Source organism: Burkholderia plantarii, from assembly GCF_001411805.1.
Classification (GTDB): Bacteria; Pseudomonadota; Gammaproteobacteria; order Burkholderiales; family Burkholderiaceae; genus Burkholderia; species Burkholderia plantarii.
Window position 1 is genome coordinate 974820 of the sequence record NZ_CP007213.1, and the last position, 115343, is coordinate 1090162.

Here is a 115343-nt window from a genome sequence, read left to right on the forward strand (position 1 = left end):
GAACCACGGCTCCATGGTCTCGGCCGGGATCAGGCCGAGCGCGAGGCTGGTCAGCCTGGCGGCCTCGTCGGTGTCGCCGCGCAGCCAGTGGATGCGCGCGAGCCCCGAATAGGCGATGGCGCGCGGGTCCACGGCGAAGCGCCGGATCGATTCGACATCCTCGGGATGGGTTTCCATGTGGCGCAGCCCCTGCTCCAGCTTCTCGCGCGCGATCTCGTGGTCGCCGCGGCAATGTTCGGCCACCGCCGTCAGCTGGGTCGCGAGCACGTGCTGCGGCACGCAGCCGGTCTCGCGCGCGAAGCGCTCGAAGCGCCGCGAATAATGCAGCGCCTCGTGGACCTTGCCGGCCGACAGCATCACGTTCCATAGCCCCCAGAACGCGCGCGCGAGCAGCGCGTCGTTGCCGGTGCGCTCGGCGTGCGCGTGGACCTCGAACCATAGATCCTCGGCGCGCTGGATCGGGCCGGTCAGGTTCGGCAGCACCGCGGCGAGCGCGAGCTTGAGGCGCACCTCGTCGACCGGCGCGATCGATCCGGCCGGCAGCGCCTCGAGCGCGGCCACCGCCTGCGCGGCGCGCCGGCCGCATTCCTCGATCTGCGCGTTTTCCAGCAGCGAGACCACCAGCGTGGCGGACAGCTCGACGCCGAGCAGCGTGTCGCCGTCGGGCGAGAAGGCCCAGTCGACGGCGCCGCGCGCGTCGGCCAGCGCCTGCCGCATGTCGGGTTCGTCGTCCACGCCGGAGAAGCCGGACGCGGCGTCGTCGCCGCGAAACAGCGAGGCGAGGTAGCGCGCGTGGCGCGCGGCGAGCGCCTGCGCCTCGCCGGCCGCGCGCAACTGCTCCAGCGCATAGGCGCGCGTCGATTCGGACAGGCGGTAGCGCGCCACCGGGCCGTCGAATTCCACGCCGACGAGCGACTTCGCCACCAGTTCGCCGATGCCGTCCACCACGGCGCGCACCGTCAGTTCGCGATCGCAGGCCACGGCGCACATCGCCTCGAGCGAGAACGCGCCGCCGAACGGCGCGAGCCGCCGGAACAGCGCGCGGCTCTCGGCATCGAGCAGCGCGAAGCTCCAGTCGAACGCGGCGCGCAGCGTCTGGTGGCGCGGCAGCGCGGTGCGAAAGCCGCCCGACAGCAGCGAGAGCCGGTCGGACAGCCGCTGGTGGACGCCGTCGACGCCGAAACTGACGACGCGCGCGGCGGCCAGCTCGATCGCGAGCGGAATGCCGTCGAGGCGCCGGCAGATCTCGCCGATCAGCCGCAGTTCGGCCGCGCCGCCGCCGTGGCCGCCGCCGTGGCCGTGAAGGCCGCCGCGCATCGCCTGCACGCGGGCGAGGAACAACTGCACGGCGGAGCGCTGCAGGATGGCCGTGTCGTCGGCGTCGCGCTCCGGCACGTCGAGCGGCTCGACGGCGAACACCGCCTCGGCGGCGATCCGCAGCGGCTCGCGGCTCGTCACGAGGATGCACAGCGCCGGCACGGCGGCGAGCAGGCATTCGACCACCCGCGCCACCTCGACGACCAGGTGTTCGGCGTTGTCGAGCAGCAGCAGGCGCGGCGCGGTCGTTGTCGTTGGTGGTCCGCCCGCCGACGCGGGATGCGGCAGCCGCAGGCCGAGGCCGCCCTCGACGGCCGCGACGATCTCGGCCGCGCCGTGCATCGAGGCCAGCTCGACCAGATGCACGCTGCCGGGCGCCTCGGCCTCGATCGCGTTCGCCACGGTCACCGAGAGCGTGGTCTTGCCGATGCCGCCGGCGCCGGTCAGCGTGAGCACACGCGTCCGGGCGAGCGCCTCGCGCACGGCCGCGACGGCCTGCGCGCGGCCGATCACGTCCGGATGGCGCGGCAGGCGCGTGGCATGGCTGGCGCCGCCGGCCGGCGCGGCTCGATGGGCCGCGGCGCGCGGCGGCTCGGCGGCCGCGCGCCGGACCAGCCGGTAGCCGCGCCCGGGCACCGTCATGATGCAGTTGCGTTCCTCGCCGAGCGCGCGGCGCAGCGCCGACAGATGCACCTGCAGCGTGTTTTCCTCCACGAACGTGTCGGGCCAGATCGCGTCCAGCAGCGCGTCCTTCGTGACCAGCCGGCCGTCGGCCGCGACCAGCATTTCGAGGATGGCGAACGCGCGTGCCCCGAGACGCACCGAGGCGCCGTTCTCCAGCAGTTCGCGGCCCGCGAGATCGACCTCGAAGCGGCCCAGCGGAAAGGATGTCGGGGTGGCGTCCGGCGTTGACGTCATGCTCTGGATTCGGAAAGGCGGGGTGGCGGGGGCGCGGCGGGAGCGCCGCGCGGACGAACGGCGCGCGGATATTTTAGCCGTTGTCGTTTAGCGGTTGGGGTTTCGCCGTTTTAGTGGCGACGCCGTGGTTCGGCGCGTGGCTCCCGGCGGTATTGCGCCGCGAGGGAGCCACGAGGTGCGTGCGTTCCGGATTGGAATAGCGGGTGCGTGGATCGGTGCTCGTGAGCCGACGCTATGCCGAAGTGGTTTTCGCCGCGTCGACGCGCTTGCCGCGCCCCGGCGTTCCGAGCAGCGCGGCCGGCACCACCGGCAGCGGCTGCCAGAGCGCCACGCGCACGGGCGAATCGGTGGCCGTGTCCGAGGCACGGCACTGCAGCGTCACGGTCCAGCAGCCGGTGGCGGGCCAGTAGGTGGCGACGTCGACGAACGGTGGCTCGTCGCCGCCGAGCAGGCGTGGATCGTCGATCACGGCCAGCACCGCGACGCTGGCACGGCCGTTGGTCGCGGCGGGCGGCTCCTGCGGAGAGCGCCATGCCAAGGGGCGGCCCGCGATGCCGCGCGGCGAGCCTGGCAGCGAGGCCGGCGCCGTCATGATGCATGCCCCTCGGTGGCCGACGCGGCGGGTTGCTCCGTCTGCCGCCAGAATTGATGAGCGCGCGCGCGCACCGATTTCGCCTCGAGTATCAGCGTGCCGTCGATCCGGCGGCTCTCGACGTGGCCGTGGTCGGCCCAGTCGCACACCACGTCGACGGCGATCGCCGTCTCGAACGCGGCGCGCTCGGCCGTCATCCAGTCGCCGCTCAGGATCTCGTGCCGCACGGCCGTCGCGGCGACGGTGGCGCCGAGACCGCGTTCGAACTGCCTCGCGCGGCCGGCGCAGGCGGCTTCCTTCGGCGTGCCGGACAGTGCGGCCGGGCGGCTGTCGGCGCGCGCCGGCCGCCCCGCGTCGGGCAGCGGGCGGCACGGCGCCTCGGCGGCGTCGCGCGCGGGCGGACGCGCCTCGGCCGCCTGCCGGGCGCCTTGCGCGACCATGTGCAGGTCATGCAGGTCGTGCAGGTCGTGCAGGTCGTGGCGGGCCGTCGGGCCGGGCGGTTCGCCGGCCGGACGATGCCACGCGTAAGCGGTGTCGAGGTCGCGCAGGCACGCATGCGAAAACGCGATGTCGCGGCCGAAGCGCCGCGCCGCAGCCTGTTCGCGCTCGCGCAGTTGCGCCTCGACGGCGGCACAGGCCTGGATCCAGCCGTTCCAGGCCGCGCGCGCCTCCGGCTGCACGTAGCAGCCGGCGCCGTCACGCGCGAACGACAGCGCGGTGTCCTGCTCTCGCGCCCACCGTGTCATCGCGGCTTCGAACAGGCCACGCGACACATTTCCCAGCGCATCAGTCATCGGCATACCCTTGCTCGATTTGGCGACGAAGTCATGAGGCGGCGTTCTGCCTCGCAAGCCCGCCCGCCGCGCCACCGGTGCGCCGTTCGTGTCCGAACCGGCCGGTCGCGCGCGGGGGCGGCGAGATCCATCCCTAGCCGAATGATATCGATGCAACGCAGCAACCAGGTAGAGGCATTTTCTAATGCGTGAATCAGTTTTTCTTGTCCGGCGCGGGATGCACCGCAATGGCGCGCGATGAGACGGGTCGTGAGCGTGGCCCGCTTCGTGGCTGCAAGTTTTTCTAACACTGCGGCGGAATTTCGCGGTTGCGCGACGGCGCGCGATGGCCAATGATGGCGGCCGATCATGAGGCGCCACCCGGCCTGCCGGCGGCACGATGAAAGGCATCGCCGGCTCGGCTCGAACCGCCGCGTTTCGATCATTCCTTTTCCGCCATGCGCGTCGCGCTTTGGGGCGTGTCCGCGCGAGCCGGCAGGCGTGGCGCGGCGACGGCGGGCTGGCGAGGTCTGGCGTTTGTCGCACCTGCCGCGGAGCCGCCTGCATGAGCGCGCCGATACCGCCGTTCCCGGTGCCGGACCCGCGGCTCGGCGAGCCATAGGCTTCGCCGCGCGGCGCGCGCCACGCCGATCCGCCCCGCATGTTGCGCCGGGCGCAGCGCCGCGATGACAATGGCGGGAGGCGGGGGCGCGTCGCCCTCGCTTGCCTGCCTCACCGCCATGAACGATATCGACAAACTGACACTCGCCGCCTCGTGGCTGCGCTCGGCCGACGGCCTGCTCGTGACCGCCGGGGCCGGCATGGGCGTGGATTCCGGGCTGCCCGATTTCCGCGGCCCGGAAGGCTTCTGGCGCGCCTACCCGGCGCTGCGCGGCCACGGCCTGACCTTCGAGGACATGGCCAACCCGCGCGCGCTGGCCGATTCCCCGGCGCTCGGCTGGGGCTTCTACGGACACCGGCTGCAGCTGTACCGCCGCACCGTGCCGCATCGCGGCTTCCGCCTGCTGCTCGACTGGGCCGCCGCGATGCGCCACGGCGCGGCGGTGTTCACGAGCAACGTCGACGGCCAGTTCCAGAAGGCCGGCTTCGACGAGGCGCGCATCGCCGAATGCCACGGCTCGATCCATGTCATGCAGTGCTCGGTGCCGTGCTCGGACGCGACCTGGCCCGCGCACGCGTTCGAGCCCGTCGTCGACGAGGCGGCCTGCCGCCTCGTCGACGATCCGCCGGCCTGCCCGCACTGCGGCGCGCCGGCCCGGCCCAACATCCTGATGTTCGGCGATTTCGCCTGGGTCGCGCAGCGCACCGACGAGCAGGAAGCGCGGCTGGCCGGCTGGCTGGCCGGCGTCGAGCGGCCGGTGGTGATCGAGATCGGGGCCGGCAAGGCGATCCCCACGGTGCGCCGTTTCAGCGAGCGCGCCGGCGCCCGCGTGATCCGCATCAATCCGCGCGATGCCGACATCGAGGCTCGCCACGGCATCGGCTTCGCGACCCATGCGCTGGCCACGCTCGAGGCGCTGGACGGCGCGCTGAGGGCCGTCGAGGCATGACGCGCCGGTTTTGACGCGTCGCGGCCGCGCGGCCGGTGTTTCCCCAGCGAGCAACGCCGCCCGCGCGGATCGCGTCGAGCGCGCGCCGCGATCTCCGCGGTGGCGGCCAGCGTCCGCGCCGGAATCGCCTCGCGCGCCTGCACCGGCAGCCCCGCACCACGCTCGCCGCGTCGTGCGCCCAGGCGGCGCAGTCGGTGCCGGTGTACACCCGCCCGCTGTCGATGCCGCGCGCGAGCCGCTCGGCATCGACGAGCGGCCTTTGAAAGACCCGGCCAGCTTGCGGATATCGGCGGGCCGCCGTTGTTTCATGTCAACAGGAACTCATGGCCTGCCCGACGCCGTGAATCATCGGTTCATATTGAAATCGCGGAGATTGCCGATCCGGGTTTTTACCAACCCGATTTCGCCGCCGTGCCGCGCCAGCCGGCGTTTGCCACCGCCCGCGCCATGCATTTCATATTTTTATCGGCGTTTGTACCAAGACTGAATAAAGTCTGATTTTTTTCGGCCGTAATAAACATCGTGCGCCGGAACTTGGAGACGGCGAGCCGGATATCAAGACATATACGTCCAAATAATGAGAATCGTGCGGGACAGGCGCCTGGGTTTCGCTCGAACCATCGATCAAATCACATGTTAAAAAATCTTTCGATTCGTCATTGTGTGAACGCGATCATCGGCCTGTTCAGCGTCGCGCTGATCGCCGGTGCCCTGCTCGGCGTGCTGTCCCTGAACTCGGCGAACCACGATCTCAAGCAGATGTACACGGTCGACACGCCGGCCGTGGCGAATCTCGAAGGCAGCTCGGGCCAGCTGCTGCGCCTGCGCCTGTCGCTGGCCACCTACGATTCGCTGACGAACATCGGCGACACCGACGGCGCGCAGGCCGCGTTCAAGCGCGCCGACCAGTACATCAAGCTGTCGAACGAGCGCTTCTCGGCGTATCTCGCGCAGGTCGGCGACGATGCCGCCGCGCGCGACCTGATCGACGACATGCAGAAGAAGCGCGACGACTTCCTGCACCAGGGCATCGAGCCGGCGATGGCCGCGCTCAAGGCGGGCGACAAGGCCGCGTTCGGCGAACTGCAGGGGCACAAGCTCTCGCCGCTCTATTCGGCCTATGAAAAGGCGATGCTGGCGCTGGAGAACCATCAGGTGGGCGTCGGCGAGGCGCGCTACGAGGCGGCGCAGCACCAGTTCTCGATGGTGATCGTGGCGGTGGCGATCGGCCTCGTGCTGGCGCTGTCGCTGGCGCTGTTCGCGCGGATCTGGCTCGTCAACGCGATCGTGAAGCCGGTGGATGCCGCCGTCGACAGCTTCGGGCGCATCGCCAGCGGCGACCTCACGGGCAAGGTCGAGGTCACGAGCCGCAACGAGATGGGCAGGCTCAGCGAGGCGCTGCTGCGGATGCAGGAGTCGCTGATCTCGACGGTGGGCGTGGTGCGCACCAGCACCGAGTCGATCAACGTCGGGGTGGGCGAGATCGCCACCGGCAACACCAACCTGTCGCAACGCACGGAAGGGCAGGCCGCCTCGCTGGAGGAAACCGCGGCCAGCATCGAGCAGCTGACCTCCACGGTCAAGCAGACCGCCGACAACGTGCGCCAGGCCAGCACGCTCGCCAACGGCGCCTCGGACCTCGCGGACCAGGGCGGCCGGCTCGCGCGCGACGTGGGCGGCACCATGCAGGACATCGTCAACAACGCGCGCCGGATCGGCGACATCGTCGGCGTGATCGAGGGCATCGCGTTCCAGACCAACATCCTCGCGCTGAACGCGGCCGTGGAAGCGGCGCGCGCCGGCGAGCAGGGCCGCGGCTTCGCGGTGGTGGCCAGCGAGGTGCGTTCGCTCGCGCAGCGCAGCGCCACGGCGGCCAAGGAGATCAAGGGGGTGATCATGGAGTCGACGCAGCGCGTGGAGACGGGCGCCGAACTCGTCGAGCGCTCGGGCTCGACCATGAACGAGATCGTCACCGCGATCGGCCGCGTGAGCGGGATCATGAACGAGATCGCCGTGGCCTCGAACGAGCAGAGCAACGGCATCGACCAGATCAACATCGCGATCGCGCAGATGGACGAGGTCACGCAGCAGAACGCGGCGCTGGTCGAGCAAGCCGCTGCTGCGGCCGCCTCGCTGGTGGACCAGGCGCGGCGCCTCGGCGACGCGGTGGCGGTGTTCCGCATCGAGCAGCATGGCCGTGCGACGTTCGGCGGCCAGCCGGGCGGCGCGTCGGCGCCGGTCGCGCGGCTGGGCGCGCTGCAGCCGGCGTACTGAGCGCGCCGCCGGCGCGTTCCACATGTCGCCTCGGTGTGCGCCCGACATGGGCGCCGGGGCGGCGGCTTCATCGAGGAGCCCGGGCCGCGTGCCCGGGCTTTTGCGTTTGCGGGCCGCGCCGCCATGCGATTGATGTCGCGCCTGCGTGAAGCATCGATCAACCGCGAATGATTCGCGCGTGACGCCGACGTGACTCCTGCATGACCCGTGATGCCGAGTTCGTACCGCGATCTTCCGCATTTCATCCGCGCGGAAATGGCCGCGGCCGGCACGCCCCGAACCTCCTCATCCCGTCGTCGTTCCTCCCCGGTCACGCCATCGGCAACCGCGAGCCCCGCCACGCGGGCGACACACGCGAAACCCACACGCGAAACCTTTTCGGAGCCTCGAAAACGCGGCGTCAACGAAAAAATATGGTGTTCAAGCAGCAAGCCGGGACCGCCGACAACCGGCATGCCGAATCTCGGCATTTCATCAGGAAAACGATCTATGTCGATCCAGGCAGCCGGCGTGGTTCGCGACGCGACGGCCAACGTCACGCATTTCCTCCAGACGATTTCCCGCGCATGTCCTCATACGCTCCCGCAAACGTTTCAAACTCAGCGCCAAATTACAATGCCGGGATTTGCGTACGGGTTATGTAAGCCGTTGTTTTTGCGGTAGTAATTCATATGAGAACTATTCTCATTTCTATTGACGCAGCCATCCGCAATGCTTAGGATTCGCTTCGTCCGGACAAGAGGCGTCCACGAAACCGATCTATTTCGTCCGACCATATTTTTTAATTTGCATAACGAAACAAAGGATCGGAATGGAGCACGTCGCAAGACAATCCGGCTTCGTCTGCCGGAGCATGACGCCCCGGCGCGGCGTCGCCGCCGCGGCGCTCGTCGCGTTCGTGCTGTCGGCCGCCGACGAGGCACGGGCGGTGACCCCGGATGCGCTGCCGCAGGCACCGGAGGCCGACCTCGCGATCCAGGCGCAGCCGGCGAACTTCTTCACCGGCATCCGGACCCGGCAGAACCTGCTCGGCGACATGGGCGGCCTGCGCCCGTGGCTCGGCAAGTACGGCGTGAACCTGCAGGTGACCGAGGTCAGCGAATACCTCGACAACCTGCGCGGCGGCCTGCATCGCGGCGGCGAGTATGACGGCCTGACCACGGCCACGGTCACCGTCGACACATCGAAGGCGCTGGGCTGGCAGGGCGGCCTGTTCAACGTGAGCGGGCTGCAGATCCACGGCCGCAACCTCAGCGCCGACAATCTCGGCACGCTGAACACGGCGAGCGGAATCGAGGCGCAGGGCACCACGCGGCTCTGGGAGCTGTGGTACCAGCAGTCGTTCCTGAACAAGCGCCTCGACATCAAGGTCGGCCAGCAGAGCATCGACCAGGAGTTCATCACGAGCTCGTATGCGGCCACCTTCGTCAACACGATGTTCGGCTGGCCCGCGCTGCCGTCCTACGACATGCCCTCGGGCGGTCCGGCCTATCCGCTGTCCGCGCTCGGCGTGCGCGTGCGCGGCCAGATCACGCCCGCGCTGACCGCGCTGGCCGGCGTGTTCGACGGCGATCCGCTCGGCAACGACCCGACCAACCTGCACGGCACCAACTTCAATCTGCACAACGGCACGCTGTTCATCGGCGAACTGCAGTATTCGATCAACCAGCCGGCCGACGGCGAGATGGTGGGCCTCAACAGCAACGCGCTGCCGGGCACCTACAAGCTCGGCCTCTGGTACAACAACGGCCGCTTCAACGACCTGCGCCTCGACGACACCGGCATCTCGCTCGCCTCGTCGGCCTCGTCGGGCACGGCGGCCTCGCATCACGGCGACTACAGCGTCTACGCGGTGGCCGACCAGATGGTGTGGCGCCCCGATCCCGACGAACCGCGCAGCATCGGCGTGTTCGCGCGCGTGATGGGCGCGCCGGGCGACCGCAATCTCGTGAGCCTGTCGGCGAACCTCGGCGTCGTGATGAAGGCGCCGTTCAAGGGTCGTGACAACGACAGCGCCGGCCTCGCGCTCACCTACATCAAGATCGGCAGCCACGCGCACGACCTCGACCTCGACAACCTCGCGGCGGGCGGCCCCTACGGCGTGCGCACCAGCGAGACGGCGCTCGAGGCCACCTACCTCTACCAGGCCACGCCGTGGTGGCAGATCCAGGGCGACGCGCAATACACGTTCAACGCGGGCGCGGGCCAGAACCCGAACGACGCGACCCAGCCGCTGCGCAATACGTTCGTGCTCGGCGTGCGCACCACGATCACGTTCTGAGCATGGTGCCGACAGCTGGACGAACCCATTCTTCGATCATGCATGCCACATCTCCGCGGCGCGACGCCGTCCGCACTACCGAGGTTCACATGACTTCCTTCCCGCGCAGCCCGCGCGCCGTCCGGCGCGCGGCCATCGTGATCGCGGCGGGCGCGCTCGCCTTCGCCCCGGCGGCCCGCGCGGCCCCGCAAGGCTTTCTCGAGACGCTGCACCACAACACCACGCTGATCAACACGGTGCCCGACAACGGCGACCAGAACCCGTACGCGATCGTGGTCGCGCCGGTGTCGGCCGGCGCCATCAAGGCGGGCGACGTGCTGGTCGACAACTTCAACAACGCGGCCAACCTGCAGGGCACCGGCAGCACGATCGTCGACTACCACCCCGACACGAAGCAGATGACGCTGTTCGCGCAGATCCCGCGCGACCTGAAGGCATGCCCGGGTGGGGTGGGGCTGTCCACCGCGATGACGATGCTGAAGTCGGGCTGGGTCATCGTCGGCAGCACGCCGAGCAACGACGGCACCGCCACCACCAAGGGCGCGGGCTGTCTCGTCGTGCTCGACGCGAACGGCAAGGTCGCCGGCGCGATCTCCACGCCGAACATCAACGACCCGTGGGGCAACATGGCCGTGGTCGACGAAGGCACCAGCGCGACGCTGTTCGTCAGCAACGCCGGCTTCGGCGTCGGCCGCGCCGACGACACGAGCGGCGAGGGCGGCGACCCGCCGGTGTTCAAGCAGGCCACCGTGCTGCGGCTCGAACTCGCGATCCCGGCGGGCGGCGCGCCCGTGGTGAAGTCGGAGACGGTGGTCGGCAGCGGCTTCGGCGCGCGCGCGGATCGCGGCGTGTTCCTGATCGGGCCGACCGGGCTGGTGCTGTCGCCGGACCGCAAGACGCTCTATGTGTCGGACGCGATCGGCAACCGCGTGAACGTGATCGACGAGCCGATGACGCGCGACACGAGCGCGGGCGTGGGGCGTCAGCTCAGCGCCGACGGCCTGCTGCACCGCCCGCTCGCGATGGTGATGGCGCCCGACGGCCACCTGCTCGTGACCAACGCGCTGAACGGGCAGGTGGTCGAGATCATTCCGGACACCGGCAAGCAGCTCTACGCGCGCTGGATCGACACCGACCGCGCGCAGGTGCCGCCCGGCAACGGCGACCTGTTCGGGATCGCGATGACGCCCGAGGGCGACGGTTTCTACTACGTGCAGGACGACGTGAACACCCTGGTGCTCGCGAAGTAGCGCGAACGAGGCGGCAACATGACAGACCAATCCGGCAAGCCGCCGCGGCCCGAGCGCCGCGGCTTTCTGAAGGCGGGCGGCGCCGCCGTCGCGGCGGGCGTGGGGCTGGGCGGCCCCGGCGCGGCGCGCGCGGCGCTCACGCGCCATGCGGTGGTCGATCCGATGGCCGAGGTGGAGCCGTTCTACGGCGAACATCAGGCGGGCATCGTCACGACCCAGCAATCGCACACCTACGTGGCGGCGTTCGACATCACCATCGACAAGCGCGACGAACTGATCGCGCTGCTGCGCGACTGGACCGTGGCCGCCGAGCGCATGACGCGCGGCCAGCCCGCGGGCGCGCTCGAGGTACCCGACGGCCAGGCCGCCGGCGACTCGGGCGAGGTGATCGGCGTCGGCCCGGCCGCGCTGACCGTCACGTTCGGCTTCGGCCCGGGCCTCTTTACGACGGCCGACGGCCACGACCGCTTCGGGCTCGCGAGCCGGCGCCCGGCCGCGCTGGTCGACCTGCCGCGCTTCAACGGCGACCAGCTGGTGGCCGAGAAGACCGGCGGCGACCTGTTCGTGCAGGCCTGCGCGAACGACGCGCAGGTGGCATTCCATGCCGTGCGCCAGCTCGCGCGCCGCGCCTACGGCGCGCTGCGCATGCGCTGGGGGCAGGCCGGCTTCCTGACCGGCGCGCCGGGGCAGACGCCGCGCAACCTGATGGGCTTCAAGGACGGCACCAACAACCCGCCCACCGGCAGCCCGGCGGCGATGCAGCGCTTCGTCTGGGCCGGCGCCGCCGACGCGCCATGGATGGCGGGCGGCACCTACACGGTGGTGCGCCGGATCCGCATCACGCTGGAGCACTGGGATCGCACCGATCTCGCGTTCCAGGAGCAGGTGTTCGGGCGGCACAAGGTGTCGGGCGCGCCGCTCGGCGGCCGGCACGAGTTCGACGCGCTGGACCTGCAGGCCGCCGACCGGGACGGCAACGCGGTGATCCCCGACAACTCGCACATCCGCCTGTCGAACCGGGCGACCAACGACGGCGCGCAGATCCTGCGCCGCTCGTACTCGTACAACGACAGCACCAACTTCTACATCGAGCGCTGGCCGCCGTGGCGCCAGGAGGTGGAGTACGACGCGGGGCTGATCTTCATCGCGCACCAGTCGGACCCGCGCACCGGCTTCATCCCGATCAACCAGAAGCTGTCGAAGTTCGACCTGATGAACCAGTTCACCACCCACGTCGGCAGCGCGATCTTCGCAGTGCCGCCGGGCGCGCGCGAGGGCGCCTACATCGGCGCGCCGCTGTTCGAATCCTGAGCGCCGCGTGCGCCGGAACGGCAGCGACGATCACCCCGACGACAACAGAACCGGCCGCGCGGCGCGCGGCCACCACCGACTCATGGGACACCCGATGAACGCTTTACCCATTCGCGTGCTGCGCCACGCCGCGCGCCTCGTCTCGCTCGCGCTCGCGATCGCGGCCACGGCCGCGCATGCCGCGTCGATCACCGTCTACAACGCGCAGCACGAGCAGGTGATGAACCGCCTCGCCCGCGATTTCGAACAGCAGACCGGCATCGGCGTGAAGGTCCGCAACGGCGAGGGGCCGGCGCTGGCCGCGCAGATCGTCGCCGAGGGCGCGGCCTCGCCGGCCGACGTCTATTTCACCGAGAACTCGCCGGAGCTGATGCTGCTGGAGGAGAAGGGGCTGCTCGGCCCGGTCGACGCGAGCACGCTCGCGACGGTGCCGGCGCGCTACGATTCGCCGACCGGCCGCTGGGTCGGCGTGACCGCGCGCGAAAGCGTGCTGGCCTACAACACCACGCTGCTGCAGCCGTCACAGCTGCCGGCGTCGCTGTTCGATCTCGCGAAGCCGGAGTGGAAGGGCAAGGTCGGCATCGCGCCGAGCGACGCCGACTTCCTGCCGCTCGTCAGCGCCGTGATCGCGCTGAAGGGTCCGGCCGACGCGCTGCAATGGCTGAAGGGGCTGAAGGCGAACGCGCAGGTCTTCGACGACGACGAGGGCGTGGTGGCCGCCGTCAATCGCGGCGCAGTGGCCACCGGCCTCATCAACAATTACTACTGGGCGCGCCTGCACGCCGAACTCGGCGACAAGGCCACGCGCAGCGCGCTGCATCACTACACCGACGGCGACGCTGGCGGGCTCGTCAACGTGTCGGGCGCCGCGATCCTGAAGAGCGCGCGCAACGCCGCGGACGCGCAGCGCTTCCTCGCCTATCTGGTGAGCGAACGCGCGCAGACGCTGATGGCGCAGAGCCGCATCAGCTACGAATATCCGCTGCGCGCCGGGGTGGCGCCGGACCCGCTGCTCAAGCCGTTCGACCAGCTGCAGCCGCCGAAGCTGACGATCGAGCAACTCGGCGACGACAGCCAGGCCGGCAAGCTGCTGCGCCAGGCCGGGCTGCTGTGAGTCGCGCGCGGAGGCGGGCGTGAGCGAACCGGTTGCCGTCGTCTCGACGGCCGCGGCGGACGACGTTGCGCCGCCGCCGGCACGGGTGCGAGCGGGTTCGGGCCGCCGGGCATCGTGGTGGCTGCGCGCGGCCGCCAGCAGCGGCGCGCTGCTCGTGCTCGCGCCGCTGCTCTGCACGTTCTGGCGCGCGGCGGCGGTCGGCCGCGAGGACGCCGCCGACCTGCTGTTCCGCCCGCTGGTCGCGGAGCTGCTCGGCAACACGCTGCTGATCACGGTCGGCGCGACGCTCGCGGCGGCCGTGATCGGCACCGCCACCGCCTGGTTCGTCGAGCGCACGCAGCTGCCCGGGCGCCGGCTGTGGGCGGTGCTGACAGTGGCGCCGCTCGCGATGCCGGCGTTCATCTCGAGCTACGCGTGGGTCTCGCTGAGCCTCGACCTGCAGGACTTCGCCGGCGCGCTGCTGGTGATCACGTCGGCCTACTTTCCGCTCGTCCACCTGCCGGTTTCGGCCGCGCTGCGCCAGCTCGATCCGGCCCAGGAGGAGAGTGCGCGCGCGCTGGGCTGCGGACGCTTCGCGCTGTTCGTGCGGGTGGTGCTGCCGCAGCTGCGTCCGGCGCTGCTGGGCGGCATGCTGATGGTGGCGCTCGGCGTGCTGTCCGAGTTCGGCGCGTTCCAGCTGCTGCGCTTTCGCACCTTCACCACCGAGATCTACGCGGAATTCCGCACCGGCTTCGACACCAGCGGCGCGTCGCTGCTGGCCTGCGTGCTGATCGGGCTCTGTCTCGCCGGCATCGCGCTCGAGTTCCGCGTGCGCGGCCGGGCCTGCTACGAGCGCGTCGATCGCGGCGCGCATCGGGCCGCGCTGCGCTATGCGCTCGGCGCGTGGCGCTGGCCGGTGGCGGCCGGCTTCGCCGTGCTCGCGCTCGCCACGCTCGGCGTGCCGCTCGCGATGATCGGCTTCTGGCTGACGCAGGACGGCGCGGCGGCCGTGACGCCGGCCGAGGTATCGCCGGCACTGCTGGCCGGCGCGACGCTGAGCTCGGTCGGCTACGGGCTCGCGGCGGCGGCCGTGACCACCGCGCTCGCGCTGCCGCTCGCGTTCCTGCTGGTGCGTTTTCCGGGCCGCTTCGCGACGCTGCTGGAGCGCACCGTGTTCGTCGCGCAGGGCGTGCCGGGGCTGGTGGTCGCGCTCGCGATCGTCACGCTCGCCGTACATGCGCTGCCGATGCTGTACCAGAGCGCGACGCTGCTGGTGCTCGCCTACGCGATCCTGTTCCTGCCGCTCGCGCTGGTCAGCACGCGCGCGGCGCTGGCGCAGGCGCAGCCGCGGCTGGAGGATGCCGCGCGCTCGCTCGGCCTGACGCCGTGGCAGACCGCGCGGCGCGTGCTGCTGCCGCTCGCGGCGCCGGGGCTCGGCTCGGCCGCGGCGCTGGTATTCGTGTCGGTGGCGACCGAGCTGAACGCGACGCTGCTGCTGTCGCCGCTCGACACGCAGACGCTCGCCACGCAGGTGTGGGCCGATACCTCGACGCTTGCGTTCGCGGCCGCCGCGCCCTACGCGGCGCTGCTCACGGCGCTGTCGCTGGCGGCCACCGGGCTGCTGTTCTCGCTGCTGGGCCGCTCCGCGCTGCTCGGGCGCGGCGGTTGACGGCGACCGAGGTGGTTGCACGTACCCATGTTTCGTTGTCCTGTTTCCCGATGACCCGTAGATGAGCGAAATCCGCATCCGGCAACTGCGCAAGACCTTCGGCGCCCAGTGCGTGCTGCACGATGTCGACCTGACCATCGAGGCCGGCTCGCTGGTCGCCCTGCTGGGGCCATCCGGCAGCGGCAAGACCACGCTGCTGCGGCTGCTGTGCGGCTTCGAGCGCGCCGACGCCGGCACCATCGAGATCGGCGGTGCGCGGGTGGCCGGCGCCGGCCTGCATCTGCCCGCCGAGCGGCGCCGGATCGGCTACGTGCCGCAGGAGGGCGGCCTGTTTCCGCATCTGTCGGTGGCCGACAACATCGTGTTCGGCCTGCCGCGCGCGCAGCGGCGCACGCATCATCGCGTGGCCGAGCTGCTGGCGATGGTCGGGCTGCCGGCCGGCTACGCGGCGCGCGCGCCCCAGCAGCTGTCGGGCGGCCAGCAGCAGCGCGTCGCGCTGGCCCGCGCGCTCGCGCCGGCGCCGTCGGTGGTGCTGCTCGACGAGCCGTTCTCGTCGCTCGACGCGGCCTTGCGCGCGGAAACGCGCGATGCGGTGCGGCAGGCGCTGGCGGCGGCCGGCGCCACCGCGATGCTGGTCACGCACGACCAGGCCGAGGCGCTCTCGCTCGGCGATCGCGTGGCCGTGCTCTGGCAGGGGCGGATGGTGCAGGTGGCGGCACCGCGCGAGCTGTATCGCCGGCCGGCCACGCGCGAGCTGGCGGCGTTCGTCGGCGACGCGGTGCTGCTGCCGGCCAGCGTGGTGGACGGCCTCGCGCACTGCGCGCTCGGCGCCTTGCCGGTACTCGGGCCGGCCGCGAGCGGCGCGGCCCGCGCGATGCTGCGCCCCGAGCAGCTGCGGCTTCTCGACGGCGACGATCACGGCGCCGGCTTCGAGGCCGTCGTGACCGGCGTGAGCTTCAACGGACGCGACGCGGCCGTGAGGCTGCTCACGCGCACGGCCGAGCCGCTCGCGCTGGCCGCGAGCGTGCCGGGGCATCGCTCGCCCGAGTTGGGCAGCACGGTGCGGGCACGGGTGGATGGTGCGGTGGTGGTGTATCCGCTCGATTGAGCGAGGGCGCTGACTGGTGCGGAGCCGCGCGGATGGCGGCGCGCCCGCAGCGGCGGGGAGCGGCGGCGTACCCCCGCGCGGGCTGACACTGCTGCGGGTACGACAGGGGGCAGGGCGGTCGCCGCCGTGCCCCCCTCGTGCCCGCCGCCTCAGGTCTGCAGATACACGACCTGCGTGTGGGTGTATTCGTACACGCCGTGCTTGCCGTCCGCGCCGCCGATGCCGCTCTTGCGCACGCCGGCGTGGAAGCCCTGCATCGCCTCGAAGTTCTCGCGATTGACGTAGGTCTCGCCGAACGACAGCCCGCGGATCGCCGCCATCGCGCTGTTCAGGCTCTTCGTGTAGACCGACGAGGTGAGCCCGTATTCGCAGTCGTTGGCGAGCGCGATCGCGTGGTCGAGATCGTCGACGATCTGGATCGGCAGCACCGGCCCGAAGATCTCCTCGCGCATGATCGCCATGTCCTCGCGGCAGTCGGCGATCACCGTCGGCTCGTAGTGGAAGCCGCGGCCGAGGTCGGCCAGCTTGCCGCCCGTCACCACCGTGCCGCCCTGCTCGACGGCCGTCTTCACCTTCGCGGCCACCTTGTCGAGGCCGAGCTGGTTGATGAGCGGGCCCATCTCGACGTTCGCGTCGGCCACCGGGTCGCCGTAGCGCGTGGCGCGCATCGCCGCGCTGATCCTCTCGATGAACGCCTCGGCGATCGGCCGCTCCACGTAGACGCGCTCGGCGCAGTTGCAGACCTGCCCCGTGTTGATCACGCGCGAGTTGCGGATCGCGGTGACGGCGAGGTCGAGATCGGCGTCGGCCAGCACGATCGCGGGTGCCTTGCCGCCCAGTTCGAGGTTGAGCTTGGTGAGGTTCGGCGCGGCGGCGGCCATGATGCGCTGGCCGGTGGCCACGCTGCCGGTGAAGCTGATCATGTCCACCCCGGCGTGCGCGCTGAGCTTCGCGCCCACGTCGCCGCGCCCGGCCACCACGTTGAACACGCCGCGCGGCAGCGCCGTCTTCGCGACGATCTTCGCGAACTCGAAGCAGTTGTTCGGCGTTTCCTCGCTCGGCTTGATCACGATGGTGTTGCCGGTCACGAGCGCGGGCGCCATCTTGCGCGCGATCAGGAAGAACGGGAAGTTCCACGGCAGGATGCCGGCCACCACGCCCATCGGCTTGCGGAACAGCAGCATGGTTTCGTTGGCGCGGTCGCTCGGGATGATCTCGCCCTCGATGCGGCGCGCCCACTCGGCCATGTAGTCGAGATAGTCGGCGGTGAAGTTGACCTCGACCTCGGCCAGGCCGCGGATCTTGCCGCCCTCGTTGACGATCACGTCGGCGAGCCGCGCCACGTCGGCGCGCAGCGCGTCGGCGATCTGGTGCAGGAACCTCGCGCGCTCCACCGGCGTGGTGCGCGCCCAGCCGGCCTGCGCGCGGCGCGCGGCGTCGATCGCGTGGGCCAGGTCGGCGTCGCCGGCCACCGGCGCGTGCGAGAGCAGCGCGCCGGTGGCCGGGTTGCGGACTTCGAAGTGCTCGGACGAGCTGGTGAATTCACCGTCGATGTAGTGCTGGTATTGCGTCGGAGTGCTGGACATGGTCGTCTCCTTGGCCGGGTTCGGCGAGAGGGGCTGCGAATCAGTGGCGTTGAAGCATGGCGAGAGTACGGCGAACGGTGGCGCGGGCGCGGGCCGGCGCGGCTCAGTAGCCGGGCGACGAGGCGGGCGGTGCCTCGTCCGGGCCGGCCGGCGAGGGGGCGCGAAAGCGCGCGAGCGCGCCGTCGAGCGCGTCGCGCAGCAGCACGATGTCGATCGCCACGGCCACGAAGCTCGCGCCCCATTCGAGGTAGCGGCGCGCCGCGTCCTCGGCCGGTGCGAGGATGCCGGCGGCCTTGCCGGCCGCGCGCGAGACCTCGATGATGTGGCGGATCGCCTGCTGCACGGTGGGGTGGCCGGCGTTGTCGGGATGGCCGAGCGCGATCGACAGGTCGGCCGGCCCGATGAAGAGGCCGTGGACGCCCTCGGTCGCGGCGATCGCCTCGACGTTCTCGAGCCCGGCGCGCGATTCGATCTGCACGGTCAGGCACAGCGCCTCGTCGGCGCGCGCCAGGTAGTCGCCCACCCGGCCCCAGCGCGTGGCGCGCGTGAGCGCGCCGCCGATGCCGCGAATCCCGTGCGGCGGGTAGCGCATCGCGCGCACCAGCGCGGCGGCCTGCTCGGCCGTCTCCACCATCGGCACCATCAGCGTGGTGGCGCCCACGTCGAGCAGCTGCTTGATCAGCGCCGGATCGTGGTTGACGGTGCGCACCACGGCGCGCGTGCGGTACGGCGCGACCGCCTGCAACTGCTGCAGCACGGTGGCCACCGAATTCGGCGCGTGTTCGCCGTCGATCAGCATCCAGTCGTAGCCGGTCTGCGCGATGATCTCGGTCGCGTAGCTGCTCGCGAAGCTGTTCCAGGTGCCGAGCTGCGGCGTGTGCCCGGCGAGCGCGTGTTTGAACGGGTTGTCCAGCGGGTTCATCGATTCGTCTCCGAAGAAGGCAGGGCGCCACGCGGCGGGCCGTGGCTCGATGCCGGGCGCGCGTGGCTCGGTGCGCGAGGCTCAGTGCGTGTACGGCCGTTCGAGCTGGCAGTCCGGGTTGAGCCGCACCCCGAAGCCGGGCTTGTCGAGCGCCGACGCGCGCATCCGCCCGCGCTCCGGCACCGGCTCGTCGAGCAGCTGCGGATGGAACATCGGCACGACCTGGTCGGCCTGCGGCGCCATCATCAGGAACTCGGCGAACGGGCTATTGTGGCGCGTGATCACGAAGTGGTAACTGTAGACCGACGAGCCGTGCGGCACCACCAGCGCGCCGTGCGCGTCGGCCAGCGCCGAGATCTTCTGCAGTTCGGTCACGCCGCCGCACCAGCCCACGTCCGGCTGCAGCACGTCGCAGCAGCCCATCTCGAGCAGCAGGCGAAAGCCCCAGCGCGTGGCCTCGTGCTCGCCGGTGTTGACCAGCATGCCGGGCGGCACGGCCTGGCGCAGCGCGGCATAGCCCCAGTAGTCGTCGGGCGGCAGCGCTTCCTCGATCCACTTGAGGCCGTATTCCCTCGCGGCATGCGCGAGCCGCGTGGCGTAGTTGAGGTCGAGGCTCATCCAGCAGTCCCACATCAGCCAGAAGTCGGGGCCGACGCGCTCGCGCATCGCCGCGAGTTCCTCGAGGTTCTTGCGAAAGCCCTCGTCGCCCTCGGCCGGGCCGTGGTGCAACGGCATCTTGCCGCCGACGAAGCCCATCTCCTTCGCCAGGTCGGGCCGCGCGCCGGTGGCGTAGAACCGCAGCTCGTCGCGCACGGCGCCGCCGAGCAACTGATGCACGGGCTCGTCGCGGACCTTGCCGAGCAGGTCCCACAGCGCCAGGTCGACGCCCGAGATCGCGTTGATCACGAGCCCCTTGCGGCCGTAGTAGAGCGTGCCGAAATACATCTGGTCCCAGATCTTCTCGAGATCGGTGACCTTCGCGCCCTCCACGAAGCGCGCCAGATGCTTCTCGACGATGAACGCGGCGGGCTCGCCGCCGGTGGTCACCGCGAAGCCGACGCTGCCGTCGCTGGCCTCCACCTCCACCACCAGCGTGCCGAGCACGTTGATGCCGAAGCTGCGGCGGCTCGCGCGGTACTCGGGGTAGCGCGCCATCGGCGTGGCGATGTGGTCGTCGATCCAGTGGCCGTCGCCCTGGTCGTGGTAATCCGCGCCGCCGCCGCGAAGCGTGTAGGCACGGATCTGCTTGATGATGGGCACCGACATGATGGCGTTCTCCATGAAGGGGGAAACGAAACGAACGGGTTGAACGAAGCGCGGCGCTCACGAGTAGCGCGGCTGCGCGCGGCGGCCGCCGCGCGGCTCGCGCCGGCCGCGCGCGATCAGCAGCGCGGCCACGAGGGTCGTGCCCGCGAGCGTGTAGAGCCCGGCCGACGGGGAATGGAACGCGGCCTCGGCCGCGTGCTTCAGGTTCGGCGCGACGAAGCCGCCGAGCGCGCCGAACGAGTTGATCAGGCCGAAGCCGGCCGCCGCCGCGCTGCCGCGCAGCGTCGCGGCGGGCAGCACCCAGAACACCGGCTGCACGGCGATGAAGCCGGCCGCCGCGAAGCAGAGCGCGACGAGCGAGAGCGCCGGATGGGCGCTCGCCACCGAGGCGGCGATGCCGGCCGCGCTCACGACCAGCGTGACGGCCGCGATCGCGCGATGGCGGCCGTGGCGGTCGGCCCAGGCCGGCACCAGCCACGCGGCGACGATCGCGGCGAGCCACGGCAGCGCGGCCACCAGCCCCACCGTGAAGCCGATCTGCCGGCCCATCAGCTGCGCGACCTGCGAGGGCAGGTAGAACACCACGCCGTACACGCTCATCTGGATCAGCAGGTACACGGCGCTCAGGTACCACACCTGGCGGTCGGCCAGCGCGCCGCGAATCGAGGCGGGGCCGTGGGCCGCGCGCGCCTGGTCCTCGGCGGCCAGCGCGGCGGCGAGCGCCTCGCGCTGCGCGGGGGCGAGCCAGCGCGCGTCGCGCGGCCGGTCGTCGAGCACGAACCAGGCGGCCACGCCCACCGCGCTCGCCAGCCCGCCCTCGACGAGGAACAGCCATTGCCAGCCGCGCAGGCCGCCCAGCCCGTGCAGGTCGAGCAGCAGCCCCGACAGCGGCGAGCCCACCACGAACGCGATCGGCGCGCCGAAGTAGAACAGGCCGAGCGCCTTGCCGCGCGCGCGCCGCGGAAACCAGTAGGTGAGGTAAAGGATCACGCCGGGGAAGAAGCCCGCCTCGGCGATGCCGAGCAGCAGGCGCAGCAGGTAGAACGAGGTCTCGCCGTGGACCAGCGCGGTGCCGGCCGAGACGAGGCCCCAGCTCACCATGATCCGGCACATCCAGCGCCGCGCGCCCACGCGTTCGAGCATCAGGTTGCTCGGCACTTCCAGCAGCGCATAGCCGACGAAGAAGATCCCCGCGCCGAACGCGTAGGCCGCGTCGGACAGGCCCGTGTCGAGCTGGAACTGCGTCTTCGCGAAGCCGACGTTGGCGCGATCGAGGAACGCCATCACGTACATCAGCAGCAGGAACGGCAGCAGGCGGCGCGTCACGCGCGCCATCGCCTCGCCGAGCGGGGTTGCCGGGTCGTCCATCCATCGTCTCCATCGTCGTGTGCGCGGCGGCGTGGTGCGAGGCAGGCGAGCGCCACGCCGCGAACGGCTAGCAGCACTGTAATCACCGCGGCGATGCGTGACCAATACCAAAATCGATGCGTGCGATACGTTTTCCGGATCGAAGCGCGGGCGATCCGGAATGCAGATCGCGCCATGTCGTTTCCGGATTGTTCGCGCGCGCACGCCGCGCCTATATTGGGCGCGGATGCCGGCGGCCCGCGCCGCGGGGCGCGCCGGCGTATGGTCGGCGCATGACAGGAACCAGGAGGCTCAGGTGCTGCTAGAGGACAAGGTGGTGATCGTCACGGGCGGCTCGCGCGGCATCGGCCGCGCGATCGCCGTGGCCAGCGCGCTCGAGGGCGCCCACGTCGTGATCAACTACTGGGGCGACAACGATGCGTCGTACGGCCGGGGCTCGGCCGTCGACGAAGTGATCGCCCAGATCGAGCGCGCCGGGCGGCGCGCGATCGCGGTGGAGGGCAACGTGGCGCAGCCGGGCACCGGCGCCGAGCTGGTGCGGCGCGCGGTGGGCGCGTTCGGCCGCGTGGACGTGCTGGCCAGCAACGCCGGCATCTGCCCGTTCCATGCGTTTCTCGACATGCCGCCGGCGGTGCTGGAGCGCACCGTCGGCGTGAACCTGAACGGCGCGTTCTACGTCACGCAGGCGGTGGCGCGGCAGATGCGCGAGCAGGGCACGGGCGGCGCGATCGTGGCGACCAGTTCGATCAGCGCGCTGGTGGGCGGCGGCATGCAGACCCACTACACACCGACCAAGGCCGGCGTGCATTCGCTGATGCAGTCGTGCGCGATCGCGCTCGGCCCTTACGGCATCCGCTGCAATTCGGTGATGCCGGGCACCATCGCCACCGACCTGAACGCCGACGATCTGGCCGACCCCGACAAGCGCGCCCGCATGGAAAAGCGGATTCCGCTCGGCCGGCTCGGCGCGCCCGACGAGGTGGCCGACTGCGTGGTGTTCCTCGCTTCGGACCGCGCGCGCTACGTGACGGGCGCGGCGCTGCTGGTGGACGGCGGCCTGTTCGTCAACCTGCAATGAGCGTGGCGGCGGGGTCGGGGCCGGCGGGACCATCGAATGCGGCGTCCACGGCCGGATCGGAGAAGCGCCGCAGCAAGCCGATGAAATATTCGGCGGCCTCCGAGAGCGGCTCGTCGCGGCGCGTGAGGATGCCGTAGCCGGGCAGCCGCTTGCCGATCTCGATCGGCAGCGCCACCAGCAGCTTCGCCTTCACGTGATCGCGCACCACCGATTCGGGCAGCATCGCGATCGCGTCGAAGGTCTCGACCAGCTGCAGCGTGGCGAAGATCGAGCCGCATTCGGTCAGGTTGGCCGGCGTGGCGAGCCGCGCGCGCGCGAATTCGCTCTCCAGCAGCACGCGCGCCGGGCTCGACACCGGCTGCGCGACCCACGGCCATGGCGCGAGCTCGTCGAGCGTGACGCGCTCGCGCGCGGCCAGCGGATGCTGCGCGCGCGCCACCAGCACGAGCGTTTCGGCCGCGATCGGCTCGAAGCTGAAATCGTTGTGCTGCAGGGCGTTGGTGAGGCGCCCGAGCGCGAGATCGACCTCGCGGCGGTACAGCAATTGCACGATCTGGTCGCTGGTCTCGCCGAGGATGCGCACCGACAGCAGCGGGCGCACCGTCTTCAGCGAGGCCACCGCCAGCGCCAGCACGTCGGGCGCGGCGCCCATGATCGCGCCGACCGTCAGGTGCCCGTGGCCGCCGCGCCGCTTCACGTCGAGATCCTCGGCGAAGCGCGTGAGGTCGGACAGCGCGCGCCGTGCGTAGGCGAGCACCGACTGGCCGAGCGCGGTGGGCGCCATACCCTTCGCATTCCTTTCGAACAGGCGGAAGCCGAACGCATCCTCGATGTCGCCAAGCATGCGGCTCGCGCTCGGCTGCGCGACGTTGATCTCGCTCGCGGCCTGATGCACGTTGCGGCAGTCGTCGAGCGCGACGAGCAGCGCGAGGTGCTTGAGTTTCAACCGGTTGACGAGCGACGACGCCGTGGTGGGCAGGGTCATGGGCGGGTGATTCGTTTTCTGGATCGCCCAATGATGATAACGGATTGGTTGGCTATCGGGAGCCGTTTATAGTCGCTGCATCTCGTGGTGCGCAGCCGCGACGACATTCATACCGAGAACGACGGAGACACGATGACGGAGACGATCGCTTTCCGGATGCGGCTCAATCCGGGCCGGCGCGACGACTACGAGCGCCGCCATCGCGAGATCTGGCCGGAGCTCGTCGCGACGCTGCGCGCGGCCGGCATCCGCGATTACCGGATCTTCCTCGACGAGGCCACCCATCATCTGTTCGCGGTGCTCGAGCGCGAGCCGGACCACCGCATGGCGCAGCTCGCCAGCGACGCGGTGATGCGCAAATGGTGGGATCACATGGCGGACCTGATGCCGACCGGCGCCGACGGCGCGCCCGAGCAGGTGCCGCTCGCGCCGATGTTCCACCTGCCCTGAGCCGAGGCCGACGATGCGAGTGGTCGATCCGCACATCCATTTCTGGCGCCCCGGCACCGGTGATTACCCGTGGCTCGCGAAGCCCGGCACCTCGTTCGTCGGCGACGCGCGCGAGCTCGCGCACGATTACCTGCCGGCCGACCTGCGGCGCGACGCCGGCGACATCGAGATCGCGAAGGTGGTCCACGTCGAGGCCAATTTCGATCCGGCGCGGCCGGTGGACGAGACGCGCTGGCTGCAGTCGCTGGCGCAGTCGGCGCCGGGCTGGCCGCATGCGATCGTCGCGGCGGCCGACCTGTCGGCGCCCGACGTGGAGGCGACGCTCGCCGTGCATGCCGGCTTCGCGAACGTGCGCGGCATCCGCCAGATCCTCAACGTCCACGCCGATCCGCTTTACGACTACGTGGGCCGCCACTATCTGCGCGATCCCGCCTGGCTGCGGCAGTTCCCGCTGCTCGCGCGCTACGGGCTGTCGTTCGACCTGCAGCTGTATCCGTCGCAGATGCCCGAGGCGGCGCGGCTCGCGCGCGCGCATCCCGAGGTCGCGATCGTGCTGAACCATGCCGGCATGTTCGTCGACCGCGACGCGCCGGCCGGCTACCGCGCCTGGCGCGAGGGCCTGCGCGAGCTGGCCGCGTGCCCGAACGTGGCCGTCAAGATCAGCGGCCTCGCGATGTTCGACCATGCGTGGACCGTCGAGAGCCTGCGGCCCTACGTACTCGAGACGATCGACGCGTTCGGCGTGGCGCGCTCGATGTTCGCGTCGAACTTCCCGGTGGACCGGCTGTTCGGCGGCTACGGCGAACTGTGGCGCGCCTATGCGCGCATCGTCGGCGGCGCGAGCGAGGACGAGCGCCGGCAGCTGTTCGCCGGCAACGCGGAACGGTTCTACCGGATCTAGCGGCGCCCGGCACGATCGGGCGATGGCGATGGCGCGGCCCCGACAACTGGAAGGAGACGATCTTGGCGATACCTGAACAGGCGGCTGCGGAGGCGGCCGCGCCGCGCCTCGAACTGCGCGGCGCGAGCAAGTCGTTCGGCGCGGTGCGCGCGCTGGTCGGCGGCGAACTCGTGCTGCGCGCGGGCGAGGTCCACGCGCTGCTCGGCGAGAACGGCGCCGGCAAGTCGACGCTCGTGAAGATCCTGGCCGGCGTCCACGCGCCCGATACCGGCGTGCTGCGCGTGGACGGCCGCGAGCGCCGCTTCGCCACGCCGTCCGACGCGCGCGCGGCCGGCATCGCGGTGATCTACCAGGAGCCGACGCTGTTCTTCGACCTGTCGATCGCCGAGAACATCTACATGGGCCGCCAGCCGCTCGACCGGCTCGGCCGCATCGACTACGACGCGATGTTCGCGAGCGTCGCCGCGCTGCTCGGCTCGCTCGGCGTGAAGCTGAACCCGCGCCGGCCGGTACGCGGGCTCTCGATCGCCGACCAGCAGGTGATCGAGATCGCCAAGGCGCTGTCGCTGGAGGCCAACGTGCTGGTCATGGACGAGCCCACCGCCGCGCTGTCGCGGCCCGAGGTGGAGCGGCTGTTCGCGATCGTGCGCACGCTGGCCGGACGCGGCGCGGCGGTGCTGTTCATCACGCACCGGCTCGAGGAAGTGTTCGCGCTGACGCGCCACGTCACGATCATGCGCGACGGCGCGAAGGTGTTCGACGCGCCCACCGCCACGCTCGACACCGCCGCGATCGTCGCCACCATGGTGGGCCGCGATCTCGAGACGTTCTACCCGAAGGCCGAGGTCGAGCGCGGCGCGGTGCGGCTCGCGGTGCGCGGCCTCTCGCGCACCGGCGTGTTCAAGGACGTCGGCTTCGAGGTCCACGCGGGCGAGATCGTCGCGCTGGCCGGGCTGGTGGGCGCCGGGCGCAGCGAGGTGGCGCGCGCGATCTTCGGCATCGATCCGCTCGACGCGGGCGAGATCGTGGTGTCGGGCAGGCGGCTCGCGCCGGGCCGCCCGGGCGACGCGGTGCGCGCCGGGCTCGCGATGGTGCCCGAGGACCGCCGCGAGCAGGGCCTCGCGCTCGAACTGAGCATCGCGCGCAACGCCTCGATGACGGTGCTGGGGCGCCTGGCGCGCTTCGGGCTCGTGTCGGCCGCGCGCGAGCTGGCGCTGGCCGGCGAATGGGGCGCGCGGCTGCGGCTCAAGGCGGGCGACCTGCGCGCGCCGGCGGGCACGCTGTCGGGCGGCAACCAGCAGAAGGTGGTGCTCGGCAAGTGGCTCGCCACCGGCCCCGACGTGCTGATCATCGACGAGCCCACGCGCGGCATCGACGTGGGCGCCAAGGCCGAGGTGTACGGCGTGCTCGCCGACCTCGTCGGGCAGGGCATGGCGGTGCTGATGATCTCGAGCGAGCTGCCCGAGGTGCTCGGCATGGCCGATCGCGTGCTGGTGATGCACGAAGGGCGGATCCGCGCCGACATCGCGCGCGCCGAGGCCACCGAGGAACGCATCATGCACGCCGCGCTCGGCGGCCACGACGTCTCGATGGAGCGTGCCGCATGACCACCGGAACCCCCGTGATGAATCCTGCCGACGACACCCGCAAGCCGCGCGCGGGCGCGGCCGCGCTCGCCGTGATCGCGAAGAGCCGCGAGACGACGCTCGCCGTGGTGCTGCTGCTGCTGATCGGCGGCACCGCGCTCGCGCGCCCGCAGTTCCTGAACCTGCAGAACCTGCGCGACGTGCTGCTGAACGTGTCGATCGTGAGCCTGCTCACGGCCGGCATGACGATCGTGATGCTGATGCGCCACATCGACCTGTCGATCGGCTCGGTGGTGGGGCTCGGCGCCTACGGCGTGGGCAGCCTCTACGTGGCGTTCCCGCAGCTGCCGGTGCCGCTCGCGCTGGCCGCCGGGCTCGCGATCGGGCTCGGCGCCGGCTGCGTGAACGGGCTGCTGGTGGCCTGGGGGCGCGTGCCCTCGCTGGTCGCCACGCTGGCGATGCTCTACATCCTGCGCGGCGCCGACTACGCCTGGGTCCACGGCGGCCAGATCACCGCCTCCAGCCTGCCCGACGCCTATTCGCGGCTCGCCACCGGCTCGCTGGCCGGCGTGCCGGTGCTGGTGCTGATCACGGCGCTGCTGCTGGCCGGCCTGTCGGTCTACCTGAGGCGCTACCGGGCCGGCCGCGAGCACTACGCGATCGGCTCGAACCCGGAGGCCGCGCGGCTCGCCGGGATTCGCGTCGACCGCCGCGTGCTGGCCGGCTTCCTGATCTCCGGCGCGCTCGCGGGGCTGGCCGGCGCGCTGTGGCTGGCGCGCTTCGGCACCGCCGACGCGAGCACCGGCAAGGGCATCGAGCTGCAGGTGGTGGCCGCGGCCGTGGTGGGCAGCGTCGCCATCAACGGCGGCGTGGGCACCATCCTCGGCGCCACGCTCGGCGCGCTGGTGCTCGGCGTGATCAGCATCGCGCTGGCGGTGCTGCACGTCTCGCCGTTCTGGGAACAGGCGATCCAGGGCGCGCTGATCGTCGCCGCGGTGGCGGCCGACACGCTGCTGGCCCGCTCGATCGCCAAACGCATGATGAGGAAACGCGACCATGGCTGACGCGAAATCGACCCCGGCGCGGCGCGCCTTCGCCCCGGGCTGGGAAGGGCTGCTGGTGCTGATCCTGATCGCCTCGCTCGCGCTCGGGCGGCTGCTCTCGCCGGTGTTCCTCGACGCGGCGAATCTCGCCAACCTGCTGCTCGACATCGGCGAGATCTCGCTGATGGCGCTGACCATGACGCTGATCATCGTGACGGGCGAGATCGACCTGTCGGTGGCGTCGATCCTCGGCGCGTCGAGCGCGCTGATGGGCGTGCTCTGGCACCTCGGCCTGCCGATGCCGCTCGTGATCGCGCTGGTGCTGGCGGCCGGCACGCTCGCGGGGCTGTTCAACGGCTGGGTGATCGTGCGGCTGCAGCTGCCGTCGCTGGCCGTGACGATCGGCACGCTCGCGCTGTTTCGCGGCCTCGCCTACGTGCTGCTCGGCGACCAGGCGATCGCCGATTTCCCGCCCGGCTACACGGCGTTCGGGATGGACACCGTGGCGGGCAGCTTCCTGCCGCAGCCGTTCGTGATCGTGATCGTGGCGGCCGTGCTCTGCACCGTGCTGCTGCAGGCCAGCGCGTTCGGCCGCGCGCTCTACGCGATCGGCTCGAACCCGGCCGCCGCCACGTTCTCGGGCATCGCCGTGGCGCGCATCAAGCTGCGCCTGTTCGTGATGTCGGGCTTCATGAGCGCGCTGGCCGGGGTGGTCTACACGCTGCGCTTCACCAGCGCGCGCGGCGACAACGGCGAGGGCTTCGAGCTGGCCGTGATCGCGGCCGTGCTGTTCGGCGGCGTGAGTATCTTCGGCGGGCGCGGCTCGCTGTACGGCGTGCTGCTGTCGCTCTTGATCGTCGGCGTGCTGAAGAACGCGCTGACGCTGGTGGACGTGTCGAGCGAGGCGCTCACGATCGTCACGGGCGTGCTGCTGCTGTCGTCGGTGCTGATCCCGAACCTCGCCTCGCGGTGGCACGCGCGCCGGCTGCGGCACCGCGCGATGGCACGCTGAACGTGGCGCCCGCGCGCATCGCGAATCGCGACGCCTCGGCCGCATCCATGCATTCACGCATATCAACACGGCCGGGCCCACGCCCCGGCCCGTAACCTGGAGACGCAGCATGCATCGATCCTTACGCAGGACCGCGACGGCGGCGGTGTTCGTCACGCTGGCCGGGCTCGCCTCGTCGTTCGCCGTGGTCGGCACGGCGGACGCGGCCGGCCTCGAGCCCGATCTCAAGATCGCGTTCGTACCCAAGCAGATCAACAACCCCTACGAGGTGATCGCCGACGAGGGCGGGATGGCCGCGATCAAGGAGCTGAAGGGGCAGGGCAAGGTGGTCGGCCCGTCCGACGCGGGCGCGTCCTCGCAGGTGCAGTACGTGAACACGCTCACCACCCAGCGGCAGAACGCGATCGTGATCGCCGCCAACGATCCCAACGCGCTGGTGCCGTACCTGAAGCGCGCGATGGCGCAGGGCGTGAAGGTCGTCACGTTCGATTCGGACACGGCGCCGGAGGGCCGCCAGATCTTCGTCAACCAGGCCAACGCCGAGAGCATCGGGCGCGGCCAGATCCAGCTGCTCGCGAAGCTGACGGGCGGCGAGGGCGAGTTCGCGATCCTCTCGGCCACGCCGAACGCGACCAACCAGAACACCTGGATCCGCTGGATGCAGGAGGAACTGAAGAAGCCCGAGTACGCGAAGCTCAAGCTCGTGAAGATCGCCTACGGCAACGACGACGACCAGAAATCGTTCGTCGAGACGCAGGGCCTGCTGCAGGCGTATCCGGACCTGAAGGCGATCGTCGCGCCGACCTCGGTGGGGATCGTGGCCGCCGCGCGCTACATCTCGACCTCGTCGAGCAAGGGCAAGGTGGCGGTGACCGGGCTCGGCACGCCGAACCAGATGCGCGCGTTCGTGAAGAACGGCACCGTCAAGGCGTTCCAGCTGTGGGATCCGGGCCAGCTCGGCTACCTGGCCGCCTATGCCGCCGCCAACCTGGCCTCGGGCACCATCACCGGCAAGGAAGGCGAATCGTTCGAGGCCGGCAAGCTCGGCCGCCGCACCGTCGGCAAGCGCGGCGAGGTGATCCTCGGGCCGCCCGCCACGTTCGATGCGTCGAACATCGACCAGTTCAACTTCTGAACCGGGTCCGCGCCCGGCGCGCAGGCGACGCGTCGGGCCCAAGGCGCGGGACATGAGGTATCGACCGTCAGGCCTCGGGGCGGCTCAGGAAGCCTTCGACCGCGGCCGCGAACGCCGCGGGCGCCTCGAGCATCATCAGGTGCCCGCAGCCCGCGAGCGCCTCGCGGCCCGCGCACAGCTCGACGGCCCAGCCCGGGAGATGCCAGCTGTCGTGCGAACGCTCGCCCGACAGCAGGTACACCGGGTGGCGCTGGAACACCTGCCGGAGCTTGCGCGCGTAGCCGGCGTTGCCGGTCACCGCGATCACCGACTGCCCCATCGCGCGCAGCGTCGAGGCCGGCTGATGGTCGAGCCAGCGCGCGGCGGTGTCGACCATCGCCGGCGTCGCGTCGCGGATCACGCCGCGCAGCCAGCCGGCCGGATCGGCGCGCAGCGACGCGAGCCGCGCGTCCGCCTCGTCCGGCGTCATGTGCGCCACCGGCGCGGACCAGAACGCGTCGTCGAGCGTGAAGTTGCCTTCCACGTTGACGATCCGGCGCACGCGGTCGGGATAGGCATGCGCGAACAGCATCGCGATCGCGCCGCCGGTCGAGTGGCCGACCAGGTCGACGGTGGGCGCGTCGGTGCGCGCGGCGATGAACGCGCGGATGTGCTCGACCTGCTCGGGCAGCGAGATGGCCTCGAACGGCACGTGCCGGTAGGCGCCGTAGCCGAGCAGGTCCGGCGCGGCATGGCGCCGGTCGGGGGTGTCGAAGGCGATCGCATCGAAGCTGCCGATGAAGCCCTGGACGAGGATGACGGGGGGCCGGTGGCTCATGCGGATCGTCTCGCGGGTGAATGAGGGTGAAGGGACGCGGCGTGCTCGGCGCCGAGTGCGTCGCGCAGTTCGTCGAGTTCGAGGCAATGCGTGCGGTCGTGGTCGAGCAGCTCGCGCACGAGTTCCTCCAGGCTGACGCGCCGGATCCCGTCGTGCAGCCCGCAGCGTTCGAGCTGCGCGGCGCCGAGCCGCCGCAGCACCAGGCACAGGCGCCGCCGCGCCTGACGGAACGCCTCGCAGGCCTCGCCCGGGCTCTGGTCGGGATAGCGGCGCGCCTGCGCGATGGCGAGCCCGTCGACCGCGGCGATCACGGGCAGCCGCTCGCGCCGGATCGCCTCGATCCGCCGCGCGGACACCGCATCGAAATCGCGCAGATGGCAGACGTGCTCGACGAACGAGAAGCCGGTGCCATCGGGGCGGCGCGTCCACTGCGCGCGCGGAATGCGCGCCGCGTGTTCGGCGAGCCGGCCCGGCATCGCGGCCAGTTCCTCGATCACGCGCGGGAACGGCGGCACCACCGGACGCGCGCTGAACACGGCGCCATAGCTGAACAGCCGGCCGCCGACGCGTCCGCGCGCCCGCACGAGTTCGTGACCGTGGCGGCGCATCACGTCGGCCACCATCGCGCCGCAGAACTGCCGGGCGGTCGTATCGGTTTCGATCTCGGGATATTTCCCGGCGATTTCGTCGGCCACCGCCGCGATCGCGGCCATGCCGACGCGCGACAGCGCCGCGTATTCCGGGTAGCGCCCGGGAAGGTCGATCAGGGCTTCGAGTTGCGTTCCGATCGGCGTGGCGCGGAAGCGGTCAAAGCGGGAGTGCATGGATCGGGACGCATTGCCTTAACGTCGCACGACGATACGTTAGCGCGGCGCGGGCGGTCAAGGCATCGGGTGCCTTGCGGTTTTTTGTTATGAAATTAACGATCCGGCATGCGCGGGAATGGCGATAATCGCGCGCCGGCGTCGTGATTCCACGCTGTTTCGCGAATCAATGCGCGCGGCGGCGGCGCGCGGGCCGGGGCGCTCGCGCGCCGCCGGGTGGACAGCGCCGCCGGCGCGGCGGTATGCTCGGCGGCACCGCGCCGGGCGTCGCGCGCGGTCTTCGTCGCGGCGCGTGCGTTCGCGATGCCGCCGTCCACGTCGATCGCGTTCGCAGGTATGCCGCTATGATCGTCACCGATCTGGTCTGTCAGGAAATCCGGGAGCACATCGCCTCCCATCGGCCCGAGCGCGGCGGCGCCCTCTACGGGCCGCGCCACTACCCGATGGTCACCCATTTCGAATACGACTTCGACGCGCGGACCAGCGCCGTCAGCTACGTGCCGTCGGACCGGCTGATCGCCAACGTGGCGGTGGTCGAGCGCGAGGCCGGGCTGCAGTTCAAGGGCATCGTCCATTCCCACCCGCGTGGCCTCGTGCGGCCCTCGGCCGGCGACGAGCGGACCGTGCTGAGCTTCTTCGCCAAGAACCCGCATGTCGCGGCGATGGCGCTGCCGATCGTCCAGTCGCTGCCGCGCTCGCGGGCACCGGAACCGGCGCCGGATCCGGAACCGGGCGCGGCGCCGTCGTTTCTCCATTGGTATCGCGCCGAACGCGGCAGCGCCGCGGCGCGTCCCGGCGACGTCCGGCGCGACGCCGTGACGATCGTCGAGGAGCCGCTGCACGTGCTGCCGATCCTCGCGCACGTCGAGCGGCTGCTCGCCGGCCTCGCGCGCGGCGGCCTCGCGCTGGCCTGCAACCGCAAGCTGCAGCATCTGGAGATCGCCGGCTCGCAGCTGGTCGGGCTCGTCTGCAGCGGGCCGGCGCAGCGCGAGTTCATGTATTTCGTCGGGCTCGGCTATCCGGTCGTCGCGCCGCTCGTGCTTTACCAGCACGAGGGCGCCACCCGCAGTCTCGCGATCGAATGGGACGGCATGGCCGATGCCGATGCGTCCGTTGAACGAACGGCGGCGCTCCTGTACGCTGCGATGGGTGGTCGGGACGCCAGCGGCCCGGCGCCACGCTCCGAGCCGCCGCGCGCCGCGCCGGCACGGCCGTCACACGCCACCTGAGGGAGTTCGAAATGGGAACCGATCTGAACGCACTGCGCGCCACCGTGCTCGCGAATCAGACCCGCGCCGAATCGCTGCCGATCAATCCCGCCGCCCAGGTGGTGGTGGATCGCGACGGCAAGGTCATCATGCCGGTCGATGCGCGCAGCGCCGAGCGCACCACCATCGTGCCGTCGGAAGTGTTCGCCTGAGGGCGGCGCCCGGAGCCAGCCCATGTCGACACGCTACGAACAGGACCGCGCGGACGTCGCCCGGTTTCTTCCGACCAATACCGTCTACCACCGGATCGGCGACCAGGACGTCTGGACCTTCACGAAGGATACCGAGCTGCAGGTGGTGTTCACGATCTCGCTGTATTTCTGCGCGGACGAGGACATTCCCGGCTATTGCGCGCAGCTCGTCTCGCCGACCATCGAGAAGGCGTGGCAGAACATCCACGTCGGCCATATCTTTCCGGACGGCGTGATCTGCCTGGGCGGCGCCTCCATGCGCACGCGCCGCACGCTGCGCGAAGCGTTCGCGAAGAGCTGCCTGTGGGCCGAGGGCATGGCCGTGATGATCCGCTCGCGCGAGGTCGGCCAGCCGTCGGAATTCCCGTTCTCCGCGAACAACGAGGAAGGCGAGGCCTATGCCGGCGACGCGGTGCTGAAGCCGACCGGCGGCCGGCGTGGCTGAACCGCCGCCGCCGCCGCGCGATCCGAGCTGGTTCGACCGCCTGGCCGGCGTGGTGCCCGACGGCATCGCCGGCAAGCGCGTGGCGATCGTCGGCTGCGGCTCGGTGGGCTCGTTCGTGGCCGACGAGCTGGCGCGCGCCGGTGTCGGCCATTTCCTGCTGATCGATCCCGACCACGTCGAGTGGCGCAACCTCACGCGCACCGTGTACGGCCACGCCGACGTCGGCGCGCCGAAGGTCGAGGCGCTGGCCCGGCATCTGCGCGGGATCTTCCCCGACATCGCCGTGCAGGGCTGCGCGAGCGAGGTGCAAACGCTGCGCCCGCGCTTGCGCGAGTTGCTCGGCGGCGTCGACCTGGTGGTCTCGGCGCTCGACGATCCGACCGCGACCGGCATCGTCGATCGCTACTGCTACGCGCTGCCGAAGCCCGTCGTGTTCGTCGGCCTCTACCGCGGCGCGGGCGGCGGCGAGGTGATCGCCGTGGACCCGGCGCATACGCCCTGCATGGGCTGCGCCACCGGCGGCGTGCGCGAGACGCTCGGCGACGTGGTGACGGGCGCGCCGGTGCAGCGCGAGCGCGACTACGGCACCAACAAGCTGAAGCCGCAGGTCGCGCTCGGCTCCGACATCCACTTCGTCTGCAACGCCGCCGTGAAGATCGCGCTGTCGATGCTGTGCGGCGCGGACGGGGCGGATGGCGGCGAAGGCGGCGGCATCGCACGCTTCATGCGCGGCAAGCTGCGCGAAGGCGTGCATTACCTGATGCTGGCCATGGAGCCCGATTACTACCTGTTTCCGCACACGCACGCCGACGCCATCGGCCAGTACGCGTTCCAGTCGCTCTGGCTGCAGACCACGCGGCGCGCCGACTGCCCCCGCTGCGGCGAGCCCGGGTTTCGCCAGCCGCCGTTCTGAACGCGGCACGGTTCCGATCCGGCGACACTGAATGGCGATCGACCTCGAAACGCTCCGGAAAACCGTCGGCGACGACGCGTCCGCGCGTGCCGAGGATGCCGAGCGCGCCGGCGCGCGATGGTTCGCGGCGCTGCTGAACGGCCGGACCTGGCGCGCGCTGCTGACGACCTTGCTGGTGCTGGCCGCGTTGATGCTGGCCGGGGCCGCGGCGTGGTTCCTCGCGCATCGGCCGCTGCATTCGCCGTCGTTCGGCGGCGCCGAGATCCGGCGGTTCGTGGCGACGCTGCGGCCGGCGCCCCGGCAGGCAGCCAATCCGGCTTCGGTCGCGCCGGCGCCTCGGGCCCGGCCGGATCATGCAGGCGCCGCCGCCCGGCCGCCCTTGTCGATCGAGGCGGTGGCGCGCGACGCGGACCCCGACATCGCCCGCGTGCTCGCGCTGGCCCGCACCGGCGATCAGGCCGCGATCGCCGAGGCGGCGCGGCAGGCGGGGCGCTCGATCGATTTCTCGCGCTATCGCTGGCAGCGTGACCGCAAGGCGGCACGCGCGCTGAACCAGGACGCGATCGCCGCGTTCAACGGGCGCGGCGATGCGCAGGCCGCCTACGAGATCCAGCGCAAGGCGCTGGAAGCCGATCCGCTGGACGGCGAGGTGGCCGGCAACCTCGCGCTCTACGCCTACCGGACCGGACGCGTCGGCGAGGCGCGCCTCTACGCGCTATACGCGCTGGCCGTGCCGCGCGCCGACGGCAAGAGCGGGCGGACGGCCGACTGGACCACGCTGGCCGCGATCGAGGCGGCGAACGGCGACGCGGCCGGCGCGCGCGGCGCCATGTACGTGACGCTGGCGCTGGCTTCGGACGTGCGGCTGCGCTGCGTGTCGGCCGTGCAGGCGACCGCGAGGACCTACGGCAGCCGCCTGCGCGACGCGACCGAGGCGATGCTCGCGCGCGTGCGCGAACGCTCGCTGTCGGACGCGCCGGAGTGCGGATTGCCGGTGCGGTGGTAGCGGGGGCGGACTCGTACCGATATCGTCGCCTGCGTGCGGCGTCGTTCCGCGAACGCGCATCGGCATGGTGAAAGCGTGCATTGATTTCGCGGAAGGATTCGCCTTTCATGGAAGCCGCATCGACGGCAAACCGATGCCGACGCGCGGCGTCGAGCCCGCGACCGGATCCGACCCGCGACCCGACGGACGGCCCGACCCGCCCTCTCGCCCCGGAGCACGACCATGACCAGCAAGACCACGATCTGCCTCTGGTACGACGGCACCGCGCTCGAGGCCGCCGCGTTCTACGCCGCGACGTTCCCCGACAGCGCCGTGGGCGCCGTGCATCGCGCCCCCGGTGATTACCCCGCCGGCCGGCAGGGCGACGTACTGACGGTCGAGTTCACGGTGACGGGCATCGCCTGCCTGGGCTTGAACGGCGGCCCGGCGATCCGGCACAACCAGGCGTTCTCGTTTCAGGTGGCGACCGACGATCAGGCTGAAACCGATCGTCTGTGGGACGCGATCGTCGGCAATGGCGGCGAGGCCGGCGTGTGCGGCTGGTGCCGGGACAAGTGGGGCGTGTCGTGGCAGATCACGCCGCGCGTGCTGACGGCCGCGGTCGCCGATCCCGATCGCGCCGTGGCCAAACGCGCTTTCGAGGCCATGATGACGATGGGCAGGATCGACATCGCCGCGATCGAAGCCGCGCGGCGCGGATGACGCCGCGCGAGGGGCGCCGCCCGCACGTCATTTCGCCTGGCCGCCCGCCGCCTGCCACACCACCGCGTTGTCCACCGCGTAGAGCTTGAACGTCACGCCGGCCTTCCGGCATTCGTCCTGAAACCTCGAGAATTCCGCCGAACTCGAGAACGTGCCGAATTTGCCGTCGCTGGTGAACACGAACGCGCGCGGCGCGGCCAGCAGCAGGAACTGCCTGTAGGCCAGCGCGACCGGTGCCTTTTGCGCGGCCGGCACCGGCAGCGCGTTGGCGTCGGCGAGCGCGGCGAAGCCGCTGCCCACCACGCTGCCGTCGCCGGAGAAGCGCACGCCCGCCGCCTCCATCCCGTTTTGCCAGGCGGCGATCTCGCGCGCGTAGCGCTCGGGCAGCTGGGCGACCCATTCGGCCGGATAGGAAAACGCGAAATTCTCGGTGGCCGTCGCCACCGAGCGCACCACGCCCACCAGCCGGCCCTGTTCGTCGAACAGGCCGCCGCCGCTGGAGCCGCCGGTGACGGGCGTGGACGACTGGATGATCGGCACCTGGCTCTCGGGCTCCTGCCGCAGCGACGAGATCAGCCCGTCGGTCAGCGACAGTTCGAGCCCGCGCGGGCTCGAGATCACGTACACGCGCTGGCCCACCTTCAGCGTGCTGATCGGCGCGACCTGCACCGGCGCCGTGTCGAAGCGGCCGGCCACGCGCAGCAGGCACATGTCGCGGCGGTTGTCGGGGTCGCGCAGCACCTCGTCCACCTTCAGCGTGGCGTTGCCGTTGGTCAGCGCGACGTCGACCGACTTCTCGACCACGTGGCAGGCGGTGATGAAGCGGCCCGGCGCGATCAGCACCGCGCTGCCGATCATGAACTGGTTGCCCTGCGGCTGCGCGGCCCTGACCGTCCAGACCTTCGGCGAAACGGCCGCGAACACCCGCTCGGCCGGATTCCCGCCGCCCTGCGCGAACGCGTTCGCGCCGATCCCGAGCAGCAGCCATAGTGCGGGGCGCAGCCGCGAGGCGCGGCGTTTCCGGTCGATTTTCAATGGACTCTCCCTGCGTTCGGATCGTTGAGCGGCACGGATGACGGCGCGCGAAGGCAGGCGCCGATCCAGATTATAGGGATGCGGGCGCGGGCCCGACATGAACGCGGCCGGATGCCGAAGCCGGCATCCGGCCGCCACGCCGAGGAACCTGGGGGGATCGGCGAGCGCGCCGCGTCAGCGCCAGTCCAGCGCGCCGCCCGATTGATAGTCGGTCACGCGCGTTTCGAAGAAGTTCTTCTCCTTGCGCAGGTTGGCCTGCTCGTCGAGCCAGGGCAGCGCGTTGGTCGCGCCGGGGAACGGCGCCGGCATCGACAGCTGGGTGGCGCGGCGATTGGCGATGAAGCGGAACTGCTCGCAGTGCAGGTCCGCCGAATAGCCGAGGATCGGATCGCGCAGGATGTATTGCGCGTAGGCGCGCTCGGCGGCCTCGGCTTCCTCCCAGATTTCCTGCACGGCGCGCGGGTCGAGGCTCAGGTTTTCTTCCTCGAGCAGCTGCCGGATCACGCGGATGCCGAAGCCGCAGTGCAGCACCTCGTCGCGCATGATGTACTGGAACTGCTGCGCGGTGGCCTTCATCAGGCCGCGGCGCTGCAGCGCGAACACGGGCGAGAAGCCGTTGTAGAACCAGGTGCCCTCGAACACGGCCGCGAAGAACAGGTAGGCGAGCGCGAACTCGTGCAGCGTATCGCGGTTGTGCAGGTCCAGGCCCGGCTCCAGCATCCGGTTCAGGCGCCGGTTCGACAGCGCGATCTTCGCGTGGATCTGCGGCACGACGCGGTAGCGGTTGTAGATCTCCTGCTGGTCGAGGCCGAGGACTTCGATGCAGTGCTGGTAGGTCCAGGTGTGCAGCGCTTCCTCGTAGACCTGCCGGGCCTGGTAGATCTGCAGCTCGGGCGCCGTCATCTTCTCCATCACGGCCAGCCCGATGTTGCGCATGGCGAGGATGTCGGAGGTGGTCAGGTAGGCGAGCACGTTCTCGAACACGTGTTTTTCCGCCGGGCTCAGGCGATGGTGGAAGTCGTGGACGTCGTCGCTCATCGAGATCTCGAGCGGCGTCCAGTGGTTCTTGTTGGCCGAGAGGAAGCACTCCCATGCCCAGCCGTAGCGGAACGGCGCGAGCTGGTTGATGTCGGCGGAGCCGTTGACGACGCGCTTGTCTTCCGCGCGGACAGGTTTTTGTGATGTCATTGATTCGCATGCCAAAATGAATGCGGCTCCGCGCTCCGGCGCATCGATCGATTGCGCCGCGCGGCCGCCGCCGGCCGCTTCGCGGCGGGCCGGGGATTTCAGGGAAATTTTCACTATTAGACAGGCGTCGCGCCACCATCAATCGTAATAGTTCGAGTTGTATGACGGGAGTCAAAGCCGCCGGGGAATAGCGCAGCACCAGGCGCGATTGCCGCGTCGGCACGGGCCGCGCCGTCATGCCGGAGGTGCCGCGGGGGCCGTGACGCGGCGCTGATGGCGGAAGAAATTCCACATCATGCGGCTCGCGTCGGGGCCGCGGTCGGCGTGGAACGGCTCGCGCGGATCACCGCCGCTCCAGGCGTGGCCGAGGCCGCGCACGATGCCTACCCGCACCACCAGCCGGCCTGCCTTCAGGTAGTCGAGGTAGTCGACGTCGTCGCGCCGGTAGGCGCGTTGCTCGCCGGCGCGCACCGCGCCTTGCGCATCGAGCAGGCGGTTGAGCCGCGCGAATTCGGTGCCGAGCTGCGTGGCGTTGCGGCTGGCGACCACCGCGTCGAGTTCGCCGTGAACCACCAGCGCCGGCATGCCGGGGTGGCCGGCCACGTCGACGGCCGTCTCGATCAGGCGCAGCGGATCCTCGCGGCTGCCGTCGCGCATCACGCGCATGGCGCTCATCGCCGATTGCGCGGCCCCGAACACCGGGCCGGAGTGCAGGCCCACCGCGGCGAACAGCGCCGGATGATGGACCGCGAGCACCGCCGCGAGGCCGGCGCCCGCCGACATGCCGGCCAGGTGGACGCGTTCACGGTCGAAGCCGTGTTCGCGGACCATCGCGGCGACCAGCGACGCGATGGCGGGCGCCTCGGAGTGTGCGGCCGGCTGGTGCCAGTGCCAGCAGCGATGGGCCTGCGCCGTCTTCGCCTGCTCGGGCAGCAGCACCGCGAAGCCGGCGCGATCGGCGAGCCGGCAGATGCGCGTGCCGGCCGCGAACGATTCCGCGCTCTGCCGGCAGCCGTGCAGCATCACGACGAGCGGCAGGCCCGCCGGCGTCGGCGCCGAGGCCGGCAGATACAGCGCGTAGGCGAGATGGTTGACGAGCTGGCCTGCCAGCGGCGGCGCGGAGTGAAACGAGCGGGTCCAGCGTCCCGTTGCGCGCGCCGGCTGCGCGTGGCGCGGGCCGGGCGGGGTGGTGCGGGGCGCGCGGGACTTCGAGGCGGGCTTGGCGGGCTTGGGCGTGAGCGTCGGCCTCGGCTTGCGCGCGGCGCGCGGCGGCTTTGGCCGGACTTTCGCGAGCCTGGCGAGCAGATCGAGACCGCTGAGCCAGACGCTGGCTTTTTTCCTGGACATGGGTAGGCGGGGCGAAGGAGGGGCGGTTGCCGGCATCGCGCGGCCGCGAGGCGGCGGCCAGGCGCGGCCCGGCGTGGTGCCGGATCGACAGTCTTTCCCATGCTAACGCCGAAGCGGATCGCGGGCCGGGCGCGGGAACGTGGCGGTTGGTGTCATGAGGCGGGTTGGCGGCGTCTTCCGGTTCTCGCCCGTTCGCGCGGCCGCGGTGGCGCGTGGGAGCGGCAAGGCGGTGGGCGGCGCGATGAGGGCGCGATGCCGGCTCGCGCGGCCGCGGTGGCGCGTGGGGGCGGCAAGGCCGCAGACGCGGCAATGACATCCGATGTCATTGCCGCGCGCCGCGCTGGGCTCCATACTGCGAACCGCTTGCCGCTTGCCGCTTGCCGCTTGCCGCTTGCCGCTTGCCGCTTGCCGCTTGCCGCTTGCCGGTGGCGTCTGCGTTGGCCGGTCCGGCGAGGGAGATCGGCATCCGGCGGGTAACGCGCCTTGCCGGTGCGCCGGACGGCATCGGATGGCGTTCGCGCGGCGGGTTCGTAACGGCGCGAGACGGCCGTGGCGCGGCCGCTTCAGCCGGATCTTCGCAGGTCCGCTCCGTTTCCAGCCAGACATCGCCGCCGCCGGATCGCACCGTCACCACTTGGAAAACCGATGAACGCCACGAGTTCCAGCCGGAAGGCGCCGCCGAGCGACCTCGGCGATCTGCTGCGCTACTGGCGCGATCTGCGCGGCGTGAGCCAGCTCGACCTGTCGTTCGAGGCCGGCATCTCGCAGCGCCAGATCAGCTTCATCGAAAGCGGGCGCAGCGTGCCGGGCCGCGACACGCTGCTGACGCTCGCGCAGACGCTCGACGTGCCGCTGCGCGAGCGCAACGCGCTGCTGCTCGCGGCCGGCTACGCGCCCGTGTATTCGGACGCGCCATGGAACGCGGCCGAGATGGACGGCGTGACGCGCGCGCTCGAACGCGTCGTGCGCCAGCACGAGCCGTTCCCGGCGATCGTGATGGACCGCCACTGGAACGTGCTGATGACGAACCCGGCGGCCCCGCGTTTCTTCAACTGCTTCATCGACATGGCAGCCCGTACCGGGCCGCGCAACATGCTGCACCTGATGTTCGATCCGGACGGCATGCGGCCGTTTCTCGCCGATTGGGAGAGCGTGGCGAGCAGCCTGCTGCAGCGCGTGTATCGCGAATCGGTGGGGCACATGATCGACACGGGGACGCGGCGGCTGCTCGACGAACTGCTCGCCTATCCCGACGTGCCGGCCGGCTGGAAGACGCATCACGAACGCGCGCCGGCCGAGGCGCTGCCGATGGTGCCGCTCGGGTTCATTCGCGACGGCATGGTGCTGCGTTATTTCTCGATGGTGACGACGGTCGGCGCGCCGCGTAACGTGGCGGCGCAGGAGCTGCGGCTCGAATGCCTGTTTCCGGTGGACGACGAAACCGAGGCGCGGCATCGGGCGTTGCTGGCCGGGGCGGCGCGGCAGGTGCAGGCCGTCAAGCCGTGAGGCCGGCCGGCATGACGCGGCGAGGCAGGGCCGCTACGTCGGCGTGCGCTGCACCGCCTGCTGCTCGCGCGCATACTGCGTGGGCGGCCGCCCCACATGCCGCGCGAACGCCACGCTGAAGGTACTCGCCGAGCTATATCCCACCTTTCGCGCGATTTCCGCGATCCGCCCGTCGTTGCGCCGCAGCAGGTCCTTCGCGAGCGCCATGCGCCAAGCCAGCAGGTATTCCATCGGCGCCACGCCCACCGCGCGATTGAAGCGCTCGAAGAAGGTCGAGCGCGACAGCGCCGCCTCGCGGGCCAGCTCGGCCACGGTCCAGCCGTGCGTCGGCCGCTCGTGCATGCCGCGGATCGCGGCGGCGAGCCGGCCGTCGGCCAGGCCGCGCACCAGCCCCGGCGAGGCCTCGGTGCCCGCCGTCGAGCGCAGCGCCTCGATCAGCAGCACCTCCATCAGCCGCGACAGCACCACCTCGCGCGCCGGCCGCTGCTCGAGCGATTCCTCGCGCACGAACTGCACGAGCGTGGCCAGGCGCTGCTCGCCGCGCACATGGACGATCTGCGGCAGCAGCGAGACGAGCAGCGCCGCGTCGGGCGAGCCGAAGCTGCAATGGCCCACCATCAGGCGCGCGTCGATCGGCCGGTCCGCCGGGCCGAGCCGGAATTCGCCGCCGCCGAGCGGCGTCGGCGCGCGCGTGTCGGCGCCCGGCGGCGGCGCGTCGAGGCTCGACATCGCCACGCCGTAGGCAGCCGGGATCAGCACGAAATCGCCCGAGTGCAGCTCCATCGGCGAATGCGCGTCGATCGTGAGCCGGCAGCCGCCTTCCAGGATCACGCAATAGAACGGCTGGCCCGCGTCCGAGCGGCTGACGCGCCACGGGCTCGCGCCATGAACCAGCTTGGAGTACCGGGCACCCGGCTGCAGCAGCGTGACGACTTCCGCCAAGGGATCGATCATTGCCGGACTCTTGCAAATGAAATTCGGATTGTTGATTGTAGCGAGTACGACTGCGGCGATCTATCGTAGTGATACCCCATCACCGCCACAGGAGTTCTCATGCAAACCGTGCTGATTACCGGTTGTTCGTCCGGCTTCGGCCTCGAGATCGCGCGCCATTTCCTCGCGCGCGACTGGCGCGTGGTCGCCACCATGCGCACGCCGCAGTCCGGCCTGCTGCCGGCGTCGGAACGGCTGCGGGTGCTGCCGCTCGACGTCACCGATCCGCACGGCATCGAGCAGGCCGTCGCCGCGGCCGGCCCGATCGACGTGCTGGTCAACAACGCCGGCTTCGGCGCGGCCGCGCCGGCCGAACTGGTGCCGCTCGCCACGGCGCGCGCGCTGTTCGAGACCAACACGCTCGGCACGCTCGCGGTCACGCAGGCCGTGCTGCCGCAGTTCCGCCGGCGTCGGGCCGGCGTGATCGTTAACGTCACGTCGAGCGTCACGCTGAAGGCCTTGCCGCTGATCGGCGCCTATCGCGCCAGCAAGGCGGCCGTCAACGCGCTGACCGAATCGATGGCGCTCGAACTCGAGCCGTTCGGCGTGCGGGTGCGGCTGGTGCTGCCGGGCCGGGCCCCCGACACGCGCTTCGGCGACAACGCGCGTGCCCACATGCACGGCTTCGACCACGAAGCCTATGCCGATCTCGTGAAGGCCGTGTTCGCGCGGCTGACGGACGCCTCCGCGCCGATCACGCACGCGAGCGACGTGGCCGACGCGGTGTGGCGCGCGGCGACCGATCCCGATACGCCGCTGCGGATCCCGGCCGGCGCCGACGCCGAGGCGTGGGCGGCCGAGGCGCGCTGACCGGCCCGAGCGGTGCGTGGCGGGCGCGTCGGGCCGCTTCCGGGCACTTGCAGCCCGCATCGATCCGATCCGATCCGATCGATGCGCGGCGGCCTTCCGTCATCCGTTGCCGTCAATTGCCATCGACGGCGGCCGACCGCGATCCGTCGCGATTCCCGCTCACCCGCTCACCCGCTCACCCGCTTCAATCCGCTTCAATCCGCTCCACGCCGCGCGACGGCGTGTGCCGCCCCGTGCGGGGGCGCTGTTCGCCGTCGCGCCACACGACAAGGAAACCACCATGCAGGATCAATCCATCGCCCTCGTCACCGGTGCCAATCAGGGCATCGGCCTCCAGATCGCCAAGGATCTCGTCGCGCACGGCTACACGGTGCTGGTCGCCTCGCGCAACGCCGGGCGCGGCGAGGCCGCGGCCCGCGAGGTCGGGCCGAACGCGCGTGCGCTGCAGCTCGACGTGACCGATGCGGCCTCGATCGCCGCCGCCGCCGAGCGCGTGCGCGACGAATTCGGCCGCCTCGACCTGCTCATCAACAACGCCGCGATTTCGCACGCCGGCCGGCTGCCCGGCCAGGGCATCGAGGAACACGCGCGCAAGACGCGCCCGAGCAACGTCCCGCTCGACGAAATGCGCGCGGTGTGGGACACCAACGTGTTCGGCGTGCTGGCCGTCTATCAGGCGATGCTGCCGCTGCTGCGGCGCTCGCCCGTCTCGCGCATCGTCAACGTGTCGAGCGGCGTCGGCTCGCTCTCCACCAACCTCGATCCGGCTTTCCCGTATCGCGGCATCTTCGGCCCGGTCTACCCGGCCTCGAAGACGGCGCTCAACGCGCTGACGGTGGCGATGGCGATCGAACTGGAGCCGGAGGGCATTCCCGTCAATGCCGTCTCGCCCGGCTTCACGAAGACCAACCTCAATGGCTATGCCGGCGTCGATACCGTCGAGCAGGGCGCGCGCGAGGCGGTGCGCGTCGCGCTGCTGGGCCGGGACGGCCCGACCGGTAAATTCACGCGCTGGGAGAACGAGACGATTCCCTGGTGAGCGCGGTGCATGACGAGGCATGATGCAGCGCGGCGGCTGTCATCGCGGAGCGGGGGCTTGCCGTTATGCAGGGGCGTGGCGCGCGTGGCCGCTCCGGCATGCCGCGGCGCCACGAGGCCGATCCACAACCTGAAGGAGCTCCGCCTTGCCTGGTCTGTCTCGCTGGTTATCGCTTGCCTGCGCGCCATTCGCGCTGCCGGTCATCACGCTGGCGGCCGTCGCGGCACGGCCCGACCCGGCCGCCGTGCCGGCGGCTCCCCCCTCCGCCGTGGCGTCCGCGCCGCCGGCGCCGGTTGCGAGCCGCGAACGCGACCTCGTCGCGACGCCGGTGCCGACGGTCCAGCCCGGCCGGCTGACGATCGCATCCCGGGCCGGCCCGTTCGTGCTGCCGATCGCCGTGTCGCGGGACTGGACGCGCCGCCAGGCAGGCGTGACGCGCGCGGTGGTGGTGATTCCCGGCTGGCCGCGCCGCGATCTGCGCTCGGGCGAGCACGCCGCGATGCTGGCGGGCACCGCGGCGCGCGGCACGCTGCTCGTCACGCCGCAGTTCCTGACCGGGACCGACGTGGCCGCGCACCATCTGTCCGCCAATACGCTGCGCTGGAGCGCCAACGGCTGGCCGCGCGGCGAGCCGTCGCTCGACGCGGCGGGCCTCGGTTCGTTCGAGGTGGTCGACCAGATCTTCCGGCGCCTCGCGGATCGCACGGTGTTTCCGAACCTGCGCACCATCGTGCTGGCCGGCCATTCGGCGGGCGGCCAGCTGGTGCAGCGCTACGTGGCGATCGGCCAGGGCGAGGCGGTGCTCGGCGGCGCGCCGATCCACGTTCGCTATGTGGTCGCGAACCCGGCCAGCTATCTCTACCTGAGCGACGAGCGTCCCGATGCCGAGGGCAGCTTCCGGCCGTTCGACGCGGCCTCGTGCCCCGACTTCGACGACTGGACCTACGGGCTGCGAACCGGGATGCCGTCCTATCCGGCGCGGCTCGCCACACCGGAGGCGATCCGTGCGCGCTACCTGCAACGCGACGTGACCTACCTGCTGGGCACGGACGACAACGATCCGCACGCGGACGGGCAGGATCTCTCGTGCGCGGCCGAAGCGCAGGGGGCGACGCGCCATGCGCGCGGCAAGGCGTTTTACGCCTACCTCCATCTGCTCGACCCGCACACGGCGCAGCGCCTGATCGAAGTGCCCGGCGTCGGGCATTCGAGCTACCGCATCTACGCCGCGCCGTGCGGAATGAGCGCGCTGTTCGACCGGCCCGGCTGCGGGGCCGGCGGCTGAGCGGCACGAAACGCCGACCGCTTCGGCGCCGGGCGCGGCGGGTGGCCTGGCACGCTACGCGGATTTTTCGCCCTGGAGCAAGCGGAGCCGGCCCGGCCGCCGTCGCCGGGCACGCGCGTTCCCGGCGGCTTTCATCTCCCCGGCGCCGCGCCCTCCGTGTCACCCGTCCCGGATTTTTGTTTGCCATCGATGCTTGACTTCCTTTTAGAGGGTGACTAACATCCAAATTAGATTGTAGTCACCCTCTAAATATCGTCACGGAGCGAACCATGAGGAAGTCGAAGGCGGAAGCCGCCGAAACGCGGCGCCGGATCGTCGAGGTCGCGGCGCGCGAATTCCGGCTCAACGGCATTCAGGCCACCGGGCTCAACGACGTGATGTCGAGCGCCGGCCTCACGCAGGGCGGTTTCTACCGTCACTTCGAATCCAAGGATCAACTGGTCGCGGAGGCCTGCTCGGCCGCGATGGCGGAGGTCGTCGAAGGGCTCGAGGCCGTTGCCGCTTCCGGTGTCGCCGGCGCCGATCGCAAGGATGCGTTCACGGCGATGGTCGACGCCTACGTATCGGTCGCGCACCGCGACACGCCCACCGGCGGCTGCCCGCTCGCCGCGATGGGCAGCGAACTGGCCCACGCGGGCGGCCAGACGCGCGCGGCCGCGGCGCGCGGCTTCGACGAACTGGTCGGCGCGCTGGCCGCGCGTCTCGCGCAGCGCCCGGACGGCGCGCCGCCGCCCGCCGACGCGCGCGCCGCCGCCCGGTTCGCGCTGGCCGCCATGATCGGCGCCGTCACGATGTCACGAATCCTCGGCGATGCCGACGCCTCGGCAACGCTGTTGGACGATGTCAAACACCACCTCGGCGCCATCTAGCCGATTTCCTTCGAATGGAGTTCACCATGCAAGCACGTAAATACCTGATTACCGGCGCCACCGGCAAGACCGGCGTTCATACGGTTCAACACCTGCTCGACGGCGGCCATGCGGTCCGCGCGTTCGTGCATCGCGAGGACGCGCGCAGCGAGGCGCTCGGCGAGGCCGGCGCCGAAATCTTTGTCGGCGACCTGCTCGAACACGACGACGTGATTCGCGCGATGCAGGGCATGACGGGTGCCTATCTGTGCTACCCGGTGCTGCCCGGCTACATCCAGGCAAGTGCCTACTTCGCCGATGCGGCGCGCCGTGCCGGCGTGGAGGTGGTGGTGGAGATGTCGCAAATCTCCGCGCGCGAGGATTCTCGGAGCCATGCCGCGCGCGACCACTGGGTTGCCGAGCGCGTGTTCGACTGGTCGGGCATCCCCGTCGTCCATATTCGCCCGACGTTCTTCTCGGAGTGGATGGTGTTCCCGTGGGTGCGCGATACGATCGTGAAGGATGGCGAGATCACGCTGCCCTATGGCGACGGGCGTCACGCGCCGATCGCGGCCGAGGACCAGGCGCGGATGATCGCCGCCTTGCTGACGCAGCCGGCCGGTCACATTGGCAAGACCTACACGCTGTGCGGGCCGGTCGAACTGAGCCAGGCGCAGATCGCCGCCGAGATCGGCGAGGTGCTGGGCCGCGAGATCCGCTATCGTCCGTCCACGATCGAGCAGTATCGCGCGCACCTGGCGTCCTACGGGTTGCCCGAGTTCCTGATCCAGCATTTCCTGGCGATCGCGATCGACTATCGCAACGGCGTTTTCTCCGGCGCGGATACCGTCATCGCCGGGATCACCGGGCAGGCACCGCAGACCGTCGGCGATTTCATCAAGGCCAATCGCGAAGCGTTCACGGCTTGATTTTCAGCTGGACGTTCAGGAATGCGAAGCATGAAGCGGGCAAGACGGCATGCTCCGTCTTGCCCGCGCGCGTGCGGACCGGGCCGCGCGCCGCTTGCCGCGTGGTTTCGGCGCGCGCCTATGCCTCGTACTTCGCCTGTTCCAGATCCGAGATCAGCGTCGGGCCGCTCGGCCGCCAGCCGAGCCGTGCCTGCGTCAACGCGCTGGAGGCGGGCATGTCGAGACCGACGAACATCGCCATCCAGCCGAAATGCGCGGCGGCTTCGGCCGGCGGGATCGAGACGGCCGGCAGGTTCAGGCCGCGCCCGAGCGTCTCGGCGATGTCGCGGCTGCTCACGCCTTCCTCGCCCACCGCGTGATAGCGCGCGCCGCGCTCGGCGGCCTCCAGCGCGAGCCGGTAGAGCCGCACCGTATCCGACAGATGGCCGGCCGGCCAGCGGTTGCGGCCCTCGCCGACGTAGGCCACCCTGCCTTTCTCGCGCGCGATGCTGACGAGCGGCGTGATGAGGCCCTGCCGCCGCGGATCGTGGACCTGCGGCAGCCGCACCACCGACAGGTTGATGCCGGCCTCGAGCAGCGCGTGGCCAGCCTGCTCGGACGCGATGCGCGGGTTCGGATGCGAGTCGTTGAACACGTCCTCGCTGGCCAGCGTGCCGGGCGCGCCGCTGCCCATGCCGGTGCCCGAAGTAATCACCAGCGGCCGGTCGGAGCCGGCCAGCGCCGCGCCGAGCGCCGCGATCGCGCGCTTGTCCTTCTCGCAGTTCTCGGCGAAGCGCGAGAAATCGTGATCGAAGGCCGTGTGGATCACGCCGTCGGCCTGCTCGGCGCCGCGCCGCAGGCTCTCCGGATCCTCCAGGGTGCCGCGATACACCTCGGCGCCCGCCTCGGCGAGGGCCTGGGCGCCCGCGTCCGAGCGCGTCATGCCAAGTACCTGATGGCCGGCCGCGATCAGTTCGGGAACGAGGGCCGAGCCGATGAAACCGGTCGCGCCCGTCAGAAAAATACGCATGTGAAGTCTCTCCTGGGTCGTCACGTGCTCACTATCCGACGATTCGTTATCCCGTTAAAGTAGTGAATTCATCATGGTAAAGCGACTAACAGGATTCCCATGTCGACCCATCCCGCGACCTCGCTCGGCGAGTTCCTGAAGAGCCGCCGCACCCGGCTCGACCCGGCCAGTTTCGGTTTCAGCGGCCGCCGGCGCACGCCGGGGCTGCGTCGCGAGGAGGTCGCGCAACGCGCGAACATCAGTCCCACCTGGTACACCTGGCTCGAGCAGGGGCGCGGCGGCGCGCCGTCGGCCGAGGTGCTGGAGCGAATCTGCGGCGCGCTGCTGCTGACCGACGCCGAGCGCGAGCACCTGTTCATGCTCGGGCTCGGGCGGCCGCCCGAGGTGCGCTACAAGTTGGTGGACGGCGTCAGCCCGCGGCTGCAGCGCCTGCTCGATTCGCTGGTCGCGAGCCCCGCGATCGTCAAGACGCCGACCTGGGACGTGGTGGCCTGGAACCGCGCCGCGGCCGTCGTGCTGACCGATTACGGCACGCTGCCGCCCGGCCAGCGCAACATCCTGCGCTTCCTGTTCCGCCATCCTGCCGTGCGTGCCAAGCAGCACGACTGGAATGCCGTGGCGCGCTTCGTGGTGGGAGCGTTTCGCGCCGACGTGGCGCGCGCGGGGCTCGCCTCCGAGGCGGCCGCGCTGGTGGACGAGCTGTGCGGCGCGAGCGCGGAGTTCGCCGCGCTGTGGCGCGACAACGACGTGCTGAACCATGGCGAAGGCGATGGCGTGAAACGCCTGGAGCATCCGAAGCTTGGTTCGATCGAGCTTGAATATTCGGCGTTTTCCGTCGATGGCCGGCCCGATCTCGGCATGATCGTCTATACGCCGATTGACGAGGAGACGGCCGGGAGGATTCGGGCGCTGGCTGTGCAGGAGTGAGGGCGGGGAGCGCGGCGACAGGATGCGGATGACGGACTTCGGGGATGAGAGGTGTGTTCGCGCGTTCGCGTGAATCGATTATCTTGGAAGCGTGTCTGGAATGACAGGCTTTAATTTCGGGTAAAGATAGACGATGCGATTCTGGTTGTGCCAAATCGCATGGTGTTGCCATTGCCAATATATCTGGACGGCGGTTGATCGATTGACCTGATCGTCACGTGTCGGTGCCGTTTTTATCGCTTCCGTCGGCACATTCTGGGCGGCATGGCGAGGGCGCGAGCCGTCGAATTCGAGCGAGTCCACCAAGGCAAGGTCGAAGAATTCAAATAGCCAAATATTCGAAAATCGCTATCGAATATATTCGATATCAATTCGATTTTGATTTAAGCCAAGATTCTTTCGTTTTTGTTAATCTCTAAAATAAACATCTTTAAGATCCGTTCACGGTGATTGCCGACATCGATGCGATTTGAGCAGTGTTTCGCATTGGTTGAGCATCGGCGTCGCCTGTCAGCCTGTCCTGTCGCACGAACTCATTCCCGGGCCACTGCGCATTTGCACGGCAATCCGGTTTCAGTTCTCCGTTTCGACGAGACGGGACATCGAACCATTTACGAGAGAAGGCGAAATCATGCAGCGCAAAAGAGAGGGTCGGGTTTGGCGGGCCGGGGCGGTGGCCGCGATGACTGCATTCGTGGCACTTGGGCTGGCCGCCTGCGGCGGCGGTGACGATGACACGCCGGCGCCGGCGCCGGCCGCTGGCGGCGGTGGGACGACTCCGGCTGGCACGGGCGTCACGGTGGACGGTACGTCGAAAACGGTGGATGCCGACAATAAGGGCAATGTTTTCGTGATGGCGCCGCCGATGCCCAACAATAAATACGGGGAAATCTCCGAAACCGGACTCTCGATGGCAACGCTGGCTGCTTCGGCCTTGACCGAAGCGGCGCCGGGTGCCTATACCGGCTTCAAAGCGGATCAGGGCTTCAAGTTGACGAAGGGGATGGTGACCGATCTGGCCGGCAACGGCCAATACGCGATTGGCCGCTGGACTGACGGCACCGATTCGTCGGGGGCGACCTACACCAAGAACCAGGGGCGGATGTGGGCAGTCGGAACACCGCTGCATGTAACGCTGACTCCCGATACGCCCCTCGACTGCCGGCTGGAAGCCGCGACTCGCCCCGTCGATATCAACGGCAACACGGCCCCCGGCAAGCTCGATACGGCAACGGTCAAGGCTCGCGTCACCGAAGCGACACCGGGGAATCCGAAACTTGCTCTCGATATCGATCTCGGCTATTCGATCGGTCAGGACACCAAGCAGTCGTTCAAGATCCATGCGGACAAATTGAACGGGGTGGGTTATATGACGAGCCGCGCCGATGGCTACACGGTAGTGACGCGCCTGGTCGGCAGGGACGAGAAAGCGCCCTACTGGCTGCTGTCGTACACCTTCAATGCGCCAACCACCGGTGCAATCAGTGGCGTGGCCGCGCTGGCTTGCACGATGCCGGCGGTGCAAACGCCTGACAAGAGCGACACGGCCGATAAGTCCGACACGGCCGATAAGTCCGACACGGCCGATAAGTCCGACACGGCCGATAAGTCCGACGCGGCCGATCAGTCCAATAAAGCGGACACCGCCGATGCGTCCGCATCGGCGTGACGCATGAACCGGATCGACCGCCGCGCCGGGTGTAGCGCCAGCGCGTGACGCCCGGCCGCCCTCCGGGGCCATGCCTCGGAGGGCGGAGACTTCCGTTACCGTTGCTGATTCCCCCAAGGGGGTGCATGCGTGGGGCCACTCGCAGCAATCTGCCGGCCCCACGAAGGACGACGAAGGAAACCATTCGAGGAAACGATTCTCAGCGCCGTTCGCCCCCCGATCACGGCAACAACACCGCCCGCCCGCGAATCCTGCCTTCCCGCAAGCGCTGATAGACCTCGGCCGCCTGCTCTAGCGGGAATGTCTCCACGTCTGCGCGAATCCTCCCCGACGCCGCCAGCGCGATCACCTCGATCAACTCCGTGCGCGTGCCCCAGTATGGAATGCTGACCTCGCAGCCATAGGGCGGACGGTTGGCGCGATAGTGCAGCGTCCCGCCGCCCAGGCCCACGATCTCGATCCGGCTCGCGCGGCCCACGACGTCGGCGCACAGATCGACGGTCGCCTGTATGCCGACGAAGTCGAACGCGACCGCGGCGCCGCGCGCGCCCACCAACTCGCGAATCTCCTGCGCCGCGCGCGTGCTGTCGCGTGTATTGACCGTATGCGCGATGCCCAGGCCTCGCGCGTGTTCGAGTCGCAAATCATCGATGTCGCAGCCGATGATCGTGGCGGACGTCAGCGCGCGCAGGATCTGCACGGCCATGTGCCCGAGCCCGCCGATGCCGACCACCACCGCGCAGGCATCGGGCGTCAGCAGCGGCAGCGCCTTCCGGATCGCGTGATACGGCGTGAGCGCGGCGTCGCTGAGCGGCGCGGCCTGCACCGGATCGAGCTTGCCGAGCGGCACGAGCAGGCGCGCGGACGGCACGATCATGTATTCGGCCATGCCGCCATCCGAGCCGAGCCCGCCGCCGAAGGTCGGAATCTCGGCATGATGTTCGCAATAGTTCTCGGCGGAGGTCTGGCAGGTGCGGCAGCGCCCGCAGCCCCACGGCCCGTAGACCGCCACCGCGTCACCTTCCTTCCAGCCGGTCACGCCCGCGCCCAGCGACGCGATCCATCCCGCGTTCTCGTGTCCGAGCGTGAACTGGCCCGGGCCGATCGCGCCGAGCATGCCGATACCGTGATCGAGCACGTGCAGATCGGAGTGGCATACGCCCGCGCCCGCGATTTTCACCAGCACCTGGCCGGGGCCGGGCGTGGGCGTGGGAACCTCGATGATCTCGGGCGCCTGGCCCGCCGCGATATACCTGACTGCCTTCATCTCGACCTCCTGTCGGAAGAGGGACAACCGTCGTGGAAGCGGCACGCGAATCGAGCCCGTGTCAGGCCGACGGCGGAATCAAGTGCGATTGGCGTCCGATATCGATCAGTACGACGATGTGTCCAGATGCGGATCGATACGGATTCGAACCCGTGCCGCGCGGCGTGCCGTTGTCGTGTTGCGCCCGGCTGGCCGGCCGTCGCCGGACGCGAAGGATCTGGCCTGCCTGGCCGGCCCGGTTCGAATCTAGGCGAATTCACGGCGACGAAATTTGATGTGAAGTCATCCCGGCGCGAATAAACGCTTGCGCACCGGTATTGCCGCACAGGCAAATCGGCGCAGGCGGGCGGACAACCGGCCGGCATCGTCATCGCGCCGCAAGCGCGTGACCGTCGTATCCCTCGATCGGACGGGAGCAGGCCGCGCAGGGTCTCGCGCGATGCGGCGGGGCGGCCATGAACGCGTTCATGACGATCTCCCGCGCCGGCGGCGGCACCGGTTGGTACGGTCACAAATGCCATCTTCAGGGTCATTTACGCCATGCGCATCGCCGTACTCGCACTCGACGGACTGTTCGACACGGGGCTCACCGTCATGCCCGACGCCCTGGGCGCCGCCAACAAGCTCGCGGTTCGCGCGATGGGCCGCGCGCCCGATTTCGAGGTGTCGATCGTCGGCATGCGCAAGCGCGTGCAGTCCTCGCACGGGCTGCTGATTCCGGTGCAGCCGGTGGCCGCTACGCCGCGGCCGGACTGGGTGATCGTGCCGGCGCTGAACACGACCTCGCCGGACGAACTGCTGGCCTCGCTCGAACGCGCCGACCTGCGCGAGGCCAAGGCGAAGCTGATCCGCTGGCACGAGGCGGGCGCGAAGATCGGCGCCTCGTGCATCGGCACGTTCCTGCTCGCGGAAACGGGCCTGCCCGACGGGCGTCAGGTCACCACCAACTGGCCGCTCGCGCCGCTGTTCCGGCAGCGCTATCCGGACATCCGGCTCGACGAGTCGCGCATGCCGATTCCGTCCGACATCGGCGTGACGGCCGGCTCGGCGATGGGGCATCTCGATCTCGCGCCGTGGCTGATCCGCACGATGAGCCCGGAGCTGTCGTCGCTGGTCTCGCGCGACCTGCGCGCCGAATTGCGTTGAGCGGCGGGCGGGTCGGCAGGAGGGAGGAAAGCGCTGCCGTTACCGTGTTGGACGCGATAAAGGCGGGGAACGGCGCGTTGCCGCGAAGCGGACCGCGTTCCAGGACAGGGGCAAGGGCAAGGCCGGCGGCGCCACTCGATCCGATCCGGCTGGCGAAACCACCGCGATCGAGCAAAGCTTGCCGTGCGCCGCTCCCTGAAACACGCGGTGAAGCGCGCCAGCGCGTTCCGCCATCAGCCAGCCCTCTCCCAAACCGTGACGCCCACCGGATCGATCGCGATCCGGCAAGTCACGGGCGCGTCCGGCAGCGTCGCATCGAGCGCGACATCGAAAGCCTGTCCGCCGAGTTCGATGCGCGCGCAATGTTCGCCGTCGCGCAGGTCGACCGATTCGATCCGTGCCTCGAATGGCCCGTCGGCATCGAGCCGGATCGCGCGCGGCGCGACGCGCCACATCACGGCGCGCCCCGCGTCGGGCAAGCCGACCGAGGCGGCCGCGTCGAGCGCGATCCGGCCGCCGATCTCGACGCTCGCACCATCCTTCATCACGCCTTCGCCCACGTTGCGCAGCCCGAGCAGCTCCGCCACGCGCCGGCTCGCCGGCCGCGCGAACACCTCGGCGACGGGGCCGGCCTGCAGCGTTTCGCCCTGGTCGATCACGAGCACGTCGTCGGCGAGCTGCGCGGCCTCGTCGGGATCGTGCGTGACGATCACGGTCACGGCGCCGATCTCGCGCTGCAGCGCGCGCAGCGAGCGCCGCAACTGCCGCCGGCGCGGCGTGTCGAGCGCCGAGAACGGCTCGTCGAACAGCAGCAGATGGCTATGCCGCGTCAGCGCGCGCGCGAGCGCAACGCGCTGGCGCTGGCCGAGCGACAGCTGGCGCGGCAGCCGCTGCGTCAGTGCGCCGAGCCCCAGATGTTCGATCCAGTAGCGCGCGGCGGCCGGATCGGCGTCGACCGGAAACGCGAGCTGCGCGGCCACCGTCATATGCGGGAACAGGCCGTAGTCCTGCGGCATGTAGCCGATCTGGCGTCGCTCGGGCGGCAGCGCGCCGAGAGCGGTGTCGCCGAGCTTGACCGCGTTGCCGTCGTCGCCCGGTTCGAGTCCGGCGATCAATCGCAGCGCGAGCGACTTGCCGGAGCCCGACGGCCCGACGATCGCGAGCCGGCGCGAGGCCGGCGCCCAGTCCACGGCGAGCCGGAACGCGCCGAGCTGCCGGCGCAGCCGGATCGCGAGGCGCGACTCGGGCGCGAGCGTGTCGGGCGCCGCGCCGGCGGGTGCGAGCGGCGGCTCGTCGCCGCCGGCGGCGGGCGTCGGCTCGGCGTCGTCGCGCGCGCCGAGCCGCACGATCGACAGCGCCGCGCAGGCCACCGCGATCGCGAGCGTCGGCAGCAGCAGCGGCATCATCGCCGGCAGCCCCTGGCCGCCGAACACGACGTAGGTATAGACGGGCAGGGAATAGGGGTGATACGCGACCATCACGGTCGCACCGAATTCACCGAACGCGCGCAGCCAGGCCAGCGCGAGCCCGGCGCGGATCGAGGGCCACGCGGCCGGCAGCGCGACGCGGAAGAAGCGGCTGCCGGCGCGGTGGCCGAGCGTGGCGGCGACGTCCTCGAACACCGGATCGATCGCCGCGAACGCGGAGCGCGCGGCGATGATCAGGAACGGCGCGGCCACGAAGGTTTCGGCCAGCACGATGCCGGCGAACGAATCGGTCAGCGCGCCGCCGGTGAGCCGGCCGATCGGGCTATAGGGGCCGAGCAGGAACAGCAGCAGCACGCCGCTGGTGAGCGGCGGCAGCGCGAGCGGCAGCTGCACGATGAAGCCGAGCGGCGCGGCAAGGCGCGAGCCCGAACGCGCCAGCCAGTAGCCGAGCGGCACGCCGCCCAGCAGCGTGACGAGCGCGGCCAGCGTCGCGCTGCCGGCCGAGATGCCGACCGCCGACCAGGTCTGCGCCCAGTCGACGTTGGCCCAGTCGGCCTGGCCGATCTGCGGCAGGCTCGCGATGAACGGCGCGCACAGGTAGGCGGCCAGCAGCAGCGCGAGCAGCCGCAGCGGCCCGGCGAGGCGTCGCGCCATTACTGCGCGGCGTCGATGACGGCTTGCAGCGACGGCGGCAGCGCCTGCGCGTTGCCGGAGACCTTCGGCGTGACCACGTCCACGCCGTGTTCCTTCAGCAGCTCACGCCCCTTCGCGCTGAGCAGGAAGTTCGCGAAGCGCGCCGCGCCGTCCTGGTTCGGCGCGTCGGACAGGATCGCCAGCGTGTAGCTCGCCTTGGCCTGCAGCTCGGGCGCGGGCGCCACGGCCGGGATCTTCAGGTCCGAGGTCTCGGTCGAGTAGAAGAAGCCGGCGTCGAGCTGGCCCGACTGCAGGCGGCCCACCAGCGTTTCCTCCGGCAGCACCTGCTCCGGATTCTCCGGCGTGCCGAGCGTCTTCTGCACCAGATCGGGCTGGTGATAGGCGCTCGCGGCCTTGGTCATCATCTCCACCGTGAACGCGCCCTTCGGGTCGAGCTTCGGATCGGTGCGGCCGATCCGGATGCCCGGCTCCTGCAGCACCTGGTCCCAGCGCTTCGTCTTGAACGCCTGCGCGAAGCGGCTCTTCGGGTTGTAGCCGATCATCAGCGGCGATTCGGCGAAGTTGACGTACCACGTCACGAAGTTGCCGTTCGCCTCGCCCATCAGGCTGGCGTTGACCTTCGGGCTGGCGCTGACGAACACGTCGCCGCGCCGCAGCTTGCCCTTGATCTCGTTGGCGATCTTGTTCGAACCCGCGGCGTAGCCGCGGAAGCGCAGGCCGGTCTCCTTCTCGAACGCCGGGCCGACGCTGCGCTCCATCAGGTTGACGAGCGAGCCGGCGTACAGCACGTTCACGGTGTCGTTGCCGGCGGCCTGCGCGGTGGCGCCGAAAGCGCTCGCGACGACCGCGGCGGTGACCAGCAGCTTGCGAAACATGGTGTTCTCCGTACCGTTGTGAAGGTCGGTATATTACGGTGGTCCGGCGCGATTCGGGAGATTGCATGCGGTCGCGCGGGCCATCCGTTGCGTTTACACTGGCGCCGTAGCTGCGCCGGCCGCGTCGGTCGGCGGCGACCGGACAGGAGACTGAGCATGCGCACGAGTGCCCGTAATCATTTCGTCGGACGGATCGCCCACGTCAAGCCCGGCGCGGTCAACGACGAGGTGACGCTGCGCGCGGCGGACGGCCTCGAGATCGTGGCGATCGTCACGCACGGCAGCGCCGAGGCGCTCGGGCTCGCGTCCGGCGTCGAGGCGTTCGCGCTCGTCAAGGCCTCGTCGGTGCTGGTGATGGTGGACGTCGACGCGAGCCGCGTATCGGCGCGCAACTGCGTGGCCGGCACGGTGTCGGCGCTGACCAGGGGGGCCGTCAATGCCGAGGTCGCGATCATGGCGGCGGGCGGCGCGCAGGTGGTGGCGATCGTCACCAACGACAGCGCCGACCGGCTCGGGCTCGCCGTCGGCCAGCCGGCCACGGCGATCTTCAAGGCCTCGAGCGTGATCGTCGGCGTCGACGGCTGAGGCGCGCGATGACCACGCCCGACCTCGCCGCCCCGGCGGCTCACCCTCTCGCGGCGCCCGCCGCCGGCGTGGTCCACGTGGCCGGCGACGTGCTGCGCCCGGCCTCGCTCTCGCTCGCGCAGTTGGCCGAGTTGCCCTCGGTGGTGTGCGAGCCGTTCGCGCTGCGCTGCTTCACGAGCGGGCGCTACCTCCGCGACGTCGAGCGCTACCGCGGCGTGCGGCTGACCGAGCTGTTCACGCGCGCCGGGCTGCACGATCCGGCCAGCGGCGATTTCAAGCGCACCATCTTCCTCGCGATCGGCCACGACGGTTATGCCGTCACGTTCTCGTGGCACGAGCTGTTCAACACCGCGATCGGCGAGCAGGCGATCGTCGCCTTCGAATGCGGCGGCCAGCCGCTGACGGCCGAGGGCGGCGGCCCCTTGCTGTTCTCGGGCGCGGACCTCTCGCCGGCGCCGCGCCACGTCAAGCGGCTCGCCTCGCTGGTGGCGCGCGTGATCGTCCCCTGACGGCGCGCGTGGACACACCGCCATGGCGGATTTCGACGATGCCGCGCTTTCTCGGTGCCGATCGACCGCGCGCGTCGCGCGGCGCGGTGAGCTGGCCTGCTACGGCTGTCGCGCGAGGCGCTTGGCGGTTGGCTGGCACGGCATCGGCTTGGTGCCTCCGGTGACGTGGCGCGAGCGGTGGATTTTCCCGATGGGTTCGACGGCTTCAACGAGGCTTCGGCGCTGCCCGCCGCCGCGCCGGCGCTGCCGGCCGCGCGCGCGGCGTTCGTCGTCGCGCCGCGCGAGCGGCTGACGGGCGGCGCGAATCCCGCCGTCGACGCCGACGACATGCGCCGTCCCGCCACGACCGTCGCGCCTGCCTGCCTGCGTCCCGATCACCTGTGGCGCGATCTCGGGCTGTCGGGGCGCGACGTCGTGCCGGCGATGTTGACGCGGTATTTCCCCGCGCTCGTCGCGCGCAATACCGCCAACCTGCGCTGGAGGAAGTTTCTCGCGCGCGTCCCCGCGCTGGCGCGCGGCGACGAGCCGGCGCCCGCGCCCGGCTGCCCCGGCTGCCCCGGCTGCGAGGATTGCCGGCAGTGTTTTCCGGGCGACGGCGGCCGGCCGGCGTGAGCCGTGCGGCACGATAGCCCGGCGCGCCAGCGCCTGTCTGGCCGCCAGGGGGTTCGTGTATGCTTGCGCGCATGACCAAGCCCGCCGCCTCTTCGTCCGACACCGCGTCGCCGCCCGCGCCCGTCGGCACGCCCCAAGTCCACTTCCGCATGCGCATCCGCCGCGGCGACACCGTCGCGCTCGGCCCCGGCAAGGTCACGCTGCTCGAAGCCGTGCATGAGCATGGCTCGATCTCGGCGGCCGCGCGCCATCTCGGCATGTCGTACCGGCGCGCCTGGCTGCTGATCGACGAACTGAACCGCTCGCTGCGCTCGCCGGCCACGCATTCGGAGCAGGGCGGCGCGAGCGGCGGCGGCTGCACGCTGACGCCTGTCGGCGAATCGATCGTCGCGCTCTATCGCGAGATCGAGGATGAGGCGCAACGCCATTGCGCGAAGCAGATCGCCGCGCTTACGGAGATGATGCAGCCCTGAGTCGGGTTGGCTGTTGCGGTGCCTGCGGTGTTTCGCACGAAGATTGCCCAGGTTCATCCGTGGCCGGGTTCAAGCGGCTGCATTCCCATATCGCACCATGAAGCATCGATGAGCGCGGTTGCCGAAGGCGCCGTGCCTGTTCTCCTGCGCCGTTGGTGACGACCCGACGCCTTCGCGACTTCGCGCCCCCGCTTCAAGTCATTCGGTAATCGCCTGATTCATGCGAATTGAATCAATCGCTTCGGCATTTACCCCGCTTGCTATCGAGACGGCAGGGAATCCAGTGCCGATTGCGAGTGACCGGGGCGCAGGGCGCCCGAGCCTCACCCCAGCCTGATCCCCGACGCGCGCCGCGCCGCGTTCGCCTCGGCGGCGATCGCGTCGACCACGCCGGCCGCGCTCGCGGCCTTGAGCCGCCGCAGCGGCACCGATCGCGCCTCGCATGCCGCCGCAAGCTTCGCGGCTGCCTCGCGATCGACGCGGTCGGCGGCGAACACCACGAGATCCGCGCCGGCCACGAGCCGCTCCCAGCACTCGTCGCCCATGTCCGCGCCGTCGTGCAGCGCGACCGACCCACCCGCCGAGCCGACCAGCCGTTCGAGCGCCGCGTTCGATCCCGGCCGGCCGCCGACATACACGATCCGCCTGCCGCGCATCGCGCGCAGCGACGGCCGCGCGAAGTCGAGCCCGCCCGGCGTGGCCGCGAACGCCTGTTCGAGCACCGCCGCCTCGCGCCTGGCCGCGTTCAGCGCATGCAGCGCGTCGTCGAGCTGCTCGCGCAGCATCCGCACGCGGGCCTGCTCCGCGTCGAGCCGTTCCTCGGCGGCGGCTGCGCGGCCGGCCAGCAGCACCGCGGCGGCGTCGCGCTCGGCCAGCGCGTGCCGCAGCCGGGCCGGTTCGTCGGAGGGCGGAAGGGCAGCGGCGGGCATCATGGCGGGCTCAGAGCAGCGATCCGGCGATGACGGAAGTCCCGAGGTCGGGATCGAGGTCCGCGGCGCGGGCCGGGCCGCGGCGGGCGGCCCGGCGGTGCGGTTCGGTGCGGGGTCCATCGTCGGCCTCCTTCGGTGGGCGGGCGGCGGCCGGCGCGTCGAGCGTGTCGAGCGCGCGGCTTTCCAGCACGTGCTCGACGCAGATCCCGATCAGCTCGGCGTCGAGCCGCTCCAGCGACAGCGCCGCCTCGCGCAGCGCGGCCGGGCCGGCCACCGGGGGCGGCGCGAAGATCACGTCGCGAAACGTCTCCGCGCGCGCGACGCGGTCGATCAGCCGGCGCAGATCCGGCAGGCGGCGAAAGCGCGCGCGCTCGGCGCCGGCCGCCAGTGCGGCGAGCAGCATGTCGAAGCGCCGCGTGTCGATCGAACCGGGCGACACGGGCACGGCGGCGTTGCCGGTGGCCGCGCCGTCCGCGAACAGCGCGACGAAGCGCGCGAGGCTGCCGCGCAGCCGCGCGAACGCGTCCACCACGTCGACGATCAGCGTCGCCCGCTCGGTGTCCTCGCGGCGCCGCACCGGCACGATGCGCGCCGACAGCTCGCCGTGCCGGACCGCGTCGTCCGTCCATGGGGTTGACTTGCTCATACGCCTGTTGGTCCGCCGGCGCGATGGCCCCGGGGCCGCCGCGTCGGCATCGCCATCCTGTGAGTCGGGTTGCCGGACAAGTGTCGTAATATACCGTAGAACATAACGAGGCGGAAATGTCCCGGGCGTAAAATTCCGGCACACGGCCGACAACAGCGAGTGGATCGATGGAAGATCGTAGAGAAGCGGTGGGCGAGCATTTTTCGATGGACGCCATGCGCCATGCGCGCGAGATGACGTGGCGCGCGGTGGAGGCGATGCGCGGCGAGGTCCGGGCGGGCATGCGCGAATCGGAGGCGAACGCGCGCTGCAAGGCGCTGCTGGGCGAAATGGGCATGGACCGGCTCTGGCACCCGGTGCTGATCCGCTTCGGCGAGAACACGCTGAAGACCTTCGCCGAACGCGCGGAAACCGATCCCGTGCTGGCCGGCGACGACATCTTCTTCGTCGATCTCGGCGTGGTCTGGGGGCGGCATGAAGGCGACGCGGGCGCGACCTTCGTGGTTGGCGACGACGCGGCGATGCGGGCCTGCGCGCAGGCCGCGAAACTCATCCACGACGAGGTGGCCGACCACTGGCGCACCACCGGCTGCGGCGGCATCGCGCTCTATCGCTACGCGGCCGGGCGCGCCGAGGCGCATGGCTGGCGGCTCAACGTCGAGATGAAGGGCCACCGCGTCAGCGATTTCCCGCACGCGATCTACAAGGCCGGCAAGCTCGCCGATTTCGACGGCGTGCCGGCCGGCGGCCTGTGGGTGCTGGAGATCCAGATCGCGCATCCGACGCGGCCGTTCGGCGCGTTCTACGAGGATCTGCTGATCTGAACGCCGGCCGGGGCGTCGCGGCTCGGCATGCATCGTCGGCGGCAGGGCGCGCAGGCCGCAGCGGCGTCCGGGCACGATGCGGGCGGAGCGCGGCGGCTCCCGCGCCGCCAGCTTCCCGCCAGCCGCGCGTCAGCTTCGCTTGCTAGACTCGGTTGCTTCGTCAGCGCTTTTCCTCGCCGCGATGAAACCGACCCTGCTGGTGCTGATCCCGTTGCATGACGATGCGCGCGAGACACTCGCCGCGCACTTCGAACTCGTCTACGCTCCCGACGCGCCGGCGCGGACACGGGCCATCGACATGCATGGCGCGAGCGTGCGCGCCGTGCTGACCAACGGCACGACCGGGCTTTCCGATGCCGAACTGGCGATCCTGCCGCGCGTGGAATTCATCCATGCGCTCGGCGCGGGCTACGAGAACCTGCCGCTCGCCGCCGCGCGCGCACGCGGCATCGCGCTCGCGCACGGCGTCGGCGCGAACGACGATTGCGTCGCCGATCATGCGTTCGCACTGCTGCTCGCGACGGTGCGCGGCGTGGTCCGGCTCGATGCCGCGTGCCGCGCCGGCGTCTGGCGCGACGCGCTGCCGATGCCGCCGAACTTCTCGGGCAAGCGGCTCGGCATCGTCGGGCTCGGCCGGATCGGCGCGAAGATCGCGCGCCGCGCGGCCGGCTTCGACCTCGAAATCGGCTATCACGGCCGCCATCCGCGCGACGGCGCGACGTTGCGCTATTTCGGCGCGCTGATCGACCTCGCGCGCTGGGCCGACTATCTCGTGGTCGCGACACCGGGCGGGGCCGGCACGCATCACCTGATCGACGCCGCGGTGCTCGACGCGCTCGGCGCCGCCGGGTTCGTCGTCAACGTCTCGCGCGGCAGCGTCGTCGATACGGCGGCGCTCGCGGCCGCGCTGCGCGACGGGCGCATCGCCGGCGCCGGCCTCGACGTCTACGAGGGCGAGCCGGCCCCGCCCGCCGAGTTGATCGGGCTCGAACAGGTCGTGCTGACGCCGCATCTGGCCGGCACCTCGCCGCAGGCGCGCGACCGCACCGTCACGTTGTTCATCGAGAACGCCACGCGGCACTTTGCTGGCGAGCCGCTGGTTACGCCGCTCGATGCTTGAGCGGGCGGCGATTCGGTTTGGGCGTGGACCGCGCGCGTCGTTCGCGGTGGCGTTCCTCGCCTGAAGCGTGCGATCGCATCGCCATGCGGTGCGTCGAGAGCCCCACGCGGCACGTTGCCGATCGGTCGCCCGTCACGCTGCTTGACGTCTGATTGGCCGGTGGCACGGAGGCGGCGATCGGCTTCGGCGCGAACCCTCGGCCTTGTCCGCGGCGATGCGGAGGCGGCACGCTGCGGCGGCGCTTCCCGCATGTAGCATGGCGCGATCGCGCTCGTCATCCCGTTCCCGGCCTCCCGCTTCCGGCTTTCCCGCTCGATCGTCCCGCCTCAGCGTTCCCGCGCCGCCGCGCGAAGCACCGTCACGGCGAGCGAAGCGTCCGCACCCGCACTCACGGCCGGCCGCCGCCGCCCACCCGTTTGGTGAAAGTCCCGATTGATCCGGCGCCCCCTGCATCGACGTCGCGATCCAGCCGCCAACCCACGCCGGCGGGCCCCGCCCACGCGTCGCGATGCAATTTCGCAACTACCCTGCATCGTGCTTACGATTTGCTTGGGAACGGCGCGGCCGCGCAGTAAACTTGCGCCCCGGTACACCCGGCGGAACGCCGTCCGAAGCCGCCGAGGCGCGATCCGCGCCCGGAAGGTCGGCCGGCTCCCGTGCAACACCCGCGTTCCTTCCAATCGATAACACTCACCCCGCACATCGCGCGGCCCTGTCGTGCCCGCCGGCACGTTGGCAGGCCACCGCCCGCAGGAGACGACCTTGCTCAAGAAAATCACCGCCGTCGCAGCCCTGGCTGCCTTCGGCCCCGTCGCGCATGCCCAGGGCAGCGTGACGCTCTACGGCCTGATCGACACCGGCCTCAGCTACGTCAACCACGCCGCCGCCGGCACCGGCTCGGCCAAGCGCTTCAAGTACGACGACGGCGTCGCGCAGGGCACGCGCTGGGGCCTGCGCGGCTCGGAGGACCTGGGCGCCGGCCTGAAGGCGATCTTCGTGCTCGAGAACGGCTTCAACACCGGCACCGGCGCGTTCAACCAGGGCGGCGCGATGTTCGGCCGCCAGGCGTTCGTGGGCTTGACGCAGAACGGCGTCGGCTCGCTGACGTTCGGCCGCCAGTACACGTTCTCGACCGACGTGCTCGGCAACCAGTACTCGGCCGGCACCAACACGCTGGCCGGCAACTACGCGTATCACATCAACGATTTCGACCAGCTCGTGAACAGCCGCATCAACAACGCGGTGAAGTTCTCGTCGGCGAACTTCTCGGGCCTGACGTTCGGCGCGTTGTACGGCTTCTCGAACCAGGCCGGCGCGTTCGCCGGCTCGGCGCCGGTGACGGGCACGCCGGGCCAGCCCGGCTCGTCGCGCGCCTACAGCTTCGGCCTGAACTACGCGCTCGGCGCGTTCTCGATCGGCGCGGCCTATACCGACATCACCTATCCGGCCGCCGAAGTGCCGGCGTTCCCGACCTCGCTCGCCAACGTGCCGGCGGGCGGCACCAACGGCGGCAAGGACCTGCGCACGTTCGGCATCGGCACGCGCTACCAGCTCGCGAACGCCGCGCTGTTCGCGCTCTACACCAACACGCGCATCGAGGCGCTGAACGGCGCGACCACGGCGCTCGACGCGGTGGACGTGGGCGGCCGCTACAACTTCACGCCGGCGCTGGCGGGCGGCCTCGCCTACACCTACACGCGCATGCACGACGCGTTCGCGGGCCACTGGAACCAGCTCGACGCGAGCCTCGACTACGCGCTTTCCAAGCGCACCGACGTCTACCTGCTGGCGATCTACCAGAAGGCATCGGGCCGCAATGGCACGCAGGACGTGCAGGCGCAGATCGGTTCGAGCACGGCGTTCTTCGGCCCGTCGGGCACCGGCGCGACGAATCAGGTGGCCGCGCGCGTGGGCATCCGCCACAAGTTCTGATCGACCGGGGGCGGTCTCGCTCCGTCGGAGCCCGTCGTTCGCGGCCGGCTTCGCCAACGGCGCATCGGTTTCCCGCAAGGAAGCCGATGCGCCGTTTTTCATCAAGGGGCGCACGTCGTCATCTTGTTTTTGGATGAAATGTATTTAATTGGAAAAAATGTACAATCGTGGCCAGCCTCGCATGCCGGCCGGATCGCGCCGCCGTGACGGGGTTCCGAAACCGCTTCACGACAACGGAACGACGATGAGAAACGATGCCGAACTGGTGCTGCTCGACAAGAACGTGGTGGAAGCGCTGCTGAGTCCGGACGACGTGCTGGCCGCCGTGGCCGCGGCGTTCGACCTGCACCGGCGCGGCGAGGGCCGCGTGTTTCCGGTGATCCGCGAGCCGCTGGCCACGGGCGGCGTGTTCGGCATCAAGGCCGGCGACGTGCAGAACGAGGCGCTGCTCGGCTTCAAGGCGGCCGGCTTCTGGCCCGCGAATCGCGGCCTCGGCGGCGAGCCGCATCAGGCCACCGTGATGCTGGTCGATCCGGCCACCGGGCGCCCGCGCTGCGTGATCGACGGCAACGCGATCACCACCATGCGCACCGGCGCCGCCGGCGGCCTCGGCCTGCGCGCGCTGGCGCGGCCGGACAGCCGGCGCGTCGCGCTGTTCGGCAGCGGCGTGCAGGCGGGCGTGCAGCTGGACTTCGCGCTGCGCATGCTGCCCTCGCTCGACACGGTGCAGTATCTGACGGCCGGCGGCGCGGCCGATCCGGCCTTCGAGGCGCGTTTCCGCGAACGCTGCGCGATCTCGCACGCGCGCGACGCCGACGCGGCGGTGGCCGACAGCGACGTCGTGATCACGGCGACGCCGGGCGGCGGGGCGCTGTTCGAGGCCGGCGCGGTGCGGCCGGGCACGCATGTCAACGCGGTCGGCGCCGACACGAAGGGCAAGCGCGAACTGCCGGCGGGGCTGCTCGAACGCGCGCGGCTGGTGGTCGACGATCGCGCGCAGGCACGCCAGATCGGCGAGGCGCAGTGGTCGCCGCGGCACGACTGCGTCGAACTCGGCGAACTGCTGGCCGCGCCCGAGCGCATCGCGCGCGGGCGCGACGAGATCACGGTGTTCGACATGACGGGCCTCGCGCTGCAGGACCTGACGGTGGCGCGCATGCTGTTCGAGCGCGCCGAGGCGGCGCGGCTCGGCACGCGCGTGGCGTGGCCCTGGTGAGCCGGACGCGTCGATGGCGAGGCGCCCGGATCGGCATGGCCGCTGGTGCCGAAGCGGCGGGGCAGCGGATGGCCCGGGCCGCGCGGTGGCGGTGCCGCCAGGGCGACGCGATGCACGCAATGCGCCACGGCGCGATGCCGGCACGATCGGGCAGCGGCGCCACGATGGCCGCACCGCCCGACCAGGCGGGCCGCCGAACCAGCCGGCAGCATGCGCATCCGCAGCCGCGAGGCGTGCTCACCAACCGTAGAACCGCGGCCAGGTCTCGACCCCGCCATCCGCCGCGACGGCCTGATACTCGGGGTGCTGCGCGCCCGTCGCGCAGGCATGGTTCGGCAGGATGCGCAGCCGCGTGCCGATCGGGAAGCGCGCGGCGATCGCGCGATCGGGTTCGCCGCGGCGCTGCACGATGCCGTGTTCCTGGTTCGCGCCGCCGAGCAGATAGTCGCCGAGTACCGTGCCGTCCTCGGCGCACACGAGCCCGTAGCCGAAGTCGTGCGGCTGCCGCTGCGTGCCGCGGTCGCGGCTCATCGCCATCCAGCCGGCGTCCACGATCGCCCAGCCCTTTTCCTCCTGATGGCCGATCACGGTGGTCAGCACGCTGAGCGCGATCTCGTCGGTCGTGCAGACGCCGACGTTGTGCATCACCAGATCGAACAGCACGTACACGCCGGCGCGCACCTCGGTCACGCCGTCGAGCCGTTCGGCGGCGAGCGCGGTCGGCGTCGAGCCGATGCTGACCACCGGACACGGCAGCCCCGCCGCGCGCAGCCGCTCGGCCGCCCGCACGGCGCCCGCGCGCTCCTGCTCGGCGATCCGCACCAGCTCGTCGTGACGGTGATGGTCGTAGCTCGATCCCGCGTGCGCGAGCACGCCGCCGAGCGTCATGCCGCCCTCGGCCAGCGCGCGGCCGATCGTGACGAGCCGCGCGTCCTCGGGCGCGACGCCCGAGCGGTGGCCGTCGACGTCGATCTCGATCCACACCTCGAAGTTCATGCCGTGTTCACGGCCATACGCCGCGATCGCCTCGGCCGCGACGAGGCTGTCGGCCGTGAGCTTCAGGTTGCAGCCGCGCTGCCGCAGCGCGAGCGCCTGCGGCAGCTTGCCGGCCACCATGCCGACCGCGTAGACGATGTCGTCAATCCCGCGCGCGAAGAACTGCTCGGCCTCCTTCAGCGTCGAGACGGTGATGCCGCGCGCGCCGGCCGCGAGCTGCGCGCGCACCACGGGTTCGCACTTGGTGGTCTTCACGTGCGGGCGGAATGCCACGCCGAGCGCATCGAGCCGCCGCTGCATGCGCTCGATGTTGCGCATCATGCGCGGCACGTCGATCAGGGCCGACGGGGTGGGCAGGGTGTCGAGCGGCATGGTGGCGGTGTCCTTCGGGAAAATGAGCGGCGCCGGGCGGGCACCGGAGGCGACCGCGCGCCGGCCGCGAAAATCGCGCGTCCGGCATGCCCGGGTTTGTCGCCCGGGTGTGCCGTCCGGTTGATTTGACAAATTGTATCGCTCTGGACACAATGTCTCAATCCCGGTCCGGCGACCGGCTTGCCGGCCCCAGCCGCCAGGCCCCCGAGTTCCCGAATCCCGCGCGCCGCGCGCCGCGCCGCCCCGTCCAACCGATCCGTCCCAGTGAGCCCACGATGAGCCAGCCGAATCCTCCGACCTACGACGACGTCGCCGCCGCCGCCGAGCGCCTCGCCGGCCACGCCCACCGCACGCCCGTGCTGACTTCGCGCACGGTCGACGAGGCGCTGGGCGCGCGGGTGTTCTTCAAGTGCGAGAACTTCCAGCGCATGGGCGCGTTCAAGTTCCGCGGCGCGTTCAACGCGCTCTCGCAGTTCAGCGCGGCGCAGCGCAAGGCCGGGGTGGTGGCATTCTCGTCGGGCAACCACGCGCAGGCGATCGCGCTGTCGGCGAAGCTGCTCGGCATGCCGGCCACGATCGTGATGCCGCACGACGCGCCGGCCGCGAAGGTCGCGGCCACGCGCGGCTACGGCGGCCAGGTGGTGATCTACGATCGCTACACCGAGGATCGCGAGCAGATCGGCCGCGAGCTTGCCGACAAGCAGGGCCTCACGCTGATCCCGCCTTATGACCACCCACACGTGATCGCGGGGCAGGGCACCGCGGCAGCCGAACTGTTCAACGAGGTCGGCCCGCTCGACGTGATGTTCGCGCCGCTCGGCGGCGGCGGGCTGCTGTCGGGCACCGCGCTCGCCACGCGCGCGCTGTCGCCGGCCGCCGAACTCTACGGCGTCGAGCCCGAGGCCGGCAACGACGGCCAGCAGTCGTTCGCGTCGGGTTCGATCGTCCACATCGAGACGCCGAAGACGATCGCCGACGGCGCGCAGACGCAGCATCTGGGCCAACTGACGTTCCCGATCATCCGCCGCGACGTCAACGCGATCCTGACCGCCAGCGACGCCGAACTGGTCGACTGCATGCGCTTCCTCGCCTCGCGCATGAAGATGCTGGTGGAGCCCACCGGCTGCCTCGCGTTCGCGGCGGCGCGCCAGATGAAGGCACGGCTGAAGGGGCGCCGCGTCGGCGTGCTGGTGAGCGGCGGCAACATCGATCTCGAGAAGTTCTGCGAGCTGGTGTCGGCCGCCGGCTGAGCGATCGTCGAAGGCCCGGGGTTGGAGAAACGCGCGCCGCGTCATGTGGTGCGCGTTTTTTCATGGTTGCGTGCGCATCGATCACCGGAATGAAAGACGGCACGACGCTCCTCACGGCGTCCAGTGATAGACGACGATGCTCGAGCCGTTGTAGTTGTCCCTGGTCACCACGTACTCGCCGTTCGAGCGCAGGTACGCGCGCAGGCCGAACATCGAATCGACGTCGTTGCCCACGTCCACCGTGCCCGGATTGCTGTTGATCAGCGTCGTCACGAGGCCGCCGGTGGAGAGGTCGTAGACGTCGATGTTCGGCACCGTATGGACGTAGCCGACGAACAGATAGCGGCCCGCCACCGCGATCGATTTCGGGTTCGCGCCCGGCAGGTCGATGACCGGGCCCGGCGTGCGGTTGCCGGCCTGCCAGCCGTGATAGATCTCGAGGTGGCCGTTCATCGCCGTCCAGTCCCAGTAGCCGGCGATGCCCTGCGCCAGCACCATGGTGTCGGTCGAGGCCTGGTACACCACGCGCGCGCGCGGCTGCACCGAGGCCGGCACCGGCATCGCCGTGCCGCTGCCCCACGACGGCTTGCCGGTCGCGTCGAAGCCCGCGAACGGCCAGTGCGTGACCTGGCTGGAGCCGTCGAGCCCGGCCCACACGTCGCCGTTCTCGTCGAGGCAGAAGCCGCCCGTGACGATCGCCGAGGTGCCGAACAGCTTGCCCGGCAGCGAGCCGTCGGGGATCGCGATGTAGCCGCTCGCGGCCGGGTCGAAGTGATAGAAGTTGTAGATGTCGGGGTTCTGGCCGGTGGCCACCAGGATCCGGTTGCCGCCGACGCCGGTCAACTGGCCGAAGTGCTGGCCGCGCTGGTAGTCGGTCATCGACAGGCGCGGGTCGTCCGGATAGGTGAACGGATCGACCGTGTTGGCCACGAAGGTGCCGCCCGCGCTGCCCGAGTAGATGTTCATGCCGCTGTAGTAGAGCGCGGCGTCGGTGACCGGGTCGGGCGCGGCCACCGCCTCGAAGTTCAGCGCCTGCAGCTTCCAGACCAGGTTGCCGTTGCCGTCGTAGGCCTGCAGGTCGGTCGCGCCGTTGCGGCCGAGATCCCAGCCGCCGCCCCACGGATTGTTCAGCACGTAGAGCAGGCCCGCCGTGTCGCGGCCGATGCCGACCACGCGCGTGAAGCGCTTGTCGCCCACCTGCCCCCTGGTGCCGGTGGTGGTGTCGAGGTAGCCGCCCTGCACGCCGAAGGTGCCGGCCAGCGTGGGCGTGCCGTTCAGCGCGTAGCGCTTGATGTTCATGTCCGGGCCTTCGTCGCCCACCATCAACTGGCCGGTCGGCGCGTCGAAGTACAGCGCCGACGGATGCGCGCCGCTGGCCATCCGGATCGTGTTCAGCAGCGCGCCGGCCGCGCTGTATTCGAGGATCGTGCCGGCGGCCTGCTGCGCGACCCACAGGTTGCCGGACGCGTCGAGCGCGAGCGCGCCGGGGCCGGCCACCGTGATGTCGCGCTGCCAGACGCCGTCGGTGGTGAACACGCGCACGCGGTTGCTGAAGAAGTCGCTCGCGTAGAGCAGCGTGCCGGCGGTGGCGAGGCCGGTGATCACGTCGGCGCGGCTGATGTTGTTCCAGACGCTGACGTTGATCGACAGGTCGCGCAGCCCGGTCGTGCGGTTGTAGCGGCCCACCGTGCCGCTCAGGTTCTTGCCCTGCAGCGGCGTGAAGATCGAGGTGGCGTTGCCGGTGATCGCGCCGCCCTGGAATTCCGCGTGCGTGCCGATCGAGCCGAGCGTCCGGCCGTTCTGGTAGACGCCCACGGCGCCGGCGTTCTCGTCCCAGAACGACGCCGTGTAGATCACCCCTTCCGGCGCCACCCACATCGAGCGCGCGCCGTTGCCGACGTGCGAGGCGATCGTGCCGTAGGTGTTCGCGATCCAGTCGGTCGTGTATTGCGCGTGGCCGGCCGGCGCGAGGGCGGCGAGGCACGCGGCGGCGAGGGCGGCGCGCAGGCGTTGCTGGAACATGGCGATGATCTCCGGACGAGAGGACGGGAAAACCTCGAGCGCCGCATCGAGTGCCCGGGCCGGGGCCAGATGCGCCGCGTTACGTCAGACAGATATCACAGAGAAATCGGAAAAAAATTCCGCGACGCCTGCCTTGCGGCGCCCGGCGCGGGATTGGCGTCGGCGCACGGGCGGCGTCGTCGGATCGGCCCGCGAATGTCACGCGGGCGTGACGGATTTGTCACCGCGTTGTCGCGAACGGCGGCGGGACCGGGACGGGGATTTTGCGGAAAAAGAGACCGATGTGGCGCGCCGGGCGGTGCGCGAGCGGTGAGTGTGATGCGTGCGGCCGGAGGCCGGTGGGAGGCCGGCTGGTATCGGCGTGCCGGCGGCGCGCGTCGCTGGCTTCGTTCGTCGGGCTTTCCCGGCCGGCGAACGACGCTCGGTTCGCGATGCGCGATGCGGCCGGCGGCGCGTGTCGTCGGCGTTGGCCCCGCTATATCAAGCGGCGTCGAGCGGCAGGATTTCTATCCAGTTCGAGCCGTTGCCGCCCGCCACGCGCGCCACCGGTGTCAGCGCGCCGGTGCCCGCATCGACGCGGTACAGCGAGATGAACGGCGAAAGCTCGCCGCTCGCGGCCAGCAGCGTGCCGTCGGGCGAGAGGCGGATGCCGCGCGGCTGCTTTTCGGTTTCGATGCAGCTCGCGTAGTGCAGCGCGCGGTTCTCGCCGACGCGGAACGTGATGATGCGGCTCGCGGTGCGCTCGGTCGCGTGGACGAAGCGGCCGTCCGGCGACACCTGCAGGTCGGCGGCCCAGACGCTGGGCGCGGTCGGCGCGGGCGGTCGCGGCGCGCCGTGCGGCAGGTGCGCGATGCTCGGCGCGAGATCGGACACGGTCGCCTCGCCGAGTTCGCCCGTCACCGGATCGCGCGCGATCGCCAGCACCGTGCCGTGGAATTCGCCGATCGCGTAGAGCGTCGCGCCGTCCGGCGCGAGACGCAGATGGCGCGGCCCGAAGCCGGCCGGCGTCGCGAGTTCGCCGCGCGCGATCAGCGCCGCCTCGTCGCCGGCGCGCGCGATGCCGTAGAAGAAGATCCGGTCGAGGCCGAGCGAGGCCGCGTAGGCGTAGCGGTCGTCGTCGGAGACGATGATCGAATGCGCGTTCTGGATCCGGTCGATGAACTGCAGCGGGGTGCCGTCGCCGTTCTCGAGCCGGCTCGCGTCGAACACGAACAGGCGGTTGCCGCCGTAGGACGCGCCGAACAGCAGGCGCGCGGCGTGATCGACCGACAGGTAGGCGAGGCTCGCGTCGATCGGCGTCGAGAAGCGTTGCGTCAGCGCGCCTTGCGCGCCGATGTCGTAGCCCACGATGGTCGGCTGCGTGCCGCGCGTGGCCACGTAGAGGCGCTTGCCGTCGTAGGTGGGCGCCTGCGGCATCACCACGCTGCCGGCCGGCGTGCGGGCGAACGGCTCGAGCCGGCCCTGCGCCGCGTCGAGATGGTAGACGGAAAGATCGCCGTCCTCGGAGTTCGAGACGTAGACGACGTGGGAGGTGGACAGCGGAGTGGTCATCGGATCGCGGATCGGTTCGTGAGGCGGGGGCGTGCCGTCTGCCGAAGTGCCGCGGCGTCGCCGGAACGGGCACCGGGCGCGGCGGATGGCGGCGCGGGGCCGGTTAGGTGTTACGTCATCATATAACTTCGAGAAAGCCGGGCGCAATCGCAAAGGGACGGAAGTCGGTGTAAACGCGGAGCGTTGTCGCTCGATCTGGCGGGCGCGGGAAGGCGGGCAGGCGGGAAGTACGACAACTTCGCGGGGCGGCCTCCGGCGGCGGAGCCCGATGAGTCGAGCGGCTGCGCAGGACGCCGGGACGGCGCGCGGCGGCCAAGCCGGTGTGCCGATGCACGCCGCGAGCGATGCGATTGCCGATCGGGCGCCGGCCGCGGCACCGACCGCTTCGCGTCACCCATCATCGCGAACCGCGCCGCCGGCGAACGCGGTTCTCGCGGAACTCAGTCGGCCGCCCCCGTCGCGAAGCGTCGCCCGGCCGCCTCGCCCTCGTCGCCCGTCAACTCCTCCAGCGCGCGCCCCTTGGTCTCGATCCCGAGCCAGGCCACCGCCAGCGCCGCGACCACGAACGACAGCGCGCCGAGCGTGAATACGCCGCCCTGCCCGAACCGCGGCAGCACCAGGCCCACCGCGTAGGGGCCGATCAGCGAGCCGACCCGGCCGATCGCCGAGGCGAACCCGGAGCCGGTCGCGCGCGCGCCGGTGCCGTACAACTCGGGCGTATAGGTATAGAGCGCGGCCCACATGCCGAACAGGAAGAACTGCATCGCGAGCCCGGTGCCGATCAGGAGCGCCACGCTCTGGCCGTGCAGCGCGGTCTGTCCGTAGACGTAGGCCATCGCGCCGCCGCCGACCAGCGAGGCGATGGTGGTGGGCTTGCGGCCCCGGCGCTCGATCAGCCAGGCCGCGCAGAGGAAGCCCGGCACGCCGCCCAGCGAGATCAGCACGGTATAGAGCACCGACTGCGTGACCGCGAAGCCGGCCTGCTGCAGCAGCGCGCCGAGCCACGAGGTGAGGCCGTAGAAGCCGAGCAGCGCGAAGAACCAGAGCAGCCAGACCATCGTCGTGCGGCGCCGGTACGGGCCGCTCCAGATCTCGCGGAACGCGCCGCGGCCGCGCGTGACGGCCGGCCCGGCGAGCCGCGACGGCGCCGGCAGCGAGGCGAGTCCGGCCGAGCGCATCACCCTGGCCTCGATCCGGTCGAGCACGCGCGCGGCCTCGTCGCGGCGGCCGCGGTGTTCGAGCCAGCGCGGCGACTCGGGCACGACGCGGCGCACCACCAGCACGAACACGGCCGGAATCGCCAGCAGCGCGAACACGGCGCGCCAGCCGAGCGGCGGCAGCACGAAGTACGACACCACGCCGGCGCAGATGAAGCCGAGCGGCCAGAAGCCGTCGATCAGCGCGATCAGCCGGCCGCGACTGGCGGCGGGCACGAATTCGGACAGCAGCGTCTGCGCGATCGGGAATTCCATGCCCATGCCGAGCCCGAGCAGCACGCGCCAGGCGATCAGCGCCTCGACGCTCTGCGCGGTCGAGCATAGATAGGACGCGGCGCCCCACAGCACCATGCTCCACTGGAACACCGGCCGGCGGCCGAAGCGGTCGGCCAGCAGCCCCGCCAGCGCCGCGCCCGCCACCATGCCGAAGAAGCTCGCGCTGGCGACGAGGCCCGCCATCGCCGTCGATAATCCGAACTCCTTACGGATCGAACCGAGCACGAAGGTCATCGTGCCGAGATCGACCGAATCGAAGAAGAACGCGATCGCGATGACCGCGCAGATCAGCGCGTGGTAGCGGGAAAACGGCAGGCGTTCGAGGCGCGCGGCGGCGCTCGCGGGTGCGGCGGAGGCGGAAGGGGCAGCGGCGGACACGGCGTTCTCTGGCAGGGCCGGCCTCGGAGTGAGGCGGTACCCGGTCAGTAGATGTGACCATTAATCGACACAATAGAACGAATTCGGCATCAGGCTGGAACAGTCGCGCCATCGGCGAGCCGGGGGGCGGTGCCGCGCCCGCCCCCCCGAGGTGGCGTTACGTCGTCACTTCTTGAGCCGGTAGCCGGTGCGGAAGATCCACGCCACCACGAACAGCAGCGCGATCAGGAACAGTGCCGTCATCGCGAGGCTGATGCCGATATGCACGTCGGCAAGCCCGAAGAACGCCCAGCGAAAGCCGCTCACCAGATAGACGATCGGATTGAACAGCGTGACCACGCGCCAGAACGGCGGCAGCATGTCGACCGAATAGAAGCTGCCGCCGAGGAACGTGAGCGGCGTGACGATCAGCAGCGGCACCAGCGAGAGTTTCTCGAAGCTGTCGGCCCAGATGCCGATCACGAAGCCGAACAGGCTGAAGGTGATCGCGGTGAGCAGCAGGAACAGCACCATCCAGACCGGGTGCAGGATGTGCATCGGCACGAACAGGCTGGCCGTGATCAGGATGATGAAGCCGAGCAGCACCGACTTGGTGGCCGCCGCGCCCACGTAGGCGAGCACGATCTCCCAGTACGACACCGGCGCCGCGAGGATCTCGTAGATGGTGCCGGTGAAGCGCGGGAAGTAGATGCCGAACGAGGCGTTCGAGATGCTTTGCGACAGCAGCGACAGCATCACCAGGCCCGGCACGATGAACGAGCCGTAGCTGATGCCGTTCACGGCGCTGATGCGCGAGCCGATCGCCGAGCCGAACACGACGAAGTAGAGCGAGGTGGAGATCACCGGCGCGATGATGCTCTGGGTCAGGGTGCGCCAGGTGCGGGCCATTTCCGCGCGGTAGATCGCGCGAACTGCGTGCAGGTTGAACATGCGGTGTCCTGTCTCGGGTCAGGCGGAAGCGGCGCTCGTCGAGGCGGAGCGGCCGCCGTCGATGAGGCTCACGAAGATTTCCTCGAGCGAGCTCTGCGAGGTCTGCAGGTCGCGGAAGCGGATGCCGGCCTCGGCCAGCGCGCCGAGCAGCGCGGCGATCGCCTGCTCGCGCTCGGCGTCGTAGGTGTAGACGAGCTCGGCGCCGTCCTTGGCCAGTTCGAGCCGGAACCCGGCCAGCGCGTCGGGGATCGCCGCGAGCGGCGTGTCGAGCTGCAGCGTGAGCTGCTTGCGCCCGAGCTTGCGCATCAGCTCGGTCTTCTCTTCCACCAGCACGATCCGGCCGCCGTTGATGATGCCGATCCGGTCGGCCATCTCCTCGGCTTCCTCGATGTAGTGCGTGGTCAGCACGATCGTCACGCCGCTCGCGCGCAACTGGTCGACGAGCTTCCACATGTCGCGGCGCAGTTCCACGTCCACGCCGGCGGTCGGCTCGTCGAGGAACAGGATGCGCGGCTCGTGCGAGAGCGCCTTGGCGATCAGCACGCGGCGCTTCATGCCGCCCGACAGCGTCATCAGCTTGTTGTCGCGCTTGTCCCAGAGCGAGAGGTCCTTCAGCACCTTCTCGATGTGGGCGGGATTCGGCGCCTTGCCGAACAGGCCGCGGCTGAACGAGACGGTGGCCCAGACCGATTCGAACGAATCGGTGGTCAGTTCCTGCGGGACCAGGCCGATCATCTGGCGCGCGGCGCGAAAGCCGCTGGCGATGTCGTGGCCGCCCACGGTCACGGTGCCCTCGGTGGGCGTGACGATGCCGCAGATGGTGCTGATCAGCGTGGTCTTGCCGGCGCCGTTCGGGCCGAGCAGCGCGAAGATCTCGCCGGAGCGGATCGACAGGTTCACGTCGTCGAGCGACTTGAAGCCCGACGCGTAGGTTTTCGACAGATGGGAGACGGTGAGTATCGGTTCTGGAGTCACGGGTCGGGTGGTCGGTGGCGGCGGCGCGGTGGCGGGAACACGGCGGGACGGCCCGCGAGGCACCCCGATGCCGGCCGGTTTCGGGAACGCTATGGTAGCAATCGCGCTATCGATATGCGTGAAACAGGATAACGATGCGGCCGGCGGCCGTCAGGGGCGCGGGACGCGGGCCCGCCTGAGCGCGCAAGGGTGGGCCGTCGGCGAACAATCCCGGCGAATTCTCATGATTTGTTCGCGATGCCGCGCGAATCGCCGCCGCCGGCCCCGGCACGGGAAGCTCAGGCCGCGCTGCCGCCAAAGAACGCCGGGAACAGCTGGCTCGGCAGTTGCAGCTTGCCGTTCACGCATTCCACCGCGGCCAGGAAGTTCGACAGCTTCAGCGGCTTGACGATGTACGCGTCGGCGCCGAGTTCGAAGCAGCGGTTCAGGTCGTGCTCGCTCGTCGATCCCGTCAGCATGATCACGGGCAGGCTGTCGAGCGCGGGCTCGGCGCGGATCGCCGCGAGCACCGCGAAGCCGTCCAGCTTCGGCAGGCCCTGGTCGAGCAGCACGAAGTCGGGGTTGCCCGGCGCGCGTTCGGACCACGCGCCGCGGCGCAGCAGGTAGTCGAGCGCGGCTTCGCCGTCGCCGACCGTGACGAGCGGGTTGTGCATGCCGATCGACCACAGCGCCGTCTCGGTCAGTTCGGCGTCCAGCGGTGAATCCTCGACCAGCAGGATGTTTCCAGCAGCTTTGTTCATTTCGACAATTCCGATCCAGGGCGATTGATCGCGGTGAAGCTTGATGACGCCCCGGTGGTTCGACTCGTGGCGTGACTGTTGGGTAAGGCCTGCCAAGCTGGCTTCTCCAAATTGTTGAGGCCGGTTGCCGGGCGGGTGCGCCGGTCCGGGTTCGACGCCATGGGTCCGGGGCGCGGCGGGGTGCGCCTCGCGCGCCGGGCCGAAGACGTCGGCGGCGTTGTAGTAAGCAGGCTTCGTGCCATGTGGGGTCGCATGCCGTGAGCGGCCGGCCGGCGGCTGGTGCGACGGGGTTCGCGGGCGCATGTGGCGCGGCGGGGGTGGCCGGCCGGCCCGTCCATTTTTGTAGATTTTTCAGGGCGGCCGGTGCCGGCCTGTAAAACCGGTTGACCGGGGGAGACAGACGCGACGTGCCGCGAGCCGGCGGCGCGAAACGGCATCGACGAGGCGATGCCGCCGTGGCCGTGAATCGGGAAAACGCGGTGACGCGGTGATGCAAATCCGGTTTCGGAAGCGCGGCGCGGCCTCGGGCGGCCCGCACCGCGGCACGCCGTCAGGCGGTCTGCGCCTGCCGCGCCGGTTTGCCCCCGCGCGCCGGCGCCCCGTTCGCGACGAAGTACGGCGCCGTCGATCGCGCGAGCGGCCGGCGCCCGCGAATCCGGTCGGCGATCTTCTCGGCGATCATGATGGTCGGCGCGTTGAGGTTGCCGGTCGTGATGATCGGCATGATCGACGCGTCCACCACGCGCAGGCCGTCCAGGCCGTGGACGCGCCCCTCGTTGTCGACCACCGCCATCGCGTCGTAGCCCATCTTGTTCGAGCACGACGGGTGGAACGCCGTCTCGGCGCGCTGGCGCACGAACGCGTCGAGCTGCGCGTCGGACTTCAGTTCGGTGCCGGGGTTCAGCTCCTGGCCGCGGAAGCGGTCGAGCGCGGGCTGGCGCATGATCTCGCGCGTGGCGCGGATCGCGTCGCGGAACTCGCGCCAGTCGAGCGGCTCGGCCATGTAGTTGAACAGGATGCTCGGATGCGCGCCCGGATCGCGCGAGGTCAGCTTCACGCGGCCTCGGCTCGGCGAGCGCATCGAGCCGACGTGGGCCTGGAAGCCGTGCATCTCGATCGCGTTCGAGCCGTTGTAGTTGATCGCCACCGGCAGGAAGTGATACTGGATGTTCGGCCAGAGATCCTCGTCGCGCGTGCGGATGAAGCCGCCCGCCTCGAAATGGTTGCTGGCGCCGAGCCCGGTGCCGTTCAGCATCCATTCGAGGCCGATCTTCGGCTGGTTCCACCACTTCAGCGCCGGATACAGCGACACGGGCTCCTTGCAGGCGTACTGGATGTACATCTCCAGATGGTCCTGCAGGTTCTGGCCCACGCCGGGCAGCTCGTGGACGACCGGGATGTCCAGCTCGCGCAGCCACTGGCCGGGGCCCACGCCCGAGCGCTGCAGCAGCTGCGGCGAGGCGATCGCGCCGCTGCACACCAGCACCTCGCGGCGCGCGTGCGCCGTCACGGGCTGGCCGCGGCGCAGGTAGGCCACGCCGGTGGCGCGCTTGCCCGAGAACAGCACGCGGTCGGCCACGGCATGCGTGACGATCTCGAGGTTCGCGCGTTCGCGCGCCTGGTCGAGGTAGCCGCGCGCGGTCGAGGCGCGCCGCCCGCGCGGCGTGACGGTGCGGTCCATCGGGCCGAAGCCTTCCTGCCGGTAGCCGTTCAGGTCGTCGGTGCGCGGGTAGCCGGCCTGCACGCCGGCTTCCACCATCGCCTCGAACAGCGGGTTGACGCCGGGCTTGCTGGTGGTGACCGACACCGGCCCGTCGCCGCCGTGGTAGTCGTTGGCGCCGACGTCGCGCGTCTCGGCACGGCGGAAGTAGGGCAGGCAGTCGAGGTAGGTCCAGTCCTCGAGCCCGGCGTGCGTCGCCCAGTTGTCGTAGTCGAGCGCGTTGCCGCGGATGTAGCACATGCCGTTGATCAGCGACGAGCCGCCGAGCCCCTTGCCGCGTCCGCATTCCATGCGGCGGTTGTCCATGTGCGGCTCGGGATCGGTCTCGTAGGCCCAGTTGTAGCGGCGCCCCTGCAGCGGGTAGGCGAGCGCGGCCGGCATCTGGGTGCGGAAGTCGAAGCGGTAGTCGGGGCCGCCCGCCTCGAGCAGCAGCACGGTCACGTCGGCGTCCTCGGTCAGCCGCGCGGCGAGCACGTTGCCGGCCGAGCCGGCGCCGCAGATGATGTAGTCGTATTCGTGCGTGGTCGTCATCGCCTTGCCTCCTGTCGTCGGAACTTCAGAACACCGGGTGGTAGCGGCCGAGCTCGACCTGCACCGACTTGATGCGCGTGTAGTGCTCGAGCGTGGTGATGCCGTTCTCGCGGCCGACGCCCGACTGCTTGTAGCCGCCCACCGGCATCTCGGCCGGCGACTCGCCCCAGGTGTTGATCCAACAGATGCCGGCCTCGAGCCGGTGGATCACGCGGTGCGCGCGCGAAAGATTCTCGGTGACCACGCCGGCCGCGAGCCCGAAGGCGGTGTCGTTGGCGCGCGCGATCACCTCGTCCTCGCCGGTGAAGTCGAGAATGCTCATCACCGGCCCGAAGATCTCCTCGCGCACGATGCGCATCTCGTCGCGGCAGTCGGCGAACACGGTCGGCGCCACGTACTGGCCTCGCGCGAAATGGCCGTCCACGAGCCGCGCGCCGCCGGCCAGCAGCTTCGCGCCCTCGGCCCGGCCGCTCTCGATGAAGCCGAGCACCTTGTCGAGCTGCGCGGCGCTCGCGAGCGGGCCGAAGTTGGTGGCCGGATCGGCCGGGTGCCCCACGCGGATCCGCGCCACGCGTTCGAGCACGCGCGCGACGAACGCGTCCTTCACGGCACGCTCCACGAACACGCGCGTGCCGTTGGTGCAGACCTGGCCCGAGCTGAAGAAGTTGGCGGTCACGGCGATGTCGGCGGCGCGGTCGAGATCGGCGTCGGCGAACACGATCAACGGCGACTTGCCGCCCAGCTCCATCGTCACCTCCTTCAGCGACGAGGCGCCTGCCAGCGACATCACCTTCTTGCCGGTCTCCACGCCGCCCGTGAACGACACCTTGGCGATGCCGGGATGGCCCGCCAGCAGCGCGCCCACCACGCCGTTGCCCTGCACCACGTTGAACACGCCGGCCGGCACGCCGGCCTCGGTGTAGATCTCGGCGAGCTTCAGCGCGGTGAGCGGCGTGACCTCGCTCGGCTTGAAGATCATCGCGTTGCCGGCCGCGAGCGCGGGCGCGCTCTTCCAGCAGGCGATCTGGACCGGGTAGTTCCAGGCGCCGATGCCGGCGCACACGCCGAGCGGCTCGCGCCGCGTGTAGACGAACGCGTCCTCGCGCAGCGGGATCTGCAGCCCCTCGATCGCGGTGGCGAGCCCCGCGTAGTACTCGATCACGTCGGCGCCGGTGACGATGTCCACCGCGCGCGTCTCGGCGATCGGCTTGCCGGTGTCGCGCGTCTCGAGCGCGGCGAGTTCGTCGTTGCGCTCGCGCAGCAGCTCGACCGCGCGGCGCAGGACGCGCGAGCGCTGCATCGCCGTCAGCGCGGCCCACTCGCGCTGGCCCTCGCGCGCCGACGCGACGGCGCGGTCGACGTCGGCCGCGGCGGCCTGCTGGATCACGGCGAGGTGCTCGCCGGTGGCGGGGTCGAGGCTGTCGAAGCTGGCGCCGCTCGTCGCGTCGACGTAGCCGCCGCCGATGTAAAGCCGTTGCAGACCGTAAACCGTCATGAAGTCCTCCTGATCAATCAATCGGTGATGCCGCCAGCCGCGCCGTGCGCGAGCTGCTGGTCGATGTATTCGTTGGCGAGCCGCTGCGCGGTGCGCGTGTCGATCGGCACGCCGGCCAGCGCGCCGCGCAGCCAGAGCCCGTCGATCAGCGCCGCGAGGCCGAGCGCCGCGTGCCGGGCGCGCTCGCGCGGCAGCGCACGCGCGAACTCGGCGCACAGGTTCGAATGCAGCCGCCGCGTGTTCACGCGCTGCAGCCGGCCGAGCGCCGGCGCATGCATGCTTTGCGACCAGAACGCCAGCCAGGTCTTCATGACGGGCGTGCTGACCTGCGTGTCGTCGAAGTTCGCGGCCACGATCGCGCGCAGCCGGGCGCGCGGCTCGTTTCGCGCGGCCACCCGGCGGCGCGTGGTGGCCGCCCGCAGGTCGCGCAGCACGTGGCGCATGGTGGCCTCGAGCAGGCCGTCCTTGTCGCCGAAGTAGTGGCTCACGATCCCGGTCGAGATGTTCGCGCGCTGCGCGACCGAGGCGAGCGTCGTGCCGGGCAGGCCGGTTTCGTCGATGGCGCGCAGCGTCGCGTCGATCAACTGCGCGCGACGCACTTCGCGCATTCCGAGTTTGGGCATGGCAGCGGGGCGGGGTCGGGAAAGCCGGCAGGTTAGCGGTTTTTTATTGAACGTTCAATCAATAAAAAACGACGGGATGGCCGGCGGCGTGATGAATCCGGACGGCGGCGGCAGCCGCGCGACACCGCCGGCGATCGGGCGCGGCGGACAGAGAAAGTTTTACCGGTCGGCCGGCGTGAAAACCGGTCGGCATTACCCGCGGTTGCTCGATCGATCAACAGTGACGAGGTTTGTAAAACAGTGAATTATGTTTAAGGTCTTTAAAGCCCCACATTTTTTCTATTTTGAATGCGCCATGAATGAAGCAGGCGCAACGCGCTGGTGCGGCGGCGCCCCGCGAGGGAACGCGACCGCGCCGGTGTCGAGCGTCGCGGCACCAACGTGGGGCATCGCGCTGCCGTCCTGCAACATGTGCCGAGATCGTTGATGGAAAAGGAATTTCGCTGATGAATCCAGGCAGTCATGCTGCGCCTGACAGAACTGACAGGGCGGCCGGCGTGGCGTAGCACGGAATGCATGGCGGCGGTGTGAAGCCGGCTTTTCAATCAGCATTTTTCGGACAATTTTTAAAGGTTCGTGAAAAGGCAAGCTGAATTTTTTCTGTTGAAATTAAATCGAATTGGTTGAGTTTCCGCGATGTCGCGTATTAGTATTGATACCCATGCGCAAGCGCGCCGCGATGTGTCAGGCAGTGCGGGTGCAAGGATGGAATCGGAAATAACGACAAGCGTCGGAAGTCATTCTTACGAGGCGCCGGGGGCCATGAGGTGGGTGTGCGGAGCGTGTTGCGTCCCGTGCCCATGGCGGCCGCATCCGTCGGCAGACGGGCGCGGGTTCCGGCACAGGGAATAGCCGCCACGGGGCGTCGGCTCGTTGGCCGGCTATGGGGAGCGCTTCGCGCGAGCGAGCGTGTATCGCATTGATTGCCGGGTTACCGCCGGAGTACGCCATGCCTATCGAGAAACAGGTCGTCCCGCTGCCGAATGGCTTGCAGGTCTACGTCGAACATCACGTCTACGATCCGTCGTTCGAGACGGTCATCCTGATCAACGGTGCGCTCGCGACCACCGCCTCGTTCGGCCAGACCGTGCGCTACCTCGGCGAGCGGCTCAATTCCCTCTGCTTCGACCTGCCCTACGCGGGCCAGTCGCGCCAGCACAACCCCGGCAAGTTCGTGCTGACCAAGGACGACGAAGTCGATATCCTGCTGCACCTGGCCGAGCGCTTCCGGCCCAGCTACCTGCTGTCGGTGTCGTGGGGCGGGGTGGCGTCGCTGTTCGCGCTCTCGCGCGGCTGCACGAGCATCCGCCGCGCGGTGGTGGCCTCGTTCTCGCCGTTCCTCAACGACGCGATGGTCGACTACGTCACGCGTGCCCGCGACCACATCGCGGCGGGCGAGAACCTGCATGCCGCGCAGCTGCTCAACGACACCGTGGGCCGCTATCTGCCGCGCATCATGAAGCTCTACAACTACCGCTACCTGACCAAGCTGCCGCGCGACGAGCAGGACCAGGTGGCCTTCCACGTGAACCAGATCCTCGAGATGAAGCCGGAGGCCTATCTCGACCAGTTCACGCAGATCCAGTGCGGCGTGAAGTTCATCAACGGCGAACTCGACGAATACACCACGCCGGCCGACGTGCGCCGGCTCGGCAGCTACGTGCGGCGCGCCGAGTTCGAGACGATCGGCAAGGCCGGCCACTTCCTCGACCTCGAAGGGCGCCAGCAGCAGGAGAACGTGCGCGCGGCGATCCTCGGCTACTTCTGCGACGAGGCGCGCAGCGCGTCCTCGCCGGACGGCTCGTTCGATTCGCTGTCGCCGATGCCGCTGCTGTCCTAGCCGCGCCGTCGTAGCCGCTCGCGCGGCGGCGCGCCGGGTCGCGGGCATGACGTGCGGCCCCGGCGGGCCATGCTGAATGACGAGGCGCGCGTCGCGCCCGCCGCGCGTGCCGAGTGCGTCGCGCGCGAGGCGCGGCGCCCATTCCTTTCGAGCCCATCAGAGGCGGTATCGATGTCGAAGATGATCATCACGGCGATCGGGTCGGCGGGCGACGTGTACCCGCTGCTCGGTGTCGGCCGCGCGCTCGCGGCCCGCGGGCACCAGGTGGTGTTCTGCACGCATCCGCAGTTCGAGGCGGGCGCGCTGCGCTGCGGCTTCGCGTTCGTGCCGATCGGCACGGCGCACGAGTACGCGCAGGCGATGGCGAACCCGGCGCTGTGGCATCCGCGCACCTCGTTCCGCACGCTCTGGGGCGTGATCGCACCGTCGCTGCGCCCGCATTTCGAGCGGCTCTCGGCGCTGGTGGACGATGACACGGTGCTGATCGGCACGCTCTGGGCGTTCTCCGCGCGCCTGTTGCAGGAGCGCCATGGCACGCCCTACGTGTCGGTGCAGGTGTCGCCCTCCACGCTGCTCTCGGCGCACGCGCCGCCCACCCACAAGCGCCTGACCGTGCCGCGCCGGCTGCCGCTCGCGCTGAAGGCGGGGCTCATCACGCTGATCGAGCGCGGCGTGCTCGACAAGGTCTGCGGGCCGGCGCTGAACGCGCTGCGCGCGGAACTGGGGCTCGCGCCGGCGCGCCGCATCCTCGGCCGCTGGCTGCATTCCACCGACGGCGTGCTGTGCCTGTTCCCCGACTGGTTCGCGGCGCCGCAGCCAGACTGGCCGGCCAATCATCGGCTGACCGGCTTTCCGCTCTTCAACGACGTCGACGATCCGGTGCCGGACCCGGGGCTCGAGGCGTTCCTCGCGGCGGGCGAGCCGCCGGTGGTGTTCACGGCCGGCTCGACGCGCGTGGACGGCGCCGGCTTCGCGCGCGCGACCGCCGAGGCGATGCGGGCGACCGGCACGCGCGGCATCCTGATCACGCCCGACGCCGCGCCGCCCGATGCCCACGAGCCGCCCGAGGCAAGCCATGCCCACGCGATGCCGCGGCTGCTGACGCGCCGCTACCTGCCGCTGCGCCGACTGTTGCCGCGCTGCCGCGCGCTGGTGCATCACGGCGGCATCGGCACGGCCTCGCTCGCCTACGAGGCCGGCATCGCGCAGGTGGTGATGCCGTCGGCGCACGACCAGTTCGACAATGCGCAGCGCGTGGCCGACAGCGGCTGCGGGGTGCGCCTGGATGCGCCGGTGGAGAGCGCCGCGCTGGCCGCGGCGCTCGGCTACGTGCTCGGCGACGAGGGCATCGCGGTGCGCTGCGCGCAGATCGCCGCCGCCGTGGCGGCCGCGCCCGACGGCTGCGTGGAGGCCGCGCGCTTCATCGAGCGCTTCATTCCCGCATCGGCCGCGCCGGCTGAACGGCCCGCGCCAGGCATCGACGGCGAGCCGGGGCCGCGTGGCCGCCGCGCCGCCGATGGCCCCGGTCTCGCGGCGCCGGAGGCCTCGGGCGCATGAGTGCTTCCCCATTGGCAGACGCGACGCTGCCCGATGCCAGCGGCGCCATTGGCGGCGTGAGCGCAGCCGTGCCGCCGCCCGATGCACCGCGCGAAGGCGAGCCCGCGCCGCCGCCTGCCGACGCCGCGCCGCCGATGCGCGGCGCGCGGCTCGCGCTGCTGACCTTCGCGCTGTCGCTCGCCACCTTCATCGAGGTGCTCGACTCGACCGTGACCAACGTCGCGGTACCGTCGATCTCGGGCAGCCTCGGGGTGTCGAACAGCCAGGGCACCTGGGTGATCAGCTCGTATTCGGTGGCCGCCGCGATCGCGGTGCCGCTCACCGGCTGGCTCGCGCGGCGCGTCGGCGAGCGGCGCCTGTTCGTCACCTCGATCGTGCTGTTCACGCTGACCTCGCTGCTGTGCGGGCTGGCCGGCGACCTGCGCGTGCTGGTGGCGTGCCGCGCGCTGCAGGGCCTGTTCTCGGGGCCGATGGTGCCGCTCTCGCAGACCATCCTGATGCGCGCGTTCCCGCCCGAGCGGCGCACGCTCGCGCTCGCGCTGTGGGCCATGACGGTGCTGCTCGCGCCGATCCTCGGGCCGGTGGCGGGCGGCTGGATCGTCGACAACTATTCGTGGCCGTGGATCTTCCTCGTCAACCTGCCGATCGGGCTGTTCTCGTTCACGGTCTGCGTGACGCTGCTGAAGCCGTCGCGCGAGGGCGGTCACGCGGGCCCGATCGACGTGGTCGGCATCGTGCTGCTGGTGATCGGCGTGGGCGCGCTGCAGGCCATGCTCGACCTCGGCCACGACCGCGGCTGGTTCGATTCCACGCTGATCCGCGCGCTGGCGATCACGGCCGGCCTCGCGATCGTCTCGCTGCTGATCTGGGAGCGTGGCGAGGCGCATCCGGTGGTGGACCTGAGCCTGTTCCGCGACCGCACGTTCTCGTTCTGCGTGCTGATCATCTCGCTCGGCATGATGGCGTTCTCGGTGGTGGGCGTGGTGTTCCCGCTCTGGCTGCAGACCGTGATGGGCTACAACGCGTTCCATTCCGGGCTCGCCGCCGCGCCGCTCGGCATCCTCGCGTTCGTGTTCTCGATCCTGGTGGGGCTCTATTCGAGCCGCTTCGACGCGCGCGTGCTGGCCACCTTCGGCTTCCTGGTGTTCGCCGGCGTGCAATGGAACAACGCCCACTTCACGCTGACCATGACGTTCACGCAGATCATCACGCCCGGGCTGATCCAGGGCATGGGGCTGCCGTGCTTCTTCATCCCGCTCACGGCGGCCACGCTGTCGCGGATTCCCGACGACAAGCTCGCCGCGGCCTCCAGCCTGTCGAACTTCCTGCGCACGCTGTCGGCCGCGTTCGGCACCGCCATGAGCGTGACGCTATGGCAGAACCGCGCCACCTATCACTACGACGTGGTCTCGCAGGCGGTGACCCGATCGGACGGCAACACTCGGCGCTACGTCGACGCGCTGCACGCGATGGGCATGACCGGCACGCGCGAGCTCGCCTCGCTGAGCAACGTGGTGCAGAAGCAGGCCTACATGATGGCCACCGGCGACATGTATTTCATGGCCAGCATGACCTGCCTGACGCTGGCCTGCCTGATGTGGCTGACGCGGCCGAGGCGCGGCGCGGCCATGACGATCGGACATTGAGACGGGAGGCCGCGACGTGATCCGCCGGACCTTTCCGACACGCCCGCCCGCCGCCGCGCGGGCCAACCCTGGTGGCACGGCATGCGGAGCAAGACGATGAGGCTCGGGGCACTGATCATCCTGTATCACGCGCGCGACGAGCAGCTCGCGCGGATCGACGACGTGGCGCGCGCCTGCGATGCGCTGGTGCTGGTCGACAACACGCCGGCCCCGGACCCGCGCGCGCGCGAGGCGGCGCGACGTGCCGGCGTCGAGCTGATCCATCACGGCAATCGCGGCGGCATCGCGGGCGCCTACAACGCGGGGCTGGCCGCGCTGTTCGCGCGCGGCGTCGACGCGGTCGCGCTGTTCGACCAGGACTCGACGGTGCCCGAGCCGTTCTTTCCGACCATGCGCGCGCTCTGCGGGCGCTTCGGCGCGCAGGCGTTCATGGCCGGCCCGCGCATCTTCGACGAGAACGAGCAGCGCTACCTGCCCGAGCTGGCGAGCAACGGCGTGACGGTGCGGCGGCTGTCGATCACGCCCGATGCGCCGGCGCTGCGCTGCGCGTTCCTGATCTCGTCGGGCAGCGTGATCTCGCGCGAGGCGTTCGCCTGTCTCGGCCGCTTCGACGAGACGCTCTTCATCGATCACGTTGATACCGAATACTGCTTCCGCGCGCTCGCGCGCGGCGTGCCCGTGTACGTGGTGCCGTCGCTGGTGCTGGCGCACCGGATCGGCGCGAAGCGGCGCCACCGGATCGGGCCGTTCGAGATCTCGGCGATGCACCACCCGTGGTACCGCCGCTACTACAGCGCGCGTAACGCCGCGCAGCTCGGCATGCAGTACGGCCTGCGCTTCCCGGTGGCGATCGTGCCGAACCTGCTCACGCTGTGGCAGATCGTGCAGATCGTGCTGTGCGAGGACGACAAGCGCGCCAAGCTCAAGGGCATCGCGTTCGGCGTGGTCGACGGCCTGTTGGGCCGCCTCGGCCCGCTCGACGAGGCGCGCCCGGGCTGGGCCGCGCGCGTACGCCCGAAGCGGGTGCGCCACGGATGAGCCGACCGATTCGATTCGCGCGGCCGGCGCGCGCGGCACTGGCGGCCGGCATCCTCGTGAGCGGCATGCTGTTAGGCGGCTGCGTGCCGTCCGGCTTCCACACCACGGTGGCGCCGCATGTGCCCGCCGCGGACGCGCTGGCGGGCGTGACCGGCCCGCGGGCCACGGACGGCGCCTGGCCCGCGCCCGACTGGGTGCGCCAGCTCGGCGACGCGCAGCTCGACGCGCTGGTGGCCGAGGCCTACGAGAACAACCCGACGCTGCAGGCGGCCAGGGCGCGCATCGCGATCGCGCAGGCGCAGCTGCAGCAGTACTCGGCGATGACGGGCCTGGTCGGCACGGCCGGCGCCTCGGTCACCAAGGCGCGCGTGCCACGCAGCGACGGCGTGGCCAACGTCAACGCCGGCGGCTTCAACGTGCCGGTCGATCTGTTCGGCGATCCGGGCATCTCGTCGTCGTCGCTGTACGCCGGGCTCAACTACCAGCTCGACCTGTGGGGTGCCAACGCCGCCGCCACGCGCGGCTTCCTGTCGAGCCGCGACGCCGCGCGCGTCGATGCCGAGCAGGCGCGCCTCACGCTGGCGGTCTCGCTCGTCACGCTCTACTGCGAACTCGACCAGGTCTACGCGCAGCGCGAGCTGCTGGAGCAGAAGCGCGCGGCCGGCGAACAGATCGACGCCGTGCTGCGCGAGCGCGCGGCGCGCGGCATCGACAACGCCTACGACGCCAGCGACGCCGCCATCAAGCGCAGCCGGCTGCTGGGCCAGATCGCCTCGGCCGGCGAGCAGATCCGGCTGATCGAGGTGCAGATCGGCGTGATGACGGGCAAGGGCCCCGAGCGCGGGCTCGCGCTCGCGCGTCCGCACCCGGGCGAACTGGTGGACGCGCCGCTGCCGGCGCAGCTGCCCGTCGAGCTGCTGGGCCGGCGCCCCGACATCGTCGCCGCGCGGCTGCGCGTGCAGGCCGCGTTCGCCTCGGTGGACGGCGCGCGCGCCGATTTCTATCCGAACCTGAACCTTTCCGCGATCGGCGGGCTGTTCGCGCTGACGCCGGCCGGGCTGCTGCGCGGCAAGTCGTTCGGCGGCTCGATCGGGCCGGCCGTGTCGCTGCCGATCTTCGAGCGCGGCCGGCTGAAGGCGAAGCTGGCCGGCGACGTGGCCAACGCCGACCTGACCATCGCGCTCTACAACCAGACCGTGGACGAGGCGCTCGGCCAGGTCGCGCGGCAGTTGACGCAGTTGCGCACCATGGATACCTTGCTTGCCGGGCAGCAGCAGGCGGTGGACGCGGCGCAGCGCATCGTCGACATCGCCGAGGAGCGCCACCGCCGCGGCTTCGGCATGGAGAAGGACGTCAACAACGCGCGCCTGACGCTGGCCGACGAGCGCACCCGCATGATCGACCTGCTCGCGCGACGCCGCGCGCTGCGCATCGGGCTGATCGACGCGCTTGGCGGCGGCTTCGACGCGAGCAGGCTGCCGGGGCCGGCCATCGCCGGTTCCGGACTCGTTTTTCCCGCCCACGACCGACTGACCGATTCGCACTTCGACTGAGCGCATGCACGACGACAACAACGAGGCGCCCCGCCACGGCGCGAGCGCCACGGCCGAGGCCGGCCGGCTTCAGGCGAAGCGCGCCGCGCGCCGCCGCCATTTCGCGCTGTTCTTCGGCGTGGTCGTGGTGGCCGCGATCGCGGCGGCCACCGACTGGTACCTGAGCGGGCGCTATCACGAGGAGACCGACGACGCCTACGTGGCCGGCAACATCGTGCAGGTGGCCGCGCAGGTGCCGGGCACCGTGATCGACGTGCTGGTCAGCGACACGCAGCGCGTGCGCGCGGGCCAGACGCTCGCGCGCCTCGACGACGCCGAGGCCTCGGTGGCGCTCGCGCAGGCCCGCGCCCAGCTCGCGCAGGCGGTGCGCCAGGCCGCCAACTCGCGCGTCTCGAACGCGATGTATGCGGATGCCGTCAGCGCGCGCGAGGCCGATCTCGAGGTCGCGCGGCGCGCCTACGAGGCGCGCGCCAACGCCAGCGTCGAGGTGGTCTCGCCAGAGGAACTGGCACGCGCGCGGGCCCAGATGATCGGCGCGCAGGCGCAACTGGCCGCCGCGCGCGCGCAGCTCGAATCGGCGCGCGTGCTCGGCAGCCGGCTCGCGGTGGAGGACAACCCCGCCGTGGTACAGGCCGCCGCGCAGTTCAAGCTCGCCTGGCGCAACCTGAAGCGCACCGCGATCGTCGCGCCGGTGGCGGGCACGGTGGCGCAGCGCTCGGTGCAGGTGGGCGCGCAGGTCGGCCCCGGCGTGCCGCTGCTGTCGCTGATCCAGCTGAACGCGCTGTGGATCGAGGCGAACTTCAAGGAAGGGCAGATCCGCAACATGCGCGCCGGCCAGCCGGTCAGCGTCGTGTCGGACATCTACGGCGCGAAGGTGGTCTATCACGGCCACGTCGAGGGCTTCTCGGCCGGCACCGGCAGCGCGTTCTCGATGCTGCCGTCGCAGAACGCGGCCGGCAACTGGATCAAGGTGGTGCAGCGCGTGCCGGTGGTGGTGTCGATCGACGCGGCCGATCTGGCCGCGCATCCGCTGCGCATCGGGCTGTCGATGCGCGTGGTGGTGGACACGCGCCAGCGCGGCGGCCGCCTGCTCGACAACGAGCAGCCGCTGCCGGGGCAGAGCACGCGCGTCCACGACGACGTGGTGGCCGAGGCCGACGCCGCCGCCGCCGCGGTGATCCGCGCGAACCAGTAGGCGCACGACGCGCGCGGCCGGCGGGATGCGCCGCCGGTGCCGGCGCGCCGCGCGAACGCGCCGGCATCTGCCTGCGTCCGGCCCGCCCGATGTTCCTCATTCCATTCGATTTTCGCTCGACCGCCGTCGCCGCGAGGCGCCCGCCATTGCGCAGCGCGGCAAAATCAAATCACGCGACGGCGTTGCATTTGATCATTCGTCGCGATTCGATATTTCGATTCGATAAACGCATTCTGGTGTAACTACATAAATCCGAATTAAATTCAAACGATTTTAAATTTATGGATTACCTATCAATATGGACAGGTGTATTTCCTGTCGAAAATACTATGCTTGCTTCCGGTATGTCGCGCCGTCGCCCGCGCCGCCCGTCGCACCCGGTTCGCCCCGCTTATTACAAATTCCTTGTGATTGAAGGGTGAATATCCGGTGCGCCGTGTTTAGCAGGATCGATTGAGATGTTTATGCGGTAAATCCGGCGATATCAAAATCGGAACGCCGCATCGCCTTGCGAAATTACCTGCAGTTCGGGAACTCGATTCGATAATCAAGGAAGAATTTCCCCTTAATCTCAGGAGCTCACTTTGAAAACCAAGATTATAAAAGGCCTGGCCGCCGCGCTTTCCGGTGCCGTCATGACGCTGTGCGCCGCCGGCCATGCGCTGGCCGCCGGCGCGGCCAGCCAGGAGGCGGTGCCCGCCGTCACGGCCGCCGCCGCGGCGCTGCCGTCCAACTTCGTGTTCAGCCCGTACAAGGACATCACGATCAGCCTGAACTGGAACACCAACGTCATCTCGACGGCCGTGACCGGTTCGCTGCAGCCGCTGCTGAACGTGCTGCCGGCCAAGGACAAGACGGTGACCTGGGCGTTCGCCACCGGCGAATGCGGCAGCGAGAGCTGGTCGGGCCTGACCGCCGCGCAGGTCGCGAGCGCGAACGTGCAGAACTGGGTGAACGCGGGCCGCAGCTACATCATCTCGACGGGCGGCGCGGCCGGCTCGTTTACCTGCGGCTCGGACGCGAACTTCACGAAGTTCATCAACACCTACAACTCGGCGAACCTGAAGGGCATCGATTTCGACATCGAGGCCGGCCAGAGCCAGACCGACATCAACAACCTGGTGCTGCGCGTGAAGGCGGCGCAGGCCAGCTTCCCGAACCTGCGCTTCAGCTTCACGATCGCGACGCTGGGCGGCAACGCGGCCCAGAGCCTCGGCTCGACGGGCGTGTCGGTGATGAACGCGATCCAGGCCGCCGGCCTCAAGAACTACATCATCAACCTGATGGTGATGGACTACGGCAGCGCGATCGCGAGCAACTGCACGGTGGTGAACGGCGCCTGCGAGATGGGCCAGTCCGCGGTGGCCGCGGCCAACAGCCTGCACAACTACTGGGGCGTGCCGTACAGCCAGATCGAGCTGACCCCGATGATCGGCGGCAACGACACGCAGGGCGAGACGTTCACGCTGGCCGACGTCAACATCGTCACCTCGTTCGCGCAGCAGAACGGGCTGGCCGGCGTGCATTTCTGGTCGTTCGATCGCGACAACGACTGCACGCAGAGCTATGCCTCGCCGACCTGCAACAGCTACGGCCAGGCCGGCACGCTCGGCTTCACGAACCGCTTCATCTCCGCGCTCGGCCTCTGAGCCGCGCGGCGGTCCGGGCGGCGGGGGCCGTCCGGACCGCGTGACGGACCGAAATGAAACGCGCCGCGCCACGTGCCGGGCGCGGCGCGTCTTTCATCGGGCTCGGGTAGTGGGTGTCGCCCGGCTCGGACGCCCGCTTGCGCGAGCCATGCCTCGAGCGCCGGATCCTCGCAATCGCGGATCGTCTCGTGCGCGCCGGCCACCCGTGCTCGCCGCTCCTGCCAGAGCCTGGCGGACGTGAAAGGTGGGGCGCCGACGTGTTTGGCAGGCACTCGGCCCGGATGGCGGAATCGCCTCGGACATGAAAATCCCGGGACGATTATTTATAAAAAACAAAGCGAAAGGCGTGACGTTCGATGGTCCGGAAATATCTATTTTGTTTTTTTATGGTTATCGACCGTTGTGTCACACTGCTCGAAACCAAACCGCGCTGTTCCGCGGCCCGACATTCGGTGTGCTCGATGGCATTTTTATACGCCGGTTCGGCAAGTCTTGCGTCATGCGGGAAAACAATCGGTAATGGCGTTTGTCGCTCCATCCAGATGTGAATATCAATCCCGATCGGCGTCGGGCTGATCCGGTTTCGTCGCGAAATGCCATTTCGCCGGCGTGATGATGTTATGGATCGATTAGTTTGACTTTCCGTCTTTTTTCCGGCCGGCGAGTGGAGTATTGCGTTCGGCATGAATGACGATGCGCGCAATACGCGCGTTCGAATCGTGGAGTTCAGGCTATGACCTTGCTTTCGAATCAGGCGCATCCCGATCGCGCCGTGACGCTGCTCGACTGCACCCTGCGGGATGGCGGCTACCTCAATGGCCATGATTTTTCCGCGCCGCAGATCGACGCGATCCTCACGCGGCTGCTCGCATCGGGCGTGGACGTGATCGAGGTCGGCTATTTCCGGCGGCGCAACGTCGAACAGCATCCGTCCACGGTTGTCGCGCGCTGCCCGCATGCGTTCCTCGCTTCGCTGGCGCGCACGGAAGCCGTCCGCTACGGGGTGATGGTGCCGCCCGGCGACGCCGAGCCGGCCGATCTCGACGAACTCGCGGATCTGCCCGTCCCGGTGGTCCGCTTCACCTGCACCGACCAGAACCTGCCGAAGGTGCTCGCGCTCGGCGAGCGCGCCGCGCGGCTCGGTCTCGTGGCCTGCGCCAACATCACGCGCGTGAGCGAGCGCTCGCTCACGCAGCTCGCCGCGATCACGCGCGCCCTGGCCGAGGCCGGCTTCGACACGCTCTACGCGGCCGATTCGAACGGCGCGCTCTATCCGGACGAGGTCGCCGCGATCATCGGCGAGATGCGCCGCCATTTCGCCGGCCAGATCGGCTTTCACGCGCACGACTCGCTGCATCTCGCGTTCGCGAACGCCCTGGCCGCGATGCGCGCGGGCGCGTCGTGGATCGACGGCACCATCGGCGGGGTCGGCAAGGGCGGCGGCAACGCGGCGATCGAGGTGCTGCTCTCGGAACTCGCGAAGGCCGACGCACGGCCGATCGACATCGCCGGCTTCTCGCAGATGCCGGCCAGCTTTCCGCACGACTTCTTTCCGGTGCGCTTCAAGGAGCGCCTCGACAACGTCTTTTACGGCCGCAACAACCTGAACATCGACAAGATCAAGTCCCTCGAGTCCCGACCCTCCCTCTGACAGGAACCGCATCATGAGCGAATTCGTTCAATCCCTGCGCGACAAGATCAACAGCCGCAAGAAGATGACCAGCCGGCTCTACCAGACGGTGCTGGCCGGCAAGGCGAGCAAGCGCCTGCTGCAGAACTTCGTGATCCACCGCTTCCCGATCAAGAACCACTGGACGCGCAACATCCTCGGCATCGCGTCGCGCATTCCCGATCACGCGTTGCGCGTCGAGCTCGTGGAGAACGTGTTCGAGGAGGAGACCGGCCATTTCAGCCACTCGAAGCGCCACCTCGAGACCTTCGTCGATTTCGGCAACGCACTCGGCGTGACGCAGCGCGACATCGACGCCGCGCCGCTGCTGCCGCAGACGCAGGCCGTGATCGACCACAACGTCGAGGCCTGCAACACCACGGTCCATTTCACGGCCGGGGTGGCCTCGGTGCTGCTGCTGATGGAAGGCCAGCCGCCCGTCGTGTCGACCGGCAACGAGTCGATGCTGTCGGTGATGCGCGACGTCTACCGGCTGCCGCCCGAGGGCTACGAGTTCTTCGTTCACCATGCGAGCGCGGTCGAGCGCGCGGGCGGCGACCACACGGCCGTCAGCGACCTCGAGGAGGATCACGCCGAGACGGCCGAGATCCTCCTCGATACGTACTGCACGACCGACGAGCTGCGCATCCAGGCGCATCGCTACCTCGATCGCGCGATCGACCGGCGCCACGCCCACTTCGACGCGATCTTCGAGCAGTTCCACGATCCGGCGGCCGAGCCGTTCCGCTACGCAGCCTGAGCCTCGACGAGGAGATTCGGTTTGGCAAAAATCATCTTCCATGCCGGCGATTACGTGGACGCATCGCAGGCGACGGTGCGCGTCTCGTCGCTGGCGATGCGTTACGGCCTGTCCGTGTTCGAGGGCGTGCGTGCCTACCTGTCGCGTGACGGCCGGTTGCGGCCGTTCAGGATGGCGGCGCACCTCGAGCGGCTCGCCAACTCGGCGCGCACGCTCGGATTGCCCGACCCCGGCATCGAGCGGATTCCGGAAATCGTCGAACACCTGATCGAAGCGAACGGTCTGCGCGAGGACTGCTACATCCGGCCGAGCATCCACGCCGTCAACGTCGGCGACATGGGCGCGAAGCTGGAGGCGGCGCTGACCGTGGACGTGAAGCCGATGGGCCGCAAGAAGTGGCTCGGCGAGGACCTGGCCGCGAAGGTCACGATCTCGAGCTGGCGCAAGGCGCGCCATGACGTGTTTCCGCCCGCGCTGAAGTGCATCTCGGCGTATTCGATCCCGTTCGTCGCCGACCACGCCGCGCGCGCGGCCGGCTTCGACTTCCCGGTATTCCTGAACGACGAGGGCTATCTCAGCGAAGCGCCGACGGCCGCGCTGTTCCTGGTGACGGGCCGGCGGCTGCGCACGCCGGCGCTCGACCAGGCGATCCTGCCCAGCATCACGCGCGAGGCGATCCTGCAAATCGGCGCGCGGGAAGGGCTGACCATTTCGGAGGAGCGGCTGATGCCGCACGAGCTGCATTCGGCCGACGAGGCGTTCCTGTGCGGCACCGGGCTGGAAATCGCGCCGATCGCGTCCGTCGATGCGTACATGCTGCGCAACCATGCGCAGCGACCCGTCACACGGCGGCTCGTCGACCGCTATCTCGATCTGGTCAGGGAGGACCACCATGAGTAACCGTCTGCTCGTCGTCGCGGCGCACCCGGGCGATTTCGTCTGGCGTGCCGCGGGCACCATGCTTCGCCATCGCGCCGAGGGGCACGACGTGAAGGTCGTCTGCCTGTCGTTCGGCGTGATGGGCGAGGCCGGCAAGCTCTGGAAGGAAGCGCACGCCACGCACGCCACGGTCAAGCGCGCGCGCGAAACCGAGGCGCGGCGGGCGGCCGAGCTGCTCGACGTCGAACTCGAATGCTTCGATCTCGACGACTATCCGCTCGAGATCACGCGTGAGAGCACGGTGCGGCTGAACCGGATCATCCGGCAATTCCGTCCCGATGCCATCGTCACGCATCCCCCGGTCGATCCCGGCAACGTCGATCACGCCAACAGCTGCGAGATGGTGCAGCAGGCTCGCGTGTTCGCGACCGCGCCGGGCCATGGCCCCGACATGGTGGCGCCGTCGAGCCTGTTCTACTTCGAGCCGCATCAGCCGGAGCTGTGCGACTTCCAGGCGAACCTGTTCGTCGACATCTCGAACCTCTGGGAGCGCAAGCGCCAGGTGTTTGAATGCATCGCGTCGCAGCAGGGCGTGTGGGCCTATTACGAGCGGGTCGCGCTGCAGCGCGGCGCGCAGGCGAGCCGTCGCGCAACGCAGGCGATCACGCATGCGGAAGCGTTTCAGCGCGCCTTCCCGGCGGTGTCGCCGCTGCTGGCCTGACGGCCCGCGGGCCAGGGAGGCGACGGCAGATGATCCGGCATGGCACGCCCGCTCGGGCATTCACGGTCGATGGCGAACACGGCAATGCCGCGTTCGTGTTCGCTACCGAGGCGGCGGCGCAGGTCGACCTCGATGCATGCGTGGCGCTGGCGCGGCGTCAGCAGGGCGAAGTCACCTGGCTGCGCCGCGGCGCCGGCGCGGCCGGACCCGGGCTGCGCTTCTTCACCCCGGGCGGCGAAATCGCGTTCTGCGGGCACGGCCTGCTGGCCGCCGCCGCATGGCTCGACGCGCATGACGGCCCGCGCGACAGCCAGGTGTTCGAGATCGGCGGCAAGCCGGTGTCGGTCGTCAGCGACGGTGCGCGCAGCTGGTCCTACTCGCAGGACGAAGGGGGCTCGGAACCCCTGGACGCGAGGCTGCTCGACGACGCGCTGCAAGCGCTCGGCATCGCGCGGGTCGACGCGCGGCGCGCGACGCTGGCGCGTTCGGTCGGCGCGCCGCGCGAGAAGCTGTTGCTCGAATTGCCCGATGCGTCGCTGCTCGCCGCGATCTCGATCGATCCGGCGCGACGCGACGCGCTCTGCGAGCGGCTCGGGGCCACCGGCATCTATGTCTTCGCCGTCCGCGACCGGGTTGCGCCGCGGCTGGCCGCGCGGCATTTCCCGCATCGCGTGGGCATGCAGGAAGACATGGCCACCGGCGGCATCGCGCCCACCGTGGCCCGTCACGCGCGCTTCGCCGATGCGGATGCCGCGGCCGGCGCCCACGTCGTGATCGACCAGGGCGGGCCCGATTGCGGCCTCGCGCGCCTCGTCGTGTCGGCATCGCCGTCCGGAGGCGCGTGGCGCGTGGCGGGCGAATGCGTGACCGGGCCCGCCGTGCCGCTGATCGGCGTGGTGCGCGAGGTTTGCTGACCGCGCGGCCCGAGACAGGGGATGCGCGATCCAGGTCCAGGTTCGTTTCGCGCGGGCAGTCGTCACAACAGGTTCGAACCGAGGCAATGACAATCATGGCATTTCTGGTCTTCAACCGTTCCACCAAGTTCGATTTCTACAACTGGCTCGCCGATGCGCGGCAGGACGTTTATGCGCTGACGAGCAAGCCGATGAACCGGCCCGGCAAGTACCGGATGATCCGCAAGTTCGACGACCTGGGCGTGCCGCTGGCCGACCAGCTCGCGCTGGAGCTGGGCCGGACCGCGCCGATCGGGTTCATCGCTTCGCAGTCCGAATACGACATGCTGCGCGTCGCGGCGCTGCGCGAGGCACTGGGGCTGCCGGGACAATCGGTGCAGAGCGCGCGCGCCTACCGCGACAAGGTGCTGATGAAGGATCACATGGCGGCCGCCGGCATTCCGACGGCGCGCTACCGGCGCATGACGCTGGCGCCCGATCTGCCCGGCTTCATCGAGGAGCACGGCTATCCGGTGGTGGTCAAGCCGGTGGACGCCGCCGGCTCGCGCGGCGTGCGCGTGCTGCGCGAGGCACGCGATCTGCATGATTTCCAGCGCGAGCAGACGGCGCGGCAATACATGGTCGAGACCTTCGTCGAAGGCACGATGTTCCATGTCAACGGGCTGTTGCGCGGCGGGCGCTATGAGTTCATCGTGCCCTACCGCTACGTGAATTCGTCGCTCGACTACCAGGCCGACGGCTGTTACGGCAGCCTGACGATGCGGCCCGACACCGAACTCGGCGAGCGGCTGGTGACGTTCTGCCAGCGCGTGATCGCGGCGCTGCCGGCCACCGATCCGCTCGCGTTCCACGCCGAAATCTTCTGCGCACCCGACGGCACGCTGCTGCTCAACGAAATCGCGAGCCGCACCGCCGGCTCGCTGATCATCGAGCTGATCGAGCAGGACTACGGCTTCAACCTGAGCCGCGCCTGGGTGCGCGCGCAATGCGGGCTCGACAGCGAAATCGGCGAGGTGCGACGGCCTTCGCGCTATTCGGCGTCGCTGATGTTCCCGACCCGCGAGGCGGTCCTGCGCTCGCTGCCGCTGACCCTGCCGTTCGAGTGGTGTACGAACGTCTACGTGAACGGGCGTCAGGGCGTCGTGAACGGCCGCGCGGCTTCCTATACCGACGACGTGCTGAGCGTGATCGTCAGCGGCGAGAGCGAGGCCGAGACGACCGACCGGGTCGCGCAGGCCAGCGCCTGGCTCGGCGAGCGCATCGAATGGCAGGCGTCGCATTGAGCGCCGCGTGCCGGTGAATCATGCCGCGCGCGAGCCGGCGGGGCTCGACGCCGCGTTTGCGAAGCCGCCGGCGGCGGCCGGGTCGCTGGTGGTCGCGCTCGTGCTCGGCTTCTTCCTGTATCTGGCGTTCGGCGTGAGCCGCGTCGGCGCGACGATCCTGATCGTGCGCGAAAACCGTTCATCGATCGAACTCGGCATCGTGATGGCGATGTACTCGCTCGCCCCGCTGCTGATCGCGGTGCATGCCGGCGCCGTCGCGACGCGCCTCGGCCCGCGTTCAATGCTGGCCGGCGGCGGGCTGGTGCTGCTGTGCGGTGCGCTGCTGCAGGCGGTGCCGGGGCCGGTCGTGCTGCTGTTTCCCGGTGCGTTGCTGTGCGGGATCGGCTTCACCTTGATGCAGATCGCGCTGCAACTGCACATCGGCGAATGCGGGGCGCCGGACGAACGGGTGCGCCGCTTCGGTTTCTTCTCGCTGACGCAGTCGGCCGCCACCTCGTTGGCCGCGCTGCTGGGCGGTTACCTGTCCGGGCAGTGGGGTGTCCACGCGCCGTTGCGGCTCGCGGCGCTGGTGGGTGCGGTGCTGCTCGCGCTGCTCGTCGCGCGGCGGCGAGTGTTCCGCTCGACCCGGCCGGCACCGCCCGCGGCCGAGGTTGCCGAGGCCGCCGGGCCGGCCGGCCAGCCGCGCGCGCGCGATCGCGCGACGCTGCGCCTGCTGCGCCAGCGCGACGTGCGCAAGGTGCTCGTGGCCGGCGCGCTGCTCGCGATGGCGTGGGACCTGCACACTTTCCTCGTGCCGTTCATCAGCCGCAGCGTCGGGCTGTCGCCGAAGCAGATCGGCATCGTGCTCGGGCTCTTTTCCGGCGCGACGTTCGTGATCCGGATCTGCCTGCCCGGGCTGGTCCGGCTCCTGTCGAGCGTCTGGATCATCCGTGGCGCGCTGATCGTGGTGGGTCTCGGCTTCGCGGCCTATCCGTGGCACACGAGCTACGAAACGATGTGCGTGCTGGCGATCTGCCTCGGCCTGGCGCTCGGCACCGCGCAGCCCAACCTGCTCGCGCTGGTCCACGACGTGGCTGCCGAGCGCGACGTCGGCCGCCTGATCGGCGTGCGCACGATCCTGCTCAACGTCGGCGCGTCGCTGTGGCCGCTCTGCTTCGGTGCCCTCGGCTTGCCGGTGGTGCGCTTCGTGCTGCCGGCCTCCGGGCTGGTGTTCGTGCTCGCGGGCCTGGGTTTCTCGCTGGGGCGGGGCGGGCAGCCGCGCGGTGCCGATTCGCCCGCACGATCGGACGCCGCCTGAGCGTGGCGGGGCTCCGGGGAGACCTGGCGCCCGTGCGTTGCGAACCGGCGGGGCTGCGCGTCCGCCGGTTCCCTTCTTCAGTTATCTTCGCCCGGCTGAAACGGCCTGCCGTGCGGCAGGCGTCGCCATGCGCGGTTCCGGCCTCGCGCGCGGCCGCAGCGCGAACGGCGGCGGCGCCGGTCCGTAACCACATGCCGGCGCGCTCGTGCCACCGCGTGTCGGCGACGGTCAACCGCGTGTCGGGTTTTGGACATCCGGCGCCCCGCCTCGCGGACTACCCTCTGAGGGCTCGCTGCCCGACCCGCGCGCGGCCGCGCCGGGCGACGCGCAGCACGAAGCCAGACAGACAGGAGACGAAGCGATGAGCAGCAATCGAGGAGTCGTATACCAGGGACCGGGCAAGGTCGAGGTGCAGAAGATCGATTATCCGCGGATGGTCGACCCGAGCGGGCGCAAGATCGGCCACGGCGTGATCCTGAAGGTGGTCAGCACCAACATCTGCGGCTCCGACCAGCACATGGTGCGCGGCCGGACCACGGCGCCGGTCGGCCTCGTGCTCGGCCACGAGATCACCGGCGAGGTGATCGAACTCGGCGGCGACGTCGAGACGCTGCAGATCGGCGACATCGTCACGGTGCCGTTCAACGTGGCCTGCGGGCGCTGCCCGATGTGCCGCGAGCAGAGCACCGGCGTGTGCCTGAACGTGAACCCGGCGCGCGCCGGCGGCGCCTACGGCTACGTGGACATGGGCGGCTGGATCGGCGGCCAGGCCGAATACGTGCTGGTGCCGTATGCCGATTTCAACCTGATCAAGTTCCCGGACCGCGACCAGGCGATGGCCAAAATCCGCGACCTGACCTGCCTGTCCGACATCCTGCCCACCGGCTATCACGGCGCCGTCACGGCCGGCGTGAAGCCGGGCTCGACCGTCTATATCGCGGGCGCCGGCCCGGTGGGGATGGCCGCGGCCGCCTCGGCGCGGCTGCTCGGCGCGGCGGTGACGATCGTCGGCGACATGAACGCGGAGCGCCTCGCGCACGCGCGCAAGGTCGGCTTCGAGACGGTGGACCTCTCGCAGGATACGCCGCTCGGCGAGCAGATCGCGCGCATCGTCGGGCGCCCCGAGATCGACTGCGCCGTCGATTGCGTCGGCTTCGAGGCGCACGGCCACGGCTCGTCGGGCCACGCCGAGGAGGCCCCCGCCACGGTGCTGAATTCGCTGATGGAAATCACGCGCCCGGCCGGCGCGATCGGCATCCCGGGCCTCTACGTGACCGACGATCCGGGCGCGAAGGACGCCGCCGCGCAGCACGGCAGCCTCAGCATCCGCTTCGGCCTCGGCTGGGCCAAGTCGCATACGTTCCATACCGGCCAGACGCCGGTGCTGAAGTACAACCGCAACCTGATGCAGGCGATCCTGTTCGACCGGCTGCCGATCGCCGAGATCGTCAACGTCACGGTGATCTCGCTCGACCAGGCGCCGGAGGGCTACCGCAAGTTCGATGGCGGCGCGCCGCGCAAGTTCGTGATCGATCCGCACGGGATGATCGCGGCTTGACGGCCGCGAGCATCACAGCATCTACGTCACCGTGTTTGGGGTCGGTAAGGCCCCTGCTGCTAGTGCGCTCCCGAGGCTCGATGTGGAGCTTCGGGGCGTTTCAAGATGAAGCGCGGCGAGCGGTTTCTACCTTGTCGTGTCCAGGCGTGTCTGTTGGGCGAGGCGAGTGACGGGTTGTTGTCTCGGCGTGGTGTACACGACAGAGGCCGCATCGTGAAGATCGCCCGGTCAGTCAATCTGCGGTGCCTTGGCAGGTCGAGCGTCTCAGCGTTCGTACGATGGCTGCACGCTCTCCAATTCGGCGCTCGCGGGTCCGTGAAACAGGTAGTTCGCCAGCAGGCCCGAGCAGCGGCTGCGCCGGGCCGCGTCGAACAGTGACATCGTTCCAATCACCAGAAAGCTGTCCTTCGCGCGCGACACCGCCACATTGAGCATGTTCGGCCCGTTGTCGAAGAACAGTCCACCGGTGTGCGATTCACCATAGGTCGGCGAAAAGATGACGATGGCACGTTCTGCGCCTTGCAGTGCATGTACCGTGCCGATCGTCAATTGGCTGCCCTTGCGCGTGAGATCAGGCATCTTGCTGCGCAGCACATGCGTTATCGTGGCCGCCTGACGAGCGAACGGTGTAACGATGCCAACCAGCTTCCAAATTGGCGTTGGCGCACCCTGGTCATCGCGATAATGCGCTTCGATGCGGGCACGGTTTGTCTTCAGCCAGTCGACGATGGCGGCGGCTTCATCCTTGTTCTGCCGGCTGCGTCCGAGTGATTGATCTCGCGTGCTCAGATTCAAATACCCGAACGCAGGCAGCAAGCGCCGCTTCGGCGGAATGGACGGCCGCATCGGCTCGAGCCGATTGGCATAGATGAGCTTGTTGCAGTAATCGATCAACTCGGGGACGCAGCGGCGGTGCTCCGTCAACATCAGGCCACGCATGTCGTCGAATTTTTGTATCCGGCAACTACGGTTGGCGATGCGCATCAGATTTCCGCTGGCCGGCGTATAGCCCGCGTTGGCCAGCATGTCATAGCGCCGGTCGTGTGGCTCGGACACCAGCTCGAATTTTGCGGCGTTGGCACGATCCGTGGTCTCTCCGTTGTTCCATACCGGTTCGATCTGGTATGTATCGCCCACCACGAGCGCTCGTTTGGCGAGAGCGAACATCGAGGCGCCGATGTCGGGCGAGACCTGCCCGGCTTCGTCCACGATCAGCAAGTCGATGGTGTTCCAGAACGGAATATCCTCGCCCTGCCAGGCGGTAAAGAACGATGGCGCCATGTGAAAGTTGGAGACGAGGCAGGGCGAGAGCTTGGCGAAGCGGCGATACTGAGCTTCGAGCCGTACCCTGCCTTTCGAATCTTTTTCGGCGACACGAAATCGCTCGCGCATTTCCAGAATCCACCGACCCGTCCAGTAGCGATCTGCCAACGGAAACATGGGAGCGCGCAACAGAGTGTCCAGACTGTCGTTGAGTGCGACCAGCGACACATCCAGCATGCTGTCGAATCCCCCGAGTAAGCTTTTCCGCCAGCGCTCGAACACGCTCATCAGGCGGGCGCGGGCCGTTTTCTCGGCGGCAAGCCGTGTATTCGCTGCGCTGTGCTGCTGCTTCAGCCCGGCACGTAGCTGATTCAATGCATTGAGGGCGACGGCATGCTTGTCCCCAGCTTCCTGCCTGAGTTGGGCGAAATGCGCATCGAGCCCGTCGTCTCGGTGTTTCCTGCTCGCGGTGAGCGGGTGGGCAATCAGAACGGAGCGATCGCGTGCGATCCGACGCCGTGCGATTGCCGGGATGAACGCGAGCAAGTCGAGCCATAGCGGTGAATGTGCCAGATAGTCAGTCCAGCGCTGCTCCGCGGCATCGATCGCGTTCAGCATGTCCGCTCGAGCTTGCTCGATCGCGACAGCATTCGAGTCGCATTCGGCCAGTTTCAGCTTGATATTTGCCAGCTCGGCCTGCAAGGTCGCGATGTGCGCATCGTGCTGCGCCAGCTCCCGTTGGCAGGACGTTGCCGCGCCCTCATCGAGATCCTGACCGGTTGCTTCGAACACGTCATAGCGGGCGGTCACGATCGCGCCGATCTTGTCGCGTCGGGCTTGCAGGTCGCGATGCAGGGCGTCGACGACCTCAGTGACCGAAACCTGCTCGGAGCCAAATGCCGCCGTCGCCTTTTCCAGGAACAGCTGCTCTACCGCGTCGACTGCCTCCGGCGTCTCGTATTCGGCGAACGGCTGGCTTCGGCTTGTGCAGGTGGGATGCTGGCTTTCACGTGATTCCGAAGCGAGGAACAAGCCGAAGCCCCGGCTATAAGGGTGCCAGCGCTCGTGACCGGTTTCCGCACTGATACGCGCGAAACAGTCGAGCACGTTTTCGACCGCCTTGACGTTGGTGGATGCCACGACGATCAGAGGACACTGCGTAGCGCGCAAGGCGGCATCGATCCATACCTGGGCGACGACACTCTGCAGCAGTGTGGTTTTGCCAGTGCCGGGAGGGCCGTTGACTGCGAGGATCTGACCGTCGCCGAGATGCGTGAATTCGACCATCGCTTCTCGCTGCGACGGCGACAGCGGATATCGCGCATTCATGTGGCCGACGATTTCGGCGTACGCGGGGGCCGCGTCCGGTATCGCTTGCGGCGGCCATGACGGGCGATCGTCGAGCGTGGCGAGATTGTCGAGTAGTGGGAGCGTCGGAGCGCCGGCGAGGATATTGTCGTAGAGCCTGATCAAATGCCGTGCAACGATGGGTGGCTCGTAGGGAATGCCATGCCATTCGCACACCAGTTCATATCCGTCGACCGAAAATTCCACCGGGTCGTCGCTCACCTCGGGAAGCGGTGGAAGATGAGTTTTCGTAACAAAATGAAAGAGTAGCGCGGCGTTCTGCAGCGTGTCGCCGAGCGTCTTCGGTTTATCCGGCAAGCGGCTGATGAATTCGTCGTAGCGGGCCAGCGCGCCGATGGACACGGGTTTGAGCGTGGGCTCGAGGAGGTCGCGAGGTATCCACGGATGACGGTCGGGGTCCGGCCAGAGGCCCCCCGATTTATCGAGCAGGCATGGCACGCACAGTACCGAGAGCCCTTTGTGAATGTCGCTAGCCTCACGTTTCACGCCATGACTAGCCGATTCCGAAAGGCGCGCGGCAACCAGTACGAAGGGGATGGTTCTGGCTGAACGCGCGTCCTTGTTCGATTTACTGGCGGCGAATTGTGCTGTTACCCACGCATCGACATTCGGTTCGGCGTGCGTGACCCGCCAGACGTCCTCGCTATGCGCAATTGTGATGGGTTGGCTTTGCGGGTCAACTTCCGGATGAAGCAAGCTGACTTCGGCCAATGCCGCCCGCCAATAAGGCAGCGGTACTTTTGCCGCTTTGCTGTCTGCATTCATGGATGCGTATCGTCCTTCTGGTCTCTCGTCTTCCCGGCCAAGGAAGCTGTCCGCTCGGGAGCATACCCGATCGTCACGGATCGGCGTGTCGAACGGTAAATTGAAATGTCGTGCTGCGATCGAGCATAGGACATGTCGATCTCGATCGTAACCGCGTCAAGATGATCCCGCCGCTGCCTATGCCAGCGGACAAGTGCCTCGATCATGGGTACGGCGCCGTATCCTTACGACGCAGGCCCGGTTTCCTGTCCCGCGAATTCGCCCGCCGCCAGCGCCGCCGCCGCGGCAGCCACCGGCGTGCGCCAGTCACCGAGCACCGGCTGGCGGAACAACCGCATGCACGGATACCAGGGCGTGAAATCGACGTGGTCGAGCCAGCGGCTGTCGCCCGCGTGCGAGAGCAGCAGCCAGACCGGCCGGCCCAGCGCCGCCGCCAGATGCGCGGCGCCGGTATCGATCGAGACCAGCAGGTCGAGCTGGCCGAGCACGGCGGCCGTGTCGGCGAAGCGGTGCAGCGCCGGCGCCAGATCGACGATGCCGTGCGCGGCGATCGCGGCGCGCTCGGCCTCGCGTCGCGCCTCGCCGGCGTCGCCCACCTGCAGCGAGTAGAAGCGGCAGCCCGGCTGCGCGAGGAGCGGCGCGAGCGTGTCCAGCGCGAGCGAACGGTACGGTTCGTGGCGCACGCCCGACTCGCTGCGCCAGACCAGCCCGATGCGCGTGAGCCCCGGCGCGTCGAGCGCGGCGCGCACGGCGTCGGGCAGCGCCGAGGGCGGCGGCGTGTCGAGGTAGGGGGTATCGAAGCGCGGCTGGTAGGGGCTCGTCTGGTAGCGCGCGAACAGGTTGAACAGCCAGGTCACGCAATCGCATTGATCGGCCAGCGCGCCCACCTGCGGGCCGCTCTCGCGCACGAAGCCGTCCTCGCGCAGCACGCCGCGCGCGAGTTCGCCGACCTGCACGTCCACCGAGGCCGCGCCTTCCTCGCGCAGGCAGGCGAAGTAGCGCGAATGCATGAACAGGTCGCCGGCGCCGCCTTCCATCATCACCAGCACGCGCTTGCCGGCCACCGGATCGTGATGGCCGAGGAACTTGCGCTCGGCCCAGTCGAAGCTGCCGCCGTGGCCGGGGTAGAGCGTCTCGACCACGCGCGCGCGATGCGGCGCGTCGCGCAGCTCGCGGAACAGCCGGTGCGCGTCGCGATAGCGGCCCTGGCCGTAGCGCGCGACGGTCTGCTCGAAGCGGATCACGTAGCGGTTCGGGTCGTCGGCGAGGCCGGCCTCGGCGCGCGCGAGCAGCGCCTCGGCCTCGGCGAAGCGGCCCAGATGATTCATCTCGATGCCGGCCAGCGCCAGCGCGAGCGGCGTGCTCGCGCTGGCGGCGCAGCGCGTGATCTGCGCGGACGCGGCGGCGGCATGGCCGGCCTCGCGCAGGCCGCGCGCGAGCGCCAAGCCCGTGTCGTCGTTCGGGGTGTTCAGGTAGGCGAGATAGGCGCTCGCCAGCGCGGCGTCGTCTGACACGTGCGGTCGTCCTTGGGCGCCGTGCCGTGCGCCCGCGTCCGGCCGCGGCGGAGCGTCAGGCGTGCAGCGCGAGCACCGGTTGCGATGCGCCGATCGGCAGCATCGGTTGCGCGAGCGGTGCGACCTGCTTGCGGCGTTCGCGGGTCGGCGCGGTGCCGAACGCGTCGCGGTAGCTCTTGCTGAAGTGGCAGGCCGACTGGAAACCGCATGCCATTGTAATGTGCATGATCGACATGTCGGTCTGCAGCAGCAGCTCGCGCGCGCGGCGCAGCCGCAGCGTCAGGTAGTAATGGGTGGGCGTCATGCCGAGGTGCTCGCGGAACAGCCGCTGCAGCTGGCGTTGCGACATGTTCGCGAGCCGCGCCAGTTCCTCGCGCGAGAGCGGCTCCTCGATGTTGTTCTCCATCAGCGCGATCACCTCGAACAGCGACTTGTTCGCGGAGCCGAGCCGTGCCACCAGCGGCATGCGCTGCTGGGCGCTGGTGTCGCGCACGTGTTCGACGATGAACTGCTCGGCGATCTGCGTGACGCGCGCCGTGCCGATGCGCGGCGCGATCAGGTTCAGCATCATGTCGAGCGGCGCGACGCCGCCGGTGCAGGTCACGCGATCGCGGTCGATCACGAACAGTTCCTTCAGGAAGCGCGTGTCGGGAAACTCCTCCTTCAGCGCCGACATGTTTTCCCAGTGGATCGCGCAGGCGTAGCCGGCCAGCAGGCCGGCCTTGGCGAGCGCGTAAGTGCCGGTGCAGAGGCTGCCGAGCGCGACGCCGGCGCGCGCGAAGCGGCGCAGCGTGGATAGATGATCGGCGGTGGTGGCGCGCTGCACGTCCACGCCGCCGCAGACGAACACCATGTCGGGCGCGCCGATGCTGTCGGCCGGTGCGGTGTCGACGCTCAGGCCGTTGCTCGCGGTCACCGGCCCGCCGCCCGGCGTGACGATCGACCAGCGATAGAGCGGCTGGCCGCTCAGGTAGTTGGCCATCCTCAGCACTTCGATCGCGTTCGTGAACGCGATCATCGTGAAATTGGGTAGAGGAACGAACGCGAAGTGGGACAACGACGCGGTACGGTCGGGTGACATGGGGATCGTTCCTTGAATCGGGACTCTGTGCGGCCGGGGAACACGGCGCAGCTATTGTGGGATCCCGCGCAACAAGCATGCCATACGGCTAAACCCTGATCGCACCGTGGCTCGGGGCTCGCGCGCCATGCCGCGGCGCACCGCGGCGGGGCCGGCCTGCACCGCCTCGCGCGCGGACGGCACCGCGCCGGTGCCGGTCGTGTTGCGTCGCGTGCCGGTCGCGCATCGGTTGCCTATCGATCGCGTGCCGGTTGTGTATCGGGCGGCTCGGCGGTGGCGCCGCGACGTGGCCAGGCGCGCATGCCGGTTGCACCGCTCGCGACGCGCGCGGCGGACTTGTACAAAACGGACGCGCATGTCGGAAAAGGCAAAGAAAGCGTCTGAATTCATCAATCGGCGAAAAATCCGAACGACAAGAATAGAGCCGTCGGCAAAGAGGCCGTGAAACCCGCCCCGAAGCCTTGCAGGGCGGGCGTCTCGCGGCCACGGCGCCTGCCGGTTCGAACCGGGTCGTCCCACCCCACGCGACATTCTGGAGAAACACATGAGTACGCTGCATCAGGACAGCATCATCATCGATGGCCTGAACATTTCGAAATTCGATCGGTCGGTCTTCGAGGACATGCACAAGGGTGGCGTGACGGCCGCGAACTGCACGGTGTCGGTGTGGGACAGCTTCATCAAGACGGTCGACAACATCGGCACGATGAAGCAGCAGATCCGCGAGAACAGCGAACTGCTCACGCTGGTGCGCACCACCGACGACATCGCCCGCGCCAAGCTCGAAGGCAAGACGGGTGTGATCCTCGGCTTCCAGAACGCGCATGCGTTCGAGGACAACCTGTCCTACATCGAGGCGTTCGCCGACATGGGCGTGCGCGTGGTGCAGCTCTGCTACAACACCCAGAACCTGGTCGGCACCGGCTGCTACGAGCGCGACGGCGGCCTGTCGGATTTCGGCCGCGAGGTGATCACCGAGATGAACCGCGTCGGCATCATGGTCGACCTCTCGCACGTGGGCGGCAACACCTCGTCCGAGGCGATCGCGTTCTCGAAGAAGCCGGTCACCTATTCGCACTGCCTGCCCTCGGGCCTCAAGGAGCACCCGCGCAACAAGAGCGACGCGCAGCTGCGCGAGATCGCGGACGCGGGCGGCTTCGTCGGCGTGACGATGTTCGCGCCGTTCCTCAAGCGCGGCATCGACGCGACCATCGACGACTACATCGAGGCGATCGACTACGTGGTGAACCTGATCGGCGAGGACACGGTGGGCATCGGCACCGACTTCACGCAGGGCTACAGCACCGAGTTCTTCGACATGCTCACGCACGACAAGGGCCGCTACCGCCGCCTGACCAACTTCGGCAAGGTGGTGAACCCCGAGGGCATCCGCACCATCGGCGAGTTCCCGAACCTGACGGCCGCGATGGAGCGCGCCGGCTGGAAGGAGTCGCGCATCCGCAAGATCATGGGCGAGAACTGGGTGCGCGTGTTCAAGGACGTCTGGGGCGCCTGAGCCGCCCGGCGCCCGCGGCCGCGCGCCGGCCCGCTCCCCTCATGTCATCCGGTCCGCGCCACGCGCCCCCGAACGGCGGCGCGCGGGCCGGGTCGCGCCCGGCAACCGGCGCAACCCGTCATTCCCTGGAGTCAACGATGCAACCGCAACTGCCGATCGACGTCGATCCGAACACCGGCGTCTGGACCACCGACGCGCTGCCGATGCTGTACGTGCCGCGCCACTTCTTCACCAACAACCACGTGGCCGTGGAGGAAGCGCTGGGCCAGCAAGCCTATGCGGAGATCCTCTACAAGGCCGGCTATAAATCCGCCTACCACTGGTGCGACAAGGAAGCGGCGCAGCACGGCATCGGCGGCATGGCGGTGTTCGAGCATTACCTGAACCGCCTCTCCCAGCGCGGCTGGGGCCTGTTCAGCCTCATCGAGGCCGATCCGAAGCGCGCCCATGCGCGCATCGAGCTGCGCCACTCGTCGTTCGTGCTGCAGCAGCCGGACAAGCTCGGCAAGCTCTGCTACATGTTCGCGGGCTGGTTCGCCGGCGCGATGGACTGGGTCAACGACACCACGCCGGAAGGCCAGGGCGCGCCGCGCGCGTTCTCCACCGAGGCGCAGTGCGCCGGCGAGCATCACGGCCACCATGGCCACTGCGTGTTCGAAGTGTCGCCGCTCGCGGCCTGATTCCCCGATACCCCACACGACAAGAACACGCCAGAGGTCGCCCGCGATGCGTTATCCGAACCTGTTCAAGCCCTTGACGCTCAACCAGCTCACGCTGCGCAACCGCATCGTCAGCACCGCGCACGCGGAGGTCTATGCGGAGCCGGGCGGCCTGCCGGGCGACCGGTACATCCGCTACTACGAAGAGAAAGCCAGGGGCGGCGTGGGCCTGGCCGTCTGCGGCGGTTCGAGCCCGGTGTCGATCGACAGCCCGCAGGGCTGGTGGAAGTCGGTGAACCTGTCGACCGACAGGATCGTCGATCCGCTCGCGCGGCTGGCCGAGGCGATGCACCGGCACGGCGCGAAGATCATGATCCAGGCCACCCACATGGGCCGCCGCTCGGCGTTCCACGGCGAGCACTGGCCGCACCTGATGACGCCCTCGGGCGTGCGCGAGCCGGTGCACCGCGGCAACGCGAAGATCATCGAGGTCGAGGAAATCCGCCGCATCATCGGCGATTTCGCGGCCGCCGCGAAGCGCGTCAAGGACGCCGGCATGGACGGCATCGAGATCTCGGCCGCGCACCAGCACCTGATCGACCAGTTCTGGAGCCCGCGCACCAACTTCCGCACCGACGAGTGGGGCGGCAGCCTGGAGAACCGCCTGCGCTTCGGCGTGGAAGTGCTCAAGGCGGTGCGCGAGGCGGTGGGCCCCGACTTCTGCGTCGGCCTGCGCATGTGCGGCGACGAATTCCACGAGGACGGCCTCGACCACGAGCAGCTGAAGGAGATCGCGCAGGCGATGTCCGAGTCGGGCCTGATCGATTACCTCGGCGTGATCGGCTCGGGCGCCGACACCCACAACACGCTCGCCAACTGCATGCCGCCGATGGCGCTGCCACCCGAGCCGTTCGTGCATCTCGCGGCCGGCATCAAGTCGGTGGTGAAGATCCCGGTGATGCACGCGCAGAGCATCCGCGACGCCGGCCAGGCCGAGCGGCTGCTGGCGAGCGGCATGGTGGACCTGGTCGGCATGACGCGCGCGCAGATCGCCGATCCGCACATGGTGATCAAGATCCGCGACGGCCGCGAGGACGAGATCAAGCAGTGCGTGGGCGCGAACTACTGCATCGACCGCCAGTACAACGGCCTCGACGTGCTCTGCGTGCAGAACGCGGCCACCTCGCGCGAGGCGACCATGCCGCACGTGATCGAGAAGTCGCGCGGGCCGAGGCGCAAGGTGGTGGTGGTGGGTGCCGGCCCGGCCGGGCTGGAAGCCGCGCGCGTGGCGAAGCTGCGCGGCCACGACGTGGTGCTGTTCGAGAAGCACACCGAAGTGGGCGGCCAGATCATGATCGCGGCCAAGGCGCCGCAACGCGAGCAGATGGCCGGCATCGTGCGCTGGTTCGACATGGAGACCAGGCGGCTCGGCGTGGACCGCCGGCTCGGCGTGGCCGCCGACGAGAAGCTGATCATGGCCGAGAAGCCGGACATCGTGGTGCTGGCCACCGGCGGCGCCAGCTTCACCGGCCAGGTGCCGGCGTGGGGCGTGGCCGAGGGCCTCGCGGTCAGTTCGTGGGACATCCTCACGGGCCGCGTCGAGCCGAAGCAGAACGTGCTGATCTACGACGGCGTGAGCACGCATGCCGGCGCGGGCGTGGCCGACTTCATCTCGAGCCGCGGCTCGCAGGTGGAGATCGTCACGCCCGACGTGAAGGTGGCCGACGACTGCGGCGGCACCACGTTCCCGATCTTCTATCGCCGGCTCTACGCGCAGGGCGTGATCCACACGCCGAACTACTGGCTCGATCGCGTCTATGAAGAGGACGGCAAGACCATCGCCGTGCTGCGCAACGAGTACACCGAGGAGCAGGAGGAGCGCGCGGTCGACCAGGTGGTGATCGAGAACGGCTCGACGCCGAACGACGAACTCTACTGGAAGCTCAAGCCCGAATCGGTCAACCGCGGGCAGGTGGACGTCCACAAGCTGTTCGCCGCCGAGCCGCAGCCGAGCCTGTCGGAAGCGCTCGGCAACGGCCGCTTCCTGCTGTTCCGCGTCGGCGACTGCATCTCGATGCACAACATCCACGGCGCGATCTACGACGCGCTGCGCCTCGTGAAGGATTTCTGACCATGAATCCGGCTTTCCTGATTACCGCGCTGCTGTGGCTGTCGGTGGCGGGGCTCGCGTTCGCGGTCGCGAAGCGCTCGGCCTACTGGCGCGGCGGGCGCGCCACGGCGCCGGGCGCGTTCGGCATCGGCCACCTGTTCACGATCCCGAAGCGCTATTTCGTCGACCTGCACCACGTGGTGGCGCGCGATCCGTACATCGCCAGGACCCACGTGGCCACCGCCGGCGGCGCGATCGCGGCGCTCGCGCTGGTGTTCGTCAACTACGGCCTCGCGATCTACTCGCCGTGGCTCGACCGGCTGATCTTCCTGGCCGCGCTGGCGATGCTGGTGGGCGCGGTGTTCGTCTGGCGCCGCCGCGCGGCGCGCGACGTGCCGGCACGCCTGTCGCGCGGGCCGTGGAATACGCTGCCCTGGCTGCTCGGCTCGTTCGCGCTCGGCCTCGTGCTGTTCGCGCTGGTGCCGGCCGGCGCGATGTCGGGCGCGTTCGCGGTGCTCTGCGCGCTGCTGATCGCCGTCGGCGCGTTCGCGATGACGTTCGGCGCCGCCCGGGGCGGCCCGATGAAGCACGCCATCGCCGGCCTGCTGCACCTGGCGTTCCATCCGCGCCAGGAGCGCTTCGCCGCGAGCCGGGAGAGCTACACCGGCAACGGCACGGCGGTGCCGCCCACCGCGCTGAAGCTGCCCGACATCGAGCAGCGCGAGTACGGCGCGGGCAAGCCGGTGGAGTTCCGCTGGAACCAGCTGCTGAGCTTCGACGCCTGCGTGCAGTGCGGCAAGTGCGAGGCGGCCTGCCCGGCGTTCGCCTCGGGCCAGCCGCTGAACCCGAAGAAGCTGATCCAGGATCTCGTGACCGGCATGGCGGGCGGCACCGACGCCGGCTACGCGGGCAGCCCGACGCCGGGCATCGCCGTGGGCCGCCATGGCGGCCAGCCGGACGGCCCGATCGTTTCGGGGCTGATCGAGGCCGACACGCTGTGGTCCTGCACCACCTGCCGCGCCTGCGTGCAGGAGTGCCCGATGCTGATCGAGCACGTGGACGCGATCGTCGACATGCGCCGCAACCAGACGCTGGTCCACGGCACGGTGCCGGGCAAGGGCGCGGAAGTGATCGCGAACCTGCGCGAGACCGGTACGATGGGCGGCTTCGACACCGCCGCGCGCTACGACTGGTCGGTCGACCTGGAGGCGCCGGTGGCGCAGCCGGGCCGCCCGGTGGACGTGCTGATCGTGGCCGGCGAGGGCGCCTTCGACATGCGCTACCAGCGCACGCTGCGCGCGTTCGTGAAGGTGCTGAACAAGGCCGGCGTGGACTACGCCGTGCTCGGCCGCGCCGAGACCGACACCGGCGACACCGCGCGCCGGCTCGGCGACGAGGCCACCTTCCAGCAGATGGCGAAACGCCTGATCGCCACGCTCGACGCGCTGTCGTTCAAGCAGATCGTGACGGCCGACCCGCACGTGATGCACAGCCTGCGCAACGAGTACCGCGCGCTCGGCGCGCGCTACACGGTCAAGCACCACACGGCGTTCGTCGCCGAGCTGGCCGAGGCCGGCCGGATCACGCCGAAGGCGGGCGAGACGCTGCGCGAGAAAAAGATCACCTACCACGATCCCTGCTATCTCGGCCGCTACAACGGCGAGACCGAGGCGCCGCGCAAGCTGCTGAAGACGATCGGCATCCAGGTGGTGGAGATGGAGCGCAACGGCATGCGCGCACGCTGCTGCGGCGGCGGGGGCGGCGCGCCGCTCACCGACATCCCCGGCAAGCAGCGGATTCCCGACATCCGCATCGCCGACGCGCGCGCGATCGGCGCCGAGATCGTCGCGGTGGGCTGCCCGAACTGCACCGCGATGCTCGAAGGCGTGGTGGGACCGCGCCCCGACGTGCTCGACGTCGCCGAACTCGTCGCCGCCTCGCTGGAGTGATTCGATGAACACGATCAAACGACTCGATCCGCGCCGGCCGTTCGTGGTCACGGCGGCCGGACTCAAGCGCATCACGCTCGGCGAGACGGCCGCGGCGGGCGCCAGCCTCGCGCTCTGGACCGGCCACGCCCACGGCAGGGAAGCGACGAAACCGCGCCGCACGCTCGACGCGGCCGGCCAGGTGCTGCTGGTGGTGGCGCATCCCGAACGCGGCGCGCTCGACGATCACGCGCGGCAGGCCGTGGCCGCCGCGGCGCTGATCGCCGACGCGCACACCGCCGTCGCGCTGCTGTCGTTCGGCGAACTGAAGGACGACCCGGCCGCGCTCGGCATCGACCGGCTCATCGAGCTGCCCGGCTTCGAGCGCCGCGCGTTCGCGCCCGACGACGAACTGCACGCGCTGCTCGGCTGCGCCGCCGCGCTCTCGCCGCGCCATGTGTTCGTGCCCGACAACGCCACCGGCGACGGCGACCTCGGCCGCCGCTATGCCGCCGCGCTCGGCGCGAGCGTGGCCGCCAACGTGGTCGAGATCGACGCGCAGCACGTCGGCGTCCACGCCGACGCGAAGCGCCGGTTCGCCACGCGCGCGCTGCCCGACGTGGTGCTGCTCGCGCCGAACGCGGTGGAGCCGAAGCTGCCGTTCGTCGGCGCCGGCGAGCGGCTCGATCCGTCGTTCGTGCCCGGCGGCGGCGCGCGCGCGGGCGCCGGCGGCGGCCTCTACCGCGATCTCGGCCTGGAGGAGATCAATGCGGCGCAGGTCGCGCTGGAGGAAGCCGATTTCATCGTCTCGGCCGGCAACGGCGTGACCGACATCGGCGCGTTCGAGCAACTGGCCGGCGTGTTCGGCGCGGCGATCGGCGCGAGCCGCGTGGCGGTGGACAACGGCCACTTCACGCGCGACAAGCAGGTGGGCGCCACCGGCAAGACCGTCGAGGCCAGCGTCTACATCGCGTTCGGCATCTCGGGCGCGGTCCAGCATCTGCAGGGCATCAAGGACTGCCGGCACGTGATCGCCGTGAACCTCGACGCGAGCGCGCCGATCGCCAGGCGCGCGAACCTGACCGTGGTGGGCGACGCGCAGGCGACCATCGCCGCGCTGATCGAACAAGTCAACGCCGCGCGCGCGGCCCGCGGCCGTGCCGACGAGCCCGGCGCGCGGCATCTGGAAGGAGTGGCCGCATGAACAGCTCCCGCAAGCCGTCGCGCATCGCCGTGCTGGTATCGGTCGGCCGGCATCCCGTGAGCGGCGCGCCGCGCTACAGCCGCAACGACGCGGCCGCGCTCGAGATCGGCCGCGCGCTGGCCGCCGAACACGGCGCGCGGCTGGAAGTGCTGCACGCGGGCGACCCCGCGAATCCGGCGCTCGCCGACTATCTCGCGCTCGGCGCGAGCCGGGTGGAGGTGCTCGAATGCCAGCCCGGCGACGAAGCGATCGGCCCGCTCGCCGAGCGGCTGGCCGGCTGCGATCTGGTGCTGACCGGCACGCGCGCCGAAGGCGCGTTCGACACCGGCATGCTGCCGTACCAGATCGCGGCGCGGCTCGATTTCGGGCTGGCGGGCACGGCCGTGGACGTCGCGCTGCGCGACGGTTGCGCCGAGATCCGGCAGTTCCTGCCCAAGGGCCTGCGCCGCAAGGTGGCCGTGAAGCTGCCGGCGGTGGTGGCCGTGCATCCGCTCGCTGGCGTCGAGCCGCGCTACGCCTACGCGCGGCTGCGCGAGGGCCGCATCGAAGCGCGCCCGGCGGCGGTCGCGCCGTCGGCCGAACTCGAGGCCTGGGCGAGCGCGCCCGCCGGGCGCAAGCCGGTCAGGCTGGCGGCCGCCGAGAAGCGCTCCGGGCACGCGCGGATGCTGTCCGCGACCACCACCGAGAGTCGCGGCGGCAACGTCGTAATTGAGGGGAGTTCGGTCGAAAAAGCACAAGTGATCCTGGCGTATTTGCGCGAGCATCAACTGATCGATTACTGATATCCGGCCCGTGCCGGTCGGCAGGAAACAAGGATAGAGTCCGGAGCAAACGATGAATCAAACGGCAGACATTCGTGCGCTGGTGGCGCGCCGCCAAGCGGGTTACAGCCTGGAAGCCCCGTTCTATCTGAGCGAGGAGATTTTCCAGCTCGACATGGACGCGATCTTCCGCCGGCACTGGATCCAGGTCGCGATCGAGCCCGACGTGCCGGAGCCGGGCGACTACGTGACGGTCGAGCTCGGCAGCGACTCGATCCTGATCGTGCGCGACGACGACATGGAGATCCGCGCGTTCCACAACGTGTGCCGCCACCGCGGCGCGCGCCTTTGCAACGAGGACAAGGGTTCGGTCGGCAACATCGTCTGCCCGTACCACAGCTGGACCTACAACCTGAGCGGCGCGCTGATGTTCGCCGAGCACATGGGCGAGAAGTTCGACCGCTGCAAGCACAGCCTGAAGCCGGTGCATCTGCAGAACCTGGGCGGCCTGCTGTTCATCTGCCTCGCCGACGAACCGCCCGCCGACTTCGCCACGCTACGCGCCGCGATGGAGCCGTACCTGCTGCCGCACGACCTGCCGAACACGAAGATCGCCGCGCAGATCGACATCATCGAGGAAGGCAACTGGAAGCTGACGATGGAGAACAACCGCGAGTGCTATCACTGCGTCGCGAACCATCCGGAGCTGACCATCTCGCTGTACGAATACGGCTTCGGCTACCAGCCGTCGCCGGCCACCGCCGAGGGCATGGCCGCGTTCGAGCGCACCTGCGTGGAGCGCGAGCAGCAATGGGGCGAGCTGGGGCTGCCGTCGGTGGAGGTCGAGCGGCTGCTCGACACCACCGGCTTTCGCACCCAGCGCCTGCCGCTCGACCGCAGCGGCGAATCGCAGACGCTCGACGCGAAGGTCGCCTCGAAGAAGCTGCTCGGCGAATTCGAGCGCGCCGACCTCGGCGGCCTGTCGTTCTGGACCCAGCCGAACTCGTGGCACCACTTCATGAGCGACCACATCGTGACGTTCTCGGTGATCCCGCTGTCGGCCGGCAAGACGCTGGTGCGCACCAAGTGGCTGGTCCACAGGGACGCGAAGGAAGGCATCGACTACGACGTGAAGAACCTGACGGCGGTCTGGAACGCCACCAACGACCAGGATCGCGCGCTGGTGGAGTTCTCGCAGCGCGGCGCGGCCAGCAGCGCCTACGAGCCGGGCCCGTATTCGCCGTACACGGAAGGGCTGGTCGAGAAGTTCTCGGCCTGGTACATCGGCCGCATGGCCGCCTATCTGGGCGCTTGACGCGACGCGGAGCGAGACATGATGCGAGATGCCGCCCATTTCGAACCGGTGGACAGCCGCGTGACGCAGCCCGACTTCTGGCGCGCGTTGCCGGAGCGCTGGACCAGCGACGTCGAGGAAACGCTGACCTGCTGCCATGTGCGGCAGGAGACGCACGACGTGAAGAGTTTCTTCTTCCGCTCGCCCGCCGGCCGCGCGTTCGCGTTCGAGCCGGGCCAGTTCGTCACGCTCGAACTCGAGATCGACGGCGAGACGATCAACCGCTGCTACACGATCTCGTCGTCGCCGGCGCGCCCGCACACGCTGTCGATCACGGTCAAGCGCGTGCCGGGCGGGCGCGTCTCGAACTGGCTGCACGACAACCTGCAGGCGGGCGCGGCGGTGCGCGTGCTCGGCCCGGCCGGCGACTTCACCTGCGCGCGCCATCCGGCCCGCAAGTACCTGTTCCTGTCGGCCGGCTCGGGTGTCACGCCGCTGATGTCGATGAGCCGCGCGCACCACGATCTCGCCGAGGATCGCGACATCGTGTTCGTCCACAGCGCGCGCACGCCCGACGACATCATCTTCGCGCGCGAGCTGGACCTGATCGCCGCGAACCAGGCCAACTTCCGCACCTCATTCGTCTGCGAGCGGATCGGCGCGCGCACCAACTGGCACGGCGTGACGGGCTACCTGTCGCTGCCGCTGCTGAAGCTGGTCGCGCCGGACTTCATGGAGCGCGAGGTGTTCACCTGCGGGCCGGCGCCGTACATGAAGGCGGTGCGCGAGC

General features: G+C 70.0%; 97 protein-coding genes (2 of these 97 cut by a window edge). 63 read left to right on the forward strand and 34 right to left on the reverse strand.

Features of this window, described 5'->3' with window-relative positions:
- The 3 genes from bpln_RS21595 to bpln_RS21605 form a co-directional block, all read right to left on the reverse strand.
- A protein-coding gene (locus bpln_RS21595; protein WP_055139952.1) for an ATP-binding protein crosses the window boundary here: on the reverse strand, positions 1–2235 show its 5' portion. The gene continues 675 nt to the left of window position 1, outside the view; 2235 of the gene's 2910 nt are visible here — the first part of the coding sequence; its start codon is at positions 2233–2235; the stop codon falls past the left edge of the window.
- A 232-nt stretch (positions 2236–2467) separates the two neighbouring features.
- A complete protein-coding gene (locus tag bpln_RS21600) occupies positions 2468–2827 on the reverse strand; it encodes a hypothetical protein (protein WP_055139953.1) in 360 nt (119 codons plus the stop codon).
- Positions 2824–3627 carry a hypothetical protein gene (locus tag bpln_RS21605; protein ID WP_055139954.1) on the reverse strand — a complete coding sequence of 268 codons (804 nt, stop codon included), beginning with the start codon at positions 3625–3627 and terminating at the stop codon, positions 2824–2826. Before bpln_RS21605 ends, bpln_RS21600 begins: the two co-directional genes overlap by 4 nt.
- Positions 3628–4340: 713 nt before the next feature.
- Here bpln_RS21605 and bpln_RS21610 point away from each other — a divergent pair.
- The 9 genes from bpln_RS21610 to bpln_RS21650 all read left to right on the forward strand — a co-directional run bounded on the left by bpln_RS21610 (position 4341) and on the right by bpln_RS21650 (position 16157).
- On the forward strand, positions 4341–5171 hold the full coding sequence (locus bpln_RS21610; protein ID WP_055139955.1) for an SIR2 family NAD-dependent protein deacylase: 831 nt from the start codon (positions 4341–4343) through the stop codon (positions 5169–5171).
- A 300-nt stretch (positions 5172–5471) separates the two neighbouring features.
- Positions 5472–5669: a hypothetical protein gene (locus tag bpln_RS35915; protein WP_123863701.1), complete on the forward strand. Its 198-nt coding sequence runs from the start codon at positions 5472–5474 to the stop codon at positions 5667–5669.
- Between the two features lie 135 nt (positions 5670–5804).
- Positions 5805–7445 (forward strand): methyl-accepting chemotaxis protein, encoded by a 1641-nt coding sequence (locus bpln_RS21620; protein WP_042627356.1) that lies wholly within the window; start codon positions 5805–5807, stop codon positions 7443–7445.
- A gap of 853 nt (positions 7446–8298) precedes the next feature.
- Positions 8299–9726, forward strand: a complete 1428-nt coding sequence (locus tag bpln_RS21625) for a carbohydrate porin (protein ID WP_244132020.1) — start codon at positions 8299–8301, stop codon at positions 9724–9726.
- Between the two features lie 89 nt (positions 9727–9815).
- Positions 9816–10976 carry an NHL repeat-containing protein gene (locus bpln_RS21630; protein WP_055139958.1) on the forward strand — a complete coding sequence of 387 codons (1161 nt, stop codon included), beginning with the start codon at positions 9816–9818 and terminating at the stop codon, positions 10974–10976.
- 18 nt (positions 10977–10994) lie between these two features.
- A complete protein-coding gene (gene efeB / locus bpln_RS21635; RefSeq protein ID WP_055139959.1) occupies positions 10995–12287 on the forward strand; it encodes an iron uptake transporter deferrochelatase/peroxidase subunit in 1293 nt (430 codons plus the stop codon).
- A gap of 94 nt (positions 12288–12381) precedes the next feature.
- Positions 12382–13401 carry an iron ABC transporter substrate-binding protein gene (locus tag bpln_RS21640; RefSeq protein ID WP_148654124.1) on the forward strand — a complete coding sequence of 340 codons (1020 nt, stop codon included), beginning with the start codon at positions 12382–12384 and terminating at the stop codon, positions 13399–13401.
- 19 nt (positions 13402–13420) lie between these two features.
- Positions 13421–15049, forward strand: a complete 1629-nt coding sequence (locus tag bpln_RS21645) for an ABC transporter permease (RefSeq protein ID WP_055139960.1) — start codon at positions 13421–13423, stop codon at positions 15047–15049.
- A 61-nt stretch (positions 15050–15110) separates the two neighbouring features.
- A complete protein-coding gene (locus bpln_RS21650) occupies positions 15111–16157 on the forward strand; it encodes an ABC transporter ATP-binding protein (RefSeq protein ID WP_055139961.1) in 1047 nt (348 codons plus the stop codon).
- 149 nt (positions 16158–16306) lie between these two features.
- On the opposite strand, the gene aldA is transcribed toward bpln_RS21650, so the two are convergent.
- The 4 genes from aldA to bpln_RS21670 form a co-directional block, all read right to left on the reverse strand.
- Positions 16307–17743, reverse strand: a complete 1437-nt coding sequence (gene aldA, locus bpln_RS21655) for an aldehyde dehydrogenase (RefSeq protein ID WP_042627357.1) — start codon at positions 17741–17743, stop codon at positions 16307–16309.
- 103 nt (positions 17744–17846) lie between these two features.
- The gene (locus tag bpln_RS21660; protein WP_055139962.1) at positions 17847–18665 is read right to left on the reverse strand and encodes an HpcH/HpaI aldolase family protein; all 819 of its coding nucleotides are present in this window, start codon (positions 18663–18665) and stop codon (positions 17847–17849) included.
- 81 nt (positions 18666–18746) lie between these two features.
- Entirely contained in the window at positions 18747–19931 is a 1185-nt protein-coding gene (gene rhmD, locus bpln_RS21665; RefSeq protein WP_042629302.1) for an L-rhamnonate dehydratase, read from the reverse strand.
- 57 nt (positions 19932–19988) lie between these two features.
- The gene (locus bpln_RS21670; RefSeq protein WP_055139963.1) at positions 19989–21299 is read right to left on the reverse strand and encodes an MFS transporter; all 1311 of its coding nucleotides are present in this window, start codon (positions 21297–21299) and stop codon (positions 19989–19991) included.
- A gap of 295 nt (positions 21300–21594) precedes the next feature.
- Between bpln_RS21670 and bpln_RS21675 the strand changes: the two genes are divergently transcribed.
- Positions 21595–22377, forward strand: a complete 783-nt coding sequence (locus tag bpln_RS21675) for an L-rhamnose 1-dehydrogenase Lra1 (protein WP_055141166.1) — start codon at positions 21595–21597, stop codon at positions 22375–22377.
- On the opposite strand, the gene bpln_RS21680 is transcribed toward bpln_RS21675, so the two are convergent.
- Positions 22364–23362 carry a LysR family transcriptional regulator gene (locus bpln_RS21680; RefSeq protein ID WP_042627360.1) on the reverse strand — a complete coding sequence of 333 codons (999 nt, stop codon included), beginning with the start codon at positions 23360–23362 and terminating at the stop codon, positions 22364–22366. The genes bpln_RS21675 and bpln_RS21680 overlap by 14 nt on opposite strands.
- A gap of 132 nt (positions 23363–23494) precedes the next feature.
- Here bpln_RS21680 and rhaM point away from each other — a divergent pair, with 132 nt between their 5' ends.
- The 6 genes from rhaM to rhaS all read left to right on the forward strand — a co-directional run bounded on the left by rhaM (position 23495) and on the right by rhaS (position 29489).
- Positions 23495–23812 (forward strand): L-rhamnose mutarotase, encoded by a 318-nt coding sequence (gene rhaM / locus bpln_RS21685; protein WP_042629304.1) that lies wholly within the window; start codon positions 23495–23497, stop codon positions 23810–23812.
- Positions 23813–23825: 13 nt separating this feature from the next.
- The gene (locus bpln_RS21690; RefSeq protein ID WP_042627361.1) at positions 23826–24713 is read left to right on the forward strand and encodes an amidohydrolase family protein; all 888 of its coding nucleotides are present in this window, start codon (positions 23826–23828) and stop codon (positions 24711–24713) included.
- 62 nt (positions 24714–24775) lie between these two features.
- On the forward strand, positions 24776–26320 hold the full coding sequence (locus bpln_RS21695; protein ID WP_244132021.1) for a sugar ABC transporter ATP-binding protein: 1545 nt from the start codon (positions 24776–24778) through the stop codon (positions 26318–26320).
- 17 nt (positions 26321–26337) lie between these two features.
- Positions 26338–27363, forward strand: a complete 1026-nt coding sequence (locus bpln_RS21700; RefSeq protein WP_055139964.1) for an ABC transporter permease — start codon at positions 26338–26340, stop codon at positions 27361–27363.
- Positions 27356–28354, forward strand: a complete 999-nt coding sequence (locus bpln_RS21705; RefSeq protein WP_042627363.1) for an ABC transporter permease — start codon at positions 27356–27358, stop codon at positions 28352–28354. The genes bpln_RS21700 and bpln_RS21705 overlap by 8 nt, the downstream gene beginning before the upstream one ends.
- A 109-nt stretch (positions 28355–28463) precedes the next feature.
- Positions 28464–29489 carry a rhamnose ABC transporter substrate-binding protein gene (gene rhaS, locus bpln_RS21710; RefSeq protein WP_042627364.1) on the forward strand — a complete coding sequence of 342 codons (1026 nt, stop codon included), beginning with the start codon at positions 28464–28466 and terminating at the stop codon, positions 29487–29489.
- 67 nt (positions 29490–29556) lie between these two features.
- Here rhaS and bpln_RS21715 read toward each other — a convergent pair whose 3' ends face one another.
- The 3 genes from bpln_RS21715 to bpln_RS36800 all read right to left on the reverse strand — a co-directional run bounded on the left by bpln_RS21715 (position 29557) and on the right by bpln_RS36800 (position 31447).
- Positions 29557–30306 carry an alpha/beta fold hydrolase gene (locus tag bpln_RS21715; protein WP_055139965.1) on the reverse strand — a complete coding sequence of 250 codons (750 nt, stop codon included), beginning with the start codon at positions 30304–30306 and terminating at the stop codon, positions 29557–29559.
- Positions 30303–31130: a DinB family protein gene (locus bpln_RS21720; protein WP_055139966.1), complete on the reverse strand. Its 828-nt coding sequence runs from the start codon at positions 31128–31130 to the stop codon at positions 30303–30305. The genes bpln_RS21715 and bpln_RS21720 overlap by 4 nt, the downstream gene beginning before the upstream one ends.
- 95 nt (positions 31131–31225) lie before the next feature.
- The gene (locus tag bpln_RS36800; RefSeq protein ID WP_055139967.1) at positions 31226–31447 is read right to left on the reverse strand and encodes a hypothetical protein; all 222 of its coding nucleotides are present in this window, start codon (positions 31445–31447) and stop codon (positions 31226–31228) included.
- A gap of 27 nt (positions 31448–31474) precedes the next feature.
- On the opposite strand from bpln_RS36800, the gene bpln_RS21730 reads away from it, so the two are divergent.
- The 6 genes from bpln_RS21730 to bpln_RS21755 all read left to right on the forward strand — a co-directional run bounded on the left by bpln_RS21730 (position 31475) and on the right by bpln_RS21755 (position 35655).
- A complete protein-coding gene (locus bpln_RS21730; protein WP_042627368.1) occupies positions 31475–32359 on the forward strand; it encodes a Mov34/MPN/PAD-1 family protein in 885 nt (294 codons plus the stop codon).
- A gap of 11 nt (positions 32360–32370) precedes the next feature.
- On the forward strand, positions 32371–32550 hold the full coding sequence (locus tag bpln_RS21735) for a hypothetical protein (protein WP_055139968.1): 180 nt from the start codon (positions 32371–32373) through the stop codon (positions 32548–32550).
- Positions 32551–32572: 22 nt separating this feature from the next.
- Positions 32573–33034 carry a hypothetical protein gene (locus bpln_RS21740; protein WP_042627370.1) on the forward strand — a complete coding sequence of 154 codons (462 nt, stop codon included), beginning with the start codon at positions 32573–32575 and terminating at the stop codon, positions 33032–33034.
- Complete coding sequence (locus bpln_RS21745) at positions 33027–33947, forward strand: HesA/MoeB/ThiF family protein (RefSeq protein ID WP_055139969.1); 921 nt, start codon at positions 33027–33029, stop codon at positions 33945–33947. Before bpln_RS21740 ends, bpln_RS21745 begins: the two co-directional genes overlap by 8 nt.
- Positions 33948–33978: 31 nt before the next feature.
- A complete protein-coding gene (locus tag bpln_RS21750; protein ID WP_055139970.1) occupies positions 33979–34953 on the forward strand; it encodes a tetratricopeptide repeat protein in 975 nt (324 codons plus the stop codon).
- A gap of 222 nt (positions 34954–35175) precedes the next feature.
- A complete protein-coding gene (locus bpln_RS21755; protein ID WP_055139971.1) occupies positions 35176–35655 on the forward strand; it encodes a VOC family protein in 480 nt (159 codons plus the stop codon).
- A gap of 27 nt (positions 35656–35682) precedes the next feature.
- On the opposite strand, the gene bpln_RS21760 is transcribed toward bpln_RS21755, so the two are convergent.
- The 3 genes from bpln_RS21760 to bpln_RS21770 form a co-directional block, all read right to left on the reverse strand.
- Positions 35683–36690 carry a S1 family peptidase gene (locus bpln_RS21760; protein WP_244132022.1) on the reverse strand — a complete coding sequence of 336 codons (1008 nt, stop codon included), beginning with the start codon at positions 36688–36690 and terminating at the stop codon, positions 35683–35685.
- Positions 36691–36864: 174 nt separating this feature from the next.
- Positions 36865–37878 (reverse strand): ribonucleotide-diphosphate reductase subunit beta, encoded by a 1014-nt coding sequence (locus bpln_RS21765; RefSeq protein ID WP_042627373.1) that lies wholly within the window; start codon positions 37876–37878, stop codon positions 36865–36867.
- A gap of 234 nt (positions 37879–38112) precedes the next feature.
- Entirely contained in the window at positions 38113–39225 is a 1113-nt protein-coding gene (locus bpln_RS21770) for an extracellular catalytic domain type 1 short-chain-length polyhydroxyalkanoate depolymerase (RefSeq protein ID WP_055139972.1), read from the reverse strand.
- Positions 39226–39870: 645 nt separating this feature from the next.
- Between bpln_RS21770 and bpln_RS21775 the strand changes: the two genes are divergently transcribed.
- Positions 39871–40731, forward strand: a complete 861-nt coding sequence (locus bpln_RS21775) for a helix-turn-helix domain-containing protein (RefSeq protein ID WP_055139973.1) — start codon at positions 39871–39873, stop codon at positions 40729–40731.
- Between the two features lie 33 nt (positions 40732–40764).
- Here bpln_RS21775 and bpln_RS21780 read toward each other — a convergent pair whose 3' ends face one another.
- The gene (locus bpln_RS21780) at positions 40765–41685 is read right to left on the reverse strand and encodes an AraC family transcriptional regulator (RefSeq protein ID WP_055139974.1); all 921 of its coding nucleotides are present in this window, start codon (positions 41683–41685) and stop codon (positions 40765–40767) included.
- Between the two features lie 99 nt (positions 41686–41784).
- Between bpln_RS21780 and bpln_RS21785 the strand changes: the two genes are divergently transcribed.
- From bpln_RS21785 to bpln_RS21805, 5 genes are all read left to right on the forward strand, one after another.
- Positions 41785–42534 (forward strand): SDR family oxidoreductase, encoded by a 750-nt coding sequence (locus bpln_RS21785; protein WP_042627377.1) that lies wholly within the window; start codon positions 41785–41787, stop codon positions 42532–42534.
- Positions 42535–42814: 280 nt separating this feature from the next.
- On the forward strand, positions 42815–43573 hold the full coding sequence (locus bpln_RS21790) for an SDR family NAD(P)-dependent oxidoreductase (protein ID WP_042629308.1): 759 nt from the start codon (positions 42815–42817) through the stop codon (positions 43571–43573).
- Positions 43574–43718: 145 nt separating this feature from the next.
- A complete protein-coding gene (locus tag bpln_RS21795) occupies positions 43719–44858 on the forward strand; it encodes an alpha/beta hydrolase (RefSeq protein WP_148654125.1) in 1140 nt (379 codons plus the stop codon).
- A 269-nt stretch (positions 44859–45127) separates the two neighbouring features.
- Entirely contained in the window at positions 45128–45727 is a 600-nt protein-coding gene (locus bpln_RS21800) for a TetR/AcrR family transcriptional regulator (protein ID WP_055139975.1), read from the forward strand.
- 26 nt (positions 45728–45753) lie between these two features.
- Entirely contained in the window at positions 45754–46635 is an 882-nt protein-coding gene (locus bpln_RS21805; protein WP_055141169.1) for an NmrA family NAD(P)-binding protein, read from the forward strand.
- A gap of 118 nt (positions 46636–46753) precedes the next feature.
- On the opposite strand, the gene bpln_RS21810 is transcribed toward bpln_RS21805, so the two are convergent.
- Positions 46754–47644 carry an SDR family oxidoreductase gene (locus bpln_RS21810; RefSeq protein WP_055139976.1) on the reverse strand — a complete coding sequence of 297 codons (891 nt, stop codon included), beginning with the start codon at positions 47642–47644 and terminating at the stop codon, positions 46754–46756.
- A 99-nt stretch (positions 47645–47743) separates the two neighbouring features.
- On the opposite strand from bpln_RS21810, the gene bpln_RS21815 reads away from it, so the two are divergent.
- Together bpln_RS21815 and bpln_RS21820 are read left to right on the forward strand one after the other, a co-directional pair.
- Positions 47744–48571 carry a helix-turn-helix transcriptional regulator gene (locus tag bpln_RS21815; protein WP_055139977.1) on the forward strand — a complete coding sequence of 276 codons (828 nt, stop codon included), beginning with the start codon at positions 47744–47746 and terminating at the stop codon, positions 48569–48571.
- 682 nt (positions 48572–49253) lie between these two features.
- Complete coding sequence (locus bpln_RS21820; RefSeq protein ID WP_244132023.1) at positions 49254–50240, forward strand: hypothetical protein; 987 nt, start codon at positions 49254–49256, stop codon at positions 50238–50240.
- 220 nt (positions 50241–50460) lie between these two features.
- Here the strand turns inward: bpln_RS21820 and bpln_RS21825 are convergent, their stop codons facing one another.
- Complete coding sequence (locus tag bpln_RS21825; protein ID WP_055139978.1) at positions 50461–51507, reverse strand: NAD(P)-dependent alcohol dehydrogenase; 1047 nt, start codon at positions 51505–51507, stop codon at positions 50461–50463.
- Positions 51508–52047: 540 nt separating this feature from the next.
- Here bpln_RS21825 and bpln_RS21830 point away from each other — a divergent pair.
- Positions 52048–52653 carry a type 1 glutamine amidotransferase family protein gene (locus tag bpln_RS21830; protein WP_055139979.1) on the forward strand — a complete coding sequence of 202 codons (606 nt, stop codon included), beginning with the start codon at positions 52048–52050 and terminating at the stop codon, positions 52651–52653.
- A gap of 233 nt (positions 52654–52886) precedes the next feature.
- Here bpln_RS21830 and bpln_RS21835 read toward each other — a convergent pair whose 3' ends face one another.
- Together bpln_RS21835 and bpln_RS21840 are read right to left on the reverse strand one after the other, a co-directional pair.
- Positions 52887–54734, reverse strand: coding sequence for an ABC transporter ATP-binding protein/permease (locus bpln_RS21835; protein ID WP_042627381.1), 1848 nt, complete (start codon positions 54732–54734; stop codon positions 52887–52889).
- Positions 54734–55609 (reverse strand): extracellular solute-binding protein, encoded by an 876-nt coding sequence (locus bpln_RS21840; protein ID WP_042627382.1) that lies wholly within the window; start codon positions 55607–55609, stop codon positions 54734–54736. Before bpln_RS21840 ends, bpln_RS21835 begins: the two co-directional genes overlap by 1 nt.
- A gap of 156 nt (positions 55610–55765) precedes the next feature.
- Between bpln_RS21840 and bpln_RS21845 the strand changes: the two genes are divergently transcribed.
- From bpln_RS21845 to bpln_RS21860, 4 genes are all read left to right on the forward strand, one after another.
- Positions 55766–56194 carry a TOBE domain-containing protein gene (locus bpln_RS21845; protein ID WP_055139980.1) on the forward strand — a complete coding sequence of 143 codons (429 nt, stop codon included), beginning with the start codon at positions 55766–55768 and terminating at the stop codon, positions 56192–56194.
- 8 nt (positions 56195–56202) lie between these two features.
- Positions 56203–56703: a molybdopterin-dependent oxidoreductase gene (locus tag bpln_RS21850; protein WP_055139981.1), complete on the forward strand. Its 501-nt coding sequence runs from the start codon at positions 56203–56205 to the stop codon at positions 56701–56703.
- Positions 56704–56880: 177 nt separating this feature from the next.
- Positions 56881–57315, forward strand: a complete 435-nt coding sequence (locus tag bpln_RS37435; RefSeq protein WP_055139982.1) for a nitrogen fixation protein NifQ — start codon at positions 56881–56883, stop codon at positions 57313–57315.
- A gap of 59 nt (positions 57316–57374) precedes the next feature.
- Complete coding sequence (locus tag bpln_RS21860) at positions 57375–57788, forward strand: winged helix-turn-helix domain-containing protein (protein WP_420807378.1); 414 nt, start codon at positions 57375–57377, stop codon at positions 57786–57788.
- Between the two features lie 323 nt (positions 57789–58111).
- Here bpln_RS21860 and bpln_RS37440 read toward each other — a convergent pair whose 3' ends face one another.
- Positions 58112–58720 carry a DUF2325 domain-containing protein gene (locus bpln_RS37440; protein WP_052498415.1) on the reverse strand — a complete coding sequence of 203 codons (609 nt, stop codon included), beginning with the start codon at positions 58718–58720 and terminating at the stop codon, positions 58112–58114.
- Positions 58721–58727: 7 nt separating this feature from the next.
- A complete protein-coding gene (locus bpln_RS21870; protein WP_055139983.1) occupies positions 58728–59363 on the reverse strand; it encodes a hypothetical protein in 636 nt (211 codons plus the stop codon).
- A gap of 167 nt (positions 59364–59530) precedes the next feature.
- On the opposite strand from bpln_RS21870, the gene bpln_RS21875 reads away from it, so the two are divergent.
- The 4 genes from bpln_RS21875 to bpln_RS21890 all read left to right on the forward strand — a co-directional run bounded on the left by bpln_RS21875 (position 59531) and on the right by bpln_RS21890 (position 64455).
- Positions 59531–60187: a M24 family metallopeptidase gene (locus bpln_RS21875; RefSeq protein ID WP_055139984.1), complete on the forward strand. Its 657-nt coding sequence runs from the start codon at positions 59531–59533 to the stop codon at positions 60185–60187.
- 181 nt (positions 60188–60368) lie between these two features.
- Positions 60369–61307 (forward strand): 2-hydroxyacid dehydrogenase, encoded by a 939-nt coding sequence (locus bpln_RS21880; RefSeq protein WP_042627386.1) that lies wholly within the window; start codon positions 60369–60371, stop codon positions 61305–61307.
- A gap of 762 nt (positions 61308–62069) precedes the next feature.
- Entirely contained in the window at positions 62070–63239 is a 1170-nt protein-coding gene (locus bpln_RS21885) for a porin (RefSeq protein WP_055141170.1), read from the forward strand.
- Positions 63240–63483: 244 nt separating this feature from the next.
- A complete protein-coding gene (locus tag bpln_RS21890) occupies positions 63484–64455 on the forward strand; it encodes an ornithine cyclodeaminase family protein (RefSeq protein ID WP_055139985.1) in 972 nt (323 codons plus the stop codon).
- Between the two features lie 237 nt (positions 64456–64692).
- Here the strand turns inward: bpln_RS21890 and bpln_RS21895 are convergent, their stop codons facing one another.
- Complete coding sequence (locus tag bpln_RS21895) at positions 64693–65823, reverse strand: DSD1 family PLP-dependent enzyme (RefSeq protein WP_055139986.1); 1131 nt, start codon at positions 65821–65823, stop codon at positions 64693–64695.
- A 275-nt stretch (positions 65824–66098) separates the two neighbouring features.
- On the opposite strand from bpln_RS21895, the gene bpln_RS21900 reads away from it, so the two are divergent.
- Positions 66099–67073, forward strand: a complete 975-nt coding sequence (locus tag bpln_RS21900) for a threo-3-hydroxy-L-aspartate ammonia-lyase (RefSeq protein WP_042627389.1) — start codon at positions 66099–66101, stop codon at positions 67071–67073.
- 111 nt (positions 67074–67184) lie between these two features.
- Here the strand turns inward: bpln_RS21900 and bpln_RS21905 are convergent, their stop codons facing one another.
- The 9 genes from bpln_RS21905 to betI all read right to left on the reverse strand — a co-directional run bounded on the left by bpln_RS21905 (position 67185) and on the right by betI (position 79531).
- A complete protein-coding gene (locus bpln_RS21905; protein WP_055139987.1) occupies positions 67185–69095 on the reverse strand; it encodes an NHL repeat-containing protein in 1911 nt (636 codons plus the stop codon).
- Positions 69096–69575: 480 nt separating this feature from the next.
- Positions 69576–70646, reverse strand: coding sequence for a lactonase family protein (locus bpln_RS21910; protein WP_042627391.1), 1071 nt, complete (start codon positions 70644–70646; stop codon positions 69576–69578).
- Between the two features lie 440 nt (positions 70647–71086).
- Positions 71087–72517: an MFS transporter gene (locus bpln_RS21915; protein ID WP_055139988.1), complete on the reverse strand. Its 1431-nt coding sequence runs from the start codon at positions 72515–72517 to the stop codon at positions 71087–71089.
- Between the two features lie 165 nt (positions 72518–72682).
- A complete protein-coding gene (locus bpln_RS21920; protein ID WP_055139989.1) occupies positions 72683–73447 on the reverse strand; it encodes an ABC transporter permease in 765 nt (254 codons plus the stop codon).
- Positions 73448–73465: 18 nt separating this feature from the next.
- A complete protein-coding gene (locus bpln_RS21925) occupies positions 73466–74422 on the reverse strand; it encodes an ABC transporter ATP-binding protein (RefSeq protein ID WP_042627394.1) in 957 nt (318 codons plus the stop codon).
- Between the two features lie 278 nt (positions 74423–74700).
- Positions 74701–75162: a response regulator gene (locus bpln_RS21930; RefSeq protein WP_042627395.1), complete on the reverse strand. Its 462-nt coding sequence runs from the start codon at positions 75160–75162 to the stop codon at positions 74701–74703.
- A gap of 550 nt (positions 75163–75712) precedes the next feature.
- On the reverse strand, positions 75713–77413 hold the full coding sequence (gene betA / locus bpln_RS21935) for a choline dehydrogenase (RefSeq protein WP_042627396.1): 1701 nt from the start codon (positions 77411–77413) through the stop codon (positions 75713–75715).
- 25 nt (positions 77414–77438) lie between these two features.
- Positions 77439–78908 (reverse strand): betaine-aldehyde dehydrogenase, encoded by a 1470-nt coding sequence (gene betB, locus bpln_RS21940; protein ID WP_042627397.1) that lies wholly within the window; start codon positions 78906–78908, stop codon positions 77439–77441.
- 17 nt (positions 78909–78925) lie between these two features.
- The gene (gene betI / locus bpln_RS21945) at positions 78926–79531 is read right to left on the reverse strand and encodes a transcriptional regulator BetI (protein ID WP_055139990.1); all 606 of its coding nucleotides are present in this window, start codon (positions 79529–79531) and stop codon (positions 78926–78928) included.
- A gap of 949 nt (positions 79532–80480) precedes the next feature.
- On the opposite strand from betI, the gene bpln_RS21950 reads away from it, so the two are divergent.
- From bpln_RS21950 to fdhA, 15 genes are all read left to right on the forward strand, one after another.
- Positions 80481–81371 carry an alpha/beta fold hydrolase gene (locus tag bpln_RS21950; RefSeq protein ID WP_042627399.1) on the forward strand — a complete coding sequence of 297 codons (891 nt, stop codon included), beginning with the start codon at positions 80481–80483 and terminating at the stop codon, positions 81369–81371.
- A gap of 171 nt (positions 81372–81542) precedes the next feature.
- Positions 81543–82928, forward strand: a complete 1386-nt coding sequence (locus tag bpln_RS21955) for a glycosyltransferase (RefSeq protein ID WP_055139991.1) — start codon at positions 81543–81545, stop codon at positions 82926–82928.
- Positions 82925–84574 (forward strand): DHA2 family efflux MFS transporter permease subunit, encoded by a 1650-nt coding sequence (locus bpln_RS21960; RefSeq protein WP_420807379.1) that lies wholly within the window; start codon positions 82925–82927, stop codon positions 84572–84574. Before bpln_RS21955 ends, bpln_RS21960 begins: the two co-directional genes overlap by 4 nt.
- 96 nt (positions 84575–84670) lie before the next feature.
- A complete protein-coding gene (locus tag bpln_RS21965; protein ID WP_244132025.1) occupies positions 84671–85612 on the forward strand; it encodes a glycosyltransferase family 2 protein in 942 nt (313 codons plus the stop codon).
- A complete protein-coding gene (locus bpln_RS21970) occupies positions 85609–87165 on the forward strand; it encodes an efflux transporter outer membrane subunit (protein ID WP_055139993.1) in 1557 nt (518 codons plus the stop codon). Before bpln_RS21965 ends, bpln_RS21970 begins: the two co-directional genes overlap by 4 nt.
- Before the next feature lie 4 nt (positions 87166–87169).
- Positions 87170–88360, forward strand: a complete 1191-nt coding sequence (locus bpln_RS21975) for an HlyD/EmrA/EmrK family protein (RefSeq protein WP_055139994.1) — start codon at positions 87170–87172, stop codon at positions 88358–88360.
- A gap of 584 nt (positions 88361–88944) precedes the next feature.
- Positions 88945–90009, forward strand: coding sequence for a glycoside hydrolase family 18 protein (locus tag bpln_RS21980; protein WP_042627404.1), 1065 nt, complete (start codon positions 88945–88947; stop codon positions 90007–90009).
- 733 nt (positions 90010–90742) lie between these two features.
- Entirely contained in the window at positions 90743–91660 is a 918-nt protein-coding gene (locus bpln_RS21985) for a beta/alpha barrel domain-containing protein (protein ID WP_055139995.1), read from the forward strand.
- Positions 91661–91673: 13 nt separating this feature from the next.
- Positions 91674–92438 carry an iron-containing redox enzyme family protein gene (locus tag bpln_RS21990; RefSeq protein ID WP_055139996.1) on the forward strand — a complete coding sequence of 255 codons (765 nt, stop codon included), beginning with the start codon at positions 91674–91676 and terminating at the stop codon, positions 92436–92438.
- A gap of 21 nt (positions 92439–92459) precedes the next feature.
- On the forward strand, positions 92460–93338 hold the full coding sequence (locus bpln_RS21995) for an aminotransferase class IV (protein ID WP_055139997.1): 879 nt from the start codon (positions 92460–92462) through the stop codon (positions 93336–93338).
- Positions 93331–94038: a PIG-L deacetylase family protein gene (locus bpln_RS22000; RefSeq protein WP_055139998.1), complete on the forward strand. Its 708-nt coding sequence runs from the start codon at positions 93331–93333 to the stop codon at positions 94036–94038. Before bpln_RS21995 ends, bpln_RS22000 begins: the two co-directional genes overlap by 8 nt.
- A gap of 29 nt (positions 94039–94067) precedes the next feature.
- Positions 94068–94952, forward strand: coding sequence for a PhzF family phenazine biosynthesis protein (locus bpln_RS22005; RefSeq protein ID WP_055139999.1), 885 nt, complete (start codon positions 94068–94070; stop codon positions 94950–94952).
- A 95-nt stretch (positions 94953–95047) separates the two neighbouring features.
- The gene (locus bpln_RS22010; protein ID WP_055140000.1) at positions 95048–96235 is read left to right on the forward strand and encodes an ATP-grasp domain-containing protein; all 1188 of its coding nucleotides are present in this window, start codon (positions 95048–95050) and stop codon (positions 96233–96235) included.
- 7 nt (positions 96236–96242) lie between these two features.
- Positions 96243–97532 (forward strand): MFS transporter, encoded by a 1290-nt coding sequence (locus bpln_RS34340; protein ID WP_244132026.1) that lies wholly within the window; start codon positions 96243–96245, stop codon positions 97530–97532.
- A 361-nt stretch (positions 97533–97893) separates the two neighbouring features.
- On the forward strand, positions 97894–99090 hold the full coding sequence (fdhA, locus tag bpln_RS22020; protein ID WP_042627411.1) for a formaldehyde dehydrogenase, glutathione-independent: 1197 nt from the start codon (positions 97894–97896) through the stop codon (positions 99088–99090).
- A gap of 264 nt (positions 99091–99354) precedes the next feature.
- Here fdhA and bpln_RS22025 read toward each other — a convergent pair whose 3' ends face one another.
- The 3 genes from bpln_RS22025 to bpln_RS22035 form a co-directional block, all read right to left on the reverse strand.
- Positions 99355–102486: a DEAD/DEAH box helicase gene (locus bpln_RS22025; RefSeq protein WP_082465392.1), complete on the reverse strand. Its 3132-nt coding sequence runs from the start codon at positions 102484–102486 to the stop codon at positions 99355–99357.
- Between the two features lie 224 nt (positions 102487–102710).
- Positions 102711–104000: a glycosyltransferase family 9 protein gene (locus bpln_RS22030; RefSeq protein ID WP_055140002.1), complete on the reverse strand. Its 1290-nt coding sequence runs from the start codon at positions 103998–104000 to the stop codon at positions 102711–102713.
- A 55-nt stretch (positions 104001–104055) separates the two neighbouring features.
- Positions 104056–105081: a GlxA family transcriptional regulator gene (locus tag bpln_RS22035; RefSeq protein ID WP_055140003.1), complete on the reverse strand. Its 1026-nt coding sequence runs from the start codon at positions 105079–105081 to the stop codon at positions 104056–104058.
- A gap of 544 nt (positions 105082–105625) precedes the next feature.
- Between bpln_RS22035 and bpln_RS22040 the strand changes: the two genes are divergently transcribed.
- From bpln_RS22040 to bpln_RS22075, 8 genes are all read left to right on the forward strand, one after another.
- Positions 105626–106597 (forward strand): dipeptidase, encoded by a 972-nt coding sequence (locus bpln_RS22040; protein ID WP_042627414.1) that lies wholly within the window; start codon positions 105626–105628, stop codon positions 106595–106597.
- A gap of 137 nt (positions 106598–106734) precedes the next feature.
- A complete protein-coding gene (locus bpln_RS22045; protein ID WP_042627415.1) occupies positions 106735–107277 on the forward strand; it encodes a DUF5943 domain-containing protein in 543 nt (180 codons plus the stop codon).
- Positions 107278–107323: 46 nt separating this feature from the next.
- Complete coding sequence (locus bpln_RS22050; RefSeq protein ID WP_055140004.1) at positions 107324–109387, forward strand: NADH:flavin oxidoreductase; 2064 nt, start codon at positions 107324–107326, stop codon at positions 109385–109387.
- Positions 109388–109389: 2 nt separating this feature from the next.
- Positions 109390–111315, forward strand: coding sequence for a (Fe-S)-binding protein (locus bpln_RS22055; RefSeq protein WP_055140005.1), 1926 nt, complete (start codon positions 109390–109392; stop codon positions 111313–111315).
- 4 nt (positions 111316–111319) lie between these two features.
- Entirely contained in the window at positions 111320–112498 is a 1179-nt protein-coding gene (locus bpln_RS22060) for an electron transfer flavoprotein subunit alpha/FixB family protein (protein ID WP_055140006.1), read from the forward strand.
- Positions 112495–113280, forward strand: coding sequence for a drug:proton antiporter (locus bpln_RS22065; RefSeq protein ID WP_055140007.1), 786 nt, complete (start codon positions 112495–112497; stop codon positions 113278–113280). The genes bpln_RS22060 and bpln_RS22065 overlap by 4 nt, the downstream gene beginning before the upstream one ends.
- A 52-nt stretch (positions 113281–113332) precedes the next feature.
- On the forward strand, positions 113333–114574 hold the full coding sequence (locus bpln_RS22070; RefSeq protein ID WP_042627420.1) for an aromatic ring-hydroxylating oxygenase subunit alpha: 1242 nt from the start codon (positions 113333–113335) through the stop codon (positions 114572–114574).
- Positions 114575–114592: 18 nt separating this feature from the next.
- Positions 114593–115343 carry the 5' portion of an FAD-binding oxidoreductase gene (locus tag bpln_RS22075; protein ID WP_042627421.1) on the forward strand. Its footprint extends 395 nt past the window's final position, so the window shows 751 of its 1146 coding nt (coding positions 1–751); it begins with the start codon at positions 114593–114595; its stop codon lies off the right edge, out of view.

Bases quoted from the DNA above. Each gene is read 5' to 3' on its own strand.
- bpln_RS21770 (WP_055139972.1), bottom strand. From the start codon at position 39,225: ATGTCCAGGAAAAAAGCCAGCGTCTGGCTCAGCGGTCTCGATCTGCTC.
- bpln_RS21775 (WP_055139973.1), top strand. From the start codon at position 39,871: ATGAACGCCACGAGTTCCAGCCGGAAGGCGCCGCCGAGCGACCTCGGC.
- bpln_RS21805 (WP_055141169.1), top strand. From the start codon at position 45,754: ATGCAAGCACGTAAATACCTGATTACCGGCGCCACCGGCAAGACCGGC.
- bpln_RS21950 (WP_042627399.1), top strand. From the start codon at position 80,481: ATGCCTATCGAGAAACAGGTCGTCCCGCTGCCGAATGGCTTGCAGGTC.
- aldA (WP_042627357.1), bottom strand. From the start codon at position 17,743: ATGTCCAGCACTCCGACGCAATACCAGCACTACATCGACGGTGAATTC.
- rhaS (WP_042627364.1), top strand. From the start codon at position 28,464: ATGCATCGATCCTTACGCAGGACCGCGACGGCGGCGGTGTTCGTCACG.
- bpln_RS22050 (WP_055140004.1), top strand. From the start codon at position 107,324: ATGCGTTATCCGAACCTGTTCAAGCCCTTGACGCTCAACCAGCTCACG.
- bpln_RS21605 (WP_055139954.1), bottom strand. From the start codon at position 3,627: ATGCCGATGACTGATGCGCTGGGAAATGTGTCGCGTGGCCTGTTCGAA.
- bpln_RS22065 (WP_055140007.1), top strand. From the start codon at position 112,495: ATGAACAGCTCCCGCAAGCCGTCGCGCATCGCCGTGCTGGTATCGGTC.
- bpln_RS21900 (WP_042627389.1), top strand. From the start codon at position 66,099: ATGAGCCAGCCGAATCCTCCGACCTACGACGACGTCGCCGCCGCCGCC.
- bpln_RS21840 (WP_042627382.1), bottom strand. From the start codon at position 55,609: ATGTTTCGCAAGCTGCTGGTCACCGCCGCGGTCGTCGCGAGCGCTTTC.
- bpln_RS21955 (WP_055139991.1), top strand. From the start codon at position 81,543: ATGTCGAAGATGATCATCACGGCGATCGGGTCGGCGGGCGACGTGTAC.
- bpln_RS21785 (WP_042627377.1), top strand. From the start codon at position 41,785: ATGCAAACCGTGCTGATTACCGGTTGTTCGTCCGGCTTCGGCCTCGAG.
- bpln_RS21780 (WP_055139974.1), bottom strand. From the start codon at position 41,685: ATGATCGATCCCTTGGCGGAAGTCGTCACGCTGCTGCAGCCGGGTGCC.
- bpln_RS22055 (WP_055140005.1), top strand. From the start codon at position 109,390: ATGAATCCGGCTTTCCTGATTACCGCGCTGCTGTGGCTGTCGGTGGCG.
- bpln_RS21790 (WP_042629308.1), top strand. From the start codon at position 42,815: ATGCAGGATCAATCCATCGCCCTCGTCACCGGTGCCAATCAGGGCATC.
- bpln_RS21960 (WP_420807379.1), top strand. From the start codon at position 82,925: ATGAGTGCTTCCCCATTGGCAGACGCGACGCTGCCCGATGCCAGCGGC.
- bpln_RS22025 (WP_082465392.1), bottom strand. From the start codon at position 102,486: ATGAATGCAGACAGCAAAGCGGCAAAAGTACCGCTGCCTTATTGGCGG.
- bpln_RS21830 (WP_055139979.1), top strand. From the start codon at position 52,048: ATGCGCATCGCCGTACTCGCACTCGACGGACTGTTCGACACGGGGCTC.
- bpln_RS21895 (WP_055139986.1), bottom strand. From the start codon at position 65,823: ATGCCGCTCGACACCCTGCCCACCCCGTCGGCCCTGATCGACGTGCCG.
- bpln_RS21965 (WP_244132025.1), top strand. From the start codon at position 84,671: ATGAGGCTCGGGGCACTGATCATCCTGTATCACGCGCGCGACGAGCAG.
- bpln_RS21875 (WP_055139984.1), top strand. From the start codon at position 59,531: ATGGAAGATCGTAGAGAAGCGGTGGGCGAGCATTTTTCGATGGACGCC.
- bpln_RS22060 (WP_055140006.1), top strand. From the start codon at position 111,320: ATGAACACGATCAAACGACTCGATCCGCGCCGGCCGTTCGTGGTCACG.
- bpln_RS21930 (WP_042627395.1), bottom strand. From the start codon at position 75,162: ATGAACAAAGCTGCTGGAAACATCCTGCTGGTCGAGGATTCACCGCTG.
- bpln_RS21660 (WP_055139962.1), bottom strand. From the start codon at position 18,665: ATGAACCCGCTGGACAACCCGTTCAAACACGCGCTCGCCGGGCACACG.
- bpln_RS21610 (WP_055139955.1), top strand. From the start codon at position 4,341: ATGAACGATATCGACAAACTGACACTCGCCGCCTCGTGGCTGCGCTCG.
- bpln_RS21735 (WP_055139968.1), top strand. From the start codon at position 32,371: ATGGGAACCGATCTGAACGCACTGCGCGCCACCGTGCTCGCGAATCAG.
- bpln_RS22040 (WP_042627414.1), top strand. From the start codon at position 105,626: ATGAGTACGCTGCATCAGGACAGCATCATCATCGATGGCCTGAACATT.
- bpln_RS21720 (WP_055139966.1), bottom strand. From the start codon at position 31,130: ATGCACTCCCGCTTTGACCGCTTCCGCGCCACGCCGATCGGAACGCAA.
- efeB (WP_055139959.1), top strand. From the start codon at position 10,995: ATGACAGACCAATCCGGCAAGCCGCCGCGGCCCGAGCGCCGCGGCTTT.
- bpln_RS22000 (WP_055139998.1), top strand. From the start codon at position 93,331: ATGAGTAACCGTCTGCTCGTCGTCGCGGCGCACCCGGGCGATTTCGTC.
- betI (WP_055139990.1), bottom strand. From the start codon at position 79,531: ATGCCCAAACTCGGAATGCGCGAAGTGCGTCGCGCGCAGTTGATCGAC.
- bpln_RS21755 (WP_055139971.1), top strand. From the start codon at position 35,176: ATGACCAGCAAGACCACGATCTGCCTCTGGTACGACGGCACCGCGCTC.
- bpln_RS21910 (WP_042627391.1), bottom strand. From the start codon at position 70,646: ATGACCACTCCGCTGTCCACCTCCCACGTCGTCTACGTCTCGAACTCC.
- bpln_RS21845 (WP_055139980.1), top strand. From the start codon at position 55,766: ATGCGCACGAGTGCCCGTAATCATTTCGTCGGACGGATCGCCCACGTC.
- bpln_RS21640 (WP_148654124.1), top strand. From the start codon at position 12,382: ATGAACGCTTTACCCATTCGCGTGCTGCGCCACGCCGCGCGCCTCGTC.
- bpln_RS22010 (WP_055140000.1), top strand. From the start codon at position 95,048: ATGGCATTTCTGGTCTTCAACCGTTCCACCAAGTTCGATTTCTACAAC.
- bpln_RS21820 (WP_244132023.1), top strand. From the start codon at position 49,254: ATGACTGCATTCGTGGCACTTGGGCTGGCCGCCTGCGGCGGCGGTGAC.
- fdhA (WP_042627411.1), top strand. From the start codon at position 97,894: ATGAGCAGCAATCGAGGAGTCGTATACCAGGGACCGGGCAAGGTCGAG.
- bpln_RS21690 (WP_042627361.1), top strand. From the start codon at position 23,826: ATGCGAGTGGTCGATCCGCACATCCATTTCTGGCGCCCCGGCACCGGT.
- bpln_RS21625 (WP_244132020.1), top strand. From the start codon at position 8,299: ATGACGCCCCGGCGCGGCGTCGCCGCCGCGGCGCTCGTCGCGTTCGTG.
- bpln_RS21750 (WP_055139970.1), top strand. From the start codon at position 33,979: ATGGCGATCGACCTCGAAACGCTCCGGAAAACCGTCGGCGACGACGCG.
- bpln_RS22045 (WP_042627415.1), top strand. From the start codon at position 106,735: ATGCAACCGCAACTGCCGATCGACGTCGATCCGAACACCGGCGTCTGG.
- bpln_RS21825 (WP_055139978.1), bottom strand. From the start codon at position 51,507: ATGAAGGCAGTCAGGTATATCGCGGCGGGCCAGGCGCCCGAGATCATC.
- bpln_RS21810 (WP_055139976.1), bottom strand. From the start codon at position 47,644: ATGCGTATTTTTCTGACGGGCGCGACCGGTTTCATCGGCTCGGCCCTC.
- bpln_RS21680 (WP_042627360.1), bottom strand. From the start codon at position 23,362: ATGACCCTGCCCACCACGGCGTCGTCGCTCGTCAACCGGTTGAAACTC.
- bpln_RS21630 (WP_055139958.1), top strand. From the start codon at position 9,816: ATGACTTCCTTCCCGCGCAGCCCGCGCGCCGTCCGGCGCGCGGCCATC.
- bpln_RS21740 (WP_042627370.1), top strand. From the start codon at position 32,573: ATGTCGACACGCTACGAACAGGACCGCGCGGACGTCGCCCGGTTTCTT.
- bpln_RS21620 (WP_042627356.1), top strand. From the start codon at position 5,805: ATGTTAAAAAATCTTTCGATTCGTCATTGTGTGAACGCGATCATCGGC.
- bpln_RS21975 (WP_055139994.1), top strand. From the start codon at position 87,170: ATGCACGACGACAACAACGAGGCGCCCCGCCACGGCGCGAGCGCCACG.
- bpln_RS37440 (WP_052498415.1), bottom strand. From the start codon at position 58,720: ATGATGCCCGCCGCTGCCCTTCCGCCCTCCGACGAACCGGCCCGGCTG.
- bpln_RS21705 (WP_042627363.1), top strand. From the start codon at position 27,356: ATGGCTGACGCGAAATCGACCCCGGCGCGGCGCGCCTTCGCCCCGGGC.
- bpln_RS21670 (WP_055139963.1), bottom strand. From the start codon at position 21,299: ATGGACGACCCGGCAACCCCGCTCGGCGAGGCGATGGCGCGCGTGACG.
- rhmD (WP_042629302.1), bottom strand. From the start codon at position 19,931: ATGTCGGTGCCCATCATCAAGCAGATCCGTGCCTACACGCTTCGCGGC.
- bpln_RS22070 (WP_042627420.1), top strand. From the start codon at position 113,333: ATGAATCAAACGGCAGACATTCGTGCGCTGGTGGCGCGCCGCCAAGCG.
- bpln_RS21920 (WP_055139989.1), bottom strand. From the start codon at position 73,447: ATGTTCAACCTGCACGCAGTTCGCGCGATCTACCGCGCGGAAATGGCC.
- bpln_RS21765 (WP_042627373.1), bottom strand. From the start codon at position 37,878: ATGACATCACAAAAACCTGTCCGCGCGGAAGACAAGCGCGTCGTCAAC.
- bpln_RS21835 (WP_042627381.1), bottom strand. From the start codon at position 54,734: ATGGCGCGACGCCTCGCCGGGCCGCTGCGGCTGCTCGCGCTGCTGCTG.
- bpln_RS22035 (WP_055140003.1), bottom strand. From the start codon at position 105,081: ATGTCACCCGACCGTACCGCGTCGTTGTCCCACTTCGCGTTCGTTCCT.
- bpln_RS21800 (WP_055139975.1), top strand. From the start codon at position 45,128: ATGAGGAAGTCGAAGGCGGAAGCCGCCGAAACGCGGCGCCGGATCGTC.
- bpln_RS21815 (WP_055139977.1), top strand. From the start codon at position 47,744: ATGTCGACCCATCCCGCGACCTCGCTCGGCGAGTTCCTGAAGAGCCGC.
- bpln_RS21700 (WP_055139964.1), top strand. From the start codon at position 26,338: ATGAATCCTGCCGACGACACCCGCAAGCCGCGCGCGGGCGCGGCCGCG.
- bpln_RS21970 (WP_055139993.1), top strand. From the start codon at position 85,609: ATGAGCCGACCGATTCGATTCGCGCGGCCGGCGCGCGCGGCACTGGCG.
- bpln_RS21990 (WP_055139996.1), top strand. From the start codon at position 91,674: ATGAGCGAATTCGTTCAATCCCTGCGCGACAAGATCAACAGCCGCAAG.
- bpln_RS21860 (WP_420807378.1), top strand. From the start codon at position 57,375: ATGCTTGCGCGCATGACCAAGCCCGCCGCCTCTTCGTCCGACACCGCG.
- bpln_RS21880 (WP_042627386.1), top strand. From the start codon at position 60,369: ATGAAACCGACCCTGCTGGTGCTGATCCCGTTGCATGACGATGCGCGC.
- bpln_RS22005 (WP_055139999.1), top strand. From the start codon at position 94,068: ATGATCCGGCATGGCACGCCCGCTCGGGCATTCACGGTCGATGGCGAA.
- bpln_RS21870 (WP_055139983.1), bottom strand. From the start codon at position 59,363: ATGAGCAAGTCAACCCCATGGACGGACGACGCGGTCCGGCACGGCGAG.
- bpln_RS21715 (WP_055139965.1), bottom strand. From the start codon at position 30,306: ATGAGCCACCGGCCCCCCGTCATCCTCGTCCAGGGCTTCATCGGCAGC.
- bpln_RS21730 (WP_042627368.1), top strand. From the start codon at position 31,475: ATGATCGTCACCGATCTGGTCTGTCAGGAAATCCGGGAGCACATCGCC.
- bpln_RS21650 (WP_055139961.1), top strand. From the start codon at position 15,111: ATGAGCGAAATCCGCATCCGGCAACTGCGCAAGACCTTCGGCGCCCAG.
- bpln_RS21850 (WP_055139981.1), top strand. From the start codon at position 56,203: ATGACCACGCCCGACCTCGCCGCCCCGGCGGCTCACCCTCTCGCGGCG.
- bpln_RS21890 (WP_055139985.1), top strand. From the start codon at position 63,484: ATGAGAAACGATGCCGAACTGGTGCTGCTCGACAAGAACGTGGTGGAA.
- betB (WP_042627397.1), bottom strand. From the start codon at position 78,908: ATGACGGTTTACGGTCTGCAACGGCTTTACATCGGCGGCGGCTACGTC.
- bpln_RS21985 (WP_055139995.1), top strand. From the start codon at position 90,743: ATGACCTTGCTTTCGAATCAGGCGCATCCCGATCGCGCCGTGACGCTG.
- rhaM (WP_042629304.1), top strand. From the start codon at position 23,495: ATGACGGAGACGATCGCTTTCCGGATGCGGCTCAATCCGGGCCGGCGC.
- bpln_RS21905 (WP_055139987.1), bottom strand. From the start codon at position 69,095: ATGTTCCAGCAACGCCTGCGCGCCGCCCTCGCCGCCGCGTGCCTCGCC.
- betA (WP_042627396.1), bottom strand. From the start codon at position 77,413: ATGACGACCACGCACGAATACGACTACATCATCTGCGGCGCCGGCTCG.
- bpln_RS21600 (WP_055139953.1), bottom strand. From the start codon at position 2,827: ATGACGGCGCCGGCCTCGCTGCCAGGCTCGCCGCGCGGCATCGCGGGC.